The sequence below is a fragment of the Streptomyces sp. NPDC029014 genome (assembly GCF_055564695.1).
On the sequence record NZ_JBVHVT010000022.1, the window covers coordinates 2,556 to 109,741 of the forward strand.

The window sequence follows — 107,186 nt, forward strand, 5'->3', positions numbered from 1 at the left end:
CATGCGGCGGCTCGGCCGCAGCTCCGGCTGACCGACCAGGCCGTACAGCCTCGACCCCGACCGACGCGTGCGACGGCCCGGTAGCGGCTCCGGTCGGGGCGTGCGGCAGGTCGGCCACGGCGGGAGAGTGCGGCGGTTCGACCGGGGTTCCGGCCGGCGGGGGCGGTGGTTCGGCTGCCGCCTCGGCGCGGGCCGGCGGCACCTCGCCGCGGGTCGGCGCCGGGCGCCGGTACGAGACCGCCAGCAGCGGCGCCGGAACCCCCACGGCCCAGCAGTGACGCCCGGGGCCGACCGGAGCCTGGGCCCGGGCCGACTCGGGGGCCTGGTCCGCGGTCTGCAGTGCAGCCCGATGCGCGGACGGCGCAGGCCCGGGCGCGGCAGTGGCGGTGTCCTGGCCCGCCTGCCCGCCCGCAGCAGCAGCCACGGTGACGACGACGCCGGGGGGTCGGGCCCCGCAGGAGCCTTGCCCGGCCGGCCGGAACCCGTACCCGGCCGGATCTGCCGACCCGGTGGCGGACGACACGGTGAGCGCCACCCGCCCGGCCGGTACGGACTCCGTGCTGCCGGCGTCGGCGCGCTGCCCGGACGCCGCCGGGCCGGGAACACCGCCGTGCGGCCGGGCCGGGCCCGCGGCAGCCTGCGCCGCCACCGCGGCGGCCGGACAGTCGGAGCGGAACCGGTCGGCGTGCCGGGCGAGGCCGGCATACGCGCCGTCCAGCGCGGCCACCGCATCCGGCCCGGCCGCGGTCCGCGCGGCCGGGCCCGCCGGGGCGGAGACGTCGCCCTGCGGCGGGACCTGACCGGCGGTCACGGGCCCGCCCGGGGCGACGGCGGCCGACCGCACGGCCGAAGCCACCGCGTCGGCGAACTCGCCCGGCGGCTCCGCGCCCTCCGGCGCGACGGCCGTGGCGGGAAGCCCGCCCTGCGGCCGGATCCGGGCGGCGGACACGGCGGGCCCGCCCACGGTGTCCGCGGCGGCGGCGTGTCGCCCGGACGGGCCCGTCACGGACGGGGCGTCGTCCTCCGGCGTGTCCGCGGCGCGTACCGCGACGCCGGGCGGATCGGCCGGGCGCAGGACCGCGGCCTGCGGGCGGACCTGGGCCGCGGCGGGCGGTGCCGCGGACTCGCCGGCCGCAGCAGCGGGTTGCGACGGGAGGTCGGGCGCGGCAGCAGTGCCCGGGAGGACGTGGTCCCTGGCGCGGGCCTGGCCGACGGCAGCGACCGGTGCCGGGGCCGACGCCGGTGCCGCCGGGTACGGCGGGGACGCAACGGCCGGGGCCGGGGCCGTGGCCGGCCACATGAGGAGGAGGGTGCCCGAGGTGTGGGAGGTCGGGGCATGCGGGGAGGCCGGGGGCACGCGGAGGGTGCCCGTGGTGGAGGTGGTGCGGGTGGGGTACATCGTTGCCTCCGTCATGCGAACAGCCGGCGCCAGGTTTCGGGGCCCGGATAGCCGTTGGCCGCGGCGCCGCGCCAGCCCTGGGCGCGCTGGAACGCCTCGACGCTGCGGCGGTCGGCCTCGCTCCAGCGGGGTCCCGGACCGGCGGTGTAGTGCTTGCCGAAGCCCTTCTGCACCAGCCGGTGGCCGAGGGCGGCGATCGAGGGGTGGGTGGACCCGGGCCGGAACACCGCCGCACCCGGATAGGCGGGCACACCGGCCGCCATGTCGACCGGCGGGCCAGCGGGCACACCGGCCGCCACGCCCACGGGCAAACCGGCGGGCAGACCAGCAGGCAGGCCAGCGGGCGACGCGGTGGGCAGGCCAGCGGGCAACGCGGTGGGCAGGCCAGCGGGCAACGCGGTGGGCAGGCCAGCGGGCAACGCGGCAGGCACGACCATCGGCGCCCCGGCCGGCCCCGGGCGGGCCACGGAACCGGCCGCCGCAGGGCGGGCCACGGAACCGGGAGCCCCGGGGCGGGTCGCCGCACCGGGAACCTCCGGACGGGCCGCAGAGCCGGGAGCCTCCGGACGGACCACGGAACCAGGAGCCCCGGGGCGGGTCGCAGACCCGGGAGCCTCCGGACGAGCCGCGGACGCGGGAGCCCCCGGACCGGCCGCAGAGCCTGGCGCGCCAGGCCGGGCCGCGGAACCGGGAGCCTCCGGACCGGCCGCGGACCCGGGCGCGCCGGGTCGGGCCGGGGAGCCGAGCGGGCCGGGGGCGGCCTCCAGCGTCGGGAGGATGTCGTTGCCCTGCCCGTCGACCAGGAGCTGCCAGGAGTGCGGGCCGGGGATGCCGTCCACGTCGGTGCCCGTCCAGCCCTGGGCGATCTGGAAGGCCTGGGTGGCCAGCAGGTCGGAGTCGGACCACTTCGTGCTGGGCCCGTTGGGGTAGAACCGGCGGCCGCCCCGGTCGATCAGCATCCTGCCGAGCTCGGCGACGTACTGGTTGTCCGCGCCCGGGCCGAACATCGCCGCCCCGGGGTAGTCCTTGGACGGGAGCGCCGGTTTGGGGTCGGCCCCCGTGTCGGGCCCGGTGGTCCCGCCCGTCACCCCGTTGAACCGGTACGGGACGTACTTCGCCGCGTTGTTCCAGTACCCGTACGGGGTCGCCAGCTTCCGCGTGTGCGGGCGGGTCTGCTCGTAGGCGATGTAGTGCGTGTGGGTGTCGTCGACCCAGCCGCCGAAGAGGGTGACGTGCGAGCCGTTGTTGGGGTCCGCCGGGTTGTGGAAGAGGAGCATGTCGCCCGGCAGCAGCTCGTCCTTCGTGATCTTGGTGGCGAACTTGTCGAGGCTGCCGGTCCACTCGTTCGTACCGAGGTTCCACGCCATGGACACGTAACCGGAACAGTCCTGCCGGTAGCCGTCGGCCCAGTAGCTGTACATGCTGTACGGGACCTTCGCCTCCAGCCACAGCTGCGCCCGGTTGATGATCGACGTGCGGTCGATCCGCTTGATCGAGGACGGCGCTCCCGGCGTGCCGCCGGGCTTGACCGGCCCGGGGCGCCCGTGCAGCGGGGACCGGCCGCCCTGCGGGGAGGAGGGGCCGTCCTCGTCGCGGCCGTCGGCGCGCGCGGGCTTGCCGCCCTTCCCGGGCTTGCCGCCCTTCGCAGGCTTGGCGGGCTTGCCCGGCTTGGCGCCCTGATCGTCCTGACCGCCCTGCCCGGCCTGCCCGGCCTGCCCGGCCCCCTGGGCCGGCCCGCCGGGCCCGGTGTCCGCGGGGCCCGGGACGGGGTCGGCGGCCGGTGCGTGCGCCACCGCTGCCGGTACGGTCGCGCCGCCGGTCAGGACCACGCCCGCCGCGGTGGCCAGCACCAGCGCACGGCGCGCGCCGTGCGCGGCCGGGTGGCCGCCGTCACGAAGCGCTATGGCCCGCGTACGGGAGAGGGAGCGGCGCCGGTGTACACATCCCGGGCAGCCGCAGTCGCCTGCGGGCTCGTACTCCTCGAAAACGGGCGTCGGCATCGGCACCTGCGTCGGGGGCTGCTTCGTCATGCGGGTCCGTCCACTCCCCTGCTCGTCCACTTTTCAGGCAGCCGGACATCTGTCGGGGCGTCAGATTCGGCTGCACCCAGACATATCGTGCACGATAAACCCCTCAAACATGGGCTAATCGGACAAGGTGGGCGCGGCTGGTCATGAGTGCCCCTGGATGTGGGGTAGAGTTTTCCCTGTCAGCAGGCGCCGCTAGCTCAGTTGGTTAGAGCAGCTGACTCTTAATCAGCGGGTCCGGGGTTCGAGTCCCTGGCGGCGCACCGACAAGAGGAAGCCCCTCGCAGTGAGAACTGCGAGGGGCTTCTTCGTCGTGCGCGTCATGTCGGCCGGTCCCCCGTCCGGCCCTGCCCGAGGTGCGCCCGGGCGCGCCGACCTGTGTCACACCTTCGCCGGCGTACCCGTACTCGTGCCCGTGCCCGTGCCCGTGAGGTAGGCCGAGACGACCACGTTCGCCGTGTACTCCTTGGCCGTCTTGTCGTACGTGCCCCCGCAGGTCACCAGCCGCAGCTCGGGCCGCCCCGCGATCCGCCGGCCGTACGCCTTGTCCGGGTCGAAGCTGGTGCGCTCGTACACCTGGACGTCCTCGATGGTGAACTCGGCGACCGAGCCGTCGGCCCGCACCACCCGCACCTTGCCGCCCGGAAGCGCCGAGCTCAGGCCGTAGAACACCGCCGGTCTGGACGCGGTGTCCACGTGCCCGACCAGCAGCGCGGCCCCCGCCTCGCCCGGCGTCGTGCCCCCCTGCCACCAGCCCACCGTGCCTGGGCTGCCGTACGGGGGCGGGTCGATCGCGCCCCGGGCGTCCAGGCCGCGCGGGACCACCGGGGCCCGGATGCCCAGCGACGGCACCTCGACCCGCACCGGCAGGGCCGCGGCCAGCGGGGCGTGGGCGGCGGGCAGGCCGGGCACCGGGAACGCGGGCCCGCCCGCGCGGGCGGGCTCCGGCAGCGGCGGAATGCCGGTGATCTCCCGGCCCCACAGCCACAGCCCGAGCACCAGCACCGTCCAGGCGGCGAAGGTCAGCAGTCGCCCGGTCGGGGACGCTCCCGACTCGTCGGAGCCGCTCACCGGCGGTGCCTCACTCGCCGCTGCGACGACGGCGCAGGGTGAGGGCCCGGCCCGCGACGGCCAGGGTGGCCGCGGCGGCGAGGACAGCGCCGATCACGGTGTGCGGCAGGCCGGGGCCGTCGGCCCCGTGGTCCTTCTTCGCGGCGACGGCGGCAGTCCGCGCCGCGTCGGCCCCGGCCCCGCCGACCCCGTCGGCCCCGCCGGCCGCGTCGGCCGTCCCGGTCCCGCCCGCCTGCTTCGCCCGTTCCGCGATCCGGGCCGTCTCCGCGAGTTCGGCGGCCATGCCGCCGCCCCCGGCGTGGACCGGCCGGATCGGCGACTCGTGGGGGTCCGGGCGCTCCCGGCCTTCGTCCCGGTCGCCCTGGCCGTGCTCCTTCGACGAGTCCCCGTCGCGTTCCTTGGCGGAGTCCTCGCCGCGCTCCCGCGCCGAGTCCTTGTCGTGCTCCTTGCCGGAGTCCTCACCGCGCCCGCCGGTCGATTCCTCGCCCCGCCCCCTCGCGGAGTCCTCGCCCCGCCCCCTGGCGGAGTCCTCGCCGCGCTCCCTCGAAGAATCCCTGTCGGGGTCCCGGCCCAGGCCCTTCCCCGGATCCTTCCCGGAGTCCTTGGCCGAGTCCTTCCCGTGCGCCTGGCCCCCGCGCTGGCCGACCTCCAGGGAGCCGCGCAGTTCGGAGCCCTCGCACCGGACCCGGACGTCGTACCGGCCCGGCTCGGCCCGCGAGCTGATCATCGTGTCGCCCCGCAGCGTCCCGTCGCCGTCCGGGCCGGAGGACAGGTGGGCCTCGGCCACGAAGACGGAGGACCTGGCGGTCGCCCAGCGGGCGTCACAGCCGCGGACGCGCAGCTTGACCTGCGCTCCCGGCTCGGCCCGGTGAGGATCGACCGAGACGCCCCCGCGGTCCTCCTCGCCCGCGAAGAAGGCGGTGGGTGCGGACGCGGCGGGGCCGGCGGCGACGGCGGTGAACGCCGCCAGGGCTGTGGCCAGCCCGCCGGCGCGGAGAGCGATCAGAGCACTGCGCATGGTGAACCTCCTCATCTAGGAGGTTCACGTGCGGCGCGGCACTCCGCATCCGGAGCGACACGCCGTTGCGCCGATCGGATCAGACAAGATCGACCAGGTCAGCGATGGAGTCCACCGTCCGCGTCGGGCGGTAGGGGAACTTCTCGGTGTCCTCGGCCGTGGTCAGACCGGTCAGCACGAGGAAGGTCTGCATGCCCGCCTCCAGGCCGGCCAGGACGTCGGTGTCCATCCGGTCGCCGATCATCGCGCTGCTCTCGGAGTGGGCGCCGATGGCGTTCAGACCCGTCCGCATCATCAGCGGGTTGGGCTTGCCGGCGAAGTACGGCTGCTTGCCGGTCGCCTTGGTGATCAGGGCGGCGACGGCGCCGGTGGCGGGCAGCGGGCCCTCGGTGGAGGGGCCGGTCTCGTCGGGGTTGGTGCAGATGAAGCGGGCACCGGCGTTGATCAGCCGGACGGCCTTCGTCATCGCCTCGAAGCTGTACGTCCGGGTCTCGCCCAGGACGACGTAGTCGGGGTCGTGGTCGGTCAGGATGTAGCCGATGTCGTGCAGGGCGGTGGTCAGGCCCGCCTCGCCGATGACGTACGCCGTGCCGCCCGGGCGCTGGTCGTCGAGGAACTTCGCGGTGGCCAGCGCAGAGGTCCAGATGTTCTCGACGGGGACGTCGAGGCCCATGCGGCTCAGCCGGGCCTGCAGGTCGCGCGGCGTGTAGATCGAGTTGTTGGTCAGCACGAGGAAGGGCTTGCCGGATTCGCGCAGCCGCTTGACGAAGGCATCGGCGCCGGGGATCGGGGTGCCTTCGTGGATGAGGACGCCGTCCATGTCGGTCAGCCAGGATTCGATCGGCTTGCGCTCTGCCACGGGACTGTTCTCCGCTCTCGGTGACCGTCACCGGTGACGGTGTCCGGTGACCTGAAAGTGTGGTCTCCGCCACCCTATCGGTGCCGGGCCGTGGACGCGGAGGTCGTCCACAGCCCGGGCACCGGCCCCCCCTGGGGTCAGCCGAGCTTGACGTTGTCCACGGTCCAGTACCAGTTGTTGCTGCCGGTGTACCGGAAGCGGACCTGTACGTTGGTGGCTCCGGCCGGGACCCGGAGGGTCAGGGACTCGGCCTTGGCGACCGCGTCGGCGGTGTGGTTCTTGACGACGGTCGGGGTGCCGCCGTTGTAGGAGACCAGGACCTGGGCGGTCTGGCCGGCCTCGTGGCGGTAGTGGGTCTGGTAGGTGAGGGTGCGCGTGGTGCCGCCGGTCACCGGCCAGGCCGGGGTGATCAGAGTGGAATCGAAGCTTCCGGTGTGGGTCCTGTCGTCCCACTCGTCGGAGTCGGCGACCGCGAAGACGTCACGGGAGCGGACGTTCAGCTCGCGCCACTGGTCGCGCTGGGACTGGCTCCAGAACTCGTCGGTGGCGAAGGCCCATCCGGCCCACTCGGTGACACCGCCCGAGCCCGTCCGGGAGTTGTCGACGGACCAGCCGGCCGGCGGGGTGTGCGTGAAGCCCTTCACGCCCGCCGGGATGCCCGTCTCGTCCACGCGGGCCTGGAGGTTGGGGCGCAGGGGGTCGAACGGGTCGTTGTCCGGGCGGGCCGCGCCCCGAGCGAGGAGGCCGCTTCCAGCTGTGCGGTGTCGAGCTGGGAGAAGGCGGCGAGCAGCGGACGCATCACGAAGGGCGTGCAGTACGTGATCTCCGCGAGGAGCACGCCCCACGGGGTGGCCAGGAACCGGAACGGCCCTTCGGCACCTCCGAACGCATCGGTCCACAGCCCGTTGGCCAGACCGACCGACCCGTAGACGAAGAGCAGGGCCAGGGTGATGAGGAACGAGGGGAACGACAGGAACACGTCGATGAACTTGGCGACGGCCCGCGCTCCCGGAAACGGGACGAAGGCGATGACCAGCGCGAGGACGAACCCGAGGACCAGGCAGCCGACCGTGGCCCCGGCGACCAGCCACACCGTGGTCCCGAGCGCCTCGCGGAAGGACCGCGAGGCGAACACCGCGCCGTAGGCGGAGAAGGCCCCGCCGTGTTCGGGGCTGAGGGACTCCCGGACGACCATCGCGAGCGGGTAGAGGAAGACCAGCGCGAGCGCGGCCACAGGCGGCAGCGCCCACAGCCCGCGCGGCAGCCGGGACCGCGCGGCCGCGGACGCGGCGGGCACGGCGGGAGCGGCGGACACGGCGGCCTCACCCATCGCCCACCCCCGCAGCCAGCAGCACCGCGTCGCGGGGTGCGAAGTGCAGGGTCACCCGGTCGCCCAGCGCCGGGGTCTCGCGCAGCTCGGGCAGGTCCGCGGTCACCCGGTGGCCGTCCACGTCGACGTACAGCCGGCGGGTCGAGCCGCGCCACTGCACCTCGCTGAGGGTGCCGGTCAGGGCGTTGGGCCCGGTCCCGGCGCCGAGTGCGAGCAGGTGCGGGCGGATGCACAGGGTCGCCTGCGCGCCCGGCGCCGCCCGGCCGCGGTCCAGCTCCAGCTTCCGGCCGGCGAACACCGCCCCGGAGTCGGCGACGGTCACCGGCAGCAGGTTGGCGTTGCCGACGAAGGAGGCGGTGAACCCGGTGCTCGGGGACCGGTACAGCTCCTGCGGGGTGCCGCAGTCCTGGAGCCGCGCCCGGTCCATGACGGCGATGCGGTCGGCGAGGGTGAGCGCCTCGACCTGGTCGTGGGTGACGTACAGCATCGACACGTCGAGCAGTTCGCGGTGCAGCCGGGCCAGTTCGGCGAGCATCCCGGAGCGCAGCTGGGCGTCGAGCGCGGACAGCGGCTCGTCGAGCAGCAGCACTCCGGGCCGGATGGCGAGCGCGCGGGCGATCGCGACGCGCTGCTGCTGGCCGCCCGACAGCTCGCGGGGGTGCCGCTCGGCGTACGCGGCCATCCCGGTCATCTCCAGGGCCTCGGCGACCCGGGCGGGTATCTCGGCCCGCGGGGACTTCTGCGCCTTCAGCCCGAAGGCGACGTTCTCCTCGACCTTCAGGTGCGGGAAGAGCGCGTACTGCTGGACGACCGTGCCGATGCCGCGCTTGTGCGGCGGCAGCGCGGTGACGTCCCGGCCGCCGATCAGGACCCGGCCGGACGCCGGGCGGACGAAGCCGGCGACCGCGCGCAGCGCGGTGGTCCTGCCCGACCCGGAGCCCGAGCAGGGCCATGACCTCGCCCGGTTCCACGGTCAGGTCGAGCCGGTCCAGGACGGTGTTGCCGCCGTACGCGACGCTGACCGACTCGAAACGGATCCCGCTCACGCCCCGCCCCCCTCCAGCAGGCCGGGCAGCTCGGCGACGGAGCCGAGGACATGGGTGGCACCGTGGTCCGCCAGTACGGCGCGGTCGTGGGTGCCGGTGAGCACACCGGCCACGATCCCGGCGCCGGCCCGGCAGCCGCTGAGCATGTCGTACGCGGTGTCGCCGGCGACCACCACGTCCCGTACGTCGTCGACCGCGGCGGTCCGCAGGAACGCGGTCAGCACCATGTCCGGGTGGGGGCGGCCGCGGCCGCCCGCGTCCGCGGGGCACAGCGTGAGGTCGGCGAGCCCCCGCCACCCGAGGGCGTCGAGGACGGCGTCCTGCGTGACCCGCGCGAAACCGGTGGTCAGGACCACGGTCCGGCCGCCCGCGCGCAGCTTCTCGATGGCCTCGCGCGCACCGGGCAGCGGCGCGACGAGCCCGCCGTCGACGAGCTCGGCGTACGCCTCCTCGAACGCGGAGTTGGCCTGCCGGGCGAGCTCCTCCGTACCGAACAGGGACCGGAAGACGGAGATCTTCGACTCGCCCATGGTGTCCCGCACGTACTGGAGCTTGGCGTCGAAGTCGGCGGTGCCGGCCTCCACGCCGAGGCGCTCGGCGGCGCGGGCGAAGGCCCGCTCGACGAGGCCGCCGTCGGCCACGGTGGTACCGGCCATGTCCAGGACTACAAGATTGCTGCTCACAGTGGTCACCAACCCATCTCGTCGGCAGTGGTCTCGGCAATGGCGGGCGAGCAGGTCATCCCGCGGCCGCCGGGCCCGGTCACGAGCCATACCCCGTCGCGGACCTGCTCGCGGTGGACGACGCGGGAGGTGTCGACGCACTGCGCGTACACGCCCGCCCAGCGGTGGCGGATCCTCGGCAGCGGGCGGCCCAGGAAGGACTCGACCACCCCGGTGAGGTACTCGTACGGCTCCTCGACGGTGTCGAAGGCGAACGGGTGCTCGTACTCGTGGGTGTCACCGATCGTCAGACCGCCGTCCCGGCGCTGGACCGTCAGCAGCTGCATCTTGTGCCCGGCCGCCACCGGGTCCTGCGGCTGCGCCGCGTCGAGCGCGTCGAGGGCGGCGCTCCGGTAGGCGGGGTAGTACCGGAAGCTGTCGGCATCGGCCACGGAAGTGTTCAGGACCTCGCCCAGCGGGTCGGTCTGCATCATCTGCAGCCGGACCCGCCGCACCGGCAGTTCGGGCGCCAGCTCCCGGACGAGCCCGGACAGCCAGGCCCCGGTGGCCAGCACCACGGCGTCCCCGCGGTGGACGTCACCGTGGTCGTCCCGAGCGCTCGCGCTCCCGACGACCTCGCGCACCTCCCGCCCGGGCAGCCAGGTGTAGCGCCCGCAGGCGAGCAGCGCGTCACGCAGGTGCACCTGTGCGGTGCGCGGCTCGACGGCGGCGTCCCGCTCGCACCACAGGGCGGCCTCGAAGCTGCCGCGCAGCGCGGGGGTGATCTCCCGGGCCTCGCCGGCGGTGACCAGCCTGTAGCCGCGGGCGGCGGCATCCGGCCGGGCCACGGCGGCTTCGGCGACGGCGTACTCGGCCGCGTTCCGGACCGGCGTCAGGGACCCGTTGGCCCGGAAGCCCAGGCCGGGGACCCGGGCGCCGATCTCCTCCCACAGCTCGCGGGCCCGCAGAGCCGTGTCGAGCTCCTCGCCCCCGGCCCGTCCGCTGACCCAGATCTGGCCGAAATTGCGCAGTGACGCGCCACGGGCTTCGGCTTCCGCTCGATGTGGACGACCTCGTGGCCGCGCTCGACCGCTTGCCAGGCGTGCATGGTTCCGGCCACGCCGCCTCCGACGACTATGACTCTCACGCCGACAACGGTGGGTGCGGAGCATGGACCTCCGGGGTCCCGCCGCCAACGAAACGGTGAACACCCCCGGCCATTTGGACCAGACCCGTTACCTCCCGGTGACAGCGACCGGCAGCGCGGGCGGCGTACCGATCAACAGCGCCTCGCGCGGCGTGGCGAGCACCGTCTCCAACTTCTCGTCGGCGTCCCCGAAGGCGATCCCGAGCCGCTCGCGCAGGTATCCGTAGAACGACGAGTCCGGCCGGAAATCACTGTCCAGCCGCGGCGCCCGGGCCACCCGGATGTACGTGCTCTCCAGCCCCACCCGCTCGTCGTCGGCCAGCAGGACACGCTCCAGGTGCCACACGGCCTCACCGGCCTCGGCGCCGATACCGGGAGCCAGATCGGGCGGACAGGCGAACTGTTCGAGCCCGATCAGGTTTCGGCCGGGCCGCCGGCCCTGACGCCGCACGCCCTCGGTGTAGCTCGCCAACGACAGCGGCTGTTCGAGCTTGGGCCCGGCCACGACGGTCCCGCGACCGGAGCGCCGGATCCGCCCTTCGAGCAGCAGCTCCCGCAGTGCTTGGCGCACGGTCTCGCGGGACACCTCGTAGCGCTCGGCGAGGTCGCGTTCGGTGGGCAGCAGCCCGCCTTCACCGACATCATCGAGGAGCCCGGCGATCCGGGCCTTTACGGCGTAGTACTTGGGGATGCGGCCGTGCCCCGGAATGCCGGAACGCACGGGCGACCCAGGACGGTGTTCTTCCACCCTCGGACTGTACGCAACCGAAGTGTCCGCACCCGCCCACCCCTCACACGGCCCCCCTCGCCCTCCTCAACCGACGCCCGACAAACACCAACCCCCCGCCCAACACCACCGCCACAACAGCCACCGCACCCCCGTACGCCCGCTCGCCGGTGTGCGCGAGGGCCCCGGCCTCCCCCGCCTCACCGTGCGGCCGCTCGACGGAGAACCGGTACCCGCCGGCCTCACCGACCCAGTCGCCGTCATCGGCCCGACGCTGCACGAGGGCCGCGTCGACCACCACCTCCCCGGCAGGGGCGTCCGGCGCGAACTCCAGGTACACCCGCACGGTCAGCGACCCGCCACCCCCCACGGCGAACCCGGGAAACGCAGACCCGCCGTCGAAAACGGCAATGATCTCGTCCCGGTCGCTCCGCTCCAGACTCACCGGGAACGTCCCGCCGGGAGCCTCGAACTCCATCCGCACGTGCTCCGGACGCAGCACCCGCGCCTCGTCCGTGAACACCACCACGGGATGGATGGCGGTGCACTCACCGCCGGTGGTGTTCGTCAGATCGAGGAACCAACTCTGCGCCCCGCCGCCGGTCCGGTACACGGCCGGACCACCACGGATACGGGCCCCGATCGGAAAGGCACTGCTCTTCCCGTCCCCACACGTCGCATGAGCCCGCGACGGCAGCGCGGGCGCGGGCCGGGCACCACCGCCGGTACCGACGTCGGCGCCCGCGGTCGGGGCGGCGACGGCAACCAGCGCGGCGGAGAGAGCAAGGACTTCGCGCAGTCGCATGGCAGACCTCTTCCGCATGGCAGACCTTCGCTTCGCTGCTCGCCGGACGGACTGACGGTCGGACGAGGCGACAATCACCACGGCCTGCCCGCACCCTGCCACGCGCGCGCGACACCCGGCCCCCAGCCACGCCCCGACACGACCCGTTTACGCCTGATCGGCGCAGACACCCACAACACCCGCGCCCGCCCCCTCCCCCCTCCCCTCAGAAGTCCCGGGAGCGGGTCCCCGCCAGCGGCAACCCGCCCGTCGCATCTCTGACGGGGCCGCATCCGACTCGTGTGCTCCGGCCCGTTCCTCCGGGGCTTCCCGGCAGCTCTTTGGCATTCCGGGGTGGGCCGGTCGGTCAGGGGTGGCCGAAGGCCATCGCGAAGCGACGCGACGACGAAGGAGGAGCGCCCTTGAGGGACCGGCCCGCCCCGGAAGGACAAAGAGCTGCCGGGAAACCCGCTCGATCCTGGCGCCCCCGACCAAGGGGGCCCCGCCCACCGCGCCCCCGCCGAGCAGTCGCCCCCTCCCAGGCGGGCGGCCCCTACCCCCGAACCCCCTCAGCTCTCACCCTTCAGCTCTCAACCCCCACGCCCCACACCCCCACGCTCCCCACGCCCCCCACACGCCCCCCACCCCCGAAGAACGGCGCCAGCGCCAGCTCCGCCGCGCCCTCGGCCACACCGCCCGCGGCTACGCCGACCTCCGGTGCGGTGCCGCCGAGGCTGCGCACCTGGAGGACCCGGCGGACTCCCGCCGTGAACACCTCCGGGGCGGAATCCACCACGCGTCCCCCGAGCCACACCCGGTCCGCGTCGAGCAGCGCCACCACGTTGGCGGCGCCCTCGCCCAGGATCCGGGCCGCCTCCGGCAGGTCCCCGCGGGTCACCGCGGCCAGGCACAGCACCTCGGCGCAGCCCCTCCCCCCGCACCGGCAGGGCGGGCCGTCCAGGCTCAGCACCTGGTGCCCGAACTCCCCCGCCGCCGAGCGCGCCCCGCGGTACACCTCACCGTCGAGCCGCAGCCCCGCGCCGAGGCCGCTGCCCAGATGCAGGTACAGGGAGGCCCCGGAGCCGGCGTTGCCCGGCCCCGGACCGGCCCCCGCAGCTCCCGCGTTGGTGTCCTTGTCCACCACCACCGGCGGCGCGTCGGGCCCCAGCCCGTCCACCACCGCCCGACGCAGCGGGAACCCCTCCCACTCCGGATGTCCGGTCACCCGCCCCATGACCCCGGCCCGCCAATCCAGCGGCCCCGGCGCGGCAACCCCCACCCCGAGCAGCTCCGGCAGCCGGCCGCGCACCAGCCCGACCGCCCGCACGACCGCCTCCACCACCGCTTCCGGACCGGCCCCGAAGTCCAGGGGGCCACTGCACCGGTCCACGACCCGGCCCGCCAGGTCGACCCGTACCGCCCGCAGCTCATCGCGGTCCGCGTGCACGCCCACCGCGTGCCGGGCTTCTGCCACCAGCCGCAGCAGGGTCCGCGGTTTGCCGCCGGTGGACGCGCCCCGGCCGGCCTCGGCCACGAGTCCCTCGGCCCGCAGCCGCGCCGTGATCTTGCTGACGGCCTGCGGGGTGAGTCCCGTACGGGCGGCGAGGTCGGCGCGCCCGAGGCCCGCGGCCCCGGCTCCGCGCAACAGGGCGAGCACGAGGGCATCGTTGTGCCCGCGCAGGGCGGGCAGGTTGACCCCGCCGGCACCGACCCGACCCGTACCCCCGCTACCCCACTCCCACTCAGACTCCACCCACCCATTGTCCCCCGTCCTTGCACTTAAGCAACACTGTTGCCAAAGTGACCCCATGAACCCCGCACCCCCCACATCCCCCACACCCCCCACACCCCCCACACCCCCCACACCCCCCAAGCCCACCCCCACCCGCCCCCTCCGCGTAGCCGTAATCGGCTACGGCCTCGCCGGATCGGTCTTCCACGCCCCCCTGGTCGCCGCCACCGACGGCCTCGTCCTCGACACCGTCGTCACCTCCGACCCCGGCCGCCAGGCCCAGGCCCGCGAGGCCTACCCGGACGTCCGCATCACCGCGTCACCGGAAGACGCATGGGCCCGGGACCCGGACCCGGAGGCCGCCCTGGACCTGGTCGTCATCGCCTCCCCGAACAAGACGCACGTCCCCCTGGCCACGGCCGCCCTGAACGCCGGCATCCCGGTCGTCGTGGACAAGCCCCTCGCCGCGACCGCCGCCGAGGCCCGCGAGCTCGCCGAGCTCGCCGACCGGACCGGAACGTTCCTCTCCGTCTTCCAGAACCGCCGCTGGGACAACGACTTCCTCACCCTGCGCCGCCTCCTCTCCGCCGGCGAACTCGGCGACGTCCAGCGCTTCGAGTCCCGCTTCGAGCGGTGGCGCCCGCAGCTCAAGGGCGGCTGGCGCGAGTCCGGCGCCCCGGAGGAGATCGGCGGCCTGCTGTACGACCTCGGCAGCCACGTCGTGGACCAGGCGCTCGTGCTCTTCGGCCCCGCCGTACGCGTGTACGCGGAGACCGACGTGCGACGCCCGGGCGCCGAGACGGACGACGACACCTTCATCGCCCTCACGCACGCGAACGGCGTCCGCTCCCACCTCTACGTCAGCGCCACCACCGCCCAGCTCGGCCCCCGCTTCCGCGTCCTCGGCTCCCGCGCCGGCTACGTGAAGTACGGCCTCGATCCGCAGGAGGCCGCGCTGCGCGAGGGCCACCGGCCGGCCAGCGACGGCACGCCTTGGGGCGAGGAGCCCGAGCACATGTGGGGCCGCCTGGGCTCCGGCGAGTCCCCGCTGACCGGTGGCGGGACCCCCGTGCCCACCCTGCCGGGCGACTACCCCGCGTACTACGCGGCCGTGGCGGCCGCACTGCGCGGCGGCGGGCAGGCTCCGGTCACCGCGCACGAGGCGGCGCAGTGCCTGGCAGTGCTGGAGGCCGCGCGCGTCTCGTCCCGCGACGGCGTCACCGTCGCCCTCTGAGAAGAGCCCAGCCGGCCCGCCCACCGCCGGCTCCACGCCACAGGACGGTAATAGAAACGGCTCATAGCCACGGCACCCGGAACAAACGATCTATCCTTCACAATCTGACGATCAGCACACTCGTTCGCTCGTGAAGGATGGACCCGCCTCGTGAAGCTGCTCCGGATCGCCTCGGCCGTCGTCACGGCCGCGATCGCCCCGGCCGTCCTGCTGGCCTCGCCGGCCTTCGCCGCCGAAGCCTTCGCCGCCGCGGCGGTCGGCAAGCCGGCAGCCGCTCCGGCCGTCCTCGGCAAGGACCCGGTCGGCGGGAGCGGGCAGCAGCAGGACAAGCCGGGTGAGGACCCGCAGGCCGCCAAGGACCGGGCCTCCATCCAGGCGATCCTGGCCGACCCGGCGACCGGGCCGGGCGTCCGCGAGGCAGCCGAGAAGGCACTCAAGGGAACGGCCGAGGACATGCGGAAGTTCCTCGACGTCGAGTGGGCCAAGCAGCAGCTGTCGGACGACCGCGTACTGGTCGCCCGTATCACCGAGGCCGGCGGTCCGGCCGTACGGAAGGCCGGCGACGCCGCCATGGCCGTCAACACGCGCGAGGCGCTCACCGAGTTCCTGCGCAACGGGCAGCACGTCGCCCGCTTCGAGGACGACAAGGCGGAGCTGGCGCGCATGCTCCCCGGCGCGGGCAAGGCGGTCACGGAGGCGGTGAACAAGCTGCTGAGCAGCGGCACGCGTGACGAGGTGCGCGAGTTCGTCCAGAACGGGCAGCACAAGGCCCGCGCCGAGGACGACCGGGTCGCGCTGCTCGGGATGATGAAGGACGCCGGGCCGGGCCTCAAGGAAGGGATCGTCAGGCTCCTGGAGAAGAACCCGACCCCCGCCGAGCTGCGTACGTTCGTGACGACGACGCAGCACGAGCTGCGCGACGACGACAACTCCGCCCTCATCTCGGCCATGCTGAAGGGGGCCGGACCGGAGCTGAAGAAGGCCGCTCTCGCCGCCCTCAAGGGAACGCCCGCCGACCGCATCGAGTTCCTCAAGAACGGGCAGCACGCCGCGCGCGCCAAGGACAAGGCCGCGGGCGACCAGGGCGGCAAGGACGAGAGCAAGGGCGGCGACAAGAGCGGCAGCAAGGACTCCGCCGCCAAGTCCGCCTCGGACAACGACTCCGCAACCGGCACCGGCACCGGCACCGGAAGCAGCACCAAGGCGACCCCGCCCGGCAGCTCCGGCCCACTGGCCAGCACGGGCGCCAACGCGCAGCTGGCCGTGGCGGCGGGCGCGGGCGCAGCCGCCCTGGGCGCGGGCACGGGCCTGCTCTACGCGGGACACCGCCGGCGCATGGCGACCAAGCGCTGACCACGACACGGCCGCAGCGGGTGGACGCACACGCCCACCCACCCCCTGCGGCCGACCTCAAAACAGCCGGCACCAGCACCAGCACCAGCACCCGCACCCGCACCCGCACCCGCACCCGCACCAAACGCTAGGCGCTCTTGAACACCTGCCGCTGCCGCCCCAGCCGCTCGATCTCCAGCTCCACGACGTCGCCGGCCCGCAGGTACGGCTTCGGCTCCGGCCGGCCCATGGCGACGCCGGCCGGCGTACCGGTGACGATGACGTCGCCGGGGTAGAGGGTCATGAACTGGCTCAGGTACCGCACGACCTCGCCGACGGGGAAGATCTGGTCGGCGGTGTTGCCGTCCTGCTTGAGCTCTCCGTTGACCCACAGCCTGACGTCCAGCACCTGCGGGTCCTGGACCTCGTCGGCGGTCACCAGCCACGGGCCGAGCGGGGTGAAGGTCTCGCAGTTCTTGCCCTTGTCCCAGGTGCCGCCGCGCTCGATCTGGAACTCCCGCTCCGAGACGTCGTTCACCAGCACGTACCCGCCCACGTGGGCGAGTGCCTCCTCGACGGAGGCCAGGTAGCGGGCCGTGCTGCCGATGACCACGCCGAGCTCGGCCTCCCAGTCCGTCTTCGCGCTGCCGCGCGGGATCAGGACGGTGTCGTCCGGCCCGACCACCGTGTCCGCGGCCTTGAGGAACAGGATCGGCTCGGCGGGCGGCTCGGCACCGATCTCGGCGGCGTGCCCGAAGTAGTTCAGCCCGATGCCCACGACCTTGCCGATGCGGCCCACCGGCGCACCGATCCGCAGCCCCTCCGCCTCCAGGACCGGGAGTTCCCCGGACGCCGCAGCCTCCCGGACCCGGGACAGCACGGAGTCGTCGGCGAGCAGGGCGCCGTCCACCTCCGTGACCAGGCCGGACAGGTCGCGCAGCGACCCGTCCTCGTCGAGCAGCGCGGGGCGCTCCGCCCCGACCGGTCCGACTCGTAGCAGCTTCATGGGCATTCTCCCGTGGTCGAGGGTGGTCGGCCCATGGGCGTGCCCCGGGCCGGACGATGGGTGCGGCCATCGGAGGATTGGCTGATCCTCCAAGACCCTCGAACAATCCGCAAGACCCTGTTCACGGACTGGAACGCCCGGCCGGAACCGACTCCGCGGCGGCCCTATGCCCCGCCCGCCACCTCGAACCGCTCCTTCCGGTACCGGAGCCAAGCCTGCTCGGCCACCGACCAGGCGGTGGTGGTCGCGAGGTACAGCCCGGCGGCCAGCGGCACCACGGCGGCGGTGATCAGCGTCCCGAAGGACAGCAGCGGCAGTACGCCGCCCACCCGACGCAACATCTCCCGCTGCTCCGCACTCAGCTCAACCCCCGCCGACGCACCCGCACGGGCACGGGCACGGGCACCAGCCCCCGGACCAGAAGCAGCAGCAGGGGCAGGGGCAGGGGCAGGGGCAGAAGCAACCCCCACCAACGCAGCCGTCCGCCGCGCCCGCACCGCACTCAACGCGGCAACCACGGCGATCACCGCGAACAGCGCGAGGAACACCATCCCCTGCGCCCCGAGCACACCCCCGGCCCCGAGCGCGTCAACCCACCGCGCGCTCAACGGGGCCGCGAACAGCCGGTGGTCCAGCAGCTCACCGGGCGTGGTGAAGGACCGGTACATGAGGATGAACACCGGCGCCTGCAAGAGCATCGGCAGGCACCCGGCTACGGGCGTGGCGCCCTTGAAGGCGGCACGGTTCAGCGGGTGCAGGGCGAGCCGTACGAGGACGGTGAACAGCACGATCGCCGCAGCGGTCGCGGACCCGGGCAGTGCCGGCTCCAGGAGCCGGCCCAGCTCGACAACAAGATCAGTGAAAACGGACACGCGGGCCCTCCGAGGGGTCTCGTCGAACGTCGAAAGACAGACATGCATTTCGGCGCGACGACCCGCGAGGGACGCACAGCAAAGCCCGGCGCCCGCGCCCGACACAGCAGGCAGCACGGGCAACGTGGGCGGAGCGGAAAGCAGAAAGGGTAGGCAGCGACGCTGCGCGCCCCTACGCGGCCGTCAGGACGAGACGGCCGGGCGCCCTGGGCCGCGACCGGCCCGAGGCATCGGGATCACGCTGTGGCAGGAACGCCGTACGCTGCTCGCGATCACGGATCGCGGTACGTATGCGGTGGGGCGGCACGGGCCGCACGAGGCGCGCCACCAGGGCGGCAACCCCTACGGTGACGGCGGCGGCGGTGGCTGCGAGGGCGACCATGACGGCGCCCGGCCCGCTCTCCCCGGCGAACAGCCACAGGGATCCCGCGAGCAGCAGCAGCGGCGCCAGCCGCGAAGCGACAGCCCCGACGAGGGAACCGGACCATCGAGCCCCGAGAGACCGGAAAGACCGGGAGAACCGGTAGGACCGGTAGGACCGCAAAGACACCCGGCTCTCGCCACCTTGCTCGTCCACCTGCTCGTCCACGACCCGACCCACCCCCTCTCGACCGCCCGCGGTCGCTCACCTCCACGACCCCCGCACGCACACACGCACGCGCGCACCCCGATACTAACCGCCCCCACCGACAACGCCCCCGCCGGCCAAGCCACTTAACGGACCAGCGTCCCCCACACCACGAGCCGGTACTTGGAGGAGAACTCGGGCGTGCAGGTGGTGAGCGTGATGTACGCGCCGGATTCGCCGAACCCGTACTCCGGCCTGACCGCGCTCCGCGGTACCGGTGCGATCACCCCGACGTCGCGCTCGCTCGTCTCGGCCAGCGTCTTGCGCACGGTGTACGTGAACGTGCGCCCCCGCACTTCGACGACCAACTCGTCCCCGGCCCGCAGCCGGTTGATGTACCGGAACGGTTCCCCGTGGGTGTTGCGGTGCCCGGCCAGCGCGAAGTTGCCCTCCGCACCTGGCTGGGCGGTCCCGGGGTAGTGACCGGCGTACCCCTTGTCGAGCACGGACCGCTTGTCGACCCCCTGCGCGATCGGCGCGACGACACCGAGCCGGGGAATCCGCAGCACACCGTACGCAGAGACCGGCCCCGACCCCCCACCGGCCCCAACGGAGCCAGGGCCAGAACCACCCCCACCAGTCGCCGACGAACCCGATGCAGCAGGCGCAGGCGCAGGCACAGCCGTAGGCGCGGGCGCGGGCGAGGAACCTCCGAGCTCCCCAGGAGCAGGACCGAGCCCTCCCCACCCCCTCTCCAGCGCCGCGACCTGCCGCTGGGCCGAGGCAGCGGCGAGCCGGTTGGTCCACCACACCTGGTGCACGACGAACAGCAGCACCACCACACCCACCGTGACGGCCAGTTCGGCGGCCACCCACAACAAACCGCGCACGCCGCGCAACCCCTGCACCCCGCGCAACCCCCGCACCCCGTGCAACCCCCGCAAACCGGCCCGGGAGGACCCCGCTCCGCGGCCGTGCACCACCACACGCATGTGATCCCGCACGGGGCGCACCTTAAGACCTCCCCCGCCAACAGACCAGCGGCAGTACGGTGTGAACCATGCGCCCCGACACGCCTGCCGAGCACATCGCCGAAGCCGAGCGCCTGATCCGCACGGCGACCCGCTACCCCGAGGACCAGGAGCCGCTGCTGCTCCAGGCCGCGGCCCATCTCGAACTGGCCGACGCACGAGAGCGGGCGAGCGCGCTCTACGACCAACTCCTCGCCGGCAAACCGGCCAACGTCCACCTGATCAAGGCGTTGCAGGCCGCGAACCTGTGGGAGTACGGGCACGAGCCCGAGGCACGCGCCCTCATCCAGGGCATCCGGGCCGCGGCCCCCTCGGACCCGGCCCCCTGGGAGGTCATCGCGGAGGCCCTGGAGGCCCACGACGAGCTCGCCGACTCGGAGGAGTGCTTCACCCAGGCGGCCACCCTCCTCATCTCGGACGCCGCACCGCTGACTCCGGCCACCACCGCGCTCCTCACGGGCCGCCACCGGGTGCGCCGCCTGCTCGGGCTCCCGCACGACGACTGGGACATGGTCGCCGACACCCGTCACACCGGCCCGATCCCGCTGGACGAGTTGCACGACCCGAAGCGCATCTGGGCCCTGGGCTCCGACGACCCGGCCGAGCTCCGTGCCGAGATCGCCCGGCTCCGCGCGGAGCTGGGCGACCGGCGTGCCGCCCTGTCCCGCCCCTTCCCGGTGGCGATCCTGCACTGGCCGCAGCGGGAGCTGGCCGAGCTCCTGACCAGCTACCCGACCCTGGCGGCGGAGTACCCCTCGCACGAGGCACACCTCACCCAGATCGAGACGTCGCTGCGCGCCCTGGCCGCCTCGGGCACGACGAACCTCGGCATCGTCACGGCCAGCGTCCCCTCGTACGAGGCGTTCGCCGCGTCGGAGAAGACCTCCCCGGCCTCCCCGTCCCTCCTCCCGGAGTACGCGACGACCCTGGCCGCCCGCGGCAAGGCCACCCCGTGGCCCCCGTCCCCGAACGCCCCCTGCTGGTGCACCTCGACCAAGCCCTACGCGGAGTGCCACGGCCGGCCGCCCACGGCGTGATCCCGGCCGCGGCGTGATGCCGCCCACGGCGTGATCCGGGCCGCAGTGGCCCGTACCCCCTCAGCAGCGGAGCGGCAGTTCGAGTTGTTGGTGGCCGCGGGCCACCGCCCTCGGTGGGCTGGGGCGGGTGGAAGTGAGGGTCAGGAGGGCGCGGAGGGCCCTGGTGACCTCGTCGGGGGTGTCGCGGATCATCGACGGGGTCGCGCTGACCACCAGGATGCCGTGGGACTCCAGGCGGAGCCGGCGGCGGAGGGTGGCCTGCCAGGCGTCGCGGGTGTAGTGGTACTCGGCCGAGTCGATCTCCAGGGCGACGCCCTCGTCGGGCCAGTACGCGTCGGGGCTGGCCAGGAAGGCGCCGTCCGGGGTGTAGAGGCGGGCGTTCCACAGCGGGGTCGGGAGGTCCGTCGCGGTGAGGGCGTCACGGGCCCGGGCCTCGGCCGGGGAGCGGACCCCGGCCACGAGTTCCGCGGCCGCGGCGCGGATCGCCGGACGGCGCAGGAGGCGCGCGGTGCGGAGTTCGGCGTACAGGTCCTGCGGGTGGCACCAGCCGGACTGGACGACGTGGGCCAGGATCGCGCGGACCCGGTCGGGGTCGGTGGCGCGCGAGGCGAAGTCGGCCGCCGCCCGGACGGGGCGGGTGGAGGGGATGCCCGCCACCGAGATCGTCTGGGGCCAACGAGTCGTCGGTACGGGCCGCACCTCGGCGGTGGCGGCCGGCTTGCGCGGGGCGCGGACCAGGACGTCGGCCGGGGTCCAGGAGGCGTCGCGGATGCCGAGCAGGGCCAGGGCGGCGCCGCCGGTGAGGGCGGCCGTCGCGCCGGACAGCGGGTCCACGGCGGGCTCGGCGGCGTACAGGACGGCGGCGAGGGCGCGCTGGCGGTGGTCCGGGGGGCCGGTCTGGAGGAGGTACACGCGCGGCAGTAAGCGCTGCCAGGGGCCCCCGGGGCGGGTGCGGGAGGTGACGGTGCCGTCCGGGACGCCGGAGGCGGTGAGCTGGTGGCGGGTGGCGAGGTTGAGCTGCCTGCGGAACCGGGGCGGGAGCTTCGGTGTGATCATGCCGGCGGTATGCCCGCCCCACGACCCCGGGACCCCTGCCCGACCCTTCTGCCCCTCCCCGGCTCACCCGGCCCCGCCGCACCGGCCCGACCGACCCGTCTGCCCGGCCCACCCCGCCCGGCGTAGCCCAGCCCGCCCCCGGCCCGGTCAACCGCCCGGACCGGCTCCATCCGTCGCCCCGCCCCGCCCGGCCCGGCTCGGGTCAGCTCGACCCGGCCACGGCCTCCCCGTGCAGCCCCACCCAGCCCAGAGCGGCCTGGCCCAGCCCCACCCGTCCGGGTCCGGTCAGCGGCCCGGCCGATCAGCGGCCCGGGTGGTCCGGGGAGAGGAAGACGATCACAGCGGTGGTGTGGGTGGTCGGCAGGGCGGGGACCTCGTGCCAGCCCAGGCGGCGGTAGGTGGCCACCGTGTCCGCCGCCAGGCGGGAGGTCAGCAGCCACGCCCGCCGGTCCGGCGCGTCGGCGGTGACCTCGGCGAGCAGGGCCCGGCCGGTGCCGCGGCCGCGCGCGTACGGGCGTACGGCGAGCTCGTCGATCTCCAGCGCACCCGCGAGGAGGTCCCGTACCCGGTCCGGGCCGAGCTGTGCGGCGACCTGGGCGTACCCGCGGTCGGAGGGGAAGTCGGCCGGGGTGAGCCAGGCCGTGGCGAAGCCGTCGACGCCCGCGGCGGACTGGGCGATCGCCGTGCGGAAGCCGGGGCGCCGGCTGTCGGACTGTAGCCGGGACGCGAACTGGCGAATGGTTTCCGCACCCTCGTTCCACGGCGGTGCCGAGAACACCTCGGCGTAGGCGTCGACGAGTTCGTCCGCGAGGTCGAGGACGGCCGCTCCGTAGCAGATCACGATGTCCGCACCTCTCTCTTCGTCCCGATTGGGGTGGGACGGCGACTGTATGCCCGTCCGGGACCACGGGGCGCGTACCGCACGGATCCGGCGAGTGTGCGACAAATCCCCTCCTCCGCGTGCGTGTCGCGGACCGGGCAGCCGCGTTGAGCAGCCCGTGGACAGACTGCTTCGGGCGGCCGGCCGGTGCGCCCTCGCCTTCCTTCTCGTTCTGGGTGTGGTCGCACTGCTGCCGCGTGCCGTGCAGGAGGCCGTACCGGACGCGGTGATCGGCGGGGCCGTGCTCGTGCTCGGGGCGCTGGCTGCCGCCGGCCGGGTACCGAAGCGGCCGCGTTAGCCTCGTAGACGGGCCCGCCGCGCGTACGTACGCGTATGTGCGGGGGCCCTGCGGTGTGGTGTGGTGCAGTGGGGATCGGGCCGGGCGCAGACGCGGGGCCCGAGCCGCGACCACACGGCGCGCGCACGCACAAGCACCGATACACGGATTCGACGAACTGACGAGGGAGTTGGGAATGGCGCGGGTACCGAGTTCCGCAATGGCGGCCGTCGGACTGGTCGGCGGTTACGCCGTCGCCCGGTGGACCAAGAAGCGTCAGCTGGGCGGTGTCGTCCTGGGCGCGGCCGGGATCGCGGCCGGGCGCGAGTGGCACCGGCGCGGCGGCGTCCCCGCGGCGGCCGGGCTCGGGGCGCTGTACCTGGCCGGCTTCGCGGGCGCGCACCCGCTGGCGAAGAAGGTCGGGGCGTGGCCGGCCGTGCTCGGCGCGACCGCGGTCGTGGCCACCACCGCCTGGGCCGTGGCCGACCGCGGCTGACCGACCGGGGCTGACCAACCGGGGCCGCCCTGCCCACCCCACGGCCGGCCGAGGCCACGGCCGGCCGGCACAGCCGAGGCCACGGGTGCCGGGGCGGCACCACCCCGCCGCTCCCGAGGCCCGTTGCGGCACGGGAGCCACGCCACCACCTCACCCGTTCCCCTCGCCGACCGCCCGGCGCGCCCGACACCTCGGCGGTGCCGCAGCGGCAGGCCCGCACGGCGCCGGAAAGGCAGTGCTTCCAGCGGCCGGGGCGCCCGGGCCGTCCTCGGTACCGGTACCGGTGCCGGTACCGGTACCTAGCGCGGCACGGCGGGGCACGGCACGGCACGGCACGGCAGCCATGCGTCGCCGGTGGTACCGGCGCCCGTGCCCCCGGGGTCACGCGCCGAACGCTCGGGACACGGCGTGGATCATGAGGCCGGCCAGGGCGCCGACCACCGTGCCGTTGATGCGGATGAACTGCAGGTCGCGGCCGATGTGGGCCTCGATCTTGCGGGTCGTCTGCTCCGCGTCCCACCCGGCCACCGTCTCGGTGATCAGCGAGGTGATCTCGGCCCGGTAGGTGGTCACCACGTACACCACCGCGCCCTCCATCCACCCCTCCACCTTGTCCTGCACCCGCTGGTCCGTGGCCAGCCTCGTCCCCAGCGACAGCAGCGACGCCCGTACCCGCAGCCGCAGCTCGCTGCGCTCGTCCTCAGCGGCCGCCAGGATCAGCGACCTGATCGCCGTCCACGCGGAGGCGATCACGTCCTGGATCTCCTCCCGCTCCAGGATCTCGGTCTTGAGCCGTTCCACCCGGGCCCGGGTGTCCGTGTCCGCCTGGAGGTCGGCCGCGAAGTCCGTCAGGAAGCGGTCCACCGCCCCGCGCGCCGGGTGCTGCGGCATGTCCCGCATCTCCGTGAGGAAGCGCAGCAGCTCCTTGTACACGCGCTCGCCGACCTTGCGGTCCACGAACCGCGGGGTCCAGCCCGGCGCACCGCCCTGGACGGCGCCCATCACCGAGTCCCCGTGCGTCACCAGCCAGTCGCGCGCCTTGGCGCACACCAGGTCGACGACCCGGTGGTGCCCGCCGTCCGCGACGACCCGCTCCAGGGTCTTGCCGATGCCCGGCGCGATCTCGGCGGACTCCGCGCGGCGCGTGATGGCCTCCCCGACGACGGCCTGGACGTCGGAGTCGCGCAGTACTGTCAGGGCCCCGCGCAACGCCGTGGCGAGCTCGGCGGTGACCCGGTCCGCGTGTGCGGGCTCGGCCAGCCAGGCCCCCAGCCGGCGGCCGATACCGAGGGCGTGCAGGCGGGCGCGGACCACGTCCGGGGCGAGGAAGTTCTCGCCGACGAAGTCGCCGAGCGTGGCACCGAGCTGGTTCTTCTTGGTCGGGATGATCGCGGTGTGCGGAATGGGCAGGCCGAGCGGATGACGGAAGAGCGCCGTCACCGCGAACCAGTCCGCGAGCGCGCCGACCATGCCCGCCTCGGCGGCGGCCCGGACGTAGCCGACCCAGGCGCTGGCACCGGTGTGCTCCGCCCAGGTGGTGAGCACGTACACCAGCGCCACCAGGAGCAGCAGGCCGGTGGCGGTGACCTTCATCCGGCGCACGCCGCGGCGGCGCTCCTCGTCCGCCTCGCTGAACACGAAGCCGCTGAGGGCGGGGGTGCGGGCCGACCGGCCCCCGCTCCGGGGGCCGGCGCCCGGGCCCGCGCCCGGGCCGCCGCCGGCCACGGCCAGCACCACGTGGGTTCCGGGTCCCGGTCCGGCCCCGGAGCCGGCGCTGGGAGCCTCGGGCTCGGGGCCGGGATCCCCGGCCCCGGCGCCGGTCCCGGCTCCGGGGCCGGGGCCTGATTCCGTCCCCCGCCCGTGGCCCGGGTCCGGGCCCGCGGGGGTGTCGCCTTCGGGTGCGGTGTGGTCGTTCACGTGCTTCTGCCTTCCCCCGGGCGCCGGTTTTGTCTGCATAGCATCCGACTCCCCGCGAGCCCGAGGAGTTCCCGGCGCGCCCGGCGCGCCGTCCTTGAAGCCCTCGGACCCCCGGGCTCGCGGACCCTGCGCCCCTCGACCCCTCGACCCCTCAGGCACTCGGACCCTCAGGCCTCCAGGCCCTCAAGCCCCCGGCCCCACCGACCCACCGGACCCGACCCCGGACCCCCGGACCCCGGACGGCGGACCCCGCACCCCGGACCCTCACAGCTCCTTGCGGAGGCTCGGGCCGCCCAGGCCCTGCTGGCCCTTCGACGGCCTGGGCGTCTTCGGCGGCTTGACCTTGACCTCCACCCCGCCCCAGAAGGCGAGGCCCGTCACGACCACCCGCGGGGCGCCCGGCGCCGGCGGGCCCGCAGCGCCCTTCTGGTCGAAGCCGCCCATGATGCCGACGCCCCGTACGTCGAGCTCCACGTCCGGCGGGACGATGATCTCGACACCTCCCATGATCGCGACGCAGTTGATCACCACCTCGCGCTCCGCGAAGTACGCCTCGCGCAGGTCGAGCTGGCCGCCGCCCCAGAACGCCACCGCGTCGAAGCGCGGGGGCACGGTCCAGTTGCCCTTGCGGTCGAACCCGGACATCACGGCCACGGCCGTGCCGGACGTCCCCGCGGGCCTCCCGACGCCGACCCGCCCCGCCCAGGAGCCGTCGGCCCCCGTCCCCGCCACCGGGAACGGTACTCCCGCCGGGGCACCGCCGGGCGCCGGCAGGTCCCGGGTCAGCGGCTCCAGCTCGGCGTAGGTGCGCGAGGTGTACGCCGCCTCCAGCCGCTCCTCGAATTCGTCCATGTCGAGCCGTCCCTCGGCGACGGCGTCGCGCAGCCGCTCCACCACCCGCTCCCGGTCGGCATCCGACGCCCTCAGTTCCGGCAACGGCTTCTGCGGCCCCTCGTCAGTCATGGGGTCCAGCCTATGCAGCGGGGACCGGGAGTTGTACGGCCCGGACCCCCGTCTTGTCCCCTGATCCGCCCCTGATTCGTCCCTGGCCCGCACCCCCTAGAGGTCCCGGACGAGCCACCCCCGGCCCGCCCACGCCCCCGCCCCCGCCCTCACCCGCAGGCCGCTCTCCTCAGCCCCGTCCCGCGTACATCCGCGCGATCACGTCCTCGATGTCCGGCTCCCGTACCGACAGGTCCGACAGCGGGTACTTCGCCGCCACCTCCGCCACCAGCGGTGCCGCCGAGGCCCCGGCCGGGAACGCCAGCCACTGCCGCGGCCCCTCCACCTTCACCACCCGCGCCCCCGACACGCTGATCGCCGGAAGCTCCCGCTCCAGGTCCAGTACGAGCATCCGCTCGCTCTCCCCCACCGACCCCGCCGCGTACAGCCCGGCCAGCGCCCCGTCGTACATCAGCCGCCCCTGGTCGATGACCATCACCCGCTCGCACAACTGCTCGATGTCCTGCAGGTCGTGGGTCGTGAGCAGCACCGTCGTGCCGAGCTCCTGGTTCAGCTGCCGCAGGAAGCCCCGTACCTTCGCCTTGCTCACCACGTCGAGCCCGATCGTCGGCTCGTCCAGGTACAGCACGTCGGGATCGTGCAGCAACGCCGCCGCGATGTCCCCGCGCATCCGTTGCCCCAGCGACAGCTGCCGCACCGGTACGTCCAGCAGCGCGCCCAGGTCCAGCCGGTCCACGCAGCGCTCCAGGTTCTCCTCGAAGCGGGCCCGTGGAATCCGGTACAGCCGCCGCACCAGCCCGTACGAGTCCTTCAGCGGCAGGTCCCACCACAGGGTGGTGCGCTGCCCGAACACCACCCCGATGCGGTGCGCCAGCCGCATCCGCTCCCGTGCAGGGTCGATGCCGGCGACCCTCAGCTGGCCCCCGCTCGGGTTCAGGATGCCGGTCAGCATCTTGATCGTGGTCGACTTCCCGGCGCCGTTGGGTCCGATGTAGCCCACCACCTCGCCCCGCGCCACCTGGAAGCTGATCCCGTCCACGGCCCTGACCTGGCGTTTCTCCCGCCTCACCAGGCCGGCCCGCCGCCGGACGTCGAAGACCTTCTCGACCCCGTCCAGCTCGATCAGCACCTCCCCGCCGTGCACGACGTCCACACCAACCTCCACACCCGCACCCGCACCCGCACCCACATCTGCGCCGCTGCCCTCACTGCCCACAACGCCTCAACTCCCCGTGCTCCGATACGTACGAAGGCCCGCGCGCCAGGCCAGCGACGCGGGCACGAACACCACGAACGCCACCACCGGGCTCATGAACGCCAGCCACCCGGGCAGCCCCAGCGGATCCGGCCGCCCCAGCACGTACAGCGCGGGCAGCCAGTTGACGAAGGCGAGCGGCACCAGGAACGTGACCCCGCGCAGCAGGTCCTTCGCGAAGACGGTCGGCGGGTACTGGAGCATCGTGTTGCCGCCGTACGTGAACGAGTTCTGCACCTCCGCCGCGTCCCCGGCGACGAACTGGAACGCAGCCCCGGCCACCATCACCGCCCCGAAGATCGCCGCCCCGGCCACGACCATCACGGGCAGCAGCAGGGCCTTGGCGAGCGTCCACTGCACGTCCAGCACCGTCACCCCCCAGGCCATCACCCCCAGCCCCTGCACGACCCGCCCCAGCCGGCGCAGCGCGAACCGGTCGGCCGCCACCTGGGCGAGCACCGGCACCGGCCGCACCAGCATCGTGTCGAGCGAGCCGTCGCGGATCCGCAGCCCGATCCGTTCGGTGGTGCCGAGCAGCAGGTCGGCGAGCCCGAGCGAGGCCGAGGAGGCCCCGTACAGCAGTGCGATCTCGGGCAGGGTGAACCCGCCCAGGGCGTCGACGTGCGAGAACATCAGGAAGATCGCGACGAAGTCGAGCAGTGTGATCGCCGCGTTCCCGACCGTCGAGAGCACGAACGACGCCCGGTACGCCATCGTCGACCGGATCCACATCGCGGCGATCAGCCCGTAGCCGCGCAGCCCCTCCAGCGCACGCCCGCACCACGCCCCCGCGAACCCCCGAGCGCCCCGGTACCCGGCACTGCCGGGGAACCCGACGGTGCCCTCGAACCCAGCAGTGCCCCCGCCCCCGCATGCGCCCTCGACCCCGCGTGCGCCCCCGCGCCCATGTGCGCCCCCGCCCCCGTGTGCGCCCTCGAATCCCCGTACCGCGGGGACCTCCTCAGCCACCCTGCACCACCACCTTCCGTGTCGCGGCCGACTGCATCAGCCGCCCCAGCCCCAGCAGCACCACCACCCACCCCGCCTGGAAGGCCAGCGCCCGCGCCACCCCCGCGGCCCCCGCGTCCCGGCCCAGCAGCACGTCCATCGGCACCTGGAGCATCGCCGACCACGGCAGCACCCGCACCAACTCCCCGAAACCGCCCGGGAACACCGTCAGCGGCAGCAGCATCCCCGAGAAGAAGACCGAGGCGACCGTCGCCATCAGGTTGACCCCGGAGCCGTCCATCAGCCAGAACGCCGCGAGCCCCAGCAGGTACCGCAGCGCGAAGCTCACCACCAGCCCCAGCAACACGGACACCAGGAACAGCAGCCAGCGCAGCGGATCCGCGGGCAGCGCCAACTCGAAGGCCAGCGCCCCGGCCGCCAGCGGCACCGCCCCCCGCGCCACCAACTGGAACGCGGCCCGCCCCAGGTCGGCGGCGAGCCACCACAACTGCAGGTCCGCCGGCCGGTACAGGTCGACCGCGATGTCCCCGGTCCGGATCCGCTCCTGGAGATCCTCCTGGAAGCCTCCGCCGATCAACGCCGCAGCGGCCAACATCGCCTGGCTCACCCATACGAAGGTCAGGGCCTGCGCCTGGTCGTAACCGCCGAGGCCCGGACGCTCGTCCCACAGCGCGAGGTACGTGTACGCGAGGATGAAGCCGAAGACGGTGTTGGTGAAGACCCCCGCCGCCGTCGCCGTTCCGTACGTGGCGTACCGCCTCAACCCCCCGGCCGCGACGGCCAGATACAGCCGCGCCCGTCCGACTACCTGCCCGGCAGCCCGCCCGGCAGCCCGCCCCACCGCCCGCTGGCGCACCGTATCCCTCCGATTTCCCGCGTCGTTCCCACGATGTCCGTGCCTGCCCAGGCCAAAGACGCGCGAGCTTAGTGCGGAGGAGCGATCCGTGCGACCGATTTGCGCCCGTATTACGCCCGTTCGACGCGGAACGAGCAGCCATCGGGTAGACAGCATGGAGTACAGATCCGGATATTTCGAACACCTTCGAGGAGCCCCGGCAATGAGCGACCAGTCACCGCCCCCTGGCTGGACCCCTCGCGACCCGGACGCCTCCCGCAGACAGCCCGACGGACGACCCGGCGGACAGCCGGGCGCACGACCCACAGCACACGGCCCCGGACACGGCACCGGACACGGCGTCGGACACCCCGCCGACCACACCGCCGGACAGCACCCCGCCCCCAAACCCAAGCGCCCGCGCACCGGATGGCGCCGCCTGGTCCCCACCTGGCGCGTGGTCCTGGGCTGCGTCCTGCTGCTGCTCCTGCTCCTCGGCGGCGCCCTCATCGCCGGCTACCTGCTCGTCGACATCCCGCCCGCCAACGCCGCGGCCACCGCCCAGTCCAACGTCTACCTCTACTCCGACGGCTCCCAACTCGCCCACGACGGCGAGGTCAACCGCGTCAACGTCCCGCTCTCCCAGATCCCCCGAACGGTGCAGGAAGCCGTACTCGCCGCCGAGGACCGCGACTTCTACTCCGAGCGGGCCGTCGACCCCAAGGCGATGGTCCGCGCCGCCTGGAACACCCTCACCGGCAAGGGCAAACAGTCCGGCTCCACCATCACCCAGCAGTACGTCAAGAACTACTACCTCGGCCAGGAACAGACCATCAAGCGCAAGGTCAAGGAGTTCTTCATCGCGATCAAACTGGGCCGCGAGAAGTCGAAGGACTACATCCTGGAGGGCTACCTCAACACCAGCTACTTCGGCCGCAACGCCTACGGCATCCAAGCCGCCGCCCAGGCCTACTACGGCAAGGACGTCGGCCGGCTCACCACCGCCGAGGGCGCCTACCTCGCCACCCTCCTCAACTCCCCCAGCACCTTCGACGTCGTCACCCACCCCGGCAGCCGCGACCGCGCCCTCGCCCGCTGGAACTACGTCCTCGACGGCATGGTCAAGAAGAACTGGCTCACCGAGACCGAGCGCGCCGCCGTCCGCTTCCCCGAACCCGGCAAGGTCCGCGCGGCCCCCGGCCTGTCCGGCCAACGCGGCTACCTCGTCGAAGCCGTCAAGGACTACATCACCGAACACAAGATCCTCGACGAGAACACCCTCGCCGAGGGCGGCTACCGCATCACCACCACCATCGACCGCCGCCGCCAGACCGACCTCGTCGACGCCGTCGACGACCAGATGGTCAGCAAACTCGACCCCGAACAGCGCCCCGTGGACCGCTTCGTCCGCGCCGGCGGCACCTCCATCGACCCGGCCACCGGCAAGGTCGTCGCCATGTACGGCGGCATCGACTACACCAAGCAGTACGTCAACAACGCGACCCGGCACGACTACCAGGTCGCCTCCACCTTCAAGCCGTTCGTCTTCGCTTCCGCCGTCGAGAACGGCTCCCGCACCCAGGACGGCCGCCTGATCACCCCCGCCACCCTCTACAACGGCGACAACAGGCGCCGCGTCGTCGGCACCCGCATCCCCTACGCACCCGAGAACGAGGGCCAGATCAGCTACGGCCTCATCCCCGTCACCACCGCCACCGACCTCTCCGTCAACACCGTCTTCGCGCAGATGGTCGTCGACGTCGGCACCGCCAAGGTCAAACGGACCGCGATCGCCCTCGGCATCCCCGCGAACACCCCGAACTTCACCGCCACCCCGGCCATGGCCCTCGGCACCATGCAGGCCAGCGTCCTCGACATGACCCAGGCGTACGCCACCCTCGCCGACCACGGGCAGTACACCCCGTACACCTTCGTCGAGAAGATCACCAAGGGTGACGACACCGTCCCGCTCCCCGACCGCACCCCGCGCCGGGCCGTCAGCCGCGAGTCCGCCGACACCACGACCTCCGTCCTGATCGGCGTCGTCGACAACGGCACCGGCACCGCCGCCCTCGCCGCCGGCCACCCGTCCGCCGGCAAGACCGGCACCGCCGAACTCGACCGCGCCGCCTGGTTCGCCGCGTACACCCCGAACCTCGTCACGGTCGTGGCGATGATGGGCCAGGACCCCGACACCGGCACCCCCGAATCCCTGTACGGGGCACTCGGCCAGGCCCGCATCGGCGGCGGCGGCTACCCCGCCCGGATCTGGGCCCAGTACACGAAGACGGCCCTGGAGGCGACCGACCCCGTCGACTTCGACCTCGAACTCCAGCCCGGCGCGGCCGCCACCCCGCCGCCCTTCGCCCCGCAGACACCGCAACAACCCGGCGAGACCACCCCGGGCACGCCGTTCCCGCCGGAACGCCCGGGCCGGCCGACCGGACCCCGGGACGGACAGGACCAGGGCCAGAACGAAGGCCAGGACCAGGGCGGCCAGGACCAAGGAGGCCAGGACCAGGACCAGGGCCGGACCGAAGGACAGCAGCAGGGCGGCCAGGAAACCGGCGGCCGGACCACCGAGGGCCGGACCACCGGCGGCACCACCACCGGCGGCGGCACGGGCGGCGGCACCAGCAGCGGCATCACCGGCGCCCTCGGCGGCACGGGCGGCGGCCCGCTCCTGCGCACCCGTACCCGCCCGCCCTCCGAATACCTGGAATGACGAAACCCGGAACGCCGAACGACCCCGGTCAGTGCCCGGACGTCGCCTTCAGCCCCACCACGGCCACCAGCAGCAGCACGATGAAGAACACCCGGGACGCGGTGACCGGCTCACCCAGCACGACCATCCCGAGCACCGCGGCCCCGGCCGCACCGATGCCCACCCACACCCCGTACGCGGTCCCGATCGGCAGCGTCCGCGCCGCGTACGACAGCAGCACCATGCTGGCGACGATCCCCGCACCGGTGAACACGCTCGGCCACAGCCGCGTGAACCCGTCGGTGAACTTCATGCCGATCGACCAGCCGACCTCGAGCAGACCGGCGACGAGTAGGAGAACCCAGGCCATGACGGCACCTCCGGAACGAGAACGGAAACGGGGGTGCGTCGTCTTGTCGTCAACCCGGTACGGCGCGTCTCGTCGGGGCGGTTCACCCCCACCGTAGCAAAGCGGCAGCACGACAAAAGGGCCGGTGACCGAGGTCACCGGCCCACCGGCCGACCACGGCACGACCGCGGACGAAGACGAGAAGAAGGAAGCCGAAAGCCGGAAGGCAGAAGGCAGAAGGCAGAAGAACCGATCAGAGGTAGAGGCCCGTGGAGTCCTTCGACCCCTCCAGGCGCTCCGACGCCACCGCGTGCAGGTCCCGCTCACGCATCAGCACGTACGTCGCACCCCGCACCTCGACCTCCGCCCGGTCCTCCGGGTCGTACAGCACCCGGTCACCCGGCTCCACGCTGCGCACGTTCTGCCCGACCGCCACCACCTCGGCCCAGGCCAGCCGCTTGCCCATGGCAGCGGTCGCCGGGATGAGGATCCCGCCGCCCGATCGCCGCTCGCCCTCGGGCGAGTCGGACTTCACGAGCACGCGGTCGTGCAGCATGCGGATGGGCAGCTTGTCGTGGGTGGTGTTGGTGTTGTCGCTCACGCCACGAAACTACCCGCCCGCGCCCGGCCTGTCCGCCGCAGGGTCCTCAGCGCTTGCGGCGCGCCGACACCACGATCAGCCCGACCACGCCCGCGGCCAGCAGCACGACCGGCACGATCCGGTCCATGCGCGGGGCGCCGTCGTCGTCCCGCAGGCCGTCCCGCACGTCCGTCATGAAGCGGTTCACGGTGACGACCGCCCGCCCCGCCGTGTGGTCGACCGTCGACACGACCTTGGCCTTCGCGTCCCCGACGATCGTCTTCGGGTGCAGGCGCACACCGATCTCGTCGAGCGTCTCGGCGAGCTGCCCGCGGCGGCGGACGATGTCCGCCTCGATCTGTGCGGGGGTCCTGGCTTCCGGCACCGCGCTGCCTCCGTCGTCGTGGTCGTGCCCATGGTCTGGTCGCATGGGGGCGTGATCCGCCATGGACAGTCTGTCAGCTTAGTCTCGTGGCGTAGCGATCCACCTCCCGAGGAGACTGTCGAGATGAGTGAGCGACTCCAGCCGGGCGACACCGCCCCTGCCTTCACCCTGCCCGATGCGGACGGCAACGAGGTCTCGCTCGCCGACCACAAGGGCCGCAAGGTGATCGTGTACTTCTACCCCGCCGCACTGACGCCGGGCTGCACCAAGCAGGCCTGCGACTTCACCGACAACCTGGACGTGCTGGCCGGGGCCGGCTACGACGTCATCGGCGTGTCGCCGGACAAGCCGGAGAAGCTGGCGAAGTTCCGCGAGAAGGAGCACCTGAAGGTCACCCTCGTCGGCGACCCGGAGAAGCAGGTCCTGGAGGCGTACGGCGCCTACGGCGAGAAGAAGCTGTACGGGAAGACGGTGACCGGGGTCATCCGCTCCACGGTGATCGTGGACGAGGAGGGCAAGGTCGAGCGCGCCCTGTACAACGTCAAGGCCACCGGCCACGTAGCCAAGATCATCAAGGACCTGGGCGTCTGACCCGTCCCGATCCCTGCGACGGCCCGCACCCATCCGGTGCGGGCCGTTCCGTTTATCGGACACGTCCACCCGTAACCGTCCGATTATCGACCCGTTACTCCATGCGAGGACCGCACGCACGGGCGAGCGGCCAGAGGCGGGGGAAGCATGCCGGCGACCCGGTACACACGAGAACGACTCACGGAGGCGGCGCACACGTCGCGGACGCTGAGCGAGGCGCTGGAGCGACTGGGGGTGGACCCACGCGGCGGCTCCCGCCGTTACGTGCGCGACCTCATGCGCACGCTCGGGATAGACATCTCCCACTTCGAGAGGGAAGGGGTGAAGTGGACGAAGGAAGTCCTGTCGGAGGCAGTGGCCGCATCCACGAACATGTACGAGGTCCTGCGCCGCCTCGACCTCGCGCCGGTCGGCGGCCACCACACCCACATCAGCAGCAAGGTGAGGGCGTTCGGCATCGACACCTCCCACTTTGCGCCACCCGCGCGCACCGAGCGCATGCGGGACAACGGCCGCCGTCGATCGGCTGACGAGATCCTGCGCGAGGACCGCTCACCGCACGCCAGTCGCATTCCGAACACGCGGCTGCGGCGCGCCCTGCTGGAGACGGGAGTCGAGGAGAGGTGCGCCGACTGCGGTATCGAGGCGGTGTGGCTGGGCGAGCCACTCTGCTTGGAGGTCGACCACATCGACGGAGACTGGCGCAACAACCGCCGCGAGAACCTGCGCTTCCTGTGCCCGAACTGCCACTCCACCACGGACACTTACCGCGGCCGCGGCAAGGGAAGGCGCTGATGGCAGACATGGCCTATACCAAGGAGCGACTCGCCGAGGCAGCGGCCCGGTGCACGAGCATGGACGAGGTGATCGACTTTCTGGGCACCAAGAGGTATCCCAGGCTCGACGCCTACCTCCGAGAGCGGTTCCGGAAGTTCGGCATCGACACCTCCCACTTCGGCCGCCGGAAGCACCAACGCCACGTGAAGCCCGACGGTGCGGCGCTGCGTGACGCGGTCGCCGCCTCGCACTCGCTGGCAGAGACGCTACGGCGACTGGGGATCGCCGCGTCCGGGAGTGCGAAGGACCGCCTCAAGCGCTGGATTCACGAGGACGGACTCTCGACCGCGCACTTCCTCGGCCAAGCACACCAGCGCGGCAAGCCCGGGCCCACGCCGCTCAGGCCGGCGTCGGACATCCTCGTACGCCACGACGGCACGCGACGCACCGAGACCCGACTGCTGCGCCGTGCACTCAGCGAGGCCGGCGTCCCGGAGTGCTGCAATCGGTGCGGTGTGGCCCCGCAGTGGCGGGGCCGCCCCATGACCTTGGAGGTCGACCACATCAACGGTGATTGGAGCGACGACCGGCGCGAGAACCTTCGCCTGCTCTGCCCCAACTGCCATGCCGTCACCAGCACCTGGTGCGGGGGAGGACGCCGACGGCCTGTCCCTGATCGGGATGGTCCGGCCGTAGACTAGACCCAACACACCAAGCCGGATGTCCGAATTGCCCGGCTTGTTGGCGGTCGTGGCGAAATAGGCGATACGCGCTGGGTTTAGGTCCCAGTGGGGTAATACCCGTGGGGGTTCGAGTCCCCCCGACCGCACCACAGCACACGCAGGCCCCGTGCACACCAGCGCACGGGGCCTGCGGCGTTTCGGCGTACCGACGGTCAGCCCAGCAGGTCGCGGATGACCGGGACCAGGGCGCGGAAGGCCTGGCCGCGGTGGGAGATGGCGTTCTTCTCGGCCGGGGTCAGTTCCGCGCAGGTGCGGGTCTCGCCCTCGGGCTGGAGGATCGGGTCGTAGCCGAAGCCGCCCGTGCCGACCGGGCTGTGGCGCAGGGTGCCCAGGAGGCGGCCCTCCACGACGTGCTCGGTGCCGTCCGGGAGGGCGAGGGCCGCGGCGCAGGCGAAGTGGGCGCCGCGGTGTTCGTCGGCGATGTCGGAGAGCTGGGCGAGGAGCAGGTCGAGGTTGGCCTTGTCGTCGCCGTGGGTGCCGGCCCAGCGGGCCGAGAAGATGCCGGGGGCGCCGTTCAGGACGTCCACGCAGAGGCCGGAGTCGTCGGCGATGGCGGGCAGGCCGGTGGCCTGAGCCAGGGCGTGGGCCTTGAGGAGGGCGTTCTCGGCGAAGGTGACGCCGGTCTCCTTGACGTCCGGGACCTGGGGGTACGCGTCCGCGCCGACCAGCTCGTGGGGCAGGCCGGCGTCGGACAGGATGTGGTGCAGCTCGGTGACCTTGCCGGCGTTGCGGGTGGCGAGGACGAGGCGGGGGGCGGAGGGCGTCGAGGTCATGGCGCCCATTATCGCGGCGCCGCACCGGACGCCCTCCTGCCCGCCGGTCGTCCTGCCGGGGCGGGGTCAGCTCAGGTCAGCCAGGTCAGCTCGGGTCAGCCGAGTCAGCTCCGGTCTGTTCGGGCCAGCCGGGCCACCCGGGTCAGCTCGGGGTGCAGACCTTGGAGATTTCCTTGGCGGCGTCGGCGACGGGGGTGACGTCGGGGGTCTTGTTGCCGCTCTGGATGGAGTCGCGGACGTTCTTGACCGCGGTGTTCATCGAGTTGATGGCCTTGCCGAGGTCGGCGTTGTCCGTCTGGTCGCCGATCTTCTTGAGGTTCTGCTCGATCTTCTTCAGGGCGTTCTGGGCGTCCTGCGGGCTGTTGCCGGCGTTGGAGACCGACTGCTGGAGCTCGCCGACGCCGTCGGTGATGGCGACGGCGGTGTTGGCGCAGTCCATGGCCGTCGAGATGGCGTCGCAGGCCGTCAGGGCCGGGAGCGTCAGTGCGGCGGCCACGGCCACGGCGGCTATGCGGAGCTTCATGCGGGTCCCCTCACGAGCATGGGTGAATGCGGTGTTCGGATGTGTGTGCGGACGCGTGTACGTCCACGGGCGCACGGTGGTGTCTCCGTGCGCCCGTGATCACAAGGACGCAGGAGTGCGGCCCGTGGTTCTCGCCGTCCGTACGCCCGTCGGTCAGAGTTCCTGGGCGAGGGCGCTGCGCTGGATGGCTTCGAGGTCGGCGCAGCCGCCGGCGGCGAGGTCGAGGAGGGCGTTGAGTTCCTTGCGGTCGAAGGGTTCGCCTTCGGCGGTGCCCTGGACCTCGACGAAGCGGCCGTCGCCGGTGCAGACGACGTTCATGTCGGTTTCGGCGCGCACGTCCTCTTCGTAGCAGAGGTCGAGGAGGGGGACGCCGTCGACGATGCCGACGCTGACGGCGGCTACGGTGCCGGTGAGCGGCTTGCGGCCGGCTTTGATCAGCTTCTTCTGCTGGCCCCAGGCGACGGCGTCGGCGAGGGCCACGTAGGCGCCGGTGATGGCGGCGGTGCGGGTGCCGCCGTCGGCCTGGAGGACGTCGCAGTCGAGGACGATGGTGTTCTCGCCGAGGGCCTTGTAGTCGATGACGGCGCGGAGCGAGCGGCCGATGAGGCGGGAGATCTCGTGGGTGCGGCCGCCGATCTTGCCGCGTACGGATTCGCGGTCGCCGCGGGTGTTGGTGGAGCGGGGCAGCATCGAGTATTCGGAGGTGACCCAGCCTTCGCCGCTGCCCTTGCGCCAGCGCGGGACGCCTTCGGTGAAGGAGGCGGTGCAGAAGACCTTGGTGTCACCGAAGGAGATGAGGACGGAGCCCTCGGCGTGCTTGCTCCATCCGCGTTCGATGGTGACCGGGCGGAGCTGTTCGGGCGTGCGGCCGTCGATGCGTGACATGCGTCCGAGCCTAGTGGGTGTGGGGGTGCGCGAAGACCCCGTCGGCCGGGCGGGCGTGCGCGGGGACGGGGTCTGCGGCGGTGGCGCGATGGCGCGGTGGCGCGGTGGTCAGTGCGCTCGGCGGGGCCGGGCGGTGGGGACCGGTGTCACATCATGTCTTCGATTTCGGCGGCGATGGGGTCGGCGTCGGTGCCGATGACGACCTGGACGGCGGTGCCCATCTTGACGACGCCGTGGGCGCCGGCGGCCTTGAGTGCGGCTTCGTCGACGAGGGCGGGGTCGGCGACTTCGGTGCGCAGGCGGGTGATGCAGCCTTCGACTTCTTCGATGTTGTCGATGCCGCCGAGCCCGGCGACGATCTTCTCAGCCTTGGTGGCCATGTGTCTCTCCCTGAGTTCTGCGAAGAACGAGTCTCGGCGGCTCTGGTCCGGCCAGTGCGCTCCGGTTTGTCACGGTAGCCCACTGTTGGCCCAGCTACGCGAGCGCGGGTGTTGCCCGTGCCGAATGATGGCGGTCAGTGGCAACCCGCCTTCTGGTGCGGGCGTGTGGGACCGCACCAGAAGTGGTCTACACCAGTGTGCCGCACGGACGCAGCTGCCCCAAACAGGCCCGCCAGGGAGGTAGCCGATGAGCGCGAGCAGTGCGGCGGCTGCGCCGCGGCGCAGCGGGTGGAACAGCCTGTTCCAGGGTCTGCAGAAGATGGGGCGGAGTCTGCAGCTGCCGATCGCGGTGCTGCCGGCGGCGGGGATCCTCAACCGGTTGGGGCAGCCGGACGTGTTCGGCGTGGAGGGTCTGGACTGGCAGGCGGTGGCGAGGGTGATGGCGGGCGCGGGGGGTGCGCTGTTGAACCCGGACCTGGGCCTGCCGCTCCTCTTCTGCGTCGGCGTGGCGATCGGCATGGCGAAGAAGGCGGACGGTTCGACGGCGCTGGCGGCGGTGGCGGGCTTCCTGGTCTACCGGGGGGTGCTGCACGCGTTCCCCAACGCGTGTCCGCCGGGGACGCGGAACATCGGTCCGGGCTGCATCGGGCCGAACGAGACGTTCGTGGAGTTCACGTACCAGAATCCGGGGGTGTTCGGCGGCATCGTCATGGGCCTGCTGTCGGCGTGGTTCTGGCAGCGGTTCCACAGGGTGCGACTGGTGGACTGGTTGGGGTTCTTCAACGGCCGGCGGCTGGTGCCGATCGTCATGTCGTTCGTGGCGATCGGGTTCGCGGTGTTGTGCCTGTGGATCTGGCCGCCGGTGGGCGGTGGGCTGGAGAGCTTCTCGGACTGGCTGGTGGGGCTGGGTTCGTGGGGTGCGGGGATCTTCGGGGTGGCGAACCGTGCGCTGCTGGTGATCGGGCTGCACCAGTTCCTGAACGTGCCGGTGTGGTTCCAGTTCGGCAGTTACACCAAGCCGGACGGGACGACGGTGCACGGTGACATCAACATGTTCCTGGCGGGGGATCCGGAGGCGGGGCAGTTCCTGACGGGCTTCTTCCCGATCATGATGTTCGCGCTGCCGGCGGCGGCGCTGGCGATCACGCACTGTGCGAAGCCTCGGCGGCGCAAGGAGGTGGGCGGGCTGATGCTGTCGGTGGCGTTGACGTCGTTCGTCACGGGGATCACGGAGCCGCTGGAGTACTCGTTCCTGTTCGTGGCGCCGGCGCTGTACGTGGTCCACGCGCTGTTGACGGGGGTGTCGATGGCGGTGACGTGGGCGCTGGGGGCGAAGGACGGGTTCACGTTCTCGGCGGGGCTGATCGACTACGTCATCAACTGGGGGTTGGCGACGAAGCCGTGGCTGATCGTCCCGGTGGGTCTGGCCTTCGCGGTGGTGTACTACGCGATCTTCCGGTTCGCGATCACGAAGTTCGACCTCCCCACGATGGGTCGGGAGTCGGACGAGGAGATCGACCGGATGGAACGGGAGAACACGCAGGCGTAGCCGGGCCGGAAGGGAGGTTCCGCCCATTGCCCCCGAGACCCCCGAACCGGGCCGTTCCGGGGGCTTCCGCTTGTTCCGGTTCGCGCTTCGGCGGGTCGGTTCGGGGTCGGGCGGGGGGTTGCGGGGAATGTGGTGCACGCCACAAAAAATCGAAGGTTCCTTATCTAACCCTCACCGTGCTACAACTGGTCTACACCACGCCATTGGTGTAGACCACGCGGGCCAATTCCGGAACCGCGTCACCCCCGAACGAAGACGTCGCCGTCCCCCGTGTTCCTCCGGCGGCGCCTTGCCCTCTGGAGGAAGTTGTGACCACGGTTGCCGCCCCCGCGGCCGAGAAGAAGAAGGGCGCCGGCGCGATGGCTGTCATGCAGCGCATCGGCCGCAGCCTCATGCTGCCCGTTGCGGTGATGCCCGCCGCCGCGCTCCTGGTCCGCTTCGGCCAGGATGACATGCTGGCCGACAAATCGCTGCCCGCGCTCGTCCAGAAGCTCGGCGGCTACATGGCCGCAGGCGGCGACGCCATCCTCGGCAACATGGCCCTGCTGTTCTGCGTCGGCATCGCGATCGGCTTCGCCAAGAAGTCGGACGGTTCGACCGCACTGGCCGCCGTCACCGGCTACCTGGTCTTCAAGAACGTCCTCGCCACCTTCACCGACTCGAACCTGCCGACGGTCGCCAAGGTCGTCGACGGCAAGATCGTGAACGTCGAGGCCCCGGTCAACGCGGGCGTCCTCGGCGGCGTCGTCATGGGCATCATCGTCGCCCTGCTGTACCAGAAGTTCTACCGGACCAAGCTGCCGGACTGGGCGGGCTTCTTCGGCGGCCGCCGCCTGGTCCCGATCCTCTCCGCCTTCGCGGGTCTGGTCGTCGGCATCGTCTTCGGCCTCATCTGGCCCGTCCTCGGCACCGGTCTGCACAGCTTCAGCGAGTGGCTCGTGGGCTCCGGCGCCGTCGGCGCGGGCATCTTCGGTGTCGCCAACCGCGCGCTGATCCCGATCGGCATGCACCACCTGCTGAACTCCTTCCCGTGGTTCCAGGCCGGCGAGTACAACGGCAAGAGCGGCGACATCGCCCGCTTCCTCGCCGGCGACCCGAGCGCCGGCCAGTTCATGACCGGCTTCTTCCCGATCATGATGTTCGCCCTGCCCGCGGCCTGCCTCGCGATCGTCCACTGCGCCCGGCCCGAGCGCCGCAAGGCCGTCGGCGGCATGATGTTCTCCCTCGCGCTGACCTCCTTCGTCACCGGCGTGACCGAGCCCATCGAGTTCACGTTCATGTTCATCGCGCCGGTCCTGTACGCGGTCCACGCGCTGCTCACGGGTGTCTCGATGGCACTGACCTGGGCCCTCGGTATGAAGGACGGCTTCGGCTTCTCCGCCGGCCTGGTCGACTTCGGCCTGAACCTCGGCATCGCGACCAACCCGTGGGGCCTGGCGTTCGTCGGCCTGTGCTTCGCGGTCGTCTACTACGTGATCTTCCGGTTCGCGATCACCAAGTTCAACCTGCCGACCCCGGGCCGCGAGTCCGACGAGGAGCTGGCCGAGCTGCAGAAGGCCGAGGCCAAGTAGGCCGGGCAGGCCTACTGGGCCCCGGCGCCTCCGCCGTAGCCGCGAACGAAGCCCCCGCTCTCCCTTCCGGGAGGGCGGGGGCTTCGTCGTACGTCGGGGCGGCCGCGGGGCCGGCCGAGCAGGGGTGCCGGGGCGTCAGACCTCGTAGACGGCGCCGGCGTGCGCGAGGTCGACCGGGCCGTCGTAGACCGCGCGGGCGTCGGAGAGGTTCTGCCGGGGGTCCGTCCACGGCGGGATGTGGGTCAGGACGAGCCGGCCGACGCGGCCGCCGTGCGCGAACTCCCCGGCCTCGCGGCCGTTGAGGTGGAGGTCCGGGATGTCCTCCTTGCCGTGCGTGAAGGAGGCCTCGCACAGGAACAGGTCCGCGCCGTCGGCGAGCTGCGCGAGCTCGGGGCAGACGCCGGTGTCGCCGGAGTAGGTCAGCGAGCGGCCGCCGTGCTCGATGCGGATGCCGTAGGCCTCGACGGGGTGGCTGACCCGCTCGGTGCGCACCTGGAAGGGGCCGATCTCGAAGGTGCCGGACTTGAGCGTGCGGAAGTCGAAGACCTCGCTCATCGAGCGCTCGTCGGGGACGTCCTCGTAGGCGGTGGTGAGGCGCTTCTCGGTGCCCTCGGGCCCGTACACGGGGATGGTGCCGCAGCGGCCGCCCTCGTGCCGGTAGTAGCGGGCCACGAAGTACGCGCACATGTCGATGCAGTGGTCGGCGTGCAGGTGGCTGAGGAAGATCGCGTCGAGGTCGTAGAGGCCGCAGTGGCGCTGCAGGTCGCCGAGGGCGCCGTTGCCCATGTCGAGGAGCAGCCGGAAGCCGTCGGCCTCGACGAGGTAGCTCGAACAGGCCGATTCCGCGGACGGGAACGACCCCGAGCAGCCGACGACGGTGAGCTTCATGGAGCGACAACCTCCGGGACGGTCCGTGGACGGAATGCGGGCCGTGCGTGGGTCGAGCGTAAGGCGCGAAACGTCAGGTCGCTCCTCCGCGGCAGGCCGTTGTGGGGGGAATCACCTGTGGTGTCACCCGGGGGAGCGACGGTGTGGACGGGCGTGCCGGGGCCGTCCGGGGGTGGTTGCGTGCCGTGGGCGACGGGCGCGGCTACCGTCGGACTATGGATACGTCCTGGTGGCCCGCGGCTCTCGCGGTGGTCGCCGTGATGTTGTTGGTGCTGGTCGCGGGGCGTCGGCCGGGGATCGACCGGCGGGCGCCGCCGCCGCACGGTCCGGGTCCGGCGCCGCGGCCGCGGGCGGGCGAACTGTGGACGCTGGCGGACGGGCGGTCCTGTCTGGTGCTGGCCGCGGCGTCCGTACGCGGGCACCGGGCGCGGGTCGCCTGGATCAGCGGGAAGTACGACGACCGGCGGGCCGGGGTGATCCCGCTGCCGCCGGGGACGGTCGGGGTGACGCCGGGCCGGGTGGGCTACCTGGAGGCGGACCGGCCGTCGGAGGTGTGGGTGTGGGAGTTCCGCAGCCGGCTGGGGGTGCTGGACCCCGCGGTGTGGGACGAGGTCAAGGGACTCGGAGGTGGCGGCTGATGGCAGCGGCGCGGGGCAGGGTGCGGGTGCGGCGCGTCTACGATCCGCCCGAGCCGGGGGCGGACGGGGTGCGGGTCCTGGTGGACCGGCTGTGGCCGCGGGGCCTGGCGAAGGCGGCGGCCGCGGTGGACGAGTGGCCGAAGGTGGTGACCCCGTCCGGGGAGCTGCGCACCTGGTACCACGGGGGCGGGGGGACGCCGGAGGAGTTCCGGGCGCGGTACGAGGCGGAGCTGGCGGCCCCGGAGGCGGCGGCGGAGGTGGAGCGGCTGCGGGGGCTGGCGGCCAGCGGCCCGGTGACGCTGCTGACCGCGGTGCGCGATCCGGGGTCGAGTCACGCGGCGGTCCTGGCGGAGCTGCTGTCCCCGTAGCCGTGCACCGGGGCCCGTAGTCCGTTGGCCGGGCCCGTGGTCCGTGGTCCGTTGGCGGGGCCTGTGGTCCGTTGGCCGGGGCCTGCGCCGGGGCCGTGCCATGGCCGCCGAGGCCCCTGCCCGGGCCACCCATCGGGCCCGCCGGAGCGCCGCCCCGCGGGGCCCGTGCCCGCCCCGGGGCCCGCGGGGCGTCGCGGGGCCGGGGGCGGGGCGGGAGTCAGGCCCAGAGCTGGTTCTGGACGGCTTCGATGGCCGCTTCCGTCGTCGGGGCGGTGTAGACGCCCGTCGACAGGTACTTCCAGCCGCCGTCGGCGACGACGAACACGATGTCGGCCGGTTCGCCGGCGGCCACCGCCTTGCGGCCGACGCCGATCGCCGCGTGCAGTGCGGCCCCGGTGGAGACGCCGGCGAAGATGCCCTCCTGCTGGAGGAGCTCGCGGGTGCGGGTGACGGCGTCCGCGGAGCCCACCGAGTAGCGGGTGGTGAGGACGGAGGCGTCGTACAGCTCGGGGACGAAGCCCTCGTCGAGGTTGCGCAGGCCGTAGACGAGGTCGTCGTAGCGCGGCTCCGCAGCGACGATCTTCACGTCGGGCTTGTGCTCGCGCAGGTAGCGGCCGACGCCCATGAGGGTGCCGGTGGTGCCCAGGCCCGCCACGAAGTGGGTGACGGAGGGCAGGTCGCGCAGGATCTCCGGGCCGGTGCCCGCGTAGTGGGCGCCGGCGTTGTCCGGGTTGCCGTACTGGTAGAGCATCACCCAGTCGGGGTGCTCCGCGGCCAGCTCCTTGGCGACCCGGACCGCGGTGTTCGACCCGCCCGCCGCGGGCGACGAGATGATCTCGGCTCCCCACATGGCGAGGAGGTCGCGGCGCTCCTGGCTCGTGTTCTCCGGCATGACGCAGACGATCCGGTAGCCCTTGAGCTTCGCCGCCATCGCCAGGGAGATGCCGGTGTTGCCGGAAGTGGGCTCCAGGATCGTGCAGCCGGGGTACAGCCTGCCGTCCTTCTCGGCCTGCTCGACCATGTGGAGCGCGGGGCGGTCCTTGATCGAGCCGGTCGGGTTCCGGTCCTCCAGCTTGGCCCAGATGCGGACGTCCTCGGAGGGCGACAGCCGGGGCAGCCGGACGAGCGGCGTGTTGCCGACCGCGGCGAGCGGGGAGTCGTAACGCATCAGGCGGCGCCGCCGGCCACCGCGGGGAGGATGGTGACGCTGTCGCCGTCCTTGAGCTCGGTCGCGATGCCGTCGAGGAAGCGGACGTCCTCGTCGTTGAGGTAGACGTTCACGAAGCGGCGCAGCTTGCCGCCCTCGACGATGCGCTCCTCGATGCCCTTGTGGCGCGTCTCCAGGTCCGCGAACAGCTCGGAAAGGGTGCCGCCCTCACCGCTCACGGCCTTCTCGCCGTCGGTGTAGGTGCGGAGGATGGTGGGGATGCGGACCTCGATGGCCATGGCAGGCTCCAGTGTGAAGTGGTGCGGGGAGGGGTTGAGGGCGCGCGGCTCAGGCCCCCGCGCGAGGGGCTGCGGTGCTCAGGCGGCAGGACAGATGCTGCTGGCGAGACGGCACAGGTCGACGTGCAGCCGCGCCACGAGCAGCAGTCTGCCGGGCGTCTCGATGCTCACGTCGGGAGGAACCATGCGGTCATGTTAACGATTCCCGGTCCGGCGTTTGGAGTGTGATCCCGCATCGTGGACTCCTCCGGCTCACATCCTGGTCAGTAGGCCTCGACGACCTCGACCTCCTCCTCGGTGATGACGCCGTCGACGATGCGGTAGGAGCGGAACTGGAACTCCCCGAGGCCGTCGGTGTCGGCGGTGGAGACGAGGACGTAGTGCGCGGCGGGCTCGTTGGCGTAGGTGACGTCGGTGCGCGAGGGGTAGGCCTCGGTCGCGGTGTGCGAGTGGTAGACGATGACGGGTTCCTCGTCGCGGTCGTCCATCTCGCGGTACAGCTTCAGCAGGTCCTTGGAGTCGAACTCGTAGAACGTGGGCGAACGGGCCGCGTTCAGCATGGGGATGAACCGCTCCGGGCGGCCGGTGCCCGCCGGGCCGGCCACGACGCCGCACGCCTCGTCGGGGTGGTCCTTGCGGGCGTGCGCGACGATCTGGTCGTACAGGGCCTGGGTGAGGGTCAGCATGAGCGACAGGATAAGCAGACGGGCCCCCGCGTACCGGGGTGTGGTACGCGGGGGCCCGCATGCTGGACACGCGGCCGGTGGGCCACGGTCGGGGTGCCGGTCAGGAGGTGGTGCTGTCGGCCTTGGCGAAGGCGGCTCCGGCCGGGTTGCGGCGCTTGAGCACGAGGTAGGAGACGCCGAGGACCAGCGCCCACAGCGGGGCGCAGTACAGCGAGACGCGGGCGTCGGCGTCGGCGCCCATCATCACGATGACCACGCCGATGAAGGCGAGGGACAGGGCGCTGGTCCACGGCGCGCCCGGCGTCTGGAACGGGGAGGCGGGCAGTTCGCCGCGCTGGACCTTGGCCCGGTAGCGGATCTGGCAGACGAGGATGATGATCCAGGCCCACATGCCGGAGATGGTGGCGAAGGAGACGACGTAGTCGAAGGCCTTGCCGGGGGCGACGTAGTTGATCCAGACGCCGAGGAGCATGAGGGCGGCGGAGAAGGTGGTGCCGACCAGCGGGGTGCCGTTCTTCGTCAGCCTGGTGAAGAACTTCGGGCCCTGGCCGTTGAGCGCGAGGTCGCGCAGCATGCGGCCGGTGGAGTACATGCCCGAGTTGCAGGAGGACAGGGCGGCGGTCAGGACGACGAAGTTGACGATCGCGGCGCCGATCCCCAGGCCCATCTTCTCGAAGGCCAGCACGAAGGGGCTCTCGCCCGCCTTGAACTGGGACCACGGGATGACCGACATGATCATGATGAGGGCGCCGACGTAGAAGACGGCGATGCGCCACGGCACGGTGTTGATGGCCTTGGGCAGGGTCTTCTCGGGGTCCTTGGACTCGCCGGCGGTGACGCCGACCAGCTCGACGGCCAGGAAGGCGAAGACGACGATCTGGAGCGTCATCAGCGTCTCGCCGATGCCGTTGGGGAAGAAGCCGCGGTCGTTCCACAGGTTGGAGAACGAGGCGCCGGCGGCGGCGTCGGAGAAGCCGATGGTGAGGATGCCCGCGCAGATCAGGATCATGCCGACGATGGCGGTGACCTTGACCATGGAGAACCAGAACTCCAGCTCGCCGAAGAGCTTCACGGAGATCAGGTTGGCGGTGTAGAGGATGACGGTGAAGATCAGCGCGTAGGCCCACTGCGGGAAGCTGTCGTGGGTCCAGTACGACATGTACTTGGCCGCCGCGGTGACCTCGGTGATGCCCGTGACCACCCAGAACAGCCAGTAGGTCCAGCCGGTCGCGTATCCCCAGAACGGGCCGAGGAACTCTCGGGCGTAGTCCGAGAAGGAGCCCGAGACCGGGCGGTACATCAGCAGCTCGCCCAGGGCGCGCATGATGAAGAAGATGGCGAGGCCCGCGATGGCGTAGGCCAGGATGAGACTCGGTCCGGCCTTCGAGATGGCCTTGCCGGCGCCCAGGAAGAGGCCGGTGCCGATGGCTCCGCCGATCGCGATCATCTGGATCTGGCGGGCGCCGAGCGTGCGGTGGTACCCCTCCCCGCCGTCGGCTCCGGTTCCCTCACCGGGTGCCGTGTGGTGCTGCTCGACCTGCGCTGAGGTCATGATCTGGTGCGCCTTTCTCCACGCCGACCCGCGCCTGACTGGCTGCGGATCGGGTCCTCGATCCCCCCGGATACGGATGGAGTTGCACGCCGGCGGTCAGCCGGTTCAAGCAGGCCGGCGGGAACATGGGTGGCGCCCCTTCGGCAGTCGTGAAGATCTATCACGGTTCGGGGACGACCGAAGGGAGTAAAAGTGGCACTGTGCCCGATAAAAACGGGACAAGAGACAAGAAAACGATCAGATCACCGTATGACGGTGATCTGATCGTTATCCCGATCTGAGCATCAGCTGAGGATCCGCCCCGGGCTCTCCGGGAGGTTCCCGCGGGGGTTGCCGCCGGGTCCTCAGAAGGTTTCGATCAGGGTTTCCTGGAGGCCGCCGAGCCAGAGGTACGCCATCACCATCGGCTTGCGCGGATCGTCGTCCGGCAGCCGGTAGAGGGCGGCGCTCTCGTCGTCCTCGGTGATGTCCAACCGGGCCGCGATCGTCAGCCGCAGGTCGTTGAGGGCGCCGAGCCAGCGCAGCGGCAGCTCGCCGGTGAGTTCCAGTACCGCCGCCCCGTCACCGCCGAGGGTGAGCCCATCCAGGCTGCGGACGACGGCCAGCGCGTCCTGGCGCTTGCGGGTGCGCAGGTCGTTCTCGGTGAACCGGCGGAACTCCGCCGACCGGGCGACCAGCTCGTCCGCGTCGACACCCTCCTCCGCGCTGCCGGGACCGGGACCGTAGGCGTCCGGGAACAGCCGCGCGAGCGCCGGATCGGAAGGGGGCTCGGTGGGGCCCTCGGCGAAGAGGGCGGCCAGCGGGTCGGCCCCCGCGTCCGGCTCGGGCTCGCCGGGGCCGATGAGCTCCAACAGCTGCACGGCCAGGGAGCGCAGGATGGAGATCTCGATCTCGTCGAGCGCGATGGCGGCACCGCCGCCCTTGCGTGCTTCGAACATTCCGGTGGAGCGCCCCATCACATCCGGTCCTGGGAGAGGGTCGCCCACAGGCCGTAGCCGTGCATGGCCTGCACGTCGCGCTCCATTTCCTCGCGGGTGCCGCTGGACACCACGGCCCGCCCCTTGTGGTGGACGTCGAGCATCAGTCTGTGCGCCTTGTCCTTCGAGTAGCCGAAGTACGCCTGGAACACGTACGTCACGTAGCTCATGAGATTCACCGGGTCGTTGTGCACCAGCGTCACCCAGGGGACGTCGGGTTCGGGGACCGCGGATGCCTCTTCGGCCGATTCGGTGCGTTCGATCTCAATGGGAGCAACACTCACCCGTCCCATGCTGCCACTGTGACAGGCCCGTCGCACAAACGGGACCTACATTTCGTCACTCTGACGAAATGTGCGCTAGCATCCCTGACATGAACCCTGCGGACCTGGGCCTGCCGGTGGACGTGCCGTCGACAGCGCTCTTCACGGATCATTACGAGCTCACGATGCTGCAGGCCGCCCTGGCGAACGGCACCGCCGACCGCCGCTCGGTCTTCGAGGTGTTCACCCGCCGGCTGCCCGAGGGGCGGCGCTACGGGGTGGTGGGCGGCACCGGCCGCGTCCTGGACGCGGTGGAGAACTTCCGCTTCGACACCGCCGTGCTGGAGTTCCTGCGCGAGCGGGCCGTCGTCGACATGCGGACCCTGGACTGGCTCTCCTCGTACCGCTTCTCGGGTGACATCTGGGGCTACCCGGAGGGCGAGGTGTACTTCCCCGGCTCGCCGATCCTGCGGGTCGAGGGCAGCTTCGCCGAGTGCGTGCTGCTGGAGACCGTCGTCCTGTCGATCCTCAACCACGACTCGGCGATCGCGGCCGCCGCCTCCCGGATGGCCTCGGCCGCAGGCGACCGGCCGCTGATCGAGATGGGCGCGCGGCGCACCCACGAACTGGCCGCCGTGGCCGCCTCGCGGGCCGCGTACGTCGGCGGCTTCACCTCCACCTCGGACCTGGCCGCCGGATTCCGCTACGGCATCCCCACCGTCGGCACCAGCGCGCACGCCTTCACCCTGCTGCACGACAGCGAGCGGGACGCGTTCACCGCCCAGGTGGCCTCACTGGGCCGCGGAACCACCCTGTTGGTGGACACGTACGACGTGGCCGAGGCGGTCCGGGCCGCCGTCGACATCGCCGGCCCGGAACTCGGGGCCGTCCGGATCGACTCCGGCGACCTGCTGCTGGTCGCGCACCGGGTGCGGCAGCAGCTCGACGAGCTGGGCGCCACCGGGACGCGGATCGTCGTCACCTCCGACCTCGACGAGTACGCCATCGCCTCGCTGGCGGCCGCCCCGGTCGACGCGTACGGCGTCGGCACCCAGCTCGTCACCGGCAGCGGGAACCCGACCTGCTCCATGGTCTACAAACTGGTCGCACGGGCCGACTCCGCCGACCCCAAGGCACCGCTGGTGCCCGTGGCGAAGAAGGCCTCGAGCGGCAAGACCTCCATCGGCGGCCGCAAGTGGGCCGCCCGCCGGCCGGATGCGGACGGCGTCGCCGAGGCCGAGGTCGTCGGGACCGGGCCGGTCCCGGCGGCCCTCGCCAACCGGCAGCTGCTGGTGCAGCTGGTCAAGGGGGGCGAGGTGATCGGCCGCGAGCCGCTGGAGGTCGCCCGGGACCGGCACCGCGAGGCCCGCGGGCGGCTTCCGCTCTCCGCGACGCAGCTGTCGCGGGGCGAGGCCGTGATCCCGACCGAATACGCCTGACCGCCGGCCCTTCCCCCGCCCCGCCGGCCCTTCTCCCGCCCTGCCGACCTGGCCGCCGACACGGCCTGGCCGCCGACACGGCCTGGCCGCCGACACGGCCTGGCCGCCGACCGGGAGGGTCCGCCGACCCGGAGGAGCCCGGCGCCCCCCAACGGATGCCTCGGGAAGACAGCCGCCGGGAGGCAGCCGTTGCCGCTGCGCGGGGCCTCTCCCCCACCCCGCCCCTTCCCGAAACCGGGACTCCGCCCCCGGACCCCTTTCGCCTCAAACGCCGGCGGGGCTGAAGGTCGGGGCTCCGCCCCGGACCCCGCGCCTCAAACGCCGGCGGGGCTGTTGGTCACCCGGCGGGGCGGGGCGCCCGGCAGGACTGGGGGCGCCCAAACCTCGGCGCGGCTGGCGGGCCGCCCGGCCCTGGGCGTCGCCTCGATCGCCGGCGGGCCGGGGGCACCTGACAGGCCGGCGCGGCTGGCGGGTCGCCCGGCGCTGGGAGCCCCGATCGCTGGTGGGCTGGGGGTGCCCGGTGGGCTGAGGGGCACCTCAAACGCCGGCGGGGCTGGGGGCCCGGAGGGGCTGGGGGACCTGGCAGCGCCGGGGCGCCTCGAACGCCGGCGGGGCTGGGGGTGCCCGGAGGGGCTGGGGGGCCTGGCAAGGCTGGGGGGCCTGGCAAGGCTGGGGGCGCCTCGAACGCCGGGGGCTGCGGGGTCGGGCGCTGCGCGCCCGGTGCGCTCCGGCGCCGCGCGGGCTGGATCGTGCCGCCGTCGGGGAAATCCAGCCCCGCCGGCGTTTGAGGCGCGGGGGTCCGGGGGCGGAGCCCCCGGAGTTCAGCCCCGCCGGCGATTGAGGCGCGAGGTCGGCGGCGGAGCCCCGGGGCTCCAGGTCGCCGGCGTTCGAGGCGCCGGGGGTCCCGGGGGCGGAGTCCACGGTTTCGGGAAGGGGCGGGGTGGGGGAAGAGGCCCCACGCAGGGCCCGCCGCCGGACACCGCACCGCACCGCACCACACCACACGCACACCACAAGACAAGCCGAAGGGCACGCGACATGCACCGCGCACTGATCGTCGTCGACGTACAGAACGACTTCTGCGAAGGCGGCAGCCTCGCGGTCGCCGGCGGGGCCGACGTCGCCGCCGCCATCACCGAGCTCATCGGGCAGTCCACCGCCGGCGGCTACCGGCACGTCGTCGCCACCCGCGACCACCATGTCGACCCGGGCCCCCACTTCGCCCGGCCGCCGGCCGACCCCGACTACGAGACCACCTGGCCGGCCCACTGCGTGGCCGGCACCGAGGGCGTCGGGTTCCACCCGAACTTCGCGCCCGCCGTCGCCTCCGGGGCCGTGGCCGCCGTGTTCGACAAGGGCGCGTACGAGGCCGCGTACAGCGGCTTCGAGGGCGCCGACGAGAACGGCACCCCGCTCGCCGACTGGCTGCGCGAGCGGCACGTCACCGAGGTCGACGTCGTCGGCATCGCCACCGACCACTGCGTGCGGGCCACGGCCCTGGACGCCGCCCGCGCGGGCCTGCGCACCCGCGTCCTGCTCGACCTCACCGCTGGCGTGGCCCCGCACACCACGGAGCGGGCCCTGGACGAGCTCCGGGCCGCCGGGGTGGACCTCGTCGGCACCCCGGTCGTCCGGGCCGCCTGAGGGCCCGCCCCGGCGCTCCCGCCCACGCTGGTGCTCCCGCCCGCCCCGGCGCTTCCGCCCGCCGGCATTCCGCGCCGGCGCGGAATGCCGGCGGAGCCGCTCAGGCGCCGCGCAGCAGGGCCCGTATCGGGTGCCAGAGCTCGCCCGCCTCGTCCGGGACGGCCCGCCACAGCAGGCCGTCCGGGTGGTGCAGGACGGCCGTGACCTCGTCCGGGGTCGGTGGCTCGGTGTTGCCGCGCAGGTACACCGCGCGCAGCCCGAGGTTCCGCAGCCTGGTCAGGGCGCGGGCCCGGTTCGCGGCGAGCACCAGGACCCGTACGGGCCCGGAGTCGCTGCTCCCCGCCGGTCTGGGCAGGGTCAGCGCAACGACGACGCTCCCGTTCGGGAGCCTGGTGAAACCTCCTGCAGGCATGCTGTACGTCTCCCCCGTCAGCTGGATGTCAATAACACCGGTCGCATCCGCATCTAAACGCGATCGGCCGCCGCCCGCTAGGGGGCGACGGCCGATCATGCTGTGACCTGCGGTTTTACCCGATCACTTGGTGGCGGGGCCGACCTCGATCGTCATCTGGAGGCCGTCGTAGGTCTCCTTCGCGATCTTGATCTTGGTGTTGGTGTCAGTCACCTTCACCGAGCCGGTCGGGTTCTCGTCGTAGTAGTACTTGCCCTTGTGGTCGTCGAAGACCAGGTTCGCGGGCTTCGGCTTCAGGAAGAGCGACTCACCCTTGTTGTGCAGGGTGAAGGCGTCCGTCGAGTACGCGCTGAAGGTGGCGTCGTACGGCTGGATCTTGTTGCGCAGCAGGGTGCCGTCCGACCACTTCATCGGCTTGGCGTTGGCGTCGATCGGCAGGATCAGACCCTGGCCCGGGTGCTGGCTGGTGTTGTTGTCCTTCTGGGACTTGTCCCACAGCCAGATCAGCAGGCCGTCCTGGTACGGGTAGTGCTCGACCCAGTTCGGGCGGGTGTTGGCCCAGCCGAAGTTGTACGGGCCCACCTTGAGGGTGGAGTCGTACGAGACGTAGCGGCGGTTCTCCGCGATGTAGTACTGCGGGTACTCCTTGGTGAAGCCGGAGCCCTGGCGGGAGAAGCCCTTGGCGGTCCAGCCGTTGTCGCCGTTCTCGGCGCCGTCGGTGAACAGGCTCTGGCCGTCCGCGGTGATCGCGAGGGCGTCGGCGGTGAAGCCCTTGCCGCCCGCGCCGCCGTCCGTCTGGTAACGGAAGCGGAGGTCGATCTTCTTGCCGGCGTAGGCGTCGAGCGGGAACTTCAGGTCCTGCCAGCCGCCGGAGGCGTCGGTGAGACCGGCGTTGCCCGCGGCGTCGGCCGGGATGGCCTTGCCGTTGGCGGTGCCGTTCAGGACGGTCCAGGTGGCGCCGCCGTCGGTGGACACCTCGGTGTAGAGGTAGTCGTAGTCCTTCTCGATGTCCCACCAGCCCTTGAGGGAAAGGGCCGCGGAGGACTTGCCGGTCAGGTCGACCGAGCGGGTGAGGGTGTTCTTGAGGTCGTCACCCATGTTGCTCCACCACTGCGAGGAACCCTCGGCGGGAGCGACGATGTCGGTCTTGACCTGCTTCTTCGGCAGCTCGACGACCAGCGCCTGCTTGTCCTTGGTGTTGTACTCCGAGACACCGAGCTTGTGGGTGGACTTCGTCGCGGCCTTGGCCGTGTCGTAGTTCAGCCAGCCCAGCTGGAGCTTGTCCCAGGCGGTCATGTCGCCCGGCATGTCACCTATGGAGTCCTTGCCCTCGCCGAGCCAGGAGCCGGCCGACATCAGGGACCAGAAACCGACCGAGTTCTCGCCGCCACCGGAGGTGTCGTAGAGGTCCGGCAGACCGAGGTCGTGGCCGTACTCGTGCGCGAAGACGCCGAGGCCGCCGTTCTCCGGCTGCATCGTGTAGTCGCCGACCCAGATGCCGGTGTTGCCGATCTGGGTACCGCCGGCCTTGTTGTTGGCCGGGCCGGTCTTACCGTTGTCGGTGCCGTAGGCGTACCAACGGTGCGCCCACAGCGCGTCCTTGCCCTGGACACCGCCGCCGGCCGACTCGTCCTCGCCCGCGTGGACGATCTGGAAGTGGTCGATGTAGCCGTCGGGCTCGTTGAAGTTGCCGTCGCCGTCGAAGTCGTTGCGGTCCCACTGGTCGTACTGCGCCAGCGTGGCCTTGATGTCGGCGTCGGACTTGCCGGCCTTCTTCTGGCCGTCGACCCACGCGTTGACGCCGTCGCGGACGGTGTCCCACACGTTGGCGCAGTTGCTCTGGCCGCAGTAGTTCGAGCCGTAACGGGCCTCGTTGTACGGGATCTTGACCCAGTCGGCGACCTCGCCGTCGACCGAGTAGCGACCCGAGGAGGTCTTCTCGTAGTAGGTCTTCAGCGACTCCTTGCCGTTGCCGGTACCGAAGTACAGGTCCTGGAAGTACTGCCGGCTGAAGTCCTTGCGCCAGGCCGTGCTGTTGTTGTTCGCACGGTCGGGCTGGGCGATCGTGTTGTGCAGCGGACCGGGGGTGCCGCCGAACTTCGGGACCGCCGGCTTGGGGCCGTCGGGGCCGTCCGGGTCGAACATGGTCGTGTTGTCGACCTGGTCGCCGAACTCGACGAGGATCGTGAAGATCTTGTCGGTCTTCTCGCGGCCGAGCTCGACGTACTTCTTGTCGTCGAGCTTGACGACCTTGGAGGCGCCCCGCTGCTCGACGGTCTTCTTGCCGCTCAGCACCTGGTCGAGGGCAGCTTCACGGGCCTGGGCCTGCTGGTCGCTGAACGGGCCCTTCAGGTTGTGCTGGACCTGCTCCTTCGCGGGAGCGGTCGGGTCCTGGCGGTTCGCGGCGGGCGCGGTCGACGGCGCGTCGACGGCCTGGGCGGTGGTGAGGAAGGCGCCGGAGGCCGTGGTCGCGGCCAGGGTCACGCCGATGGCCGCCGCACGCAGGGCGCGCCGGCGGTAGGAATTGCTGGTCACTTGATGTCGTTCCCCTCCCGCGGCCGCGACACAGGTCGGAACGTCTCCGTAGGAGTGGGGGGTTCCGCGCGGCGCGCGTCTCAAGTGACGACATTTGACCGGAGAGTCTAAAGAAAAGACAGACCTTGACTTCTTCCTTACAACTGCACTATGCGGTGGGGGAGTTCCGCTATCCGGACGTTACGCAGTCATACGGGACGAAGGACGCGTCCTGCCCACGATGCGGGACGGGGCGTACCCCCGTGCGCCCCCCGTGCACCGGGCACCGTGGGTCAGGTCACGCTTACGGCCCGTTCCGTCCGGGCATGCCCGGGACGTAGAGTCGCTTGACGCGCGACCCAGTTGAGCAGACTCCCCCCACCCGCCTTGAGGACGGAAACCGCCATGCCGCGCCCGACTGCCGCCCAGTTCCTCTACGGGTCCGCCGCCGTCGTCGCCTCGACGATCGCCATGCTGCTGCTCTCGCAGACCAGCTCCGGATCGGGTGTCGCGGTCATCACCACCGCCGGCCTCGCCCTCGGCCTGCTCGTCGCACTCACCGCCGCCGCGCCCCGCGGCCGGGGCCGGCACGCGGCCGGCGCCGGATCCGCCGCCGGAGGCCGACCGGGAGCCGCCACTGTTACCGAAGTCACGCCCCTTCCGGCGCCCGAGGGCGCCGACGAGGACACGGCGGCGGCCGCCCGGGTGCCGGAACCCCGGACGGCCGCCGCCGAACGACCCGTACGACCGGCACGATTCGCACAGCCCGCACAGCCCGTGCACCGCTGAGCTAGGCGGTCACCACCACCGTCTTGCCGACCTTGTCGTGCAGGGCCTGCCGGTACGGCTTGTCCACGAGCATCGACACGATCAGCGCCAGCGGCCACAGGCAGAAACAGCAGATGAGCGTGGGCAGCCACAGCACCGCGGCACGGGCCAGGGCCGGGCCGGACTGCGGGACGCTGCCGTCGTTGAGCATCGCCACGCGCAGCCCCAGCGCCCTCTTGCCGACGGTCCGGCCGTCCTTCCTGGTGAACCACCAGTCGTAACCGACGAACGCCACGATCGAGAGCAGGGTCATGGCCAGGCCGGTGCCGCTGTACGACTTGGTGAAGACCTCGCTGACGTCCTCGCCCTTGTCGGTCTGGACCGCGTACCGGTTCGTGCCGAAAGCCAGTTGGATGAGGAACAGCGGGATGAACACGATGACGACGTCGATGGCCCGGGCCGCGAGCCGCTTGCCGAAGTCGGCGAGCGGGGGCATGCCGGCGAGCGGGTCGGGCATGCCGTAGCCGCCGCCGGCTCCCGAACCGAAGGGGTCGCCGCCGTACGGGGGCGGCGGGGGCGGGTGACCGCCGCCCGGGCCGCCGTCGTACGGACCACCGGGGGGCGGGCCGCCGGGGGGCGGCGGGCCTCCCGGAGGGCCGGCCGGAGGGCCAGCCGGGGGCGGCGTCCCGCCCGGGGGTGGCGTCCCGCCGGGAGGCGTTCCGCCCGGGGGCGTTCCGTTCGCCGGGGGCGGGCCCTCGGGTTTCTTGCGGAAGGGGTCGTCCCCGGGTGGCTGCTCCGGCGGCGGCTGGTCGGTGCTCATGCCCCGAGTCGAACCCGGCCCCGGGGGCCCCGCAACGCGGCGGAGTCCGATCGGGGGAGACCGCTCCCGGCCCGCCTCCTGAGGGGTGGTCAGCGGGCCACGTAGGTCCCGGCGGCCCTGTCGTGCGCGGCCCTGAGGCGGGGTCGGTCCGCGAGGCACCACAGCCCGCCCACGGGCCCGAGGAACGCCCCGACCAGCCAGCGGGACAGGGCCGCACCGAAGCCGGGCGGGCGGTACGTGGCGGCGGACAGGACGCGGACGCCGAGCAGCTTCTTGCCGGCGGTCCGGCCCCAACGGGCGGTCGGCAGCACCTCGTAGAGCAGTCCGAACACCACGAGGGCGCCCAGGACCAGGCCCGCGTACCCGGCGATGGTCGCGTCGAACAGCCAGACGGTGGTGGCCCTGCCGCTGCCCCGGGCCGCGTCCACCTTGGACTGGAGGTGTGCCTCGGCCGCCGGTACGAGGGGCAGGGCGACGGCCGCGGCGACGGCGCCGAGCACCAGGGTGTCCAGGGCGCGGGCCAGGAACCGGCGCGGCAGCCCGCAGGGGCGCACGGCCCGCTCCGCCATCTGCTCGAAGACGGCCCGGTCGGTGGTCCGCGCCGGAGCCGGGGCGGTCGGGGAGGCGGCGGGGACTGCGGTGGCGGAGGCCTCGCGCACGGTGCGGGGCGGCTGCGCGGGCGCGGCTGCCGGCGGGGTCCGGTCGGCGGGGAAGCCGCGGCCGGCCGGGGACACGGGGGGCTCGGCGGACGTACGGGGCGTGGGCGACGCGGGAGGCACGGCAGCGGCGGGGTGCACGAGCGCGGCGGGGGCTTCGGTGGTCGCGGGGAACGTGTCGGCTCCGCGCGCCGGGGCCGCCGCGCGGGACGGCCGGGAGCCGGGCTGCGGCTCCGGGCGCGGGGCGGGGGGCGCGGCCGGGGCGGCAGGGGCGGTAGGGGCGGCGGAGGCGGCCGGGGTGCGGCGCTCCGTCGCCTGGGGCCACGAGGAGGTCATCCCGGAGTCGGCGCCGCTCCCGGGGACGGTGGGCCACGCCGTGACCGGGACCGACTGCACGGCCGCGGCGGCAGCTGCGGCGGCCGGGGAGCGGGCCGACAGGATGCCCACGCCCTGGGCGGGGTACCGCTCGGCGGCCGCGGCCGCCGCCGCGGTACCGGACGCGGCGGGGGTACGGGCGAAGGAGACGCCCGGCCCGCGCTCCGTCGCCCCGTCCGGGCGGCGGTCCGCGTACCCCTCCGGGCCCCTGCCCGGGCCGTCGCCGGGGCCGCTGTCGCTGCCGCCTGCCGTGCCGTGCGCCCCGCCCGTGGCTCTGCGGACGGTCGGCTCCGGCTCCGGGTGGGGGCCGCGGCCCGGAGCCGCGCCCGCGGGCCGGGCGGGGGCGTGCCCCGCGGCCGGTTCCGGCTCGGGCCGCCCGGCGGGGTCGCCGCCGCCCCATGACACCCGGCGGTCGTACGGCCCGCCGAAGCCGGACTGGCGCAGGGGGTCGGCCTGCCAGGAGTCGGCGCGCGCCGTCGGCACCGGCGTCGACGGCGCCGGATCAGGCGCCCGTTCGGGTTCGGGATCGGGTTCGAGATCGGGATCGCGATCGGGATCGGGCAGGGCCTCGGTCACGGAGGTCTCGTCCGGCAGCGCCGGACCGAGCCGGTCGGCGGGCGTGGCGGGCCGGCTCGTGCCCGGCACCCAGGACAGGCCGTTCCAGTACCGGACGTAGCCGGGGATGGACGGATCGGGGTAGTAGCCCTCGCGGGCCGCGTGCTCTCCGTCACCAGGGGAGGCCGTCATGTCCCCAACTCCGATCGTGGGCTTGAGGCTTGTGCAAGGGAAGGACCATAGCCAAGAACCGCCCCCCGGGAGGTCCGGTAACGGGAGAATCCAAGCCTTCGGGCGAACATCCCTCCGTAGGGTTGTTTTCGGCCACCGAAAGATTCACGCCATAGTGCGATCCGGTGCGCGAAGTCGCGTCATAGCCGGGCGCACCGGCGCTCTCTGCGGGTGTGGGGCCGACGACCCGGCCCCGCGCACCGAACCGAAGCGAGGCCGCCATGCACCACCACCCCGTCGTCGAGCGCGAGCTGGAAGTCAGGCTGGTCCTGTCCCCCGAGCGCAGCGTCCCGGTCCCCGCGCGACTGGTCTACCTCGTGGACGACCCGTACGCCGTCCACGTCACCTTCCACACCGGCTCCTGCACCCCGGTCAACTGGACCTTCGCCCGCGAGTTGCTGGTCGAGGGGGTGTTCCGCCCCTGCGGGTACGGGGACGTCCGGATCTGGCCGGCCGGGCTGGAGGACCGGTCGGTGCTGTGCCTGGCGCTCACCTCCCCCGACGGGGACGCCCTGCTGGAGGTCCCGGCGGCCTCGGTGTCGGCGTGGCTGGAGCGCACGCTGCGGGTGGTCCCGCCGGGCACCGAGGCGGACCTGCTGGGTCTGGACGCGGCGCTGGCCGAGTTGCTCGCCCCGACCCCGGCCGACGACCTGTGGATGCGCGATGCGTGGCCGTCGGACGAGGTCGCGGACGGTGACCTGTGATGCGGGGCGGACGCGGCCGCGTACGGGGCCGTCGGGGGCCGGGCCTGGGGCCGGGTAACGGTCCGGGTCCGGGTCCGGGTCCGGGGCCCCGTGAGCGGGAGCGGGAGCGGCAGCGGTCAGAAGAGCTTGCCGGGGTTGAGCAGGCCCAGGGGGTCGAAGGCCTGCTTGACCGCGCGTTGCACCTCCAGGCCCACGGGTCCCAGTTCGCGGGCGAGCCACTCCTTCTTCAGGACGCCGACCCCGTGTTCTCCGGTGATGGTCCCGCCCAGGCCCAGCCCGAGGTCCATGATCTCGTCGAAGGAGGCGCGGGCCCGGTCCGTCTCTTCCTCGTCCGCGGGGTCGAAGCAGACCACGGGGTGGGTGTTGCCGTCGCCGGCGTGCGCACAGACCCCGATGACGAGGTCGTGGGCGCGGGCGATGCGGGCGGTACCGTCGAGCATCTCGGCCAGCCGCGAGCGGGGTACGCAGACGTCGTCGATCATCGTGGCCGGGCGCAGCGCGTCCAGCGCGGTGAGCGCCATCCGGCGGGCCTTGAGCAGCAGTTCCGACTCCGCCTCGTCCTCGGCGGGTACGACGGCCGTGGCGCCGGCGGCCGTGCACAGGCGGGCGACGGCCGCGAGGTCGTCGGACGCGTGCGGGGTGTCGAACGCGGCGAGCAGCAGGGCCTCGGTGGTCTCGGGCAGGCCCATCCGTCCGAGGGCGTTGACGGCCCGTACGGTCGTACGGTCCATCAGCTCCAGCAGCGAGGGCGTCAGCCCGGCCTCCATGACGGCGCAGACGGCGGCGCAGGCGGCCGCGGCGGAGGGGAACTCGGCGGCCAGCGCGAGCTGTCGGGGCGGGGCCGGGCGCAGGGCGAGGACGGCCCGGACGACGACGCCGAGGCTGCCTTCGGAGCCGACGAAGAGCCGGGTGAGGTCATAGCCGGCGACGCCCTTGGCGGTGCGTCGGCCGGTGCGCAGCAGCCGGCCGTCGGCGAGGACGACGTCGAGGCCGAGCACGTATTCGGCGGTGACCCCGTACTTGACGCAGCACAGGCCACCGGAGCCGGTGCCGATGTTGCCGCCGATGGTGCACTGTTCCCAGCTGGAGGGGTCGGGCGGGTAGTACAGGCCCTGTTCGGCGACGGCCCGCGACAGCACGGCGTTGACGACGCCCGGTTCGACGACGGCGGTCCGGTCGACGGTGTTGATTTCGAGGATGCGGTCCATCCGGACCAGGGAGAGCAGGATGCAGCCGTCGGTGGCGTTGGCGGCGCCGGACAGGCCGGTGCGGGCGCCCTGGGGGACGACCGGGACGCGTAGGGCGGTTGCGGTGCGCAGGACGTGCTGCACCTGCTCCGCGGTGCGGGGCAGGACCACGGCCGCAGGGGTGCCGGCGGGGCAGAAGTTCGCCATGTCGGTGGCGTAGGCGGCGGTCACGTCCGGGTCGGTGAGGAGGGCCTCGGCGGGGAGGCCTTCGAGGAGGCGCGTGCGCAGCCGTGCGGTGAGCTCGTCGTCCTTGGGTTCCATGGGCCCAGCGTGGCACCGGGGGCCATCGGTGTGAACACGGCCGCGGCGGGGTTCGGACACTGCGGCGGCCCATTCATATTGACGCACAGTGATCGCATGGACCGTATCGACAAGGAAGCGCAGGAGGCTGCGCCGCCCGTGACGTTCACCGGCCGCAAGACGCTCGTGGCGGCCGCGGTCGCGGTGGTCCTGATCGTCGGGGCGCTGGTGATCCGGCCGGCCCGCGCGGGCGACGACGCCCGCCCCCCGGGGCCGATGGAGCGGGCCGCGTCGGCGGTCGGGACGGGGGCGCCGGCGGCGGTGGTGGACCTGTCTGCGCTGATCGCGGACCGGGAGAAGTGGGTCGCGGAGCACCCGCGGGACGGGGCGGCGTGGGCGGTGCTGGGCTCGGCGTACCTGGAGCAGGCCCGGCGCACCGCGGACCCGGTCTGGTACCCGAAGTCGGAGCGGGCGCTGAAGCGGTCGCTGGAGCTCCGCCCGGCGGAGAAGGGCAACTTCGACGCGATGACGGGCATGGGCGCACTGGCCAACGCCCGCGGGGACTACGGGACCGGGCGCAAGTGGGGCGAGCTCGTACGGGCACAGGCGCCGAAGCAGTGGACGGCGTACCCGGTGCTCGTGGACGCGTACTCGGGGCTGGGCGACTACCCGGCGGCCGACAAGGCGATGGAGCGGCTGCTCGAGGTCCGGCCGGGGCTGGCGGCGCACCTGAAGGCCTCGCAGGTGTACCGGGACCGGGGCTGGCGCGAGGACGCGGCAGTGGCGCTGGAGCGTGCGGCGGGGGCGGCGAAGTCCCCGGTCGAGAAGGCGTACGTGCTGTACCGGCGCGGGGAGCTGTTGTGGGAGCGGGGCGAGCCGGCGGAGGCGATGCGCCAGTACGAGGGGGCGCTGCGGGCGGATCCGGCGCAGGCGGACGCGCTGGGCGGCCGGGCGCGCGCGCTGGCGGGGCTGGGGCGCGGTGGGGAGGCGGTACGGGACTACCGGCTGGCGCTGGGGCGGGCGCAGTCGCCGCGGCTGGCGCTGGAGCTGGGCGAGCTGCTGGAGTCGCTGGGGCGCGGGGACGAGGCGAAGGCGCCGTTCGACCTGCTGCGGGCGGCGGCTGCCGCGGGTGGGGGGAAAGCGGGCGGGCCGGGCGGGGTGCGCGCGGCAGCCGGGCGGGGCGGGGTGAACGACTCCGTGGTGCTGGGCCTGTTCGAGGCGGACCACGGGGATCCGGGTGCGGCGGTGCGGCGGCTGACGGCGGAGTGGGCGCGGCACAAGAACGTGCAGGTGGCCGATGCGCTGGGGTGGGCGCTGCACCGGCTGGGCGATGACGCGGCGGCGTTGGGGTACGCGCGGAAGGCGGCGGACCGGGGGCTGCGGAGCGCGGACTTCGCCTACCACCGGGGGGTGATCGAGCAGGGGCTGGGCGACGACGCGTCGGCGCGCCGGCACTTCCAGGAGGCGGTGCGGACGAACCCGCGGTTCTCGCCGGTACGGGGGCCGCTGGCGGCGGGGGCGCTGGCGGCGATCGGGGACCCGCCACCGGGCGGGCCGGAGAACCTGCAGCCGACCGCACCGTGGGTGCTGCCGGAGCTGCCGAAGCCGTCGGCGTCGGCGTCGGCGAAGCCGAGCGGCCCGGCGGAGAAGCGGGGGCCGGCGGGACCGAAGCCGGCCAGGACCGGGGAGCCCGCCCGGCCCGCGGAGCCCGCCAAGCCCGCGAGGACGGCGGAGCCCGCCGAGCCCGGGCCGGCGAAACGCGGGCCGGCACAGCCGGACCCCGATCCCGAGCACGAGTCTGAGCCCGAGCCCGAGCACGACCCCGAGCCTCAGCCAGAGCACGAGCACGATGAAGGGCCCGAGCCGGAGCACGAGCCCGATCGCGAGCACGGGCCCGATCGCGAGCACGGGCCCGGGCACGGGCACGGGCCCGCCCGGCCGAAGCCGAACGGCCCGACGGCGCGCTGATCCGGTCCCGGGCACGGGGCAGGCCCCCTGCCGTGGGGCGGGGGGCCTGCTGCCGTCGGTTCCGGGGCGGAGCCGAAGCCGGTGCCGGGCCGGGGCCGGCGCCAGGGCCGGGCTCGTGGCTCCTGGCGGTCCTAGAGGTTGCCGCGCTTCTCCTGCTCGCGCTCGATCGCCTCGAACAGGGCCTTGAAGTTGCCCTTGCCGAAGCCCATAGAGCCGTGGCGCTCGATGATCTCGAAGAAGACGGTCGGGCGGTCCTGCACCGGCTTGGTGAAGATCTGGAGCAGGTAGCCGTCCTCGTCGCGGTCGGCGAGGATCTTCAGCTCGCGCAGGGTGTCGATCGGCACGCGGGTCTCGCCGACCCACTCGCCGAGGGTGTCGTAGTACGAGTCCGGGGTGTCGAGGAACTGCACGCCCGCCGCCCGCATCGACCGGACGGTCGCGACGATGTCGTTCGAGGCGAGCGCGATGTGCTGGACGCCGGCGCCGCCGTAGAACTCCAGGTACTCGTCGATCTGCGACTTCTTCTTCGCGATCGCCGGCTCGTTGATCGGGAACTTCACCTTGAGGGTGCCGTCCGCGACGACCTTCGACATCAGCGCCGAGTACTCGGTCGCGATGTCGTCGCCCACGAACTCCTTCATGTTCGTGAAGCCCATGACCTTGTTGTAGAACCCGACCCACTCGTCCATGCGGCCGAGCTCGACGTTGCCGACGCAGTGGTCGATGGCCTGGAAGGTGCGCTTGGCCGGCGGCTCGACCATCGGGCCGACGGCGACGTAGCCCGGCAGGTAGGGGCCGGTGTAGTCCTTGCGCTCGACCAGGGTGTGGCGGGTCTGGCCGTAGGTCGCGATCGCGGCGAGGACGACCGTGCCGTGCTCGTCGGAGATCTCGTACGGCTCGTCGAGGCCGCGCGCGCCCTGCTCGACGGCGTACGCGTAAGCGGCGCGGACGTCCGGGACCTCGATGGCGAGGTCGATGACGCCGTCGCCGTGCTCGGCGACGTGCTCGGCGAGGAAGCGGCCGTGGTCCGTGCTCGCCTTGATGACCGAGGTCATGACGAAGCGGGCGGAGCCGTTGGTCAGGACGTAGCTCGCCGTCTCGCGGACGCCGTTCTCCGGGCCGGAGTAGGCCACCAGCTTCATGCCGAACGCAGTCGAGTAGTAGTGCGCGGCCTGCTTGGCGTTGCCGACGGCGAAGACGACCGCGTCCATGCCCTTCACCGGGAAGGGGTCGGCCTCACGCGCGGTGTGGGGGGTGGTTTCGAGATTCGCCAGAGACTCAGTCATGAGCGCAGAGTCCCGCCGATCCACAAGCTGCGCAATAGTTTCCTGTTCTGCTGTACAAAGTGCCCAGCCTGGCCGCAACATTGTTGAAACATCTGTGCAGGATGACCACCACTGAGTCGCCTGGAGGCAGCGCTATGGGAATCGATGAACTCGACGGTCGCCTCATCGTCCTGCTCGACCGCGAACCGCGGATCGGCATCCTGGAGGCCTCGCGCCGGCTCGGGGTGGCGCGCGGCACCGCACAGGCCCGGCTGGACCGGCTCCAGTCGAACGGGGTGATCCGCGGTTTCGGGCCACAGGTGGACCCGGCCGCCCTCGGCTACCCGGTGACCGCGTTCGCCACGCTGGAGATCAAGCAGGGCCAGGGCGCCGACGTGCGGTCGCACCTGAGCGGCGTACCGGAGGTGCTGGAGCTGCACACGACGACGGGGCACGGGGACATGCTGTGCCGGCTGGTGGCGCGCTCCAACGCCGATCTGCAGCGGGTGATCGACCGGGTCGTCGGGTTCGACGGGATCGTGCGGGCGTCGACGGCGATCGTGATGGAGAACCCGGTGCCGCTGCGGGTGATCCCGCTCGTGGAGCAGGCGGCGCAGGAGGGCTGAGCCGGAGCCCGGATCCGGAGGGCGGAGTTCCAAAGAAAGCGTTGCAAAGAAACCCTTGCACAGGTTTCTTTGCAGCCTTAGGGTTGCAGCATGCCCGAGAAGCCGGAAGCCCCGGAACTCCAGACCCGCACCCTCGACGCCCGCTCCCTGCGGGGCCTCGCCCATCCCCTGCGCATCCGCCTGCTGGGCGCCCTGCGCCAGGACGGGCCGGCCACCGCCTCGCAGCTCGCGGAGCGGCTCGGCGAGTCCAGCGGCGCCACCAGCTACCACCTGCGCCAGCTCGCCGCCCACGGCTTCGTCGAGGACGCCCCCGGGCACGGCAAGGGCCGCGAGCGCTGGTGGAAGGCCGTCCACGACGGCACGGTCTTCGACGAGCAGCTCGTCTACGCGGAGGACCCGGCCACCCGCGGCGCCGCCGACCTCTTCCTGCACGAGATCGCGACGATCCACACGCAGGAGATGAGCACCTGGCTCGGCAACGCCCACGCCTGGTCCCAGGAGTGGCGGCGGAGCTCGGACATCAGCGACTTCAGCCTCCGCCTGACCCCCGAGCAGAGCCGCGAACTCATCCACCGCGTCCACGATCTGATCAACAGCTACCGCGACGCGCCCCAGGACGAGACGTCCGAGACGGTGCGCTTCCACACCCACGCCTTCCCGCGCAAGACCGGCGCCGGCGAGTAACCACCGGGCCCGGCCCGCACGACAGCGCGACCCACAGCACGCAGCCCGCAGCCCGCGCCCCACAGCACTCAGCCCACAGCACGCAGCACTCCCCGCACGGCGCACCGAGCCCCGCGCACCCTCCACGACGGGTGGCGCGCCGGTCAGCCATGCCCTCCACCGCCTTTCCTCACGCAGAAGGAGTCCTGCCATGCACGCCTTCACCCCTGCCGACGTGCAGGCCGGCACCGCGCTCCCGGCCCACGCCGCCCGTACCGCCGAGCTGGCCGCCGAGGCCGCCGCCGGGCACCTGGCCGCCGAGGCCGCCGACCCCCGGCGCACCACGGCCGACGCCCTGCGCAACCGGCTCGGCGAGAGCCTGGTCCGCGCCGGGAACCGGCTGCTCCAGCCCGGCCACGGCCACGGCCGGGTCCGGGCCGCCGGATGAGCCGCCGCCCCTTCGCCGCCGTCCTCGCCGCCAACACCATCTCCACGGCGGGGAGTTCCCTCACCCTCATCGGTGTCCCGTGGTTCGTGCTGCAGACCACCGGCAGCGCCGGCCGGGCCGGGGTCGTCGCCTTCTGCGCCACCCTGCCCGTCGTCGTCGCGGCCCTCGTCGGAGGCCCGGTCATCGACCGGGTCGGCCGGCGCCGGGTGTCCGCGGCGTCCGACGCGGTCTGCGCACTGGCGGTCGGCGCGATCCCTCTGCTGCACTACGCGGGCCTGCTGGAGTTCTGGATGCTGTGCGCGCTGATGGCGGTCGGAGGCCTCGTGCACACCCCGGGCCTGACCGCCCGCCACGTCCTGCTGCCCGACCTCGCCGAGCACGCCGGCACCACGGTGGCCCGGGCCGCGAGCCTGTACGACGCGGTCTTCCGCGGCGCCAGGATGATCGGGGCCGCGGTGGCCGGCGTCCTCATCGCGGTGGTCGGCGCCGAGGCCGCCCTGCTGGTGGACGCGGCCAGCTTCGCGGTCTCCGCCCTGCTGGTCGCCGTGTTCCTCCGGGGCGTCCCGGCGGCCGAGCCGCAACCGCGTCCGGAGAAGGCCTCGTTCGCCCGCTACCGGGCCGAACTGGCCGAGGGCTGGGCCTTCCTGGCCGGCTCGCGGCTGCTGCTGGGCGTCACCGCGATGGTGATGATGACCAACGGCCTGGACCAGGGCTGGTCCTCGGTGCTGCTGCCCGTCCACGGCCGCGAGGCCCTCGGCGGGGCGGCCGCGCTCGGCCTGCTCGTCGCCCTCTTCGGCGGCTTCGCACTGCTCGGCGCCCTGCTGTACGGGGCGTGGGGGGAGAGGTTCCCGCGCCGGGCGGTGTTCGCGGCCGCCTTCCTGCTCTGCGGGGCGCCCCGCTACGTCGTCGCCGCCCTCACCGACACCACCCTGCCGCTCGCGGTGACGATGGCGCTGTCCGGGCTGGGCGCGGGCGTGCTCAACCCGATCCTGACCACCATGATCTACGAGAAGGTCCCCGACGCGCTGCGCAGCCGGGTCGCGGGCGTGACCACCGCCGGCTGCGAGCTGACCATGCCGCTGGGCGGGCTCGCGGCGGGCCTGCTCGTCGACGGTTTCGGGCCGGTCCGGGCGCTGCTCGCGTTCGGCGGGGTCTACCTGCTCACGACGCTCGCCCCGCTGGTCTTCCCGTCCTGGCGGTCGATGGAGCGGGAGCCGGTCAGCAGGACGGGGCCGGCTCTCCCCGGTTCAGCGCGCGCAGCGCGTTCACCGCGTCCGACAAGGAGCTGACGGGGATCAGCTGGAGGCCCTCGGGCAGCTCGGAGGTCGCGTCCGAGCACTCCGCCGCCGGGACGAGGAACACGCTCGCCCCGTCGCGGTGGGCGGCCTGCGTCTTCAGGGCCACACCGCCGACGGCGCCGACCTTGCCCTCCGCGGTGATGGTGCCGGTACCGGCGACGGTGCGGCCGCCGGTGAGGTCGCCGCCGCTGCCGTCGCCGTCGAGCTTGTCGACGATGCCGAGGGAGAACAGCAGGCCGGCGCTGGGGCCGCCGACGTCGGCGAGGTTGAGGTCCACCTTGACCTTCTTGGGGTCCTTCTTCAGGAAACCGAGGGCGGCCCTGGTCGCGTCCTCCTGCGATGCGGTCATCTGCTCCAGGTTGTGCTTCTCGATCTCCTCGTCGCTGCCGCCGGAGGGGTAGACGGCTTCCTTCGGCATGACCGAGCGGCTGCTGTCGAACCAGTCGTCGAGGAGCTCGGGCAGGCGCACGGTCGTCGACGGCCCGGTGGCCTCGATCGTGGTCATGCGGAGCTGGCCCTTGGTCTCCCGGGCCGGGGCGCCGGTGATGACGATGACCGGCTTGCCCTCGTGCGCCCCGAGCACGTCCGCCGTGAGCCCGGGCTGGGCGATCACGAAGGGCAGCGGTGCGAGGGCCGCCACGGCGAACAGGCCGAGCACGGGCACGGCGCAGACGGCCAGGGCGGCGGGACGCGACAGACGTGAGAGGCGAGAGAGCACGCGGCCAATCTATCGGGCGGCCCGGGCACGGCCGCGCCCCGGCAGCCGGGACGCGGCCGCACGGGGCGTCGTACGCGGTCGGCGCCGGGCGCCGTACGAGCCGGCGGGTGGCGCCGTACGGGGCCTGCGGGTGGCGCCGTACGGGGCCTGCGGGTGGCGCCGTACGGGGCCTGCGGCGCGGGTCAGCGCAGGGCGTCGGCGACCTCGCGGGCGGCGTCCACCACCCGCGGCCCGATCCGCTCGGGCACTGCGTCGGACAGCATGACCACGCCGACGCTGCCCTCCAGCCCGCTGATCCCGACGAGCGGGGCGGCGGCGCCGCTGGCACCGGCTTCGAGCTCGCCGTGGGTCAGCGTGTACCCGGGCTCGATGAGGGTGCCCTGGCGGGCGGCCAGGATGGCCCGCCCGGCGGCCCCGCGGTCCAGCGGGTGGCGGAACCCGGCCCGGTAGGCCACGTGGTAGTCGGTCCAGGTGGGCTCGACGACGGCCACGGCCAGCGCCTCCGTGCCGTCGACGAGGGTCAGGTGCGCGGTGGCCCCTATGTCCTCGGCGAGGGAACGCAGCGCCGGCAGGGCCGCCTCGCGCACCAGCGGGTGCACCTGTCGGCCCAGGCGCAGGACGCCGAGCCCGACACGGGCCCGGCCGCCGAGGTCGCGGCGGACCAGGGCGTGCTGCTCCAGGGTGGCCAACAGGCGGTAGACCACGGTGCGGTTGACGCCGAGACGGTTGGAGAGCTCGGTGACGGTCAGACCGTGGTCGGTGTCGGCGAGCAGCTTGAGGACTCTGAGACCTCGGTCGAGAGTCTGTGAGGTTTCCGCGGTCACGAAGCCTCTCCCTCGTGGTGAGCGGCGGTGACTCTCGGGGTGGAGCGGCGCCGGTCCCACGGCGACACGCACGGAGAGGCCGCCGGTTGCGGCCATGGCACCGGCTAGCGCTCCCGCGGCGGCGCTGCCACGGGGCGTTCGATGCGGGGACAGTAGCGAGCAGGTCCGCTGAGCGGAAGTCCTCGTCCAGAATCCGGGCGCGGACGGGCCATTTGTGCCGTTTCGGCAGCGCGGAACGCGCCGATCCGCGCTCCCGTGCGCCCCAGTACGCCTGTGCCATCACACGAGCACCGGCGGAGGCGGCGACTGTCGCCCCCACCCACCGGAACCATCAATTCCGCAGCAGGGCGGGCCCGTACGATGCTCCACACCGCGGGCCCGCCCGAAACGTTTCCTGCGCCGCAGCCGTCACCGCATGCGGGTGGCCCACTCCTGGACCTTCTTGATCCGCTCGCGCAGCTGCCCAGCGGTCGCCTCCGCGCTCGGCGGCCCGCCGCACACCCGCCGCAGCTCGGTGTGGATCACCCCGTGCGGCTTGCCGCTCTGGTGGACGTACGCCCCCACCATCGTGTTGAGCGACCGGCGCAGCTCCAGCAGCTCCTTGTGGGAGACCACCGGCCGGCGCTCGGCCGGCAGCTCCAGCAGGTCGGCCTCGGTGTCCGGCTTGCGGCGGCTGTGCGCGATCTGCCGCGACTGCCGCTTCTGCAGCAGCAGCTGCACCTGGTCGGGCTCCAGCAGGCCCGGGATGCCGAGATAGTCCTGCTCCTCCTCGCTGCCCGGGTGCGCCTGCATGCCGAACTCGGCGCCGTCGTACAGCACCCGGTCGAAGACGGCGTCGGACTCCAGCGCCTCGAAGGACATCTGCTCGTCCTCGCCGGTGTCCTCGTCCTCCTGCCGGTTGGCCTCCTCCATCTCCTTCTCGGACTGGGCGTACGGGTCGTCGTCCTCGCCCGCCTTCTTCGGCCGGTCGAGGACGTGGTCGCGCTCGACCTCCATCTCGTTGGCGAAGCCGAGCAGGTACGGGATGGTCGGAAGGAACACGGACGCGGTCTCGCCGCGCCTGCGCGAACGCACGAAACGGCCGACGGCCTGCGCGAAGAACAGCGGGGTCGAGATGGTCGTCGCGTACACGCCCACCGCGAGGCGGGGGACGTCGACGCCCTCGGACACCATGCGGACCGCGACCATCCAGCGGTCGTCGTTCCCGCTGAAGGTGTCGATGTGCTTCGAGGCGCCCGCGTCGTCGGAGAGCACGAGGGTCGCCTTCTTGCCCGTGATCTCCCGGATCAGCTTGGCGTACGCGCGCGCCGAGTCCTGGTCGGAGGCGATGACGAGCCCGCCCGCGTCCGGGATGCCCTTGCGGACCTCGGTCAGGCGCTGGTCGGCGGCGCGCAGCACGTTCGGCATCCAGTCGCCGCGCGGGTCGAGCGCGGTCCGCCAGGCCTGGCTGATCGCGTCCTTGGTCATCGGCTCGCCGAGCTTGGCGGCGATCTCGTCGCCCGCCTTGGTGCGCCAGCGCATGTTGCCGCTGTAGGAGAGGAAGATCACCGGCCGGACGACGCCGTCGCCGAGCGCGTTGCCGTAGCCGTAGGTGTAGTCCGCGGACGAGCGGCGGATCCCGTCGTTGCCCTCCTCGTACGTGACGAAGGGGATCGGGTTGGTGTCGGAGCGGAACGGCGTACCGGTCAGGGCCAGGCGGCGGGTCGCCGGGTCGAAGGCCTCCAGGCAGGCGTCGCCCCAGGACCGGGAGTCGCCGGCGTGGTGGATCTCGTCGAGGATGACGAGGGTCTTGCGCTGCTCGCAGCGGTTGCGGTGCAGCATCGGGCGGACGCCGACGCCGGCGTAGGTGACGGCGACCCCGTGGTACTCGCGGCTCAGCGGGCCCGCCGAGTACTCGGGGTCGAGCCGGATGCCTATCCGGGCGGCGGCCTCCGCCCACTGCTTCTTCAGGTGCTCGGTCGGCGCGACCACGGTCACCTGCTGCACCACGTGGTGGTGCAGCAGCCAGGAGGCGAGGGTCAGCGCGAAGGTGGTCTTGCCGGCGCCTGGGGTGGCGACGGCGAGGAAGTCACGCGGCTGGGTCTGGATGTACTTGTCCAGCGCGCCCTGCTGCCAGGCACGCAGCTTGCTGGCGGTACCCCACGGCGCACGGCCGGGGAAGGCGGGTGAGAGGTGGTGGGAGGCGGTAGTAGTCACGGTCTCCGGTTCGGGCTCTCGGCGGCGGTCGATCGAAGGACAACCGGGCCACCCTACCGGGGTCGGCCCGCCCCTCGCGGAGGGACAGGCCCCTGACCTCGGGCGGTGCGGCGAGCGTCACACCGGCCGCAACTCCCGCAGCCGGGAGGCGATCACCGGCACCTCGGCCTCGGTTCCGGACGCCACGTCGACGACCAGGTCGTACGCGGCGTCCTGGTCTGCGTCGGCGAGGTCGACCCCGTTGACGGCGAGGAAGGTCGCGGCCGCGAGCCAGGCGGTGCGCTTGTTCCCGTCGACCAGGGGGTGGTTCGTCGCGATGCCGTGGAGCAGCGCGGCGGCCTGCTCGTACGGGTCCGTGTACGCGGGCGTGCCGAACATGCGGGCCCGCGGCCGGTGCACGGCGGACTCCAGCAGGCCGGGGGCGCGCAGCTCCACGGGCTGGTCCTGGGCCAGGCAGGCGTGCCGGGCCAGGTCGAGCACCTCGGCGAGGGTGAGGTGGCGCACGGCGGGGGCGCGGAGGGCGTCGTCACGGAGGGTGTCGCTCATGCGCCGAGCCGCTTCAGGAGCGGGGCGTGCCGCCCGGCCAGTCGGGCCGCCGTTTCGCCGACCCGGTCGCGTTCCCGGCGCAGGCGGTCCCGTACGGCCGCGGCAGCGTGCTCCTCGGGCGTGGAGCCCGTGGCGTCGGCGAGATCGGCGAGCTCCGCGTACTCGGCGGCGGAGAGTCGGATGATCAGCTCGGTCATGCGCGTAGCGTAACGAGCTGCGTGCGGCTGATCAGCTGATTTACGCGGCGGCAGCCGGCCGCTCGTGCAGGCGGGTGGCGACCCAGGCGCCGACCAGGGCGACCGCGGCCATCGGCAGGAAGACGACCACGAAGGCGGCCGGATGCGAGACCGCGGCGGCGTCCGGCCCGCCGGCGGTGTGGGCGGCGGCCCCGACCGTGCCTCCGCCGAGCGCGGCGAAGGCCGCCCCGCCGGCCGCGAGCAGCACCACGTTCGCGAGCGCGTCGGAGATCTGCAGCGCGGCCGAGTTGGCCCCCGCCTCCTCGGGCGCCGACAGCTTCAGCAGCAGCACGCTCGTCGAGCCGATCACCAGCCCCATGCCGAGGCAGCCGACGCCCCAGGCCAGGGCCAGCGTCCACACCGGCACCCACGGCACCAGCACCGCCGGCGCGGCCGCGATCGCGAACGCCACCAGCACCATCCCGAACACCATCAGCCGCTCCCGGTACGGCGCCACCCGGCCCGTGGACTGGATCCACGACCCGCCCGCCCAGGTCAGCCCGCCCAGCGCCAGCGAGAACCCGGCCAGGGTGGGGCTCAGCCCCCGCTGCGTGACCAGCATCAGCGGCACGAAGCTCTCGGCCGCGATGAACGAACCCGCCGCGACCCCCCGCAGCAGGACCACCGACGGCAGCCCGCGCCGCGCCCGGTACGTCCCGCGCGGCAGCAGCCCCAGCACGGCCGGCACCAGCAGGCCCGCCCCCACCGCCCCGGGGACCAGCGACCACCACCGCAGGTCCTGGGCGGCGTACTGCAGCAGCCCGGCCCCGAGGGAGATCCCGAGCGCCAGCCGGATCCGGCGCCGGTCGAACGCGACGGGCGGCGCGTCCGGATCCACGGGCCCGGACGCGGTCCGGCGTATCGCGGGCAGCGCCACTGCGAGCGGGACGACGACCAGCACCGGGATCCCGAGGAACACCCAGCGCCAGCCGAGGTGCTCGGTCACCGTCCCGGCGGCCAGCGGCCCGACGATCGACGGGACCACCCAGCTCGCGGCGAAGGCCGCCATGATCGCGGGCCGCAGCCGCTCCTCGTAGGCCCGGCTCACGACCACGTACAGGGCGACGATGACGAGCCCGCCGCCGAAGCCCTGCACGGCCCGGCCCAGCACGAACACCCACATGGCCGTCGCGGTCCCGGCCAGGACCAGCCCGGCGGCGAACGCCCCGATCCCCACGGTCAGCGCCCGCAGCGGCCCCTGCCGGTCGCACCACTGCCCGGACAGCACCATCCCCAGGAGGCTGGTGGTGAAGTAGGCGGAGAACGCGAAGGCGTAGACCCCGATCCCGTCGAGCTCGCGCGCGGCGACGGGCATGGCGGTGCCGACGGCGGTGGCCTCGAAGGCGATCAGGAAGATGCAGGAGATCATCCCGATGCTGAGCGTCCGGTACGCGGACCCGAGGATCCCGCCCTGGGGGTGGGGTGGGGCGGGGGTACTGGTCTGCGTGACACGGGGTTCAAGGGCACTCATCGCTTCAGCGTAAGCGGCACCCCCCGCTTTCGCTCCTGTCCGTAAGGCGGATTCCTCCCTCGTCCCCAAGCCCTAGGCCGGGGGTGGGGGCGGGGCGGGGGCGGGGGCGGAGGGGGCGGCGACGGCGACGGACTGTGAACACGGCATGGCGGTCTCATTGCACACCCCGGCAATCCCTTCCCGGGGTGTGCACAACGCCCGTACGGTCGTGCCCGAAGCCGAACAAGGCCGTGTGCCCGAGTGGTTGAGGGACTCGACTGCAAATCGAGTAACACCGGTTCGATTCCGGTCACGGCTTCTGACTGCCCGACCAGGCGGCACGGCGGGGCGCCGCCCGGCGGTTCGCCCTACGGCCGTGTGATCGTCATGCCGGGGACGCGGCCACCCAGGCCGGAGATGGCCCCGGAGGTACCGACTCCGGCAGTGTTGTCGGCATAGACCCAGAAGCCGACGTTGAACGTGTAGTCGTGACCCGCCCGCATCGGGAACTGCGTCCTCAGCGAAATGTCGGTCACGGGATTGGTTTGCACCTGGTCCGCGTACTCGTTGACGCTGACGCGCTTTCGCCACATCTTGTGCGACTGAAACGCCTTCAGCTTGCCGTCTTCGAGGATCGTGCACTCCGTACCACCCTCAACGGTGGCGTTACTTCCCACACCGAATGCCCCTACAACCCAGAACCAGCCCAGTATTCTCAGCGAGTCTCCGCTGAGCATTCCGTTGACAGTCGGCCGGAAGAACAGACCGAACCCCGCATGCGCGTCAACGAATTTCCCGCCGGCCCCCGGAATCCACGGGCCGCATCGTCCTTGCAGTGACGCCTGACCCAAGGGGCGATTGGTGGTCGACGTATACGGGGAACTTCCACCCGTGTTGTGCCACCGCCAGTCGAAGTGATACGGCGGGGTGAATATCTGCGTCGCACGAACATCGTGAATACGCATGGCCGCTTCTTCGATCTCGACGGAGTCGGCACCCATCTCCAGAATCGACGGCTCGTCAAATCGCAGCGGTGTGTGGTCGATCAGGTGGTGGAACTTCTTGAGCGCCTCCTCATCGGCTTCGACTACCTTCCGGAGAGGAGCATTGATCGCATCGGAGAGTTCCTGATACCCCGCCTCTACGGCACGCTCCTGCTCTCGCGCTTCGACGCCGGCGGCCGCCATGCGCTCGACCGAGCGCCTGGCGATCTTGCGCTGCTCCGATGTGAGGTCTTCGCTGAAGTTGACCTCGATGGCTGGCTCCATCTCCTGCTCGGGCGCGAGCAGGACGCTTGACTCATACGTGATGGCCATGGAGAGCTCCCAGCTTTGTACCGTTTTCCACTTCCAAGCAATGCAGAGAAGGGCGGGACACGCCCGGCACTGGCGAAGGTATCGGTAAGCCGCTCACGCTCAAGCAGACTTTGCGGCGTGGCACGCTCGTACCCCAACCCCGAAACCCGCGAGTGATGTTCAGCGACGAACGCTGAGTCCCAGTGTTTTTGACCGTTTCAACTGGGATCGAGGTAGCCCACTACCTCCATCTCATTGAATCACCCCAGCGAGTCCCGTTCAACCCTCGTTCGACGCCTCATCTCCCAGGAATACGGCGACTGAACCCATCCGTCACCAAACCTTCAAACCCGTATAGTTGAAGAACAATATCTCCGGATCAGACCATCGAGATGCCTCACAATACCGACGCCCACTGCGTCCACCATGCGCCGACATCGGAAGGCCACGACAATGGTTGACCATTCCATGAGACCCCACGACGGTCCGCCCGCAGTACGGGCCACGGCCGGGCCCGTCCCGGAAATAGCGGGCCGTTCGTGGTCGTGGACGACTCCCGGTCAGCAGGTCGCTCGGCGGCCTTCAGCAGTCGCCGTACCTCTTGGACTACGACGTCTGATAGCCGATGAACAGCGACTCGGTCAGCTCGTTGCCGCGTACGCACACCGACTCGCCGCTGCGCCCGTGTGAGCTTCTTGACTATGGCACCCATCTCCTACCGCCCTGTCGGACGGGATCGAGTGAGGTGTAGTTGGGCGTCAACTACTCCTGCGACGTACGAGGACCGCCGTCACGGCACCGCCGACGAGCACGCAGGCCCCCAGCCCGAGCGCGATCCAGGTGACGCTACTACCGCCGCTCTCCTTGGCCTCGGCCTGGGGCGCGGGCGCAGCCGACTGCGGCTTCTTGTCGTTGCCGCCGGCCGACGGAGCGGGCGAGTTCTTCGCATCCGCGGCAGCGAGGTCCGGGAGCGGATACACGTCCGCGGGCCCGGGATCGCCGGGCGTCGGCAGCGCGATCTTCGGGCGGACAATGCCGTAGCCCAGGTAGTCGTTGCGCTCCTTGCCGTCATCGCCCTTGCCGGCGGTGTTCAGCAGGACACGGAGCACCTGATTGTTGGTCCACTCCGGATGAGCGGACCACAACAGGGCCGCCGAGGCGGAAGCAAGGGCGGTGGCGTCACTGGTGCCATGGTTCTTGCAGAGGCCAGTCTTGCCACCACACGCCGTCACGATGTCTACGCCGGGGGCGGACATATCTACCTGCGGACCGTGCTGCGACTCCTTGGTCGCGACGCCATCAGGCCCAACGGCACCAACGCCCACCACGCCAGGGGTCGCCGCCGGGTAAATGACCGCGTTCGTGGAGTCGCCGTCGTTGCCCACCGAGGCGAAAATCAGCTTCCCCTTGGAAAGGGCGTACTTCACTGCATCGAGCCGCCCAGGATCATCTTGTTCCGCACCCATGGAGATATTGATGATCTTGGCGTCGGATTCCGCCGCAAACCGGATTGCATCGTTCCAGATCGGCTTCGTCTTGTTGAGCTGGTGTGGCACACGAATCGGAAGGATCTTGGCACCCGGGGCAAGACCGAACGCACCGTCACCGCTCGGATGCTTCCCAGTGCCGGCGATCAGCGCAGCCATGGTCGTCCCGTGCTTCTCGTAGTCCTCGCGTTCATCACCCGAGTACTCCGTCGCGTAGTTCTTCCCTGGAAGCACCTGGCCTTCAAGCTCGGGAACGCGGTCGACACCACTGTCGATGACGGCGACGGTGACGCCCTTGCCCGTGCTGATCTTCCAAATGTCGTCGGCCTTCATGGCGTCGAGATGCCACTGCTTGGACCGGACGGTCTCTGCATGGGCCGGGGTCGCGGCGACCCCGGCCAGCAGGAGGCCCACCAGGGCCGAGGTCGCCTTACGCATGCGCATCCCGTGCAACGTCCGTTCTGCTCAGTCGATCACCGGCGGCACAACGCGACCGTTGGCGCGCCAGGTCTCTTCGTCCTCGGACAGGTAGTCCGGGCGCTCGCCTGCTTGCTGGTCACGCCGGTTCCCCGGAGCGTGCACGCCGGCACCAGTGTGGCCCACTGCGCCGCGGCCTCCGCCCGTGCCAGCCTCGTGGCGGACGAGACCCGCACCGCCCTGCGTGAACGACTGCCCCCCGGCGGGGGTTCGGCCGATCACGCCAGGCTGACGCCCACCAATGACACCGCCCGGCTCCATCGCCAGCCGACGTCCCATCGCGGAACCACCCGGGGCTCCGACATGGGGACCGCCCATGCCAGGGTGCATACCGCCGACTGCGGGACGACCACCGCCCACCGGGCCTTCCGTGCCGATGACCGTGCCGCGCGGGATCCCCGGGGTGGGGCCGCCGACGGTCACCTGGCGGCCGCCGACGATCCCGGTGTCACGGGGAAGCACCGGAGAAAGCCCGCCAATCTTGCCGCCAGCGGTCGGCGGGGAGGGGATGGGCGGAAGCTTGCTGATGGGGCCGCCACCGCCGCCGGGCAGCCTCGGTCCCCCGCCAAGGGGCGGCAGAGCGACCGGCGGCAGGGGCCCAACCGGAGTGGGACCAGGACCAGGAGTCGGAATGCTGGGCGGAGTGGCTACCAGTGGGACGCTCTTTTCTGGCAGGACTGCGACGTTGTCGAGGCCTACGTCCACGTTGCGATCCGGGACGACCGGCGCAGGCCCGGTCGTCGGCGGCAGGCTGACATCCGGCCGGCTCGACCCTCCACCGAAATCGCCGGACGGGCTGCCACCACCACGCGGTGACGACGGCGTAAACGCGGCACCACTCGAACCCGAGGCGCCCGCGTGTCCGCCGCCAGAGCGGCCGAGATCCTGCCCGCTGTCCAGGACTTCCGGCCTGAAATCAGCCGGTGGCAGCGGGAACGTTGGGATTTCGACCTTGCCGATCTGCGTCGACGACTGGTCGTACGCGCCGGCTAGCTTCGTCAGCTGGTCGACGGCCTTCTTGTGGTCGCTGTTCAGCTTGAAGCTGGCCAGTTGGCCGATCTTCGCCGCATCCGGGTCGTTGTGGAAGTCCTTCGAGGCCTGGAGGTTATCCGCCGCCGAGTTGTCGTAGGCCGGCATGTTGACCTTGACCTCGTGCATGATCTGGGCGGCCTCGCCCATCCACTTGCCGCCCGCGGCGCTGAGGTCGCCCAGGCGTAGCGTGGCGCTGCCTGCCTGGCTCGCCCAGTCCTCGAAGGCAGTGGCGGCCTCGCCTTCCCAGCCCTTGACCTTGGTGTTCTTGAGGGCGAGGCCGATCTCCTTGATCGTGCTGGCTGCTCCGGTCAGCAGCGTGGCACGGGCCTCCACCGTCTTCGGGTCGATGGAGGCAACCATCGCGAGCAGCTGCTGGTGCGTGAAACCCTCGAAGTTCGTCGCCATCAGATGTTGCCCTTCGGCTTCTTCGCCTCGCCCGCCGCGGCGTGCTCGGCCTCCTCGCGCTGCTTCACCAGCGGATCTCGCTCCGGAACGTACTCGTCCTTCGCCTGGACGACGATGGAATGCATACGACGCTTCGTCTCCTCGTCGACGCCGGCAAAACCGTTGCCCGACGTGAGGATTGCGATGCCCAGGCCCTCGATCTGGGCGGCCAGGCCCTTGGAGAGGTTCTCCAGCTGCGTCTGGACCGTGCCGTACGTCTTGAAGAGGGCTTCCGCCTCGGCGAAGCCCTGGCCGAGGGTGCCCTCGGGGAGGGTGCCGTCGGCGAGCTTCTTGTCGTACGCCTCCGAGCCCTTCAGCTTCGTCAGGAGTTCGTCGACCTTCTTCTTGTAGCCGGTCAGCGTCTCGAAGTCGACCTCAAAGGCCTTGGCCTGGGCTCGGATCGCGGACGCCGCCTCGTTGGCCGCACCGCCCCCGAGCAGCCATTCCAGGTTGTTCTCCGCCACGGCGGCCTCCCCGACTCCCCGTATTCCCCGTTGCGGGGAGCGGCGTTGCCGCCGCGCCCCGTTTCCCCGTTACCCGTTCGCTCGCGTTCACGGGCGTGCGGGATCAGTCCTACTCGATCACTCTAGCGACCGGTGACGACAGTCCCAACCTCAGGGTTGCACGTGCAATGCGGGTCACACGGCTAGGAGTTGGGCGCCGCCACCGCCGCCGAGGGCCTGATCGGGAGGCGGTTCACGGGGCGGCCCGTGGCGGCCCTGACCGCCGATGCCACGGCCGCCGGGGCCGTCACCACCGGGATCGCGCTCGCCGCCTTCGCGCCGAACGGGGCCACCACGTCGCGCTCTTCGACCAGCTTGACGATCCGGACCGCCGGGGCGTCCAGCGACGTCGGCAGGGCGTAGCCCGTCAGGTCGGGGTGGCGGACCAGGCCCGCCGCCGTGCGGAGGTTCTCCGTCAGGGCCGCGCCCACGCCCTGCGTGACGCCCGCCTCGATACGGGCCGCGAGCTGGGCCGGGTTGAGGATGCGGCCGACGTCCTGGGCCACCGCCAGCTCGACCACGCGCACCGTGCCGAGCTCGATGTCCACGTCGACCACCGCGCGGATCGCGCAGAAGGCCAGCCCGACGAACGCGTCGCCCTGGCCGTCGGCGCCCAGCGGCTCCGTGGGGTGGGGGCGGCACTGGGCCGTGGCCCACAGCTCCTTGCCCATCATCGCCTCGCCGACCGGCATCGAGAACGCGCCGTCGTAGGAGGTGATGCGGCCGTCCTGGATCTGGAGGAGTTCCGTGGACATGCCCAGGTTGTGGGCCATCGGCTGGAGGAGCTGGGTGCGGACCATCTTCGCGGCGCGCTCCACCGCACCGCCCGACACCCACGTGTGCCGGCCGTGCGCGGACGGGCCCGCCGGCGGCTGGTCCGTGTCGACGGGGGCGGTGACGACCTCGTCGACGCCCAGGACCTCCTGGACGATCTGGCGGGCGAGGGTGGCGAAGCCCTGGCCGGTGTCGACGGCCGCGCAGATCACCGTCGCCACGCCGTTGACGACCTTGACCGTGGCCGTGGAGACCTCGTCGGCGCCCTCCGCGCCGAGCATGTGGACCATGCCGACGCCGTACCCGACGCCGCGCCGCACCGCGCCCGGCTCACCCGCGCCGTCCGGGCCGCCCGGCAGCAGCCACTCGTCCTCCGGGGCGTCCTTCGGGAGGGAGGGCAGTTCGAAGTCGCGGACCGCGCGCAGGAGTTCCGCGACGGGGGCCGGGCAGGTCACCGTCTGGCCGGTGGGCAGCAGGTCGCCGGTGGCCAGGACGTTGCGCATGCGCAGTTCCGCGCCGTCGATGCCGAGGGCCGCGGCCAGCTTGTCCATCTGGCCCTCGTACGCGGCGCAGACCTGCATGGCGCCCTCGCCGCGCACGTGCCCCGACGGGGGGTTGTTCGTCCGGACCGCCCAGCCCTCCACGAAGGCGTGCGGGACCACGTACGGGCCGCAGGCGAACGCGACCGCCGCCGCCAGCGACTCGGAGGAGGCGTCCGCGTAGGCGCCCGCGTCCATCAGGATCTGCGCCTCGACCTTGACGAGGCGGCCCTCCGCGTCGGCGTGGTGCCGGTAGCGCAGCAGGGTGGGGTGGCGGTGGGTGTGGCCGAGGAAGGACTCCTCGCGGGTGGCGGCCAGCTTGACGGGACAGCCCGTGCGCAGGGCGAGCAGGCCGAGGGGGAGCTGGAAGGCCGCGTCCTCCCGGTCGGCGGTCGCGCCGGGCACGCCGGTGACGACGATGCGGACGCGGTCCGGTTCGAGGCCGAAGCAGGCGGCGGCCAGGTCGCGGTCGAGGTGCGGGTCGGTGGAGGCGGTGTAGATCTCGACGCCGCCGTCGGGCCGGGGGACGGCGAGTCCGGCCTCGGCGCCGATGGGCGCCGGGTCCTGCCGGCCGATCCGGTACAGGCCCTCGACGACGACTTCGCCGGTGGCCTCCGGGTCGCCGTAGCGGAGCGGGATGTGCCGGATCAGGTTGCCGTCGGGGTGCAGGGGCGGGGCGCCGAAGGACTGCTCGGGGTCGGTGACCGCGTCGAGGAGCTCGTACTCGACGGTGATGGCGGCGGCCGCGAGGCGCGCCGTGTCGGGGTGGTCGGCGGCGACGGCGGCGATCGGCTCGCCGTGGTGCCGGACGACCTCGTGCGCGAACACGGGCCGGTCGGCGATCCGCCGGCCGTGCGTGGTCGCGCCGGGCACGTCGGCGTGGGTGACGACGGCGCGGACGCCGGGCATCTCGCGGGCGGCGGAGGTGTCGACGGACAGGATCCGGGCGTGCGCGTGCGGGGACCGCAGCACGGCGGCCCACAGCAGCCCCTCGGCCCACAGGTCGGCGGCGTACGGGAAGGTGCCCTCGGCCTTGGCGTGCGCGTCGGCGGCGGGCACGGAGACCCCGACACCGCGCAGGACCGTCTGTTCCGCCGACTCGTCGGGGCCGCCGGCCGGGCCGGCGGCGCCGGCCGCAACGCTCGTGGTGACCGTGACGGTCGTCGTCGTCGTGGCCGTGGCCGCGTCCTGCCCGCTCACGCCATGCCTCCGTTGTGATGGATCCCGCCCTCGCCCGGCTGTGCCTGGTGCGGGATGCGCGGGGGCTCGCCCGCGCCGCCCGCCGCCTCGGCCGTCGCAGCCGCCGTGGTGGCTGCCGCTTCGGCGTCCGCGCGTTCGGCGACGACCTCGCGGACCGCCTCCAGGACGCCCTTGTAGCCGGAGCAGCGACACAGGTTCCCGCACAGTGCCTGGCGGGTCTCCAGCTCGCTGGGGGCGTGGTTGCCCTCCAACAGGTCGTGGATGGTCATGGCCATGCCCGGCACGCAGAACCCGCACTGCACCGCACCCGACCTGCACAACGCCTGCTGCACGTCGGAGAGTTCCCCGCCACTCGCCAGCCCCTCGACGGTACGGACCTCGCTGCCCGCGGCCGTCGCGGCCGGGACCAGGCAGGACGCCACGAGCCGCCCGTCGACCTGCACCGCGCAGGCCCCGCACTCGCCCTGCGAGCAGCCGTCCTTGGCGCCGGCCAGGCCGAGGCGCTCGCGCAGCACGTACAGCAGCGACTCGCCGATCCACGCACCGGTGACCGGCCGGTCGGCGCCGTTGACCCGCAGCACGTACGAAGCCAGCGGGTGCTCGTGGTGGGCGACGGCCGCGGCGGCCGCCTGCTCTTCCCCGTACGAGGGCCCCGCCAGCGGGATCCCTTCCCCGATGCTCGCGTCCGGCGGTGGCACGGCACCGTCCGCGGAGTCCGCCCCCGGCGCCACCCCGCCCCCGGCTCCGCCCGGCGTCCCGGCGGCGGCTTCGGCGAAGCCGTGCCCGTCCGCCCCGGCCGGCTCCGGCGCGGCGCCGTGGCCCGCTCCGGTGAAGCCGTGCTCGTCCGCCGACCCGGCCGCCGCACGACCGGGCTCCCAGCCGGACTCCTGCCCGGGCTCGCGGCCGGCCTCCGCCGCCACCCCGTGGTCCGGCAGCCGACCCGGCTCCGGGCGGGGCTGCGGCTCCGACTGCGGCTCGGGCTGCGACTGCACCGGCGCCTGCGACTGCGACTGCGACTGCGGTTCCGGACCGGCGCCGTGGCCGGATGCCGGGAAGCCGTGCCCGCCGGGCTCCGCCCCCTCGGCCGGCCCCGCGGGACCGCCGACGAAGGCGTACTCCACCGGCGCGCCGGCCGGCTGCGCCTCGAACGGCTGCGCTTCGGCGAGGGGCCCGGCCCCGGCCCCGGCTCCGGCCGCGGCCGGAGCCTCGGCAGCCGCCTCGTGGTGGACCGCGTGCTCGCGCTCGGCGCCCGCGTGCGGCCCGGAGGCCCCGGCGGGCGCGGCGGTGGCGGGCATGCCGCCGCCGGACACGTCGGCGTGCTGCGGCTGCTCGTGCTGCCCGAGGCCGTGCGCGTCCCCGAGGACGAGGCCGCGCCCGAGCGTGTGCGGGTGCCCCTGCTCGGTCTCGTACGGGCCGTGGCCGTACTGGCCGTGCTCGTACTGCCCGTGCCCGTGCTCGTGCTGCCCGTGTTCCTGCTGACCGTGCCCGTGTTCCTGCTGACCGTGCCCGTGCTCGTGCTGGCCGTGCTCGTGCTGACCGGGCTGCTGCCCGTGGTCGTGCTGCTCGTGCACGCGCGTGTAGGCGTCCGCGGGCCCGTGCAGGCCGGCGGCCGCGGCGTGCGCGGCCTCGACGTCGTACGCGGCGGGGTGCGCCGGCTCGCCCTCCGGGAGCGGGGTGCCCACGCCGGGGCCGCCCAGCACGCGCGGGGCGCGGCCGGGGCCGCCGACGCCCGGGCCGCCGAGGAGCCGCTGGCCGGTGCCGGAGGTGCCAGCCCCGCCCGCCTGCGCGTCGGGCAGCACGCCCGAGCTGAGCGGGGCGTCCGCGGGCGCGCTCTCGAAGCCGGGGTGCGTCGCCCACGGGGCGGCGGCGCCGCCCGGCAGGGTCGCCGGGGCCTGGCTCCAGTCGGCGTCGAGGGCGCCGGGCCGGAACTCGCCGGTCTGCTCGTTGAGGTCCGGCAGGGTCCACTGGCCGGTGGTCACCGGCTCTTCCGCCCGCAGCGCGTCGGGGAAGTGCCACTCCGCGGTCTCGCCGGAGTCCTCGCCGTCCGCGGGACCGGCCGGCTCCTGCCCCGGCACGGCGTCGGCGAACTCCGCCGCGACCGCCGCCGGGATCGGGATCGACGCCGGGATCGGCCCGCCGACCGGAGCCGCGGAAGCCCCACCGGCCACCGCAGCACCTGCACCCGCACCCGCCGCGCCCGCGTCGGCCGCGTGGCCACCCGCGTCCGGCCACTGCGCCGGGAGCGTCCAGGTCCCGGTGGCCGAGGGGTCCGTACCGGGGGAGCCCAGCGGAACGATCATCGGCGGCGGGACGTACCCGTGCCCGGGCGCCGCCAGCGGCTCACCCGAACCGAGCGCGTTCAGCATGTCCGGCGGCAGGCGCACGAAGGCCGTCGCGTCCGCGGCGTCGGTGAACTCGCCGCCCTGCGGCACCGGCTCCCAGCCCCAGGCCGGAGCGGCCCGGCCGCCCGTGTCCCCCGTCGTTCCGCTCACGTTCTCGTTCCCACTCATGAGGTCAGCGCCCTCCCCAGGGCCCTGCGCGCCAGCACGGCCACCGTCCGCCGCAGATGCAGTACACCGGGAGCAACCGGTTCCCCCTGGTCGGGGACGCAGGCGGCCGCGACGTAGTCACCGAAGGCCTCCAGCGCCTCGGGGGCCAGGCTCCGCTCCCCGTCCCAGTCGATCAGCGAGGCCACCCACTGCTCGGCCTCCAGCGGCCGCAGCGGCATCGGGGCGACCGCGCCGATCGCGCACCGCACACCACGGCGCGCGGGGTCCAGTACGAGCCCCACGGACGCCACGGCACGGCCCGGGCCGGTCCGCCCGGTCGCCTTGAGGAACACCTGCGGGGCGTGCAGCAGCGGCACCCGTACGAAGCCGATCAGCTCGCCGGGCCGCAGCATCTCGCGGCCGGCCAGCAGGTACGAGACCGGGATCTCGCGCTGCCCGATCGGGCCGACGATGACGAGGGTGGCCTCCAGCGCGGCCAGCACGGGCAGTGTGTCGCCCGTCGGCGCGGCGCTGGCGATGTTGCCGCCGAGGGTGCCGGCGTTGCGGATCTGCGGCGGCCCGGCGGCGCGCGCGGCGGCGGCCAGCGCCGGCATCAGCGCGGCGAAGTCGGGGCGGCCCATCCGGGCGTGGGTGAGGCCCGCGCCGAGCAGGGCGTGGCCGTCCTCCTGGTACTGCCAGCCGCGGATCTCGTTGATCCGGCCCAGGCTCACCAGGCCGGCCGGCCGCAGCAGCCCTGCGTTCACGGCCGCCATGAGGTCGGTGCCGCCGGCCACGGGCACGGCGGCGGGCATGGCGGCGAGTGCCGCCACGGCCTCGTCGAGCGAGGCCGGCAGCATCACGGACTGCGCCGCCTGCGGTGTGTGCGGTGCGTGCGTGGTCAACCCAGCTGCCCCTTCCCGATGTCCCGGTAACAGCGCTCACGCCTGTCCGCCGTACGGTACGTGCTCACCGCCGGAACGTGGCAACTCTGGCACATCTTCCCGACGGCCCGGCGCGAGGGTCCGCCGGGCGCCCCTTCGAGCTTCCGGCCGTCCGGTTTCCCCCGTATCGGACGAATCATCCGCATCAGGCGAATCGACCGGAATCCAGCGCTGCACGGCGATTCGCCGCGGTGCGCATCGCTTCACACCGGTGTGCAGCGAATGCGCCTGGATCGAGCAAGAGTTCCCGACGGCCCTCAAGCACGTAGGACGCCCCGGATACCCCAGGAGTTCCGATCAGCACCGGAGAATTCCGAACGGCTCCGCAGGCGCCCCGGGGCCGCCCCGCGGCCGCCCGGGGGAATCCGCCCCGGGAAGCCCCGTACGGCCCCGCGCACGCCCCGCGGCCGCGGGGGCGCGCGGTGGGCGGCGGACGGCCCGTGCACCCCGCCCGGCGGCCCGCCCGGCGGCCCGGGTCACACGTTCGGCGGCGCCCCTTCGATCGGACGTCCGAGCACCCCGGGCCGCCGCTGCCAGGGCAACGGCCCGCCGGGCGGCCGGTACTCGACGCCGAGCACGTCAAGGCGGCGCCGGTGCGCGGCCATCCGGGCCTCGAAGCCGGCGTGGTCCCGTTCGGCCGGTGCGGGCAGCGTCGACCACACCACCTCGGCGAAGGCCGCGAGCCGCGGGAACACCTGGTAGTCGATGCGGCCCTGGTCCTCCATCACCTCGGTCCACACGTTGGCCTGCGCGCCGAGGACCCGCCGCGCGGCCGCCCCGGACAACTCCGGCGGCACCGGCTCGAACCGGTACACGTCCTGCGATGTGCGTACGTACCCGATCGGCACCGGTTCGTCGGGGCCCGCCGCCTGACGGTGGTCCAGGTACACGTGCTGCTCGGGGCACATCACGACGTCGTGTCCGGCCTCGGCGGCGGCGATCCCGCCCGCGTAGCCGCGCCAGGAGGAGACCGCCGCTCCCGGGGCGAGCCCGCCCTCCAGGATCTCGTCCCAGCCGATCAGCCGCCGCCCGCGCCGCGCCAGCCAGCCGTCGAAGTGCCGGACGAACCAGGACTGCAGCCCGTCCTCGCCGTCCACGCCCAGCTCGCGGATCCTCTGCCGGGCCGCGGGCGAGGCCCGCCACTGCGCCTTCGGGCACTCGTCGCCGCCCACGTGCACGAACGGCGAGACCTCCGGCGGGAACAGCTCCAGCACCTCCTCGAACACGCCCTCGTAGAAGCGCAGCACGGCCTCGGTCGGCGCGAGGACGTTCTCGCTGATCCCCCAGTCGTCCCACACGCCCAGCGCGGCCGTGTCGACGACGTCGGTGTTGCCCAGTTCGGGGTAGGCGGCGATGGCGGCCTGCGAATGCCCCGGTACGTCGATCTCCGGGACCACCCGGACATGCCGTTCGGCGGCGTACGCGACGATCTCGCGGATGTCGTCCTGGGTGTAGAAGCCGCCGTGCGGGGTGTCGTTCCACAGCGGCGAGGCGCGGTGGCCGCGGCGGCTGCGCGGACGCCAGGCACCGACCTCGGTGAGGCGGGGGTGGCGTTTGATCTCGACGCGCCAGCCCTGGTCGTCCGTCAGGTGCAGCTGCAGCACGTTGAGCTTGTGGGCGGCCAGCAGGTCGAGCCAGCGCAGGACGCCGCTCTTCGGCGTGAAGTGCCGGGCCACGTCCAGTAGCATGCCGCGCCATCCGAAGCGGGGACCGTCCTCGACGGTCCCGCGGGGCAGGCTCCACACCCGCGGGACGGGGCCGCCGAGCGGCGCGGCCCGCCGGTACGCGTCGGGGCCGAGCAGCTGGCGCAGGGTCTGGGCGGCCCAGAACACGCCCGCCGGGGAGGCCCCGGCGAGGTCCGCGCCGACGTCGCCGACGGTGAGCACGTACCCCTCGGGCCCGAGGCGGTCGGCGAGCCCCTCGTCGAGGCGCAGCCGGATCCCGCCCGCGGCCCCGCCGCCGGAGCCACCGCCGACGCCGGAGCCCTCCGCCCCGCCGCCGTCCGCTCCGGCGGGCGGCAGGTCCCAGCCGGCGGCCGCGCCCAGTTCGCGGCGCAGCCAGCGGGCGGTGCCCTCGGTGCCGGGTCCGGCGTCCAGCGCGGGCCGGGGCCCGAACACGTAGGGGGGCGCGTCCCCCGGCAGGTCGGCGGTGCGGGGTGCGGGAATCAGGTCCATGCGTCGGCCCTTCGCGGCAGCGCGGCGTGACGCCCTGCGCGGCACACGGGGCGCGGGGCGCTCGTGACGCCGCCGACCCTAAGCGGTCCCGGGGAAGGGCGGTGCGTTTCCGCGCCGTCCGGTGCGACGAGGTGCCGTGCCGGGCGACGAGGTGCCGCGCCGGACGGTGCGGAAGCGTGCCGCACTTCCCCGGGACCGCCCGGGAAGCGCGAAGGCCCCCGGGGTGCGCGTCGTGCGCACCCCGGGGGCCCGGGTTCCGCGGTGCCGGCCCGGGCTGTCCGCCCCGCCCCTGGGGGCGGCGGGCAGCCGGCCGGTCGTCGGCGAAGGCCTGCGGCTACTTGTCCTTGCCGCCCTTGTCCTTGTCCCCGCCGGAGCCCATGGAGTCGTAGATTTCCTTGCACATGGGGCAGACCGGGTACTTCTTCGGGTCCCGGCCCGGCACCCAGACCTTGCCGCACAGCGCCACGACGGGGGTCCCGTCGAGGGCGCTCGCCATGATCTTGTCCTTCTGGACGTAGTGGGCGAAGCGCTCGTGGTCGCCGTCACCGTGGGACACCTGCGGCGTCGGCTCGACGAGGGTCCCCGTACCAGTCCCGCGCTCGGGCTCAAGAGTGCTCATGCAAGCCAGGGTACCGATCCCGGCGCGGGTCAGTTCAGCGACGGGTCGTCGGGATACGTGGCGACCATGGCGAGCTCGCTGCGCTGCCGGCGCAGCACCGCACGCCACAGTCGGGCCGGGTCGGGGAAGGAGATGTCACCCGGCTCGGACTCCACGACGTACCAGGCGCCCTCGCCGAGCTCGTCCTCCAGCTGGCCTGGGCCCCACCCGGAGTAGCCGGCGAAGATCCGCAGGGATCCGAGGGCGGAGGCCAGCAGCTCCGGCGGCGCTTCCAGGTCGACCAGGCCGATCGCCCCGTGCACCCGGCGCCACCCGAGCGGGCCCTCGTCGCCCGGGATGACGGCCACCCCGAGGGCCGAGTCCAGGCCGACCGGGCCGCCCTGGAAGACGACGCCCGGGTCACCGGCCAGGGCCGCCCAGGGCAGCAGGATGTCGCCGACCACCACGGGGGTGGGCCGGTTCAGGACCACGCCGAGCGAGCCCTGCTCGTCGTGGTCGAGCAGGAGCACCACCGCGCGGTCGAAGTTCGGATCCGCGAGGGCGGGGGTGGCCACGAGCAGCCGCCCTGTGAGGGAGGACACCTCGGTCATGCCGACATGATCTCGCACATTCGCCCTCCAGGGGGAGCCGGAGCGGCAATCCGGTGCCCGGCAGCCCCGGGCGCACGGCAGCAGGCGGGAGCGCGCGCAGGGCTCCGGTCCCGGTCGGACCGCGCGCCGGGGCCCGGGAGGTTCCGGTGCGGGCCCGGGGCGGACTCCAGGCGGGCTCCGGAGCCGGCGGAATGCAACGCTCCGCCAACGGGTGGGCACGGAGGGTGTTGTGGCCGTTTCATGACGCTTTTCCGGCCGCGTCGGCCTTACGAACCGGGGGTCACTGCCCCTTACCCTTTTCCCTGGTCCCTGCCCACCTCCCCCGGCCCCGCCGGGCGGACCCCTTCGGAACGCGAGATTCATGACCGGCACAGACTGTGACGACGTACTGCTTGTCCATGGCGGTACCCCGCTCGAGGGTGAGATCCGTGTCCGCGGTGCGAAGAACCTCGTGCCCAAGGCCATGGTCGCCGCTCTGCTCGGCAGCGAACCCAGCCGGCTCCGCAACGTGCCCGACATCCGCGACGTCCGGGTCGTCCGCGGCCTGCTGCAGCTCCACGGGGTGACCGTTCGCCCCGGCGAGGAGCCCGGCGAGCTGGTGCTCGACCCGACGCACGTCGAGAGCGCGAACGTCGCCGACATCGACGCCCACGCGGGTTCGTCCCGCATCCCGATCCTCTTCTGCGGCCCGCTGCTGCACCGCCTCGGCCACGCCTTCATCCCGGGCCTGGGCGGCTGCGACATCGGCGGCCGGCCGATCGACTTCCACTTCGACGTGCTGCGCCAGTTCGGCGCGACCATCGAGAAGCGCGAGGACGGTCAGTACCTTGAGGCCCCGCAGCGGCTGCGCGGCTGCAAGATCCGCCTGCCGTACCCCTCGGTCGGCTCGACCGAACAGGTGCTGCTGACGGCCGTCCTGGCCGAGGGCGTCACCGAGCTGGCCAACGCGGCGGTCGAGCCCGAGATCGAGGACCTCATCTGCGTCCTGCAGAAGATGGGCGCGATCATCTCCGTGGACACCGACCGGACCATCCGGATCACCGGTGTCGACCGCCTCGGCGGCTACAACCACAAGGCGCTCCCGGACCGCCTGGAGGCCGCCTCGTGGGCCTCCGCGGCCCTGGCGACCGGCGGCAACATCTACGTGCGCGGCGCCCAGCAGCGCTCGATGATGACCTTCCTGAACACGTACCGGAAGGTCGGCGGCGCCTTCGAGATCGACGACGAGGGCATCCGCTTCTGGCACCCGGGCGGCCCGCTCAACGCGATCGCCCTGGAGACGGACGTGCACCCCGGCTTCCAGACCGACTGGCAGCAGCCGCTGGTGGTGGCCCTGACCCAGGCCACCGGCCTGTCGATCGTCCACGAGACGGTCTACGAGTCCCGCCTCGGGTTCACCTCCGCCCTCAACCAGATGGGCGCGCACATCCAGCTGTACCGCGAGTGCCTGGGCGGCTCCGCCTGCCGCTTCGGCCAGCGCAACTTCCTGCACTCGGCGGTCGTCTCCGGCCCCACCAAGCTTCAGGGCGCCGACCTGGTCATCCCCGACCTGCGCGGCGGCTTCTCGTACCTGATCGCGGCGCTGGCGGCCGAGGGCACCTCCCGGGTCCACGGCATCGACCTGATCAACCGCGGCTACGAGAACTTCATGGAGAAGCTCGTGGAGCTGGGGGCCAAGGTCGAGCTCCCCGGCGGCGACCTCGTCTGAGCCGGACTCTCCCACCGGGGCCCGTGAGGCCCCTGGGGCCCCTGAGGGGCCCTCAGGGGCCCTCTACGGGCCGCGGACAGGCCGAAGGGCGGCCACCCACCGGGTGGCCGCCCTTCGGCGTCCTGCCTACCACTGCCGTCCCGGGGGCCTGTGCGGCCCCGGCACAAGGGCGGGACTTACTTGCCCTTGGCGGCTTCCTTGAGCTTGGAGCCCGCGGAGACCTTCACGCTGTAGCCGGCCGGGATCTGGATCGGGTCGCCGGTCTGCGGGTTGCGCGCGGTGCGAGCGGCACGGTGGGTGCGCTCGAAGGTCAGGAAGCCGGGGATGGTGACCTTCTCGTCGCCCTTGGCGACGACCTCGCCGATGGTCTCGGCGAGCGCGGCCAGAACGGCGTCGGCGTCCTTGCGGGTCACCTCGGCGCGCTCGGACAGAGCGGCCACCAGCTCACTGCGGTTCATGTTGTACTCCCGTGTTCAACTTGCCTTGGGGGCGTGAGATCGAAGCCGATGCTGCCAGGGCCCTCGGACAGTGCCCGGACCCGGGTCTGAAGCGTCAGACCCTCGCGCCCGGTTACGCATCCTGCCCCCACCAGCGGCGGGAAAGCCAATCCGGCACCCGCCAGGGTCACACGAAAAGCGCCACAGTCACGCCTCGGTGACGCTCCGTCCACACCGGTGGGAAGGGCATCCCGGTCCTCGTGGGCATTCCACGCAACACTAGAGGCGGCCCGGCCGCCCCGCATCCCGCGACGCGCCGTGATCCGGCTCAGACGGACGTGGGCGTCGTCACAGCGGCCGCCGCGGCGGTGGCGGCCTTGCGGACGGCGCCGGCGACCGCGCCCGCGACCTTGTCGTTGAAGACGGACGGGATGATGTAGTTCGCGTTGAGCTCGTCCTGACTGACGACGTCGGCCAGCGCGGTCGCGGCGGCCAGCATCATGTCGGTGTTCACCGTGCGGGACTGGGCGTCCAGCAGACCGCGGAAGACGCCCGGGAAGACCAGCACGTTGTTGATCTGGTTCGGGAAGTCGGAGCGGCCGGTGGCCACGACGGCCGCGGTCTGGCGGGCGATCGCCGGGTCCACCTCGGGGTCCGGGTTCGCGAGCGCGAACACGATCGCACCCTCCGCCATGGCGGCGACGTCCTCGCCGGACAGTACGTTCGGGGCCGAGACGCCGATGAACACGTCGGCACCGACGACGGCCTCCTTCAACGTGCCCGTGTAGCCCTCGGGGTTGGTGTTGTCGGCGATCCAGCGCAGCGGCGAGTCCTCGGCGGCGTCCACCAGGTCGGGCCGGCCGGCGTGCACGACGCCGTGGATGTCGGCGCTCACGACGTTCTTCACGCCGGCCGCCAGGAGCAGCTTGAGGATGGCCGTGCCGGCCGCGCCGGCGCCCGACATGACGACCTTGACGTCGCCAACTGCCTTGCCCACGACGCGAAGTGCGTTGGTGAGGGCGGCGAGCACGACGATCGCGGTGCCGTGCTGGTCGTCGTGGAAGACGGGGATGTCCAGGGCCTCGCGCAGCCGGGCCTCGATCTCGAAGCAGCGCGGCGCGGAGATGTCCTCCAGGTTGATGCCGGCGAAGCCGGGGGCGATCGCCTTGACGATCTCGACGATGGCGTCGGTGTCCTGGGTGTCCAGGCAGATGGGCCACGCGTCGATGCCGGCGAACCGCTTGAAGAGGGCGGCCTTGCCCTCCATGACGGGCAGGGCGGCCTTCGGGCCGATGTTGCCCAGGCCCAGGACGGCGGAGCCGTCCGTCACGACTGCGACGGAGTTGCGCTTGATGGTGAGGCGGCGCGCGTCCTCGGGGTTCTCGGCGATCGCCATGCACACGCGGGCCACGCCCGGGGTGTAGATCATCGAGAGGTCGTCGCGGTTGCGGATGGGGTGCTTGGACGCCATCTCGATCTTGCCGCCGAGGTGCATCAGGAACGTACGGTCGGAGACCTTGCCCAGGCTGACGCCCTCGATGCCGCGGAGCTTGTCGACGATCTCGTCCGCGTGCGCGGTGGAGGTCGCGGCGATGGTGACGTCGATGCGGAGCTTCTCGTGACCGGAGGCGGTCACATCGAGGCCGGTGACCGAGCCACCGGAGGACTCCACGGCGGTGGTGAGCTGGGAGACCGCGGTTCCGCTCGCGGGCACTTCCAGGCGGACCGTCATCGAGTACGAGACGCTGGGCGCCGTTGCCATGGCCGTGTTTCCTCTTCTGTCCCTGTTTTTCGTGTACGCACAGGGCCCCGCAGCACGCCGGGTGATGCAGGACCGTGTTGTCCGATCGTCCCACCTACTGGTCAGTAGCAGGTAACCAGCCACAAATTTCGGAAAGACTCTTCCACCATACGAGATGAGATGGGGGCGAGGAGGCGTATGCGGGCACGAAAAAGGTCCGCGCCCCTCGGCTTCGAGGGGCGCGGACCTGCGCAAAACCATGACACCGACCCGCCATGCTCGCCTCGCGGCAAGTGGTCGCTCTAGGCGACGAAGGTTGGGCCCGGGGGCTTGGATCGAGCCGGTGTCGTACCCAGGCTAACAAAGGATCCGTCCGACCGGTCCCCCGCACGGGAGTGCGCTCCGTCCCACCATGCTTCCGGCCGCGGGCCATCCGTGACGGCGGCGCCCGCCGGGGCCGCCGTCACCTGCCGCCGTGTGGCGGTCGTCACGGCCGGAGCAGCAACGGCAGACCGTCCGCGTCCGGTTCGTCCCGCCCGGTGGAGATCACCGTCAGCTGCTGCGTCGCACGCGTCAGCGCCACGTAGAGCACGCGCAGGCCCGCCGGGAACTCGCCGGCCTCGACCTCCTCGCGGGTGGTGCCGCCGGCGATCTCCGCCGGGGAGACGACCACCGTGGCGTCGTACTCCAGGCCCTTGGCCTCCAGGCTGCCCAGCGCCACCGCCCGCTCGCCGAGGTCGGCCAGCCAACCGGCGGCCTCCTCGCGCCGCTCCATGGAGACGACCACGCCGACGGTCCCGTCGACCTGCTCCAGCAGCCGCCGCGTCTCCTCCCGCACCACGGCCCCCAGATCGCCGTCGGCGGCCGTGAACCGCGGCTCCAGACCGGTGGAGCGGACCGCGGTCGGCGGCTCCATGCCGGGCATCGCCAGCTTCAGCACCCGGGCGGCGATCTCCGCGACCTCCGCCGGGTTGCGGTAGTTCACCGTCAGGGTGAACCGCCGGCGCGGCCGGGTGCCCAGGGCCTCGTCACGGGCGGCGGCCGCCTCCTCCAGGTCGATCCACGAGGACTGCGCCGGGTCGCCGACCACCGTCCAGGTGCCGTGCCGGCCGCGGCGGCCGACCATCCGCCACTGCATGGGCGTCAGGTCCTGCGCCTCGTCCACGATCACGTGCGCGTACTCGGTGCGCTCCGCCGCGATCCGCTCCGCGCGCTCCCACTGGCTCTCCTCGCGGACCGGCATCAGCTCCTGCAGCCCGGTCAGCTGGTCCAGCGGGTCCGCCTCCCGCTTCCGCTTCGGCCGGGCCGGGGCGCCCAGCAGCTGCTGGAGCTCGTCCAGCAGCGCGACGTCGTGCACCGACAGCGGGCCCTTGCCGTCGGGTCCGACGCGGCGCAGCGAGCGGGCCAGCCGGCGGACCTCGCGCGGGTTCAGCACCCGGCGCGACCAGCGGCCGAGGCGCCGCTCGTCGCCGAGGGCGCCGAGGACGCCGCGCGGGGTCAGCTCGGGCCACCAGGCGTTGAGGAAGTCGATGAAGGAGTCCTCGGTGGAGACGTCCTCGTCGAAGGCCGAGCGCAGCTCCGCCGCGAGCTCCGGGTCGCTGTGCCGGCCGGACGCGCCGGTCTTGGCGTACAGGGCGTCGAGGAGCAGCTTGCGGGCGCGCGGACGCAGCAGGTTGATCGGGGCGGTGCCGCCGAGGACGTTCTGCCGGATCCGGTTCAGCTCGTCGGCCTCCAGCTCCACGCGGCGGGAGAAGGCCACCACGCGCAGCCGCTCCGGCGCGTCGCCGAGTTCGAGGGCGCCGCGGACGGCCTTGCGCAGGACCTTCAGCATCCGGGAGGAGCCCTTGATCCGGGCGACGCCCGCCTCGTCGTACGCGGTGGCCTCGGCGCCGTCGACGAGCGAGCCCAGCGCCCGGATGGCGACCTGGCCCTCCTCGCCGAGCGAGGGCAGCACGCCTTCGGTGTACGCGACGAGCAGCGGGGTCGGCGAGACGATCAGGATGCCGCCGGAGTAGCGGCGCCGGTCCTGGTAGAGCAGGTAGGCGGCGCGGTGCAGGGCGACGGCGGTCTTGCCGGTGCCGGGCCCGCCCGCGACCTCGGCGACGGACGCGGCGGGGGCGCGGATCACCAGGTCCTGCTCGGCCTGGATGGACGAGACGATGTCGCGCATGGAGTGCGTACGGGCCCGCCCGAGGGCGGCCATCAGGGCGCCGTCGCCGATCGCGGGCAGTTCACGGCCGTCGAGGAAGGCGGTGACCTCCGGGCGCATCAGGTCGTCCTCGACACCGAGGACCTTGCGGCCCTTGGAGCGGATGACGCGGCGCCGCACGACCCGGCCGGGCTCCTTGGGCGTGGACCGGTAGAACGGTGCGGCGGCCGGCGCGCGCCAGTCGATGACCAGCGGCGTGTAGTCGGCGTCGAGGACGCCGATGCGGCCGATGTGCAGGATCTCGGCGATGTCGGCGACCGGGCCGGCCCCGCCCTCGCGGATCGCGTCGTCGGCGGGCTCGACGGAGGTGTACGCGCCGTCCGGGCCGCGCTCGCCGTCCTTGCCGAGCACCAGGTCGATGCGTCCGAAGAGGAAGTCCTCGAACTCGTTGTTCAACCGGTTGAGGTGGATGCCCGCCCGGAAGACCTGCGCGTCGCGCTCGGCCAGCGCGCCGGGCGTGCCGACCTGACCGCGCTTGGCCGCGTCGTTCATCAGGAACTCGGCCTCGTCGATCTTCTCCTCGAGGCGGCGGTACACCTGGTCCAGATGATTCTGCTCGATCGCGATCTCCCGATCGCGGACGGAATCCGCCGTGCTGTCGACAGCGGCATCCTGCGCGGCCACCAATGGCCCCCTTCTGACGTGCATGGGCGACCGTCAACCGTACGCGAAGCCGTGGCCGGTCCGCACGCCCGTTCCGTCGACGGCGCGCGGATCACCTGGCCGGGCGGGCGGCGAGGACCCGGCGCCGGTGCCGGGCGACGCGCTCGCGGTTGCCGCACACCTCGCTGGAGCACCAGCGGCGCCGGTGGCCGCGGGAGGTGTCCAGGTAGACGCGGGTGCAGCCGTCGGCCGCGCAGGAGCGCAGCAGGGCACGGTCACCGGGGTCGGTGAGGAGCTCCACGGCGTCCCGGGCGACGGCGGCGAGCAGGGCGCCGCACTCCACCCCGCCGCACAGCTCCCGTACGAGGTGCCCCTCCTGGTCCTGGACGGCGCACAGGCCGGGGGGTGGTCCGGCGGCCAGCGCGTTGACCCGGGCGAGTGCCCCCTCGTCGGGCCCTGCCCCGGCGAGCTCGGCGCGGACCAGGCTGCCGACGTCGGAGCGCAGGGTGCGGAAGGCCGCGACCCAGTCGGGGCCCACCCGGGTGAGCGGGGTCCGGTCGGGGACGAGCCCGGCGCCGGCGAGCCAGAGCCGCAGCCCGTCGCCGTCGCGCAGTTCCTCGGCGCGCCCGGCGGCCGCGTCGTCCGCCGGGTCGCCGGCGGCGCCGGCGGCGCCGGAGGTTCCCGCGGTGGCCGATCCCGCGCCGGAGGTTCCCGCGCCGGAGGGTCCTGCGGCAACGGGCCCCGTGGAGGTGGCCAGTAGGTCCAGGCACACCCGCCCGGAGTCGAACCACATGCCCGTCACCGCCTCTTGTCCAGGGAAGCGCTTTCAGAGTGCCCCTCGGCGCGTGGATGCGGAACCCCCCGTACGGGCGGCCGGTCCGGCCCCGGCGGGCGTCCTACGGCGGCGGGTCGTCGTGCAACAGCCGCTGGAAGAGGAGGTGGTCGCGCCAGGCGCCGTTGATGTGCAGGTAGCCGGGGGCGAGGCCGATCCGGGCGAAGCCGGCCTTCGCGAGGACCCGCTGGGAGGCGGTGTTGTCGACGAGGGTCGACGCCTCCACCCGGTGCAGGCGGAGTTCGTCGCGTGCGATCCGGCAGACCTCCCGGAGGGCTGCGGTGGCGACGCCCCGGCCGGCCCACTCCCGGTCGACCCAGTAGCCGACGCCGCCGCTGCGGAAGGGGCCGAGGCTGACGGAGCCGAGGTTCATCATGCCGATGGGCACGTCCGTGGCCGCCTCGACGAGCACGTACGGGAAGAGGCGCCCCTCGTCGCGTTCGGCGAGCAGGCCCGCGATCCGGACCCGCTGGCCCTCCTCGGTGTAGAACACCTCGGACCGCCACGGCTCGAACGGCGCCAGGTACGCCCGGTTGCGCACCAGCGCCCCGGCCAGCCCGGCGGCGTCGCCGGGCTCGACGCACCGCATCCCCACCCCGTCGATGATCATCCGGGCACCGTAGCCGAACCCGGCGCCCGCATCCAGGGGTTGGCGCCGTACGGGGCCGCCGGCGCGCCTGCGGCCCCGCCGTACGGGCGCCCGGGATCAGTGCCCCAGCGTGCACTCCCCCGCGTCCAGCGCCAGCCGGTAGCCCCGCTTGACCACCGTCTGGACGAGGTTCGGCACGCCCAGGGCGCCGCGCAGCCGGGCCATGGCCGTCTCCACGGCGTGCTCGTCCCGGCCCGCCCCGGGCAGCGCCCGCAGCAGGTCCGCCCGGGACACCACCCAGCCGGGCCGCCGGGCCAGCGCCCGCAGCAGGGCCATCCCGGCCGGCGGTACGGGCCGCAGCCCGTCGTCCACGAGCGCGGCCTGGCCCCGGATCTCCAGCCGGTGCCCGGCGACCGGCAGCACCTTGGCCCGGCCGGGCAGCTCCCGGCAGAGCACCTGCACGAGCGGGCCCAGCCGGAACCGCTCCGGCTGTACGGTGTCCACCCCGCGCGCCTGCAGCGGCACCGCCGTGACCGGCCCCACGCAGGCGGCGAGGACGCCGTCGCGCAGCCCGGCCAGCACCGGCTCGGCGAGGCCCCGCTCCTCGGCCCGGGACAGCAGCGAGGCCGCCGCCGGGGCGGAGGTGAAGCTCACCGCGTCGACCGCGCCGCCCACCACCGCGTCCAGCAGCCGGTCCAGCGGCCCGAGGTCCTCCGGGGCCATCCACCGGTACACCGGCACCCCGACGACGTCGGCCCCGCCGGCCCGCAGCGCCTCGACGAACCCGGGCAGCGGTTCGCCGTGCAGCTGGATCGCGATGCGCCGCCCGGCCACCCCGCCGGCCAGCAGCCGGTCGAGGACCTCGGCGAGGGACTCCGACTCCGGGGACCAGTCCTCCACCAGTCCGGCGGCCCGGATGGCGCCCTTCACCTTCGGCCCGCGCGCGAGGAGTTCGGCGGCGCGCAGCCGTCCGAGGAGTTCCTCGCCGATGCCCCAGCCGTCGGCGGCCTCGATCCAGCCGCGGAACCCGATGGCGGTGGTGGCGACGACGGCGTCCGGCGGCTCGGCGAGCAGTTCCCGGGTGGCGGCGAGGAGTTCGCTGTCGTCGGCCAGCGGAACGATCCGCAGCGCGGGGGCGTGCAGGACGGTGGCTCCGCGCCGGCGCAGCAGGGCGATCAGCTCGTCCGCCCGCCGGGCGGCGGTGACCCCCACGGTGAAGCCGGCCAGCGGGGCGACCGCTGCCGCCGCGGTGTCGGCGGCTGGAGCGGCGGCGGCCGCGGTCGCCGTGCCGGTCGCCGCGGCGGTCGCCGTGCCGGTGGCGGTGCGCGTCGGGGTTTGGTCGTCCATGGTGACCTGCCTTGCCCAGTGGGTCGATATCACGTTCGCGACCACGTGTCGCGCGACGGGAACCGAGCCTGTCAAGTCTGCGTGTCAGGGCCGGTTCCGCCGTATTTCGTGGCCGTAAACCGCTGTTACACCGACGTGAGCTGCGGCTTCGCTTCGACACCGGCGTCCGGGCGGGCCGCGGCGGCGGGCCGGCGAAGGTATACCGCCCAGGTGACCGTGCCGCAGACGGCGTAGCAGCCGAGGAAGGTGACGAAGGCCGCGGTCCCGGATCCCGAGGCCCGGAAGGCCTCCCGGAAGGCCAGGTTGATGCCGAGCCCGCCGAGGGCGCCCACCGCCCCGATGAGGCCCATGGAGGCGCCGGAGAGCCGCCGCCCGTACGCCGCCGCGGCCTCGCCGCCCATGCCGCGGGCGAGGGCCTGGGCCTGGAAGATGCCGGGGATCATCTTGTAGGTGGAGCCGTTGCCGATCCCGCTGAGCACGAACAGCCCCGTGAAGCCGACGAGGAAGAGCGGCAGCGACTCCCGCAGCGAGGCGTACACGACCACCCCGGTCGCGGCGGCCATCGCCGCGAACGCGCCGAGGGTGATGCGCGCCCCGCCGAACCGGTCGGCGAGAGCACCGCCCACGGGCCGGATCAGTGATCCGAGCAGCGGTCCGACGAAGGTGAACGAGGCCGCCTGCAGCGGGGTCCGGCCGAACTGCGTCTGCAGCACCAGGCCGAAGGCGAAGCTGTAGCCGATGAAGGAGCCGAAGCTGCCGACGTACAGCAGCGCCATGATCCAGGTGTGCCGTTCGCGGACGGCCTCGCGGACGGCGCCCCCGTCGTTCCGTACCGGCGCCAGGTTGTCCATCCGCAGCAGCGCCATCCCGGCCGCGACCACGATCAGCGGCAGGTAGAAGGCCAGGAGCAGCCTCGGATGCCCGGCCCCGGCGGTCGCGATGACGAGCAGCGCGGCCAACTGCACCACCGGGACGCCGATGTTGCCGCCGCCCGCGTTCAGGCCGAGCGCCCAGCCCTTCTTGCGCAGCGGGAAGAAGGCGTTGATGTTCGTCATCGAAGAGGCGAAGTTGCCGCCGCCGACGCCGGTGAGGGCCGCCACGGCCAGGAAGGTGCCGTACGCGGTCCCGGGCTCCATGACGAACAGTGCGGCCACGGTCGGCGCGAGCAGCAGCAGGGCGCTGACGACGGTCCAGTTCCGGCCGCCGAACCGGGCGACGGCGAAGGTGTAGGGGATGCGGACGAGGGCGCCGACGGTGGTGGCCGTCGCGATGAGGAAGAACTTGCCGGCCGGGTCGATCCCGTACTCGGGGCCCATGAAGAGCACCATCACCGACCACAGGGACCAGATGGAGAAGCCGATGTGCTCGCTGACCACGGACCACAGCAGGTTGCGGCGGGCGATCCGCTCCCCGGACTCCTTCCAGAAGGCCTCGTCCTCCGGGTCCCACCGCTCGATCCAGCGGCCTCCCCTGCGCGGTGCGGTCGTACCGGTCATCACACGCCTCCCCTGTCCTCGGTCCGTGGTCCGACCGTAGGAGGGGCGCGTTTCGGCCCCGGTCCCCGCCTGATGACCGGCGGGAAACCTTGCTCTCACCCGCCGCCGGGCAGTGGTGTGAGCGCGGCGGCGGGGAGCCAGCTCCCGGCCGGGACGTCCAGCCAGCCGCGGTCGGCGGCGAGGAGCGCCGCGGCCCGGCGCAGGGCGTCCAGGCCGGGGTGCCGGAAGCCCTTGCGCCACACCATGGACAGCGGCGACAGCGGCACGGGGTCGGTCAGCGGGCGCTTCACGCACCCGGGCATGTCGAGGAAGTCCACGGTGGCGAGGACCGGGTTCCGGGTCTTCGCCATCACCCGGCGGAACTCGTCCTTCCCCACGGCCACGGGCGCGGGCGGCGCCAGCGCGATCCCGCGCCCCTCGAACAGCTCGCGCGCCAGCCGCGTCCACTCCAGGGTCCGCGGGTTCCCGGCCCCGGCGTACACCCGCTCCCCGGCGAGCGCGCCGACGGACAGCGGTCCGCCGTGCTGCTGCTCCGCGGCCAGCGGGTGCCCGTCGGGCAGCAGCACGGCGAGCGGCTCGTAGCGTACGGGCGCGTGGTCGAGGCGGGCCCGCAGCGCCGGCTCCAGCCCGCCGACGTAGCCGAACGCCACGTCCAGGCGCCCGGCGGCGACCTCGGCCGCGGCGTGCGTCAGCCCGCTCTCGAAGCGGGCCATCAGCTCGCAGTCCGGGGCGAGTTCGCGGGCCCGCTCCAGGACGGTGCGGGCGGTGCTCGGCCCGTCGGTGTTCAGGTCGACCAGCAGCGGGCGGGGGCCGGCGAAGGCGCCGGCCAGCTCCTCGTACGCGGCGAGCACCCGGCGGGCCGGGCCCAGCAGGCGCTCCCCGTCGGAGGTGAGCTCGACGGTGCGGGTGGTGCGGACGAACAGGGGCGCCCCCAGGGCCTGTTCGAGACGCCGTACGTCCCTGCTGAGGGCCTGCTGGGCGATGTACAGGCGGGCGGCGGCACGGGTGAAGTGCAGTTCCTCGGCCACGGCGAGGAACGCGCGCAGCAGTCGGGGTTCCACGTCACGGGCATTCACCCGCCGAGACTAACAACGAAACCCGGTGAATGGCCCGTGATCAGGTGTTGGACGTCCCGGCCCACCACCCCGGATCTTGGATGACATGCCGCACACCGCCCCGCCCCCGACCCTCCCCCGCATGGCCACGACCGGCACCACGCTGGTGATCGCATCGATGCCGGACCGCCGACCGACCAGGGCCGGCCGCACCCCCGGCCCCTACGGGCGCCTGTTCGCCCTCCCCGGCACCCGCGCCTTCACCGCCGGGAACCTGCTGGCCCGGCTCCCCATGGGCATGTTCGGCATCAGCGCCGTCATGATGATCGCCGGGCAGCGCGGCTCGTACGCCCTCGCCGGCGCGGTCACGGCCACCGGCCTCGCGGCCACCGCCGTGGTCGCCCCCTGGACCGCCCGCCTGGTCGACCGGTACGGGCAGGCCCGGATCGCCGTCCCGGCCACCCTGATCGCGGTCCTCGGCTCGCTCTCCCTCGTTCTGTGCGTCCGCTCCGACGCCCCCGCCTGGACCCTCTTCGCCAGCTACGCGGCCACCGCCACCACCCCCAACGTCGGCGGCATGTCCCGGGCCCGATGGACCCACCTGCTGCGCGACTCCCGCTCCGCGCACCACACCGCCATGGCCTTCGAGCAGGCCGCCGACGAGCTGTGCTTCATGCTCGGCCCGGTGGTCGCGGCCGCCCTGTGCTCGACCGTCTTCCCCGAGGCGGGCACCCTCACCGCCGCCGTCCTCCTCCTCACCGGCATGCTCGTCTTCACCGCGCAGCGCTCCACGGAACCGCCGCCGACCCGGACCGCCCGCGCCGGCACCCCCCTCGGCACGCTCCGCCCCCTGCTCGCCCTGTTCCTCTCCCTCGGCGTGATGTTCGGGGCGATGGAGGTCGCCTCCATCGCCTACCTCGACTCCCACGGCCTGGGCGCCGCCTCCGGCCCCGTCCTCGCCCTCCAGGCGGCCGGCTCCTGCGCGGCCGGCCTCCTCTACGGCACGCTCCGCCCGCGCACCCTCCCGACCTGCCTCGCCGCCCTCGCCGCGGCCATGGCCCTGCCGTGGGCCGCCGCCGCAACGGACTCCGTGGTCCTGCTGGGCTGCGCCCTCCTCCTGGCGGGCATGGCCACCGCCCCGACCATGGTCACGGCGATGTCCCGGGTCCACGCCGCGACCCCGCCGGCCCGCCTCAACGAGGGCATGACCCTGGCGGTCACCGCCATCCTGGCCGGCATAGCCGCCGGCTCGGCCTCCGCGGGCTGGCTGGTCGACCACTGGGACACCACGACCCCGTACGCCCTCCCGGCCACAGCCGCCCTCACCGCCCTGGCCCTCGGCGTGGCCCGCGTACCCCACCGCGTTCAGGTACCGTAGTTTGGTACGAGATCAGTACCGTCTCCCGGTACCAGCCCCACGGTGCCGGCACGATTGGGGGTGCGGAAGATGCCCATAAGCGCCAGCGAAGCCCGCAAGACACTGTTCCCGCTCATCGAGCGCGTCAACAACGACCACACCCCGGTGCGCATCAGCTCCAAGAACGGGGATGCGGTCCTCATGTCCGCCGAGGACTACGACTCCTGGCAGGAGACGGTCTACCTCCTGCGCTCGCCGGCGAACGCCCGCCGGCTCATGGAAGCCGTCGCCCGGGACCGCGAGGGCTCGGCGGCAGTAACCAAGACCATGGAGGAACTCCAGGCGTTGGCCGGTGACGAGTGAGGAGCGTCCACTTCGACCCGGCCGCTTGGGAGGACTTCCTGTTCTGGCTCGGAGCGGACAGGAAAATGGCGAGGAGGATCACACGCTTGATCGGCGAGATCCAGCGATCCCCCTTTGCGGGCATCGGCAAGCCTGAACCGCTCAAAGGCGACCTGACGGGGTACTGGTCGCGCAGGATCGACGACGAACACCGCCTTGTCTACCGGGCCGACGACAAGGAAGTGAAAATCATCAAGGCGCGCTACCACTACTCCGACTGACCAGACGACCGCAGCCCATAGGGGCAGGGCCTTCACACCCATGGGATGACTGGTCAGGGACGAAATCTCAGGCGGCCTTGCGCTTGGCGACGTCGGCGGCGCGAGCGAGGAGGTCCGCGACACCGGGAACGCGACGGTAGCCGGCCATCCCCTTGTGCAAGGCCTTCAGGTGCTCGTCCCCCCGGGTGGACGACAGGGTGGTGTGGAGGTCCAGGAACTCCGTCCACGTCTGCGCGGCGGCCTCCATGTGCCGCATCTGCATCTGCCGGTCCGCGATCACCCCCAGGGCGTGCAGTCGCCCCTGCCGCTCCTGCGGGGAGCGGGCGTGGTTGGAGCGGCGCAGGGCGTCGACCGAGCCCTCCCGGTCCCCGAGCCACCACATGACGTGCGCCTCGTGGAAGTGGAAGGCCGCCTGGTCGTAGCCTCCGACCGCGTCACGGCGGTCGTCCGCCTGTGACAACGCCGTCTCGGTCTCCCGAAGCCGGGCCAGGGCAGTGCGCCGGTCGCCGGTCATGGACGCCGCCGCGGCCTGCTGCCCGCGCAGGAACGCCACCAGGCGCGGCCCCCCGGCCGGCGCCGCCTCCGCCGCCGCGTCCGCCAGTTCCAGCGCCTTCGGCCCGTATCCGAGGTGGGACGCCTGGAGGCTCATGCCGCGCAGGGTCCGGCAGTAGGTGACGTGGTCCTGGGCGGATCCGGCGAGCGCCAGCGCCTGGTGGTAGTAGCGCTGGCCCAGGCCCTGCCGTTCCTCGAACATCGCCATCCAGCCCGTGAGGTAGACCAGGTCCGAAGCGGCGGCCAGCATGCTGTTCCGCACCTGCTCCGACCCGTCCGCCCGCAGGTACGGGGTGACCGTGTTGGTGAGGAACGCGGCGGCCATCGGGCGGGCGTGCCCGGCCCCGATCTCGTCGAGGATGTCGGCGAGCTTGTCGGTCATCAGGCGGACGGTCGCCACGTCGGACGCGCCGATCCGCACCGTACGCCCGGCCGCAACGGCTTCGGCCCGGTCGGCGAAGTCCTCGAACCTGGGCACGCCGAGCGCAGCCACGTACATCCCGGCACCGAGGACGCTCCGCCGGGAGGGGTCCATGTCGGCCCTGCTCAGGTCCGCGACCTCGCCCACCGCGTCCCCGCCGCCTCCGCCGCCCCCGGCACCGGCACCGGCACCGGCACCGGCACCGGCCGGCCCTTGAGCCGGCCAGGCCAGCTCGGTCGCCGTCACGGGTCGCCCGAGGAGCCGGGAGAGCGCCTCCACCACGGCCGGACGCGCCTCCGGCTTCGGCACGCTGCCCGCGAGCCAGTGCGAGACCGCCGTCTTGTCGTAGTACGTGGTGACACCCAGCTCCGCGCCCACGGCGTTCACGCGGCGGGCCAGCTGGGCGTTACCCACCCCGGCCTCTGCCATGAGGCGGGCGAGGGCTTCGTTCGGTGTGCGTGTCCGTGCTGCCATCGGTGAACCCCCGGGCCGTTCAACGCGTTCAACCTTGCCGCCAGTGTGCTCCCTACTCCCCCTGCCCGTACCCGCGTTGGATGGATGCCAGCCGCAAGGGGCCGTCCGACGCGCCTGCTGTTCCGGCCCATTCGGCACATCCGACCGCCGCCCGGCTGCCCGTCACTCCCGACGCGCACGGGCGGCACCACCGACACGAGGCAGGTACGCAGCCATGACCGCCAGGACCGACCAGCCCGACCCCCGCCTGCGCGTCCCCGGCGACACCCTCTCCGCCGCCACCCTCGCCCGGGCCGAGAAGGGCCTGAACCGGTTCCTCCGGCAGTGGCGGACCCGCGGGCCGGCGCCGGCGGTCCGGCACGACCGCACCGGCGGCCCGCAGGAAGGGCGGTGACCCGCATGGCGTCGCCCTCGCACCGCAGCCCCTATGCCGTCGGCGATCTCGTCACCGCCGTGACCCACGTGCCGCCCGGGCAGCGCGGGCGGGAGTTGCCGATGCAGGTCAGCGGGCGGATCGTGCAGGTCGGCTCCGGCTGGGCCGGTGTGGACGCCGATCAGGCGTACGTCTGGATCCGGCTCGCCTCCGGCCGCGAGGCACTCGCGCTCATGAAGGACGTCCGGAAGCTGCGGGCATAGGCGGCGGCCGGGCATGACGAAGGCCCCGCAGCCGGGGCTGCGGGGCCTTCGCCCACATGGGATGAGTGGAGATGGCGGGAATCGAACCCGCGTCCAACGGTGCAGAAGGAGGGCTTCTCCGAGCGCAGTCCGCTGCGCTTTTCTCAGCCCCGGAGATCACACGGACAAGTCTCCGACGGGCTCAGTCACTGTTTGGTTTCCCTCCAACCCCCGTGACCGGGGCTAGAGGTTTAGATCCCTAGTCGACGCCAGGATCCGGACCGGGACCACTTCCGGGCTGACGCTCCTCACAGAGGCTTCAGCTCACTGCTATTAGGCAGCGAGGGCGAAGCGGGAGTTATCGCTCTTGGAGTTGGCGATTATTTTTTTGCGACATGTGGTTAGCGAGATCATTGCCGCTTCCTCGGCTCGCTTCCCCTACATCGGCATCCGCTGTCGAAACCGATCATCCCCATGTTGATTTTTCAAAGTGCGCCACCCCCCAGGAGGTGGTGCTGAGCCCATGGTACGCGAAGTGGACCACCAGGTGCCAGGAGATTAACGCTCGCCGCGCTGCCGCCGGCGGGCGGCCGCGATCGCGCGGTTCGTCTCGCGGGTGTCCTGCTTCTCGCGGAGCGTCTGCCGCTTGTCGTACTCCTTCTTGCCCTTGGCCAGCGCGATCTCGACCTTGGCCCGGCCGTCCTTGAAGTACAGGGCCAGCGGCACGACCGTATGGCCGGTCTCCTGCGCCTTGGACTCCAGCTTGTCGATCTCCTCCCGGTGCAGGAGGAGCTTCCGCTTGCGGCGGGCGCTGTGGTTCGTCCAGGTGCCCTGGCTGTACTCGGGCACGTGCACGTTGTACATCCAGGCCTCGTGGCCCTCCACCGACACGAAGCCGTCGACCAGCGAGGCCCGGCCCTGGCGCAGCGACTTCACCTCGGTGCCCATGAGCACGATGCCGCACTCGTAGGTGTCGATGATGTGGTAGTCGTGCCGCGCCTTCTTGTTCTGGGCGATCAGCTTGCGCCCTTTTTCCTTAGCCATAGTGCGGTCATTTTCGCACTATGACCCCGCCCCGAGGCCACCCAATACCGTGCGCGCCCGATCCTCGACGGCCGAGCCCGCCGCCACGTCCGGGGTGATGCCCTTGCCGTCGAGGCTGCGCCCGGCCGGGGTGCGGTACGTGCCCACCGTCAGCTCGGCGACCGAGCCGTCCGGGAGCTCCGTCGGCATCTGCACCGAGCCCTTGCCGAAGGTCCGCGTACCGACGGCGACCGCCCGGCCGCGGTCCTGGAGGGCGCCCGTGACGAGTTCCGCGGCGCTCATGGTGCCGCCGTCGACCAGGGTGACGAGGGGCCGGGCGGTGTCCCCACCGGGGGCGGCGTACAGGGCGCGCTCGTCGCCGCGGACGTCGTACGTGGCGACGAGGCCGCCGTCGAGGAAGGCGGAGGCGGCGGTCACGGCCTCGGTGACCAGGCCGCCCGGGTTGCCGCGCAGGTCGAGCATGACGCCGGCGCCGGCCGGGGCGGCCTCGACGGCGGCCTTGACGCGCTCGCCGGAGCCGCGGCTGAAAGAGGCGATCTTGATGACGGTGATCCCGCCGGGCAGCTCCCGCACGGTCACGGGCTCGGTGCGCAGCCGTTCGCGGCGGAGGGTCTCGGCGCGGTCCGCGGCGCCGTCACGGCCGAACCGCACGACCACGGGGGTGCCGACCTCGCCGCGCAGGAGGGCGACGACCTCGGCGACGCGCAGCCCGGTGACGGTGCGGCCGTCGACGTCGAGCAGCCGGTCGCCGGCGCTCAGGCCGGCCCGGGCGGCGGGGCTGCCGGGCTGGACCTTGGTGATCTCTATGCGGCCGTCGGCGCGGCGCTCGGGCCACAGTCCGACGCCGGTCCAGCGGCCGTCGAGGTCGTCGGCGAGGGCGGCGTACTCGCCCTGGTCGTAGACGACGCCCCAGCGGTCGCCGCTGCGGCTGACCACCTCCTGGGCGGCCTTCTTGCCAGACTTGCCCTCGGCGACGGCCTCGGCGGCGGCGCGGGCGACGGCCTCCCGGTCGGCGGTCCCGGCGGCCGGGCCGGACGGTCCGGAGCCGGGGGCGGCGGTGTCGGCGGCCGTTAACCCGGCGCCGGCACGGCTCGCGGCGCCGGCGCCGTCCCAACAGCCCAGGCCCGCGGCGGTGGTGACCGCCGCGACGAAGGCCAGCGTCAAAGCGGCCCCGCGACGGAGGTCGCGGGGCCGAAGACAGGAGGCGGGCAGACCCAGCATGGCGCCGAGTCTAGGACAAGCTCCGTACGGGCACGGAGGGTTGGACGGAGCTCACACGGGGCGCTTGTCACACCTTCAGGTACTTGCGCAAAGCCAGGAAGGCCGCCATGGAGGGCATCAGCACGCCGATCGCGAGCACCAGCGGCAGCTTCGTCATCACCGAGTCCCAGCCGATGAAGTTGATCAGCTCCATCTTGGTGCGCAGCGAAGCGCCGTGGTCGATGACGAAGTACTGGCCGGCGCCGAGCATCAGGCAGGCGAACACGGCGCCGATCAGGCCGGCGAACGCGGCCTCCATGATGAACGGCACCTGGATGTAGAAGCTGGAGGCGCCGACCAGCCGCATGATCCCGGTCTCCCTCCGCCGGCTGAACGCCGAGACGCGGACCGTGTTGACGATCAGCAGCAGGGCCACGACCAGCATGATCAGCATGATGCCGAGGGCGGCCCAGTTGAGGTAGTTGAGCATCTGGAAGAGGTTGTCCAGCTCGCGGTGCTGGTCCTCCACCGACTGCACGCCGTCGCGGCCGGCGAACGCCGTCGTGATGACCTGGTACTTCTCCGGCTGCTTGAGCTTCACGCGGAAGGACTCGGGCATCTGGTCCGGGGTGACCACCGAGGCCAGCGCGGTGTGCCCGAACCGTTCCTTGTAGTGCTTGTAGGCCTCGTCGGCGGACTCGTAGTGGACCGTCTGGACGAGGTCCATCTTCTTCAGGTCGGTCTCGATCTGCTGCTTCTGCTCGGGCGTGACCGCGCCCTTGGCGCAGGCCTTGCCCCCGGTCTCGCTGTTCTCCGCGTCGCTCTTGTTGCACAGGTAGATCGAGACGTTGACCTTGTCGTACCAGTAGCCCTTCATCTGGCTCACCTGGTCGCGCATGAGCAGGGAGCCGCCGAACAGGGCCAGCGACAGGGCCACGGAGATGATGACCGCGAAGGTCATGGTGAGATTGCGGCGGAGACCGACGCCGATCTCCGACATGACGAACTGGGCGCGCATGACGTCTGGGTGGGCCTTTCAGTGCTGGTAGCCGTAGACGCCGCGCGACTGGTCGCGTACGAGACGGCCCTGTTCGAGTTCGATGACGCGCTTGCGCATCTGGTCCACGATCTGCTGGTCGTGCGTGGCCATGATGACGGTGGTGCCGGTGCGGTTGATCCGGTCGAGCAGCTTCATGATCCCGACGGAGGTCTGCGGGTCGAGGTTGCCGGTGGGCTCGTCCGCGATCAGCAGGGAGGGGCGGTTGACGAAGGCGCGGGCGATGGCCACGCGCTGCTGCTCACCGCCGGAGAGCTCGCCCGGCATGCGGTCCTCCTTGCCGCCGAGGCCCACCAGCTCCAGCACCTGCGGGACGGCCTTGCGGATCTCGCCGCGGGGCCTGCCGATGACCTCCTGGGCGAAGGCGACGTTCTCCGCCACCGTCTTGTTGGGCAGCAGGCGGAAGTCCTGGAAGACGGTCCCCAGCTGCCGCCGCATCTGCGGGACCTTCCAGTTGGAGAGCTTGCCGAGGTCCTTGCCGAGGACGTGGACCTGGCCGTGGCTGGCCCGCTCCTCGCGCAGGATCAGCCGCAGGAAGGTGGACTTGCCGGAGCCGGAGGAGCCGACCAGGAAGACGAACTCGCCCTTCGCGATCTCCAGGGAGACATCTCTCAGTGCGGGGCGGTTCTGCTTCGGGTAGGACTTGGAGACGTTGTCGAATCGGATCACGGGTGCACCACGGTCGCCGGGAGTAGGTGTGCGTGACCATACGCGAACGGGCGCTGGGTGGGGACCCGCCGTCCGGAGTTGCCCGATATATCCCCTGGTCGGGGAGGGCCGCGTTCGCGATTGCCCGGGCGGCCCGCGCCGAATGTCGCCGGAGCTGGCACAGTGGTAGGGGGAACGGCAGCGTTCCCCCAAGCGTTGTTCAAGGGGACGAGAGGAGGAGAGCGCATGACATATGACCGGCTCGTGTGCGCGAACTGCGCCGCGCCCGTCAGTCAGGGCCGCTGCCCGGTGTGCCGGGCGAACCGGGAGCGCCTCCGGCAGGAGGGCCCCTTCGCCGGCCTGAACCCCATGGCGCTCATCGCGCTCCTGGTGGTCCTTGTGGCGGCAGCCCTGGCCCTGGTGGCCCAGCAGACGGCCTAGAAGACGGGCGAACGGGCCCGCAGGGGGCGCGGGGCTCCTCGCGGCACGTCCCGGAAGCAGATGCCGAAACATGCCGGAACGGGGGGGGGGGGGGGGGGGGGGGGGGGGGGGGGGGGGGGGGGGGGGGGGGGGGGGGGGGGGGGGGGGGGGGGGGGGGGGGGGGGGGGGGGGG

The 107,186-nt window shown here is 72.9% G+C and carries 97 protein-coding genes, 3 tRNA genes, 1 other RNA gene, 7 pseudogenes and 1 riboswitch; of the genes and pseudogenes, 32 read left to right on the forward strand and 76 right to left on the reverse strand.

The features are described 5' to 3' along the window. The 3 pseudogenes from ACZ4VL_RS14415 to ACZ4VL_RS14425 all read right to left on the reverse strand — a co-directional run. Window positions 1-1,414: pseudogene (locus ACZ4VL_RS14415) on the reverse strand (hypothetical protein); the annotation flags it as partial. After that, window positions 1,411-1,671 (reverse strand): annotated as a pseudogene (locus tag ACZ4VL_RS14420) (peptidoglycan-binding protein); the annotation flags it as partial. The pseudogenes ACZ4VL_RS14415 and ACZ4VL_RS14420, both read right to left, overlap by 4 nt. A gap of 585 nt (window positions 1,672-2,256) precedes the next feature. Then, a pseudogene (locus ACZ4VL_RS14425) lies at window positions 2,257-3,429 on the reverse strand (peptidoglycan-binding protein); the annotation flags it as partial. A 186-nt stretch (window positions 3,430-3,615) separates the two neighbouring features. Here ACZ4VL_RS14425 and ACZ4VL_RS14430 point away from each other — a divergent pair. After that, window positions 3,616-3,689 (forward strand) — tRNA-Lys (locus ACZ4VL_RS14430). Window positions 3,690-3,807: 118 nt separating this feature from the next. Here the strand turns inward: ACZ4VL_RS14430 and ACZ4VL_RS14435 are convergent. The 11 genes and pseudogenes from ACZ4VL_RS14435 to ACZ4VL_RS14485 all read right to left on the reverse strand — a co-directional run bounded on the left by ACZ4VL_RS14435 (window position 3,808) and on the right by ACZ4VL_RS14485 (window position 13,823). After that, window positions 3,808-4,497 carry a class F sortase gene (locus tag ACZ4VL_RS14435; RefSeq protein ID WP_468199643.1) on the reverse strand — a complete coding sequence of 230 codons (690 nt, stop codon included), beginning with the start codon at window positions 4,495-4,497 and terminating at the stop codon, window positions 3,808-3,810. Between the two features lie 10 nt (window positions 4,498-4,507). Further along, a complete protein-coding gene (locus tag ACZ4VL_RS14440) occupies window positions 4,508-5,515 on the reverse strand; it encodes a hypothetical protein (RefSeq protein WP_468199644.1) in 1,008 nt (335 codons plus the stop codon). A 79-nt stretch (window positions 5,516-5,594) separates the two neighbouring features. After that, window positions 5,595-6,374, reverse strand: coding sequence for an HAD-IIA family hydrolase (locus tag ACZ4VL_RS14445; RefSeq protein WP_468199646.1), 780 nt, complete (start codon window positions 6,372-6,374; stop codon window positions 5,595-5,597). A gap of 137 nt (window positions 6,375-6,511) precedes the next feature. Continuing rightward, window positions 6,512-7,045 (reverse strand): hypothetical protein, encoded by a 534-nt coding sequence (locus ACZ4VL_RS14450; protein WP_468199648.1) that lies wholly within the window; start codon window positions 7,043-7,045, stop codon window positions 6,512-6,514. A 44-nt stretch (window positions 7,046-7,089) separates the two neighbouring features. Next, window positions 7,090-7,704: pseudogene (locus ACZ4VL_RS14455) on the reverse strand (2-aminoethylphosphonate ABC transporter permease subunit); the annotation flags it as partial. Next, window positions 7,697-8,750: pseudogene (locus tag ACZ4VL_RS14460) on the reverse strand (ABC transporter ATP-binding protein). The pseudogenes ACZ4VL_RS14455 and ACZ4VL_RS14460, both read right to left, overlap by 8 nt. Continuing rightward, on the reverse strand, window positions 8,747-9,442 hold the full coding sequence (locus ACZ4VL_RS14465) for a phosphonatase-like hydrolase (protein WP_468199649.1): 696 nt from the start codon (window positions 9,440-9,442) through the stop codon (window positions 8,747-8,749). Before ACZ4VL_RS14465 ends, ACZ4VL_RS14460 begins: the two are co-directional and overlap by 4 nt. Continuing rightward, window positions 9,439-10,559, reverse strand: a pseudogene (locus tag ACZ4VL_RS14470) (TIGR03364 family FAD-dependent oxidoreductase). The gene ACZ4VL_RS14465 and the pseudogene ACZ4VL_RS14470 overlap by 4 nt, the downstream one beginning before the upstream one ends. An 88-nt stretch (window positions 10,560-10,647) precedes the next feature. Continuing rightward, the gene (locus tag ACZ4VL_RS14475; RefSeq protein WP_468199650.1) at window positions 10,648-11,307 is read right to left on the reverse strand and encodes a GntR family transcriptional regulator; all 660 of its coding nucleotides are present in this window, start codon (window positions 11,305-11,307) and stop codon (window positions 10,648-10,650) included. 43 nt (window positions 11,308-11,350) lie between these two features. Beyond that, a complete protein-coding gene (locus ACZ4VL_RS14480; RefSeq protein WP_468199652.1) occupies window positions 11,351-12,172 on the reverse strand; it encodes a hypothetical protein in 822 nt (273 codons plus the stop codon). 481 nt (window positions 12,173-12,653) lie between these two features. Beyond that, window positions 12,654-13,823 carry an ROK family transcriptional regulator gene (locus ACZ4VL_RS14485; RefSeq protein ID WP_468199653.1) on the reverse strand — a complete coding sequence of 390 codons (1,170 nt, stop codon included), beginning with the start codon at window positions 13,821-13,823 and terminating at the stop codon, window positions 12,654-12,656. Window positions 13,824-13,878: 55 nt separating this feature from the next. On the opposite strand from ACZ4VL_RS14485, the gene ACZ4VL_RS14490 reads away from it, so the two are divergent. Beyond that, the gene (locus tag ACZ4VL_RS14490; protein WP_468199654.1) at window positions 13,879-15,036 is read left to right on the forward strand and encodes a Gfo/Idh/MocA family protein; all 1,158 of its coding nucleotides are present in this window, start codon (window positions 13,879-13,881) and stop codon (window positions 15,034-15,036) included. 150 nt (window positions 15,037-15,186) lie between these two features. Continuing rightward, on the forward strand, window positions 15,187-16,389 hold the full coding sequence (locus ACZ4VL_RS14495; RefSeq protein ID WP_468199655.1) for an ALF repeat-containing protein: 1,203 nt from the start codon (window positions 15,187-15,189) through the stop codon (window positions 16,387-16,389). Between the two features lie 127 nt (window positions 16,390-16,516). On the opposite strand, the gene ACZ4VL_RS14500 is transcribed toward ACZ4VL_RS14495, so the two are convergent. The 4 genes from ACZ4VL_RS14500 to ACZ4VL_RS14515 form a co-directional block, all read right to left on the reverse strand. Beyond that, a complete protein-coding gene (locus tag ACZ4VL_RS14500) occupies window positions 16,517-17,374 on the reverse strand; it encodes a fumarylacetoacetate hydrolase family protein (RefSeq protein ID WP_468199657.1) in 858 nt (285 codons plus the stop codon). Between the two features lie 164 nt (window positions 17,375-17,538). After that, the gene (locus ACZ4VL_RS14505) at window positions 17,539-18,246 is read right to left on the reverse strand and encodes a YidC/Oxa1 family membrane protein insertase (protein WP_468199658.1); all 708 of its coding nucleotides are present in this window, start codon (window positions 18,244-18,246) and stop codon (window positions 17,539-17,541) included. A gap of 172 nt (window positions 18,247-18,418) precedes the next feature. Next, window positions 18,419-18,697 carry a DUF6412 domain-containing protein gene (locus ACZ4VL_RS14510; RefSeq protein WP_468199741.1) on the reverse strand — a complete coding sequence of 93 codons (279 nt, stop codon included), beginning with the start codon at window positions 18,695-18,697 and terminating at the stop codon, window positions 18,419-18,421. Between the two features lie 263 nt (window positions 18,698-18,960). Next, window positions 18,961-19,806 (reverse strand): class E sortase, encoded by an 846-nt coding sequence (locus ACZ4VL_RS14515; protein ID WP_468199743.1) that lies wholly within the window; start codon window positions 19,804-19,806, stop codon window positions 18,961-18,963. Window positions 19,807-19,874: 68 nt separating this feature from the next. Here ACZ4VL_RS14515 and ACZ4VL_RS14520 point away from each other — a divergent pair, with 68 nt between their 5' ends. Further along, window positions 19,875-20,882, forward strand: a complete 1,008-nt coding sequence (locus ACZ4VL_RS14520) for an SEC-C domain-containing protein (RefSeq protein WP_361084544.1) — start codon at window positions 19,875-19,877, stop codon at window positions 20,880-20,882. 60 nt (window positions 20,883-20,942) lie between these two features. Here ACZ4VL_RS14520 and ACZ4VL_RS14525 read toward each other — a convergent pair whose 3' ends face one another. Together ACZ4VL_RS14525 and ACZ4VL_RS14530 are read right to left on the reverse strand one after the other, a co-directional pair. After that, on the reverse strand, window positions 20,943-21,938 hold the full coding sequence (locus ACZ4VL_RS14525) for a hypothetical protein (protein ID WP_468199660.1): 996 nt from the start codon (window positions 21,936-21,938) through the stop codon (window positions 20,943-20,945). Window positions 21,939-22,239: 301 nt separating this feature from the next. Further along, window positions 22,240-22,779 (reverse strand): GNAT family N-acetyltransferase, encoded by a 540-nt coding sequence (locus tag ACZ4VL_RS14530; RefSeq protein WP_468199661.1) that lies wholly within the window; start codon window positions 22,777-22,779, stop codon window positions 22,240-22,242. A 157-nt stretch (window positions 22,780-22,936) separates the two neighbouring features. Here ACZ4VL_RS14530 and ACZ4VL_RS14535 point away from each other — a divergent pair, with 157 nt between their 5' ends. Both ACZ4VL_RS14535 and ACZ4VL_RS14540 read left to right on the forward strand, forming a co-directional pair. Continuing rightward, window positions 22,937-23,116: a hypothetical protein gene (locus tag ACZ4VL_RS14535; protein ID WP_468199663.1), complete on the forward strand. Its 180-nt coding sequence runs from the start codon at window positions 22,937-22,939 to the stop codon at window positions 23,114-23,116. Between the two features lie 175 nt (window positions 23,117-23,291). Next, window positions 23,292-23,591, forward strand: a complete 300-nt coding sequence (locus ACZ4VL_RS14540; RefSeq protein ID WP_468199664.1) for a hypothetical protein — start codon at window positions 23,292-23,294, stop codon at window positions 23,589-23,591. Between the two features lie 381 nt (window positions 23,592-23,972). Here the strand turns inward: ACZ4VL_RS14540 and ACZ4VL_RS14545 are convergent, their stop codons facing one another. From ACZ4VL_RS14545 to ACZ4VL_RS14565, 5 genes are all read right to left on the reverse strand, one after another. After that, window positions 23,973-25,547, reverse strand: a complete 1,575-nt coding sequence (locus tag ACZ4VL_RS14545) for a DUF445 domain-containing protein (RefSeq protein WP_468199666.1) — start codon at window positions 25,545-25,547, stop codon at window positions 23,973-23,975. Between the two features lie 225 nt (window positions 25,548-25,772). After that, complete coding sequence (locus tag ACZ4VL_RS14550) at window positions 25,773-26,471, reverse strand: DUF1707 SHOCT-like domain-containing protein (protein WP_468199667.1); 699 nt, start codon at window positions 26,469-26,471, stop codon at window positions 25,773-25,775. Between the two features lie 169 nt (window positions 26,472-26,640). After that, window positions 26,641-27,624, reverse strand: coding sequence for an ABC transporter ATP-binding protein (locus ACZ4VL_RS14555; RefSeq protein WP_468199668.1), 984 nt, complete (start codon window positions 27,622-27,624; stop codon window positions 26,641-26,643). A 69-nt stretch (window positions 27,625-27,693) separates the two neighbouring features. Then, the gene (locus ACZ4VL_RS14560) at window positions 27,694-28,695 is read right to left on the reverse strand and encodes an ABC transporter permease (protein ID WP_468199670.1); all 1,002 of its coding nucleotides are present in this window, start codon (window positions 28,693-28,695) and stop codon (window positions 27,694-27,696) included. Further along, complete coding sequence (locus tag ACZ4VL_RS14565) at window positions 28,688-29,536, reverse strand: ABC transporter permease (protein ID WP_468199744.1); 849 nt, start codon at window positions 29,534-29,536, stop codon at window positions 28,688-28,690. Before ACZ4VL_RS14565 ends, ACZ4VL_RS14560 begins: the two co-directional genes overlap by 8 nt. 217 nt (window positions 29,537-29,753) lie before the next feature. On the opposite strand from ACZ4VL_RS14565, the gene ACZ4VL_RS14570 reads away from it, so the two are divergent. Next, window positions 29,754-32,255 (forward strand): transglycosylase domain-containing protein, encoded by a 2,502-nt coding sequence (locus tag ACZ4VL_RS14570; protein ID WP_468199671.1) that lies wholly within the window; start codon window positions 29,754-29,756, stop codon window positions 32,253-32,255. A gap of 28 nt (window positions 32,256-32,283) precedes the next feature. Here ACZ4VL_RS14570 and ACZ4VL_RS14575 read toward each other — a convergent pair whose 3' ends face one another. From ACZ4VL_RS14575 to ACZ4VL_RS14585, 3 genes are all read right to left on the reverse strand, one after another. Further along, a complete protein-coding gene (locus ACZ4VL_RS14575) occupies window positions 32,284-32,604 on the reverse strand; it encodes a DMT family transporter (RefSeq protein ID WP_468199672.1) in 321 nt (106 codons plus the stop codon). A gap of 32 nt (window positions 32,605-32,636) precedes the next feature. Next, window positions 32,637-32,696, reverse strand: a riboswitch (guanidine-III (ykkC-III) riboswitch). Window positions 32,697-32,836: 140 nt separating this feature from the next. Continuing rightward, window positions 32,837-33,139, reverse strand: a complete 303-nt coding sequence (locus ACZ4VL_RS14580) for a GroES family chaperonin (protein WP_360637762.1) — start codon at window positions 33,137-33,139, stop codon at window positions 32,837-32,839. Between the two features lie 91 nt (window positions 33,140-33,230). Then, the gene (locus ACZ4VL_RS14585) at window positions 33,231-33,593 is read right to left on the reverse strand and encodes a DUF3618 domain-containing protein (RefSeq protein WP_468199673.1); all 363 of its coding nucleotides are present in this window, start codon (window positions 33,591-33,593) and stop codon (window positions 33,231-33,233) included. A 78-nt stretch (window positions 33,594-33,671) separates the two neighbouring features. Here ACZ4VL_RS14585 and bcp point away from each other — a divergent pair, with 78 nt between their 5' ends. The 4 genes from bcp to ACZ4VL_RS14605 all read left to right on the forward strand — a co-directional run bounded on the left by bcp (window position 33,672) and on the right by ACZ4VL_RS14605 (window position 35,748). Further along, window positions 33,672-34,139 carry a thioredoxin-dependent thiol peroxidase gene (gene bcp / locus ACZ4VL_RS14590; RefSeq protein ID WP_468199675.1) on the forward strand — a complete coding sequence of 156 codons (468 nt, stop codon included), beginning with the start codon at window positions 33,672-33,674 and terminating at the stop codon, window positions 34,137-34,139. Between the two features lie 147 nt (window positions 34,140-34,286). After that, on the forward strand, window positions 34,287-34,934 hold the full coding sequence (locus ACZ4VL_RS14595) for an HNH endonuclease signature motif containing protein (RefSeq protein WP_468199676.1): 648 nt from the start codon (window positions 34,287-34,289) through the stop codon (window positions 34,932-34,934). Between the two features lie 8 nt (window positions 34,935-34,942). Next, window positions 34,943-35,617 (forward strand): HNH endonuclease, encoded by a 675-nt coding sequence (locus tag ACZ4VL_RS14600; RefSeq protein ID WP_468199745.1) that lies wholly within the window; start codon window positions 34,943-34,945, stop codon window positions 35,615-35,617. Window positions 35,618-35,660: 43 nt separating this feature from the next. After that, window positions 35,661-35,748 (forward strand) — tRNA-Leu (locus ACZ4VL_RS14605). A gap of 63 nt (window positions 35,749-35,811) precedes the next feature. Here ACZ4VL_RS14605 and rdgB read toward each other — a convergent pair. The 4 genes and pseudogenes from rdgB to ACZ4VL_RS14625 form a co-directional block, all read right to left on the reverse strand. After that, window positions 35,812-36,432, reverse strand: a complete 621-nt coding sequence (rdgB, locus tag ACZ4VL_RS14610; protein ID WP_468199678.1) for an RdgB/HAM1 family non-canonical purine NTP pyrophosphatase — start codon at window positions 36,430-36,432, stop codon at window positions 35,812-35,814. A 142-nt stretch (window positions 36,433-36,574) separates the two neighbouring features. After that, window positions 36,575-36,955 (reverse strand): hypothetical protein, encoded by a 381-nt coding sequence (locus ACZ4VL_RS14615; RefSeq protein WP_468199679.1) that lies wholly within the window; start codon window positions 36,953-36,955, stop codon window positions 36,575-36,577. A gap of 153 nt (window positions 36,956-37,108) precedes the next feature. Further along, window positions 37,109-37,840 (reverse strand): ribonuclease PH, encoded by a 732-nt coding sequence (gene rph, locus ACZ4VL_RS14620; RefSeq protein ID WP_385849215.1) that lies wholly within the window; start codon window positions 37,838-37,840, stop codon window positions 37,109-37,111. Window positions 37,841-37,986: 146 nt separating this feature from the next. Beyond that, window positions 37,987-38,229, reverse strand: a pseudogene (locus ACZ4VL_RS14625) (PTS sugar transporter subunit IIB); the annotation flags it as partial. Window positions 38,230-38,467: 238 nt separating this feature from the next. Here ACZ4VL_RS14625 and ACZ4VL_RS14630 point away from each other — a divergent pair. Both ACZ4VL_RS14630 and ACZ4VL_RS14635 read left to right on the forward strand, forming a co-directional pair. Next, window positions 38,468-39,769, forward strand: coding sequence for a PTS transporter subunit EIIC (locus tag ACZ4VL_RS14630; RefSeq protein WP_468199680.1), 1,302 nt, complete (start codon window positions 38,468-38,470; stop codon window positions 39,767-39,769). A 359-nt stretch (window positions 39,770-40,128) separates the two neighbouring features. Then, a complete protein-coding gene (locus ACZ4VL_RS14635; protein WP_468199746.1) occupies window positions 40,129-41,340 on the forward strand; it encodes a PTS transporter subunit EIIC in 1,212 nt (403 codons plus the stop codon). A 135-nt stretch (window positions 41,341-41,475) separates the two neighbouring features. Here ACZ4VL_RS14635 and ACZ4VL_RS14640 read toward each other — a convergent pair whose 3' ends face one another. After that, window positions 41,476-42,228, reverse strand: a complete 753-nt coding sequence (locus ACZ4VL_RS14640) for an MBL fold metallo-hydrolase (RefSeq protein WP_468199681.1) — start codon at window positions 42,226-42,228, stop codon at window positions 41,476-41,478. 215 nt (window positions 42,229-42,443) lie between these two features. Here ACZ4VL_RS14640 and ACZ4VL_RS14645 point away from each other — a divergent pair, with 215 nt between their 5' ends. Together ACZ4VL_RS14645 and ACZ4VL_RS14650 are read left to right on the forward strand one after the other, a co-directional pair. Continuing rightward, window positions 42,444-42,866, forward strand: a complete 423-nt coding sequence (locus ACZ4VL_RS14645; RefSeq protein WP_468199682.1) for a hypothetical protein — start codon at window positions 42,444-42,446, stop codon at window positions 42,864-42,866. Then, complete coding sequence (locus ACZ4VL_RS14650) at window positions 42,866-43,234, forward strand: DUF488 domain-containing protein (RefSeq protein WP_468199684.1); 369 nt, start codon at window positions 42,866-42,868, stop codon at window positions 43,232-43,234. Before ACZ4VL_RS14645 ends, ACZ4VL_RS14650 begins: the two co-directional genes overlap by 1 nt. 217 nt (window positions 43,235-43,451) lie before the next feature. Here ACZ4VL_RS14650 and ACZ4VL_RS14655 read toward each other — a convergent pair whose 3' ends face one another. From ACZ4VL_RS14655 to clpS, 7 genes are all read right to left on the reverse strand, one after another. Continuing rightward, window positions 43,452-44,402 (reverse strand): PLP-dependent cysteine synthase family protein, encoded by a 951-nt coding sequence (locus ACZ4VL_RS14655; protein WP_361084616.1) that lies wholly within the window; start codon window positions 44,400-44,402, stop codon window positions 43,452-43,454. Beyond that, on the reverse strand, window positions 44,402-44,680 hold the full coding sequence (locus ACZ4VL_RS14660; RefSeq protein ID WP_468199685.1) for a MoaD/ThiS family protein: 279 nt from the start codon (window positions 44,678-44,680) through the stop codon (window positions 44,402-44,404). Before ACZ4VL_RS14660 ends, ACZ4VL_RS14655 begins: the two co-directional genes overlap by 1 nt. A gap of 78 nt (window positions 44,681-44,758) precedes the next feature. After that, on the reverse strand, window positions 44,759-44,866 hold the full coding sequence (locus ACZ4VL_RS14665) for a putative leader peptide (protein ID WP_360637723.1): 108 nt from the start codon (window positions 44,864-44,866) through the stop codon (window positions 44,759-44,761). A 77-nt stretch (window positions 44,867-44,943) separates the two neighbouring features. Next, window positions 44,944-45,366: a M67 family metallopeptidase gene (locus tag ACZ4VL_RS14670; protein WP_468199686.1), complete on the reverse strand. Its 423-nt coding sequence runs from the start codon at window positions 45,364-45,366 to the stop codon at window positions 44,944-44,946. A gap of 100 nt (window positions 45,367-45,466) precedes the next feature. Beyond that, window positions 45,467-46,918 (reverse strand): amino acid permease, encoded by a 1,452-nt coding sequence (locus ACZ4VL_RS14675; protein WP_468199687.1) that lies wholly within the window; start codon window positions 46,916-46,918, stop codon window positions 45,467-45,469. Window positions 46,919-47,262: 344 nt separating this feature from the next. Further along, entirely contained in the window at window positions 47,263-47,856 is a 594-nt protein-coding gene (locus ACZ4VL_RS14680) for a DUF2017 domain-containing protein (RefSeq protein WP_468199688.1), read from the reverse strand. A gap of 17 nt (window positions 47,857-47,873) precedes the next feature. Next, entirely contained in the window at window positions 47,874-48,188 is a 315-nt protein-coding gene (gene clpS / locus ACZ4VL_RS14685; RefSeq protein WP_361084631.1) for an ATP-dependent Clp protease adapter ClpS, read from the reverse strand. Window positions 48,189-48,268: 80 nt separating this feature from the next. Between clpS and ACZ4VL_RS14690 the strand changes: the two genes are divergently transcribed. Further along, window positions 48,269-49,597, forward strand: coding sequence for a nicotinate phosphoribosyltransferase (locus ACZ4VL_RS14690; protein WP_468199689.1), 1,329 nt, complete (start codon window positions 48,269-48,271; stop codon window positions 49,595-49,597). Between the two features lie 1,038 nt (window positions 49,598-50,635). Beyond that, window positions 50,636-51,241 carry an isochorismatase family protein gene (locus ACZ4VL_RS14695; protein ID WP_404242279.1) on the forward strand — a complete coding sequence of 202 codons (606 nt, stop codon included), beginning with the start codon at window positions 50,636-50,638 and terminating at the stop codon, window positions 51,239-51,241. A 100-nt stretch (window positions 51,242-51,341) separates the two neighbouring features. On the opposite strand, the gene ACZ4VL_RS14700 is transcribed toward ACZ4VL_RS14695, so the two are convergent. Then, window positions 51,342-51,653, reverse strand: a complete 312-nt coding sequence (locus ACZ4VL_RS14700; protein WP_361084638.1) for a hypothetical protein — start codon at window positions 51,651-51,653, stop codon at window positions 51,342-51,344. A 123-nt stretch (window positions 51,654-51,776) separates the two neighbouring features. Beyond that, the gene (locus ACZ4VL_RS14705; protein ID WP_468199691.1) at window positions 51,777-54,188 is read right to left on the reverse strand and encodes an immune inhibitor A domain-containing protein; all 2,412 of its coding nucleotides are present in this window, start codon (window positions 54,186-54,188) and stop codon (window positions 51,777-51,779) included. A 384-nt stretch (window positions 54,189-54,572) separates the two neighbouring features. Between ACZ4VL_RS14705 and ACZ4VL_RS14710 the strand changes: the two genes are divergently transcribed. Then, window positions 54,573-54,956, forward strand: coding sequence for a hypothetical protein (locus ACZ4VL_RS14710; RefSeq protein ID WP_468199692.1), 384 nt, complete (start codon window positions 54,573-54,575; stop codon window positions 54,954-54,956). A 1-nt stretch (window position 54,957) separates the two neighbouring features. On the opposite strand, the gene ACZ4VL_RS14715 is transcribed toward ACZ4VL_RS14710, so the two are convergent. Both ACZ4VL_RS14715 and ACZ4VL_RS14720 read right to left on the reverse strand, forming a co-directional pair. Beyond that, window positions 54,958-55,755, reverse strand: a complete 798-nt coding sequence (locus ACZ4VL_RS14715) for an RDD family protein (RefSeq protein ID WP_468199693.1) — start codon at window positions 55,753-55,755, stop codon at window positions 54,958-54,960. An 89-nt stretch (window positions 55,756-55,844) separates the two neighbouring features. After that, window positions 55,845-57,533 carry an RDD family protein gene (locus ACZ4VL_RS14720; protein ID WP_468199694.1) on the reverse strand — a complete coding sequence of 563 codons (1,689 nt, stop codon included), beginning with the start codon at window positions 57,531-57,533 and terminating at the stop codon, window positions 55,845-55,847. Between the two features lie 260 nt (window positions 57,534-57,793). Between ACZ4VL_RS14720 and ACZ4VL_RS14725 the strand changes: the two genes are divergently transcribed. Continuing rightward, window positions 57,794-58,276, forward strand: coding sequence for an SsgA family sporulation/cell division regulator (locus ACZ4VL_RS14725; protein WP_468199696.1), 483 nt, complete (start codon window positions 57,794-57,796; stop codon window positions 58,274-58,276). Window positions 58,277-58,392: 116 nt separating this feature from the next. On the opposite strand, the gene ACZ4VL_RS14730 is transcribed toward ACZ4VL_RS14725, so the two are convergent. Beyond that, window positions 58,393-59,784, reverse strand: coding sequence for an FAD-binding oxidoreductase (locus tag ACZ4VL_RS14730; protein ID WP_468199697.1), 1,392 nt, complete (start codon window positions 59,782-59,784; stop codon window positions 58,393-58,395). A gap of 96 nt (window positions 59,785-59,880) precedes the next feature. On the opposite strand from ACZ4VL_RS14730, the gene ACZ4VL_RS14735 reads away from it, so the two are divergent. Then, entirely contained in the window at window positions 59,881-61,731 is a 1,851-nt protein-coding gene (locus ACZ4VL_RS14735) for a tetratricopeptide repeat protein (RefSeq protein ID WP_468199699.1), read from the forward strand. Window positions 61,732-61,862: 131 nt separating this feature from the next. On the opposite strand, the gene hppD is transcribed toward ACZ4VL_RS14735, so the two are convergent. Continuing rightward, window positions 61,863-63,017, reverse strand: coding sequence for a 4-hydroxyphenylpyruvate dioxygenase (gene hppD / locus ACZ4VL_RS14740; RefSeq protein WP_468199700.1), 1,155 nt, complete (start codon window positions 63,015-63,017; stop codon window positions 61,863-61,865). Between the two features lie 134 nt (window positions 63,018-63,151). Here hppD and ACZ4VL_RS14745 point away from each other — a divergent pair, with 134 nt between their 5' ends. The 4 genes from ACZ4VL_RS14745 to ACZ4VL_RS14760 all read left to right on the forward strand — a co-directional run bounded on the left by ACZ4VL_RS14745 (window position 63,152) and on the right by ACZ4VL_RS14760 (window position 66,022). After that, entirely contained in the window at window positions 63,152-63,622 is a 471-nt protein-coding gene (locus ACZ4VL_RS14745) for an Lrp/AsnC family transcriptional regulator (protein WP_468199701.1), read from the forward strand. A gap of 90 nt (window positions 63,623-63,712) precedes the next feature. Continuing rightward, window positions 63,713-64,306 carry an ArsR/SmtB family transcription factor gene (locus tag ACZ4VL_RS14750; protein WP_468199702.1) on the forward strand — a complete coding sequence of 198 codons (594 nt, stop codon included), beginning with the start codon at window positions 63,713-63,715 and terminating at the stop codon, window positions 64,304-64,306. A gap of 190 nt (window positions 64,307-64,496) precedes the next feature. Next, window positions 64,497-64,733 (forward strand): hypothetical protein, encoded by a 237-nt coding sequence (locus ACZ4VL_RS14755; RefSeq protein WP_468199703.1) that lies wholly within the window; start codon window positions 64,497-64,499, stop codon window positions 64,731-64,733. Beyond that, entirely contained in the window at window positions 64,730-66,022 is a 1,293-nt protein-coding gene (locus tag ACZ4VL_RS14760) for an MFS transporter (RefSeq protein WP_468199704.1), read from the forward strand. Before ACZ4VL_RS14755 ends, ACZ4VL_RS14760 begins: the two co-directional genes overlap by 4 nt. Here the strand turns inward: ACZ4VL_RS14760 and ACZ4VL_RS14765 are convergent. The 6 genes from ACZ4VL_RS14765 to ACZ4VL_RS14790 form a co-directional block, all read right to left on the reverse strand. After that, on the reverse strand, window positions 65,952-66,749 hold the full coding sequence (locus ACZ4VL_RS14765; RefSeq protein WP_468199705.1) for a S16 family serine protease: 798 nt from the start codon (window positions 66,747-66,749) through the stop codon (window positions 65,952-65,954). The genes ACZ4VL_RS14760 and ACZ4VL_RS14765 overlap by 71 nt on opposite strands. Window positions 66,750-66,931: 182 nt before the next feature. Further along, complete coding sequence (locus ACZ4VL_RS14770) at window positions 66,932-67,573, reverse strand: IclR family transcriptional regulator (RefSeq protein ID WP_361084677.1); 642 nt, start codon at window positions 67,571-67,573, stop codon at window positions 66,932-66,934. A gap of 408 nt (window positions 67,574-67,981) precedes the next feature. Then, window positions 67,982-69,769, reverse strand: coding sequence for a DEAD/DEAH box helicase (locus ACZ4VL_RS14775; RefSeq protein ID WP_468199706.1), 1,788 nt, complete (start codon window positions 69,767-69,769; stop codon window positions 67,982-67,984). A gap of 117 nt (window positions 69,770-69,886) precedes the next feature. Next, window positions 69,887-70,315 (reverse strand): type II toxin-antitoxin system death-on-curing family toxin, encoded by a 429-nt coding sequence (locus ACZ4VL_RS14780; RefSeq protein WP_468199707.1) that lies wholly within the window; start codon window positions 70,313-70,315, stop codon window positions 69,887-69,889. Further along, window positions 70,312-70,512: a hypothetical protein gene (locus tag ACZ4VL_RS14785; protein WP_468199708.1), complete on the reverse strand. Its 201-nt coding sequence runs from the start codon at window positions 70,510-70,512 to the stop codon at window positions 70,312-70,314. The genes ACZ4VL_RS14780 and ACZ4VL_RS14785 overlap by 4 nt, the downstream gene beginning before the upstream one ends. Window positions 70,513-70,552: 40 nt before the next feature. Further along, the gene (locus ACZ4VL_RS14790; protein ID WP_468199709.1) at window positions 70,553-72,022 is read right to left on the reverse strand and encodes an MFS transporter; all 1,470 of its coding nucleotides are present in this window, start codon (window positions 72,020-72,022) and stop codon (window positions 70,553-70,555) included. A gap of 226 nt (window positions 72,023-72,248) precedes the next feature. Between ACZ4VL_RS14790 and ACZ4VL_RS14795 the strand changes: the two genes are divergently transcribed. After that, window positions 72,249-72,320: transfer RNA gene (locus ACZ4VL_RS14795), tRNA-Cys, on the forward strand. Between the two features lie 49 nt (window positions 72,321-72,369). On the opposite strand, the gene ACZ4VL_RS14800 is transcribed toward ACZ4VL_RS14795, so the two are convergent. The 10 genes from ACZ4VL_RS14800 to ACZ4VL_RS14845 all read right to left on the reverse strand — a co-directional run bounded on the left by ACZ4VL_RS14800 (window position 72,370) and on the right by ACZ4VL_RS14845 (window position 86,565). After that, complete coding sequence (locus ACZ4VL_RS14800; RefSeq protein WP_468199710.1) at window positions 72,370-73,317, reverse strand: hypothetical protein; 948 nt, start codon at window positions 73,315-73,317, stop codon at window positions 72,370-72,372. Between the two features lie 737 nt (window positions 73,318-74,054). Further along, window positions 74,055-75,227 carry a type VII secretion-associated serine protease mycosin gene (gene mycP / locus ACZ4VL_RS14805; protein ID WP_468199712.1) on the reverse strand — a complete coding sequence of 391 codons (1,173 nt, stop codon included), beginning with the start codon at window positions 75,225-75,227 and terminating at the stop codon, window positions 74,055-74,057. Window positions 75,228-75,248: 21 nt separating this feature from the next. Continuing rightward, window positions 75,249-76,697 carry a WXG100 family type VII secretion target gene (locus ACZ4VL_RS14810; protein WP_468199713.1) on the reverse strand — a complete coding sequence of 483 codons (1,449 nt, stop codon included), beginning with the start codon at window positions 76,695-76,697 and terminating at the stop codon, window positions 75,249-75,251. Further along, on the reverse strand, window positions 76,697-77,200 hold the full coding sequence (locus ACZ4VL_RS14815) for a hypothetical protein (protein ID WP_468199715.1): 504 nt from the start codon (window positions 77,198-77,200) through the stop codon (window positions 76,697-76,699). Before ACZ4VL_RS14815 ends, ACZ4VL_RS14810 begins: the two co-directional genes overlap by 1 nt. A 182-nt stretch (window positions 77,201-77,382) precedes the next feature. Beyond that, window positions 77,383-79,752 (reverse strand): xanthine dehydrogenase family protein molybdopterin-binding subunit, encoded by a 2,370-nt coding sequence (locus ACZ4VL_RS14820; protein WP_468199716.1) that lies wholly within the window; start codon window positions 79,750-79,752, stop codon window positions 77,383-77,385. Continuing rightward, window positions 79,749-82,244 carry a 2Fe-2S iron-sulfur cluster-binding protein gene (locus tag ACZ4VL_RS14825; protein WP_468199718.1) on the reverse strand — a complete coding sequence of 832 codons (2,496 nt, stop codon included), beginning with the start codon at window positions 82,242-82,244 and terminating at the stop codon, window positions 79,749-79,751. Before ACZ4VL_RS14825 ends, ACZ4VL_RS14820 begins: the two co-directional genes overlap by 4 nt. A gap of 14 nt (window positions 82,245-82,258) precedes the next feature. Then, window positions 82,259-83,143, reverse strand: a complete 885-nt coding sequence (locus ACZ4VL_RS14830; protein WP_361084703.1) for an FAD binding domain-containing protein — start codon at window positions 83,141-83,143, stop codon at window positions 82,259-82,261. A 515-nt stretch (window positions 83,144-83,658) separates the two neighbouring features. Next, window positions 83,659-85,356 carry a beta-N-acetylhexosaminidase gene (locus ACZ4VL_RS14835; RefSeq protein ID WP_468199719.1) on the reverse strand — a complete coding sequence of 566 codons (1,698 nt, stop codon included), beginning with the start codon at window positions 85,354-85,356 and terminating at the stop codon, window positions 83,659-83,661. 334 nt (window positions 85,357-85,690) lie between these two features. Further along, window positions 85,691-85,975 carry a DUF3039 domain-containing protein gene (locus tag ACZ4VL_RS14840; protein WP_179173989.1) on the reverse strand — a complete coding sequence of 95 codons (285 nt, stop codon included), beginning with the start codon at window positions 85,973-85,975 and terminating at the stop codon, window positions 85,691-85,693. Window positions 85,976-86,004: 29 nt separating this feature from the next. Then, the gene (locus ACZ4VL_RS14845; RefSeq protein WP_360639347.1) at window positions 86,005-86,565 is read right to left on the reverse strand and encodes a YqgE/AlgH family protein; all 561 of its coding nucleotides are present in this window, start codon (window positions 86,563-86,565) and stop codon (window positions 86,005-86,007) included. Window positions 86,566-86,926: 361 nt separating this feature from the next. Between ACZ4VL_RS14845 and murA the strand changes: the two genes are divergently transcribed. Beyond that, window positions 86,927-88,273: a UDP-N-acetylglucosamine 1-carboxyvinyltransferase gene (murA, locus tag ACZ4VL_RS14850; protein ID WP_468199720.1), complete on the forward strand. Its 1,347-nt coding sequence runs from the start codon at window positions 86,927-86,929 to the stop codon at window positions 88,271-88,273. A gap of 176 nt (window positions 88,274-88,449) precedes the next feature. Here murA and ACZ4VL_RS14855 read toward each other — a convergent pair whose 3' ends face one another. The 8 genes from ACZ4VL_RS14855 to ACZ4VL_RS14890 all read right to left on the reverse strand — a co-directional run bounded on the left by ACZ4VL_RS14855 (window position 88,450) and on the right by ACZ4VL_RS14890 (window position 98,603). Beyond that, the gene (locus ACZ4VL_RS14855; RefSeq protein ID WP_030875040.1) at window positions 88,450-88,731 is read right to left on the reverse strand and encodes an HU family DNA-binding protein; all 282 of its coding nucleotides are present in this window, start codon (window positions 88,729-88,731) and stop codon (window positions 88,450-88,452) included. Window positions 88,732-89,038: 307 nt separating this feature from the next. Further along, the gene (locus ACZ4VL_RS14860; RefSeq protein WP_468199722.1) at window positions 89,039-90,472 is read right to left on the reverse strand and encodes an NAD-dependent malic enzyme; all 1,434 of its coding nucleotides are present in this window, start codon (window positions 90,470-90,472) and stop codon (window positions 89,039-89,041) included. Between the two features lie 466 nt (window positions 90,473-90,938). Then, the gene (locus tag ACZ4VL_RS14865; protein WP_468199723.1) at window positions 90,939-93,284 is read right to left on the reverse strand and encodes a HelD family protein; all 2,346 of its coding nucleotides are present in this window, start codon (window positions 93,282-93,284) and stop codon (window positions 90,939-90,941) included. Between the two features lie 91 nt (window positions 93,285-93,375). Then, on the reverse strand, window positions 93,376-94,056 hold the full coding sequence (locus ACZ4VL_RS14870; protein WP_468199724.1) for a CGNR zinc finger domain-containing protein: 681 nt from the start codon (window positions 94,054-94,056) through the stop codon (window positions 93,376-93,378). A gap of 103 nt (window positions 94,057-94,159) precedes the next feature. Next, window positions 94,160-94,705: a GNAT family N-acetyltransferase gene (locus ACZ4VL_RS14875; protein WP_468199725.1), complete on the reverse strand. Its 546-nt coding sequence runs from the start codon at window positions 94,703-94,705 to the stop codon at window positions 94,160-94,162. Between the two features lie 96 nt (window positions 94,706-94,801). Then, window positions 94,802-96,031, reverse strand: a complete 1,230-nt coding sequence (locus ACZ4VL_RS14880; protein ID WP_468199726.1) for a uroporphyrinogen-III synthase — start codon at window positions 96,029-96,031, stop codon at window positions 94,802-94,804. 125 nt (window positions 96,032-96,156) lie between these two features. After that, window positions 96,157-97,527, reverse strand: a complete 1,371-nt coding sequence (locus ACZ4VL_RS14885; RefSeq protein ID WP_468199727.1) for a nitrate/nitrite transporter — start codon at window positions 97,525-97,527, stop codon at window positions 96,157-96,159. A gap of 95 nt (window positions 97,528-97,622) precedes the next feature. Continuing rightward, window positions 97,623-98,603, reverse strand: coding sequence for a LysR family transcriptional regulator (locus tag ACZ4VL_RS14890; protein ID WP_468199729.1), 981 nt, complete (start codon window positions 98,601-98,603; stop codon window positions 97,623-97,625). A gap of 121 nt (window positions 98,604-98,724) precedes the next feature. On the opposite strand from ACZ4VL_RS14890, the gene ACZ4VL_RS14895 reads away from it, so the two are divergent. From ACZ4VL_RS14895 to ACZ4VL_RS14905, 3 genes are all read left to right on the forward strand, one after another. Continuing rightward, window positions 98,725-99,960 (forward strand): MFS transporter, encoded by a 1,236-nt coding sequence (locus ACZ4VL_RS14895; RefSeq protein ID WP_468199731.1) that lies wholly within the window; start codon window positions 98,725-98,727, stop codon window positions 99,958-99,960. A 69-nt stretch (window positions 99,961-100,029) separates the two neighbouring features. After that, complete coding sequence (locus ACZ4VL_RS14900; RefSeq protein WP_385848578.1) at window positions 100,030-100,302, forward strand: type II toxin-antitoxin system Phd/YefM family antitoxin; 273 nt, start codon at window positions 100,030-100,032, stop codon at window positions 100,300-100,302. After that, window positions 100,299-100,562, forward strand: a complete 264-nt coding sequence (locus tag ACZ4VL_RS14905) for a Txe/YoeB family addiction module toxin (protein ID WP_468199733.1) — start codon at window positions 100,299-100,301, stop codon at window positions 100,560-100,562. The genes ACZ4VL_RS14900 and ACZ4VL_RS14905 overlap by 4 nt, the downstream gene beginning before the upstream one ends. Window positions 100,563-100,629: 67 nt before the next feature. Here ACZ4VL_RS14905 and ACZ4VL_RS14910 read toward each other — a convergent pair whose 3' ends face one another. Further along, entirely contained in the window at window positions 100,630-102,009 is a 1,380-nt protein-coding gene (locus tag ACZ4VL_RS14910) for a hypothetical protein (RefSeq protein WP_468199734.1), read from the reverse strand. A 214-nt stretch (window positions 102,010-102,223) separates the two neighbouring features. On the opposite strand from ACZ4VL_RS14910, the gene ACZ4VL_RS14915 reads away from it, so the two are divergent. Then, a complete protein-coding gene (locus tag ACZ4VL_RS14915; protein WP_468199735.1) occupies window positions 102,224-102,403 on the forward strand; it encodes a hypothetical protein in 180 nt (59 codons plus the stop codon). Then, window positions 102,400-102,645: a hypothetical protein gene (locus ACZ4VL_RS14920; protein ID WP_468199736.1), complete on the forward strand. Its 246-nt coding sequence runs from the start codon at window positions 102,400-102,402 to the stop codon at window positions 102,643-102,645. Before ACZ4VL_RS14915 ends, ACZ4VL_RS14920 begins: the two co-directional genes overlap by 4 nt. A 63-nt stretch (window positions 102,646-102,708) precedes the next feature. On the opposite strand, the gene ssrA is transcribed toward ACZ4VL_RS14920, so the two are convergent. The 5 genes from ssrA to ftsE form a co-directional block, all read right to left on the reverse strand. Further along, window positions 102,709-103,098: a transfer-messenger RNA gene (ssrA, locus tag ACZ4VL_RS14925) on the reverse strand. 84 nt (window positions 103,099-103,182) lie between these two features. Further along, complete coding sequence (smpB, locus tag ACZ4VL_RS14930) at window positions 103,183-103,668, reverse strand: SsrA-binding protein SmpB (protein WP_468199737.1); 486 nt, start codon at window positions 103,666-103,668, stop codon at window positions 103,183-103,185. Between the two features lie 18 nt (window positions 103,669-103,686). Continuing rightward, on the reverse strand, window positions 103,687-104,889 hold the full coding sequence (locus ACZ4VL_RS14935) for a S41 family peptidase (RefSeq protein ID WP_468199738.1): 1,203 nt from the start codon (window positions 104,887-104,889) through the stop codon (window positions 103,687-103,689). A 67-nt stretch (window positions 104,890-104,956) separates the two neighbouring features. Then, window positions 104,957-105,886 carry a permease-like cell division protein FtsX gene (gene ftsX, locus ACZ4VL_RS14940; protein ID WP_468199740.1) on the reverse strand — a complete coding sequence of 310 codons (930 nt, stop codon included), beginning with the start codon at window positions 105,884-105,886 and terminating at the stop codon, window positions 104,957-104,959. An 18-nt stretch (window positions 105,887-105,904) separates the two neighbouring features. Beyond that, window positions 105,905-106,594: a cell division ATP-binding protein FtsE gene (gene ftsE / locus ACZ4VL_RS14945; protein ID WP_361084760.1), complete on the reverse strand. Its 690-nt coding sequence runs from the start codon at window positions 106,592-106,594 to the stop codon at window positions 105,905-105,907. 225 nt (window positions 106,595-106,819) lie between these two features. Between ftsE and ACZ4VL_RS14950 the strand changes: the two genes are divergently transcribed. After that, a complete protein-coding gene (locus tag ACZ4VL_RS14950) occupies window positions 106,820-107,014 on the forward strand; it encodes a hypothetical protein (RefSeq protein ID WP_179177185.1) in 195 nt (64 codons plus the stop codon). Window positions 107,015-107,186 lie beyond the last annotated feature (172 nt).

What these genes read in the sequence shown, in the direction of transcription:
- ACZ4VL_RS14440 (WP_468199644.1), bottom strand. Translation starts at nt 5,515, where the DNA reads ATGCGCAGTGCTCTGATCGCTCTCCGCGCCGGCGGGCTGGCCACAGCC.
- ACZ4VL_RS14490 (WP_468199654.1), top strand. Translation starts at nt 13,879, where the DNA reads ATGAACCCCGCACCCCCCACATCCCCCACACCCCCCACACCCCCCACA.
- ACZ4VL_RS14500 (WP_468199657.1), bottom strand. Translation starts at nt 17,374, where the DNA reads ATGAAGCTGCTACGAGTCGGACCGGTCGGGGCGGAGCGCCCCGCGCTG.
- ACZ4VL_RS14515 (WP_468199743.1), bottom strand. Translation starts at nt 19,806, where the DNA reads ATGCGTGTGGTGGTGCACGGCCGCGGAGCGGGGTCCTCCCGGGCCGGT.
- ACZ4VL_RS14520 (WP_361084544.1), top strand. Translation starts at nt 19,875, where the DNA reads ATGCGCCCCGACACGCCTGCCGAGCACATCGCCGAAGCCGAGCGCCTG.
- ACZ4VL_RS14525 (WP_468199660.1), bottom strand. Translation starts at nt 21,938, where the DNA reads ATGATCACACCGAAGCTCCCGCCCCGGTTCCGCAGGCAGCTCAACCTC.
- ACZ4VL_RS14540 (WP_468199664.1), top strand. Translation starts at nt 23,292, where the DNA reads ATGGCGCGGGTACCGAGTTCCGCAATGGCGGCCGTCGGACTGGTCGGC.
- ACZ4VL_RS14545 (WP_468199666.1), bottom strand. Translation starts at nt 25,547, where the DNA reads ATGCAGACAAAACCGGCGCCCGGGGGAAGGCAGAAGCACGTGAACGAC.
- ACZ4VL_RS14550 (WP_468199667.1), bottom strand. Translation starts at nt 26,471, where the DNA reads ATGACTGACGAGGGGCCGCAGAAGCCGTTGCCGGAACTGAGGGCGTCG.
- ACZ4VL_RS14570 (WP_468199671.1), top strand. Translation starts at nt 29,754, where the DNA reads ATGAGCGACCAGTCACCGCCCCCTGGCTGGACCCCTCGCGACCCGGAC.
- ACZ4VL_RS14575 (WP_468199672.1), bottom strand. Translation starts at nt 32,604, where the DNA reads ATGGCCTGGGTTCTCCTACTCGTCGCCGGTCTGCTCGAGGTCGGCTGG.
- ACZ4VL_RS14580 (WP_360637762.1), bottom strand. Translation starts at nt 33,139, where the DNA reads ATGCTGCACGACCGCGTGCTCGTGAAGTCCGACTCGCCCGAGGGCGAG.
- ACZ4VL_RS14585 (WP_468199673.1), bottom strand. Translation starts at nt 33,593, where the DNA reads ATGCGACCAGACCATGGGCACGACCACGACGACGGAGGCAGCGCGGTG.
- bcp (WP_468199675.1), top strand. Translation starts at nt 33,672, where the DNA reads ATGAGTGAGCGACTCCAGCCGGGCGACACCGCCCCTGCCTTCACCCTG.
- ACZ4VL_RS14595 (WP_468199676.1), top strand. Translation starts at nt 34,287, where the DNA reads ATGCCGGCGACCCGGTACACACGAGAACGACTCACGGAGGCGGCGCAC.
- ACZ4VL_RS14600 (WP_468199745.1), top strand. Translation starts at nt 34,943, where the DNA reads ATGGCCTATACCAAGGAGCGACTCGCCGAGGCAGCGGCCCGGTGCACG.
- rdgB (WP_468199678.1), bottom strand. Translation starts at nt 36,432, where the DNA reads ATGACCTCGACGCCCTCCGCCCCCCGCCTCGTCCTCGCCACCCGCAAC.
- ACZ4VL_RS14615 (WP_468199679.1), bottom strand. Translation starts at nt 36,955, where the DNA reads ATGAAGCTCCGCATAGCCGCCGTGGCCGTGGCCGCCGCACTGACGCTC.
- rph (WP_385849215.1), bottom strand. Translation starts at nt 37,840, where the DNA reads ATGTCACGCATCGACGGCCGCACGCCCGAACAGCTCCGCCCGGTCACC.
- ACZ4VL_RS14630 (WP_468199680.1), top strand. Translation starts at nt 38,468, where the DNA reads ATGAGCGCGAGCAGTGCGGCGGCTGCGCCGCGGCGCAGCGGGTGGAAC.
- ACZ4VL_RS14635 (WP_468199746.1), top strand. Translation starts at nt 40,129, where the DNA reads ATGGCTGTCATGCAGCGCATCGGCCGCAGCCTCATGCTGCCCGTTGCG.
- ACZ4VL_RS14640 (WP_468199681.1), bottom strand. Translation starts at nt 42,228, where the DNA reads ATGAAGCTCACCGTCGTCGGCTGCTCGGGGTCGTTCCCGTCCGCGGAA.
- ACZ4VL_RS14645 (WP_468199682.1), top strand. Translation starts at nt 42,444, where the DNA reads ATGGATACGTCCTGGTGGCCCGCGGCTCTCGCGGTGGTCGCCGTGATG.
- ACZ4VL_RS14650 (WP_468199684.1), top strand. Translation starts at nt 42,866, where the DNA reads ATGGCAGCGGCGCGGGGCAGGGTGCGGGTGCGGCGCGTCTACGATCCG.
- ACZ4VL_RS14655 (WP_361084616.1), bottom strand. Translation starts at nt 44,402, where the DNA reads ATGCGTTACGACTCCCCGCTCGCCGCGGTCGGCAACACGCCGCTCGTC.
- ACZ4VL_RS14660 (WP_468199685.1), bottom strand. Translation starts at nt 44,680, where the DNA reads ATGGCCATCGAGGTCCGCATCCCCACCATCCTCCGCACCTACACCGAC.
- ACZ4VL_RS14665 (WP_360637723.1), bottom strand. Translation starts at nt 44,866, where the DNA reads ATGGTTCCTCCCGACGTGAGCATCGAGACGCCCGGCAGACTGCTGCTC.
- ACZ4VL_RS14670 (WP_468199686.1), bottom strand. Translation starts at nt 45,366, where the DNA reads ATGCTGACCCTCACCCAGGCCCTGTACGACCAGATCGTCGCGCACGCC.
- ACZ4VL_RS14675 (WP_468199687.1), bottom strand. Translation starts at nt 46,918, where the DNA reads ATGACCTCAGCGCAGGTCGAGCAGCACCACACGGCACCCGGTGAGGGA.
- ACZ4VL_RS14680 (WP_468199688.1), bottom strand. Translation starts at nt 47,856, where the DNA reads ATGTTCGAAGCACGCAAGGGCGGCGGTGCCGCCATCGCGCTCGACGAG.
- clpS (WP_361084631.1), bottom strand. Translation starts at nt 48,188, where the DNA reads ATGGGACGGGTGAGTGTTGCTCCCATTGAGATCGAACGCACCGAATCG.
- ACZ4VL_RS14690 (WP_468199689.1), top strand. Translation starts at nt 48,269, where the DNA reads ATGAACCCTGCGGACCTGGGCCTGCCGGTGGACGTGCCGTCGACAGCG.
- ACZ4VL_RS14695 (WP_404242279.1), top strand. Translation starts at nt 50,636, where the DNA reads ATGCACCGCGCACTGATCGTCGTCGACGTACAGAACGACTTCTGCGAA.
- ACZ4VL_RS14700 (WP_361084638.1), bottom strand. Translation starts at nt 51,653, where the DNA reads ATGCCTGCAGGAGGTTTCACCAGGCTCCCGAACGGGAGCGTCGTCGTT.
- ACZ4VL_RS14710 (WP_468199692.1), top strand. Translation starts at nt 54,573, where the DNA reads ATGCCGCGCCCGACTGCCGCCCAGTTCCTCTACGGGTCCGCCGCCGTC.
- ACZ4VL_RS14715 (WP_468199693.1), bottom strand. Translation starts at nt 55,755, where the DNA reads ATGAGCACCGACCAGCCGCCGCCGGAGCAGCCACCCGGGGACGACCCC.
- ACZ4VL_RS14720 (WP_468199694.1), bottom strand. Translation starts at nt 57,533, where the DNA reads ATGACGGCCTCCCCTGGTGACGGAGAGCACGCGGCCCGCGAGGGCTAC.
- ACZ4VL_RS14725 (WP_468199696.1), top strand. Translation starts at nt 57,794, where the DNA reads ATGCACCACCACCCCGTCGTCGAGCGCGAGCTGGAAGTCAGGCTGGTC.
- ACZ4VL_RS14730 (WP_468199697.1), bottom strand. Translation starts at nt 59,784, where the DNA reads ATGGAACCCAAGGACGACGAGCTCACCGCACGGCTGCGCACGCGCCTC.
- ACZ4VL_RS14735 (WP_468199699.1), top strand. Translation starts at nt 59,881, where the DNA reads ATGGACCGTATCGACAAGGAAGCGCAGGAGGCTGCGCCGCCCGTGACG.
- hppD (WP_468199700.1), bottom strand. Translation starts at nt 63,017, where the DNA reads ATGACTGAGTCTCTGGCGAATCTCGAAACCACCCCCCACACCGCGCGT.
- ACZ4VL_RS14745 (WP_468199701.1), top strand. Translation starts at nt 63,152, where the DNA reads ATGGGAATCGATGAACTCGACGGTCGCCTCATCGTCCTGCTCGACCGC.
- ACZ4VL_RS14750 (WP_468199702.1), top strand. Translation starts at nt 63,713, where the DNA reads ATGCCCGAGAAGCCGGAAGCCCCGGAACTCCAGACCCGCACCCTCGAC.
- ACZ4VL_RS14755 (WP_468199703.1), top strand. Translation starts at nt 64,497, where the DNA reads ATGCACGCCTTCACCCCTGCCGACGTGCAGGCCGGCACCGCGCTCCCG.
- ACZ4VL_RS14760 (WP_468199704.1), top strand. Translation starts at nt 64,730, where the DNA reads ATGAGCCGCCGCCCCTTCGCCGCCGTCCTCGCCGCCAACACCATCTCC.
- ACZ4VL_RS14780 (WP_468199707.1), bottom strand. Translation starts at nt 70,315, where the DNA reads ATGAGCGACACCCTCCGTGACGACGCCCTCCGCGCCCCCGCCGTGCGC.
- ACZ4VL_RS14785 (WP_468199708.1), bottom strand. Translation starts at nt 70,512, where the DNA reads ATGACCGAGCTGATCATCCGACTCTCCGCCGCCGAGTACGCGGAGCTC.
- ACZ4VL_RS14790 (WP_468199709.1), bottom strand. Translation starts at nt 72,022, where the DNA reads ATGAGTGCCCTTGAACCCCGTGTCACGCAGACCAGTACCCCCGCCCCA.
- ACZ4VL_RS14800 (WP_468199710.1), bottom strand. Translation starts at nt 73,317, where the DNA reads ATGGCCATCACGTATGAGTCAAGCGTCCTGCTCGCGCCCGAGCAGGAG.
- mycP (WP_468199712.1), bottom strand. Translation starts at nt 75,227, where the DNA reads ATGCGCATGCGTAAGGCGACCTCGGCCCTGGTGGGCCTCCTGCTGGCC.
- ACZ4VL_RS14810 (WP_468199713.1), bottom strand. Translation starts at nt 76,697, where the DNA reads ATGGCGACGAACTTCGAGGGTTTCACGCACCAGCAGCTGCTCGCGATG.
- ACZ4VL_RS14835 (WP_468199719.1), bottom strand. Translation starts at nt 85,356, where the DNA reads ATGGACCTGATTCCCGCACCCCGCACCGCCGACCTGCCGGGGGACGCG.
- ACZ4VL_RS14840 (WP_179173989.1), bottom strand. Translation starts at nt 85,975, where the DNA reads ATGAGCACTCTTGAGCCCGAGCGCGGGACTGGTACGGGGACCCTCGTC.
- ACZ4VL_RS14845 (WP_360639347.1), bottom strand. Translation starts at nt 86,565, where the DNA reads ATGACCGAGGTGTCCTCCCTCACAGGGCGGCTGCTCGTGGCCACCCCC.
- murA (WP_468199720.1), top strand. Translation starts at nt 86,927, where the DNA reads ATGACCGGCACAGACTGTGACGACGTACTGCTTGTCCATGGCGGTACC.
- ACZ4VL_RS14855 (WP_030875040.1), bottom strand. Translation starts at nt 88,731, where the DNA reads ATGAACCGCAGTGAGCTGGTGGCCGCTCTGTCCGAGCGCGCCGAGGTG.
- ACZ4VL_RS14860 (WP_468199722.1), bottom strand. Translation starts at nt 90,472, where the DNA reads ATGGCAACGGCGCCCAGCGTCTCGTACTCGATGACGGTCCGCCTGGAA.
- ACZ4VL_RS14870 (WP_468199724.1), bottom strand. Translation starts at nt 94,056, where the DNA reads ATGTGGTTCGACTCCGGGCGGGTGTGCCTGGACCTACTGGCCACCTCC.
- ACZ4VL_RS14875 (WP_468199725.1), bottom strand. Translation starts at nt 94,705, where the DNA reads ATGATCATCGACGGGGTGGGGATGCGGTGCGTCGAGCCCGGCGACGCC.
- ACZ4VL_RS14880 (WP_468199726.1), bottom strand. Translation starts at nt 96,031, where the DNA reads ATGGACGACCAAACCCCGACGCGCACCGCCACCGGCACGGCGACCGCC.
- ACZ4VL_RS14885 (WP_468199727.1), bottom strand. Translation starts at nt 97,527, where the DNA reads ATGACCGGTACGACCGCACCGCGCAGGGGAGGCCGCTGGATCGAGCGG.
- ACZ4VL_RS14895 (WP_468199731.1), top strand. Translation starts at nt 98,725, where the DNA reads ATGGCCACGACCGGCACCACGCTGGTGATCGCATCGATGCCGGACCGC.
- ACZ4VL_RS14900 (WP_385848578.1), top strand. Translation starts at nt 100,030, where the DNA reads ATGCCCATAAGCGCCAGCGAAGCCCGCAAGACACTGTTCCCGCTCATC.
- ACZ4VL_RS14910 (WP_468199734.1), bottom strand. Translation starts at nt 102,009, where the DNA reads ATGGCAGCACGGACACGCACACCGAACGAAGCCCTCGCCCGCCTCATG.
- ACZ4VL_RS14915 (WP_468199735.1), top strand. Translation starts at nt 102,224, where the DNA reads ATGACCGCCAGGACCGACCAGCCCGACCCCCGCCTGCGCGTCCCCGGC.
- smpB (WP_468199737.1), bottom strand. Translation starts at nt 103,668, where the DNA reads ATGGCTAAGGAAAAAGGGCGCAAGCTGATCGCCCAGAACAAGAAGGCG.
- ACZ4VL_RS14935 (WP_468199738.1), bottom strand. Translation starts at nt 104,889, where the DNA reads ATGCTGGGTCTGCCCGCCTCCTGTCTTCGGCCCCGCGACCTCCGTCGC.
- ftsX (WP_468199740.1), bottom strand. Translation starts at nt 105,886, where the DNA reads ATGCGCGCCCAGTTCGTCATGTCGGAGATCGGCGTCGGTCTCCGCCGC.
- ACZ4VL_RS14950 (WP_179177185.1), top strand. Translation starts at nt 106,820, where the DNA reads ATGACATATGACCGGCTCGTGTGCGCGAACTGCGCCGCGCCCGTCAGT.